Annotated in this window: 114 protein-coding genes and 1 riboswitch (1 of these 115 running past the window's edge); of the genes, 64 read left to right on the forward strand and 50 right to left on the reverse strand. The window is 73.6% G+C overall.

Going from position 1 to position 110,171, the window contains the following annotated elements:
• Positions 1-315: 315 nt before the first annotated feature.
• Positions 316-1,173, forward strand: a complete 858-nt coding sequence (locus tag LG395_RS21650) for a LysR family transcriptional regulator (RefSeq protein WP_225810905.1) — start codon at positions 316-318, stop codon at positions 1,171-1,173.
• Between the two features lie 139 nt (positions 1,174-1,312).
• Positions 1,313-2,116, forward strand: a complete 804-nt coding sequence (locus LG395_RS21655) for an MBL fold metallo-hydrolase (RefSeq protein WP_225810906.1) — start codon at positions 1,313-1,315, stop codon at positions 2,114-2,116.
• A gap of 120 nt (positions 2,117-2,236) precedes the next feature.
• Here the strand turns inward: LG395_RS21655 and LG395_RS21660 are convergent, their stop codons facing one another.
• Together LG395_RS21660 and LG395_RS21665 are read right to left on the reverse strand one after the other, a co-directional pair.
• A complete protein-coding gene (locus tag LG395_RS21660) occupies positions 2,237-3,337 on the reverse strand; it encodes a sensor histidine kinase (protein WP_263982841.1) in 1,101 nt (366 codons plus the stop codon).
• Between the two features lie 10 nt (positions 3,338-3,347).
• Positions 3,348-4,043 carry a response regulator transcription factor gene (locus tag LG395_RS21665; RefSeq protein ID WP_225810908.1) on the reverse strand — a complete coding sequence of 232 codons (696 nt, stop codon included), beginning with the start codon at positions 4,041-4,043 and terminating at the stop codon, positions 3,348-3,350.
• A 185-nt stretch (positions 4,044-4,228) separates the two neighbouring features.
• Between LG395_RS21665 and LG395_RS21670 the strand changes: the two genes are divergently transcribed.
• Positions 4,229-5,305 carry an endonuclease/exonuclease/phosphatase family protein gene (locus tag LG395_RS21670; protein WP_171158655.1) on the forward strand — a complete coding sequence of 359 codons (1,077 nt, stop codon included), beginning with the start codon at positions 4,229-4,231 and terminating at the stop codon, positions 5,303-5,305.
• Between the two features lie 189 nt (positions 5,306-5,494).
• A complete protein-coding gene (locus LG395_RS21675; RefSeq protein ID WP_171158654.1) occupies positions 5,495-6,133 on the forward strand; it encodes a DedA family protein in 639 nt (212 codons plus the stop codon).
• Positions 6,134-6,700: 567 nt separating this feature from the next.
• On the opposite strand, the gene LG395_RS21680 is transcribed toward LG395_RS21675, so the two are convergent.
• Positions 6,701-7,198, reverse strand: a complete 498-nt coding sequence (locus LG395_RS21680) for a hypothetical protein (protein WP_225810909.1) — start codon at positions 7,196-7,198, stop codon at positions 6,701-6,703.
• 127 nt (positions 7,199-7,325) lie between these two features.
• Here LG395_RS21680 and LG395_RS21685 point away from each other — a divergent pair, with 127 nt between their 5' ends.
• Both LG395_RS21685 and LG395_RS21690 read left to right on the forward strand, forming a co-directional pair.
• Positions 7,326-7,685, forward strand: coding sequence for a DUF779 domain-containing protein (locus LG395_RS21685; RefSeq protein WP_171158652.1), 360 nt, complete (start codon positions 7,326-7,328; stop codon positions 7,683-7,685).
• A 141-nt stretch (positions 7,686-7,826) separates the two neighbouring features.
• On the forward strand, positions 7,827-8,996 hold the full coding sequence (locus LG395_RS21690; protein ID WP_225810910.1) for a phosphodiester glycosidase family protein: 1,170 nt from the start codon (positions 7,827-7,829) through the stop codon (positions 8,994-8,996).
• Positions 8,997-9,028: 32 nt separating this feature from the next.
• Here LG395_RS21690 and LG395_RS21695 read toward each other — a convergent pair whose 3' ends face one another.
• The 6 genes from LG395_RS21695 to LG395_RS21720 form a co-directional block, all read right to left on the reverse strand.
• Positions 9,029-9,223: a hypothetical protein gene (locus LG395_RS21695; RefSeq protein ID WP_014671248.1), complete on the reverse strand. Its 195-nt coding sequence runs from the start codon at positions 9,221-9,223 to the stop codon at positions 9,029-9,031.
• 103 nt (positions 9,224-9,326) lie between these two features.
• The gene (locus LG395_RS21700; RefSeq protein WP_225810911.1) at positions 9,327-10,190 is read right to left on the reverse strand and encodes a phosphatidylinositol-specific phospholipase C/glycerophosphodiester phosphodiesterase family protein; all 864 of its coding nucleotides are present in this window, start codon (positions 10,188-10,190) and stop codon (positions 9,327-9,329) included.
• A 154-nt stretch (positions 10,191-10,344) separates the two neighbouring features.
• Positions 10,345-11,442, reverse strand: coding sequence for an acyl-CoA dehydrogenase family protein (locus tag LG395_RS21705; RefSeq protein ID WP_225810912.1), 1,098 nt, complete (start codon positions 11,440-11,442; stop codon positions 10,345-10,347).
• Entirely contained in the window at positions 11,439-12,620 is a 1,182-nt protein-coding gene (locus LG395_RS21710; protein ID WP_171158645.1) for an acyl-CoA dehydrogenase family protein, read from the reverse strand. The genes LG395_RS21705 and LG395_RS21710 overlap by 4 nt, the downstream gene beginning before the upstream one ends.
• Positions 12,617-13,588: an NADPH:quinone oxidoreductase family protein gene (locus tag LG395_RS21715; protein ID WP_225810913.1), complete on the reverse strand. Its 972-nt coding sequence runs from the start codon at positions 13,586-13,588 to the stop codon at positions 12,617-12,619. The genes LG395_RS21710 and LG395_RS21715 overlap by 4 nt, the downstream gene beginning before the upstream one ends.
• Positions 13,589-13,674: 86 nt before the next feature.
• Positions 13,675-14,247, reverse strand: coding sequence for a helix-turn-helix domain-containing protein (locus LG395_RS21720; RefSeq protein ID WP_171158641.1), 573 nt, complete (start codon positions 14,245-14,247; stop codon positions 13,675-13,677).
• A 65-nt stretch (positions 14,248-14,312) separates the two neighbouring features.
• On the opposite strand from LG395_RS21720, the gene LG395_RS21725 reads away from it, so the two are divergent.
• The 8 genes from LG395_RS21725 (at position 14,313) to LG395_RS21760 (ending at position 22,308) form a co-directional block, all read left to right on the forward strand.
• Positions 14,313-15,242 (forward strand): NAD(P)/FAD-dependent oxidoreductase, encoded by a 930-nt coding sequence (locus LG395_RS21725; RefSeq protein WP_225810914.1) that lies wholly within the window; start codon positions 14,313-14,315, stop codon positions 15,240-15,242.
• 118 nt (positions 15,243-15,360) lie between these two features.
• Positions 15,361-16,899 (forward strand): ATP-dependent DNA ligase, encoded by a 1,539-nt coding sequence (locus LG395_RS21730; RefSeq protein ID WP_225810915.1) that lies wholly within the window; start codon positions 15,361-15,363, stop codon positions 16,897-16,899.
• The gene (locus LG395_RS21735; protein WP_171158635.1) at positions 16,896-17,369 is read left to right on the forward strand and encodes an NUDIX hydrolase; all 474 of its coding nucleotides are present in this window, start codon (positions 16,896-16,898) and stop codon (positions 17,367-17,369) included. Before LG395_RS21730 ends, LG395_RS21735 begins: the two co-directional genes overlap by 4 nt.
• A 109-nt stretch (positions 17,370-17,478) precedes the next feature.
• On the forward strand, positions 17,479-18,864 hold the full coding sequence (locus LG395_RS21740) for an NADP-dependent succinic semialdehyde dehydrogenase (RefSeq protein ID WP_171158633.1): 1,386 nt from the start codon (positions 17,479-17,481) through the stop codon (positions 18,862-18,864).
• Between the two features lie 25 nt (positions 18,865-18,889).
• Complete coding sequence (locus LG395_RS21745) at positions 18,890-19,123, forward strand: DUF6213 family protein (RefSeq protein WP_030655224.1); 234 nt, start codon at positions 18,890-18,892, stop codon at positions 19,121-19,123.
• 371 nt (positions 19,124-19,494) lie between these two features.
• Positions 19,495-20,559, forward strand: coding sequence for a type III polyketide synthase (locus LG395_RS21750; protein ID WP_171158631.1), 1,065 nt, complete (start codon positions 19,495-19,497; stop codon positions 20,557-20,559).
• Complete coding sequence (locus LG395_RS21755; protein WP_225810916.1) at positions 20,556-21,779, forward strand: cytochrome P450; 1,224 nt, start codon at positions 20,556-20,558, stop codon at positions 21,777-21,779. Before LG395_RS21750 ends, LG395_RS21755 begins: the two co-directional genes overlap by 4 nt.
• A gap of 7 nt (positions 21,780-21,786) precedes the next feature.
• Entirely contained in the window at positions 21,787-22,308 is a 522-nt protein-coding gene (locus LG395_RS21760; protein ID WP_014671261.1) for a cupin domain-containing protein, read from the forward strand.
• 14 nt (positions 22,309-22,322) lie between these two features.
• Here the strand turns inward: LG395_RS21760 and LG395_RS21765 are convergent, their stop codons facing one another.
• Positions 22,323-23,573, reverse strand: coding sequence for an acyl-CoA dehydrogenase family protein (locus tag LG395_RS21765; RefSeq protein ID WP_171158626.1), 1,251 nt, complete (start codon positions 23,571-23,573; stop codon positions 22,323-22,325).
• A gap of 167 nt (positions 23,574-23,740) precedes the next feature.
• Between LG395_RS21765 and LG395_RS21770 the strand changes: the two genes are divergently transcribed.
• The gene (locus tag LG395_RS21770) at positions 23,741-24,385 is read left to right on the forward strand and encodes a TetR/AcrR family transcriptional regulator (RefSeq protein WP_171158624.1); all 645 of its coding nucleotides are present in this window, start codon (positions 23,741-23,743) and stop codon (positions 24,383-24,385) included.
• Positions 24,386-24,400: 15 nt separating this feature from the next.
• On the opposite strand, the gene def is transcribed toward LG395_RS21770, so the two are convergent.
• Positions 24,401-24,955: a peptide deformylase gene (gene def, locus LG395_RS21775; protein WP_171158622.1), complete on the reverse strand. Its 555-nt coding sequence runs from the start codon at positions 24,953-24,955 to the stop codon at positions 24,401-24,403.
• A 152-nt stretch (positions 24,956-25,107) separates the two neighbouring features.
• Between def and LG395_RS21780 the strand changes: the two genes are divergently transcribed.
• The 8 genes from LG395_RS21780 to rocD all read left to right on the forward strand — a co-directional run bounded on the left by LG395_RS21780 (position 25,108) and on the right by rocD (position 32,361).
• Entirely contained in the window at positions 25,108-26,346 is a 1,239-nt protein-coding gene (locus LG395_RS21780) for a MurT ligase domain-containing protein (protein ID WP_030655212.1), read from the forward strand.
• Between the two features lie 29 nt (positions 26,347-26,375).
• A complete protein-coding gene (locus tag LG395_RS21785) occupies positions 26,376-27,104 on the forward strand; it encodes a type 1 glutamine amidotransferase (protein WP_225810917.1) in 729 nt (242 codons plus the stop codon).
• A 201-nt stretch (positions 27,105-27,305) separates the two neighbouring features.
• Positions 27,306-28,331, forward strand: coding sequence for a 6-phosphofructokinase (locus LG395_RS21790; RefSeq protein ID WP_171158618.1), 1,026 nt, complete (start codon positions 27,306-27,308; stop codon positions 28,329-28,331).
• A gap of 128 nt (positions 28,332-28,459) precedes the next feature.
• Positions 28,460-29,410 (forward strand): cytochrome c oxidase assembly protein, encoded by a 951-nt coding sequence (locus LG395_RS21795; protein ID WP_225810918.1) that lies wholly within the window; start codon positions 28,460-28,462, stop codon positions 29,408-29,410.
• An 81-nt stretch (positions 29,411-29,491) separates the two neighbouring features.
• The gene (locus LG395_RS21800; protein ID WP_171158614.1) at positions 29,492-29,659 is read left to right on the forward strand and encodes a hypothetical protein; all 168 of its coding nucleotides are present in this window, start codon (positions 29,492-29,494) and stop codon (positions 29,657-29,659) included.
• Positions 29,660-29,695: 36 nt separating this feature from the next.
• On the forward strand, positions 29,696-30,181 hold the full coding sequence (locus tag LG395_RS21805) for an Lrp/AsnC family transcriptional regulator (protein WP_171158612.1): 486 nt from the start codon (positions 29,696-29,698) through the stop codon (positions 30,179-30,181).
• A gap of 153 nt (positions 30,182-30,334) precedes the next feature.
• Entirely contained in the window at positions 30,335-31,144 is an 810-nt protein-coding gene (gene ddaH / locus LG395_RS21810; protein ID WP_171158610.1) for a dimethylargininase, read from the forward strand.
• A complete protein-coding gene (gene rocD / locus LG395_RS21815; protein WP_225810919.1) occupies positions 31,144-32,361 on the forward strand; it encodes an ornithine--oxo-acid transaminase in 1,218 nt (405 codons plus the stop codon). The genes ddaH and rocD overlap by 1 nt, the downstream gene beginning before the upstream one ends.
• 48 nt (positions 32,362-32,409) lie before the next feature.
• Here the strand turns inward: rocD and LG395_RS21820 are convergent, their stop codons facing one another.
• From LG395_RS21820 to LG395_RS21830, 3 genes are all read right to left on the reverse strand, one after another.
• On the reverse strand, positions 32,410-33,072 hold the full coding sequence (locus LG395_RS21820) for a DUF305 domain-containing protein (protein WP_225810920.1): 663 nt from the start codon (positions 33,070-33,072) through the stop codon (positions 32,410-32,412).
• Positions 33,073-33,164: 92 nt separating this feature from the next.
• Positions 33,165-33,575 carry a DUF6153 family protein gene (locus tag LG395_RS21825; RefSeq protein WP_225810921.1) on the reverse strand — a complete coding sequence of 137 codons (411 nt, stop codon included), beginning with the start codon at positions 33,573-33,575 and terminating at the stop codon, positions 33,165-33,167.
• Between the two features lie 119 nt (positions 33,576-33,694).
• Entirely contained in the window at positions 33,695-34,093 is a 399-nt protein-coding gene (locus tag LG395_RS21830; protein ID WP_372463458.1) for a cupin domain-containing protein, read from the reverse strand.
• Positions 34,094-34,416: 323 nt separating this feature from the next.
• On the opposite strand from LG395_RS21830, the gene LG395_RS21835 reads away from it, so the two are divergent.
• Positions 34,417-35,139, forward strand: a complete 723-nt coding sequence (locus LG395_RS21835) for a lysophospholipid acyltransferase family protein (RefSeq protein WP_171160189.1) — start codon at positions 34,417-34,419, stop codon at positions 35,137-35,139.
• 58 nt (positions 35,140-35,197) lie between these two features.
• Positions 35,198-36,220 (forward strand): NAD-dependent epimerase/dehydratase family protein, encoded by a 1,023-nt coding sequence (locus LG395_RS21840; RefSeq protein WP_225810923.1) that lies wholly within the window; start codon positions 35,198-35,200, stop codon positions 36,218-36,220.
• 111 nt (positions 36,221-36,331) lie between these two features.
• On the opposite strand, the gene LG395_RS21845 is transcribed toward LG395_RS21840, so the two are convergent.
• The 8 genes from LG395_RS21845 to LG395_RS21880 all read right to left on the reverse strand — a co-directional run bounded on the left by LG395_RS21845 (position 36,332) and on the right by LG395_RS21880 (position 43,104).
• Positions 36,332-37,897, reverse strand: a complete 1,566-nt coding sequence (locus LG395_RS21845) for an alpha/beta hydrolase (RefSeq protein ID WP_225810924.1) — start codon at positions 37,895-37,897, stop codon at positions 36,332-36,334.
• Positions 37,898-38,093: 196 nt separating this feature from the next.
• Positions 38,094-38,861, reverse strand: coding sequence for an urease accessory protein UreD (locus LG395_RS21850; protein WP_372463456.1), 768 nt, complete (start codon positions 38,859-38,861; stop codon positions 38,094-38,096).
• Complete coding sequence (gene ureG, locus LG395_RS21855) at positions 38,849-39,526, reverse strand: urease accessory protein UreG (protein ID WP_171158603.1); 678 nt, start codon at positions 39,524-39,526, stop codon at positions 38,849-38,851. The genes LG395_RS21850 and ureG overlap by 13 nt, the downstream gene beginning before the upstream one ends.
• A gap of 61 nt (positions 39,527-39,587) precedes the next feature.
• Complete coding sequence (locus tag LG395_RS21860; RefSeq protein WP_171158602.1) at positions 39,588-40,262, reverse strand: urease accessory protein UreF; 675 nt, start codon at positions 40,260-40,262, stop codon at positions 39,588-39,590.
• On the reverse strand, positions 40,262-41,983 hold the full coding sequence (locus LG395_RS21865) for an urease subunit alpha (protein ID WP_225810925.1): 1,722 nt from the start codon (positions 41,981-41,983) through the stop codon (positions 40,262-40,264). The genes LG395_RS21860 and LG395_RS21865 overlap by 1 nt, the downstream gene beginning before the upstream one ends.
• Positions 41,976-42,287 carry an urease subunit beta gene (locus LG395_RS21870; RefSeq protein WP_014671283.1) on the reverse strand — a complete coding sequence of 104 codons (312 nt, stop codon included), beginning with the start codon at positions 42,285-42,287 and terminating at the stop codon, positions 41,976-41,978. The genes LG395_RS21865 and LG395_RS21870 overlap by 8 nt, the downstream gene beginning before the upstream one ends.
• A gap of 9 nt (positions 42,288-42,296) precedes the next feature.
• Positions 42,297-42,599 (reverse strand): urease subunit gamma, encoded by a 303-nt coding sequence (locus LG395_RS21875; RefSeq protein WP_030655145.1) that lies wholly within the window; start codon positions 42,597-42,599, stop codon positions 42,297-42,299.
• A gap of 226 nt (positions 42,600-42,825) precedes the next feature.
• Positions 42,826-43,104, reverse strand: a complete 279-nt coding sequence (locus tag LG395_RS21880; RefSeq protein WP_171158598.1) for a type II toxin-antitoxin system Phd/YefM family antitoxin — start codon at positions 43,102-43,104, stop codon at positions 42,826-42,828.
• Positions 43,105-43,190: 86 nt separating this feature from the next.
• Here LG395_RS21880 and LG395_RS21885 point away from each other — a divergent pair, with 86 nt between their 5' ends.
• The 3 genes from LG395_RS21885 to LG395_RS21895 all read left to right on the forward strand — a co-directional run bounded on the left by LG395_RS21885 (position 43,191) and on the right by LG395_RS21895 (position 45,189).
• Entirely contained in the window at positions 43,191-43,826 is a 636-nt protein-coding gene (locus LG395_RS21885) for an ATP-dependent Clp protease proteolytic subunit (RefSeq protein WP_225810926.1), read from the forward strand.
• A 7-nt stretch (positions 43,827-43,833) separates the two neighbouring features.
• Complete coding sequence (locus LG395_RS21890; RefSeq protein ID WP_171158594.1) at positions 43,834-44,139, forward strand: hypothetical protein; 306 nt, start codon at positions 43,834-43,836, stop codon at positions 44,137-44,139.
• Between the two features lie 418 nt (positions 44,140-44,557).
• Positions 44,558-44,712, forward strand: a riboswitch (cyclic di-AMP (ydaO/yuaA leader).
• A 3-nt stretch (positions 44,713-44,715) separates the two neighbouring features.
• Complete coding sequence (locus LG395_RS21895; RefSeq protein ID WP_171158592.1) at positions 44,716-45,189, forward strand: C40 family peptidase; 474 nt, start codon at positions 44,716-44,718, stop codon at positions 45,187-45,189.
• Positions 45,190-45,913: 724 nt separating this feature from the next.
• Here the strand turns inward: LG395_RS21895 and LG395_RS21900 are convergent.
• The gene (locus LG395_RS21900) at positions 45,914-46,369 is read right to left on the reverse strand and encodes an ATP-binding protein (protein WP_171158589.1); all 456 of its coding nucleotides are present in this window, start codon (positions 46,367-46,369) and stop codon (positions 45,914-45,916) included.
• 212 nt (positions 46,370-46,581) lie between these two features.
• Here LG395_RS21900 and LG395_RS21905 point away from each other — a divergent pair, with 212 nt between their 5' ends.
• Entirely contained in the window at positions 46,582-47,442 is an 861-nt protein-coding gene (locus LG395_RS21905) for a helix-turn-helix domain-containing protein (RefSeq protein WP_171158587.1), read from the forward strand.
• A gap of 9 nt (positions 47,443-47,451) precedes the next feature.
• Entirely contained in the window at positions 47,452-47,673 is a 222-nt protein-coding gene (locus LG395_RS21910) for a DUF397 domain-containing protein (protein ID WP_171158586.1), read from the forward strand.
• Between the two features lie 77 nt (positions 47,674-47,750).
• Here LG395_RS21910 and LG395_RS21915 read toward each other — a convergent pair whose 3' ends face one another.
• A complete protein-coding gene (locus LG395_RS21915) occupies positions 47,751-48,878 on the reverse strand; it encodes an 8-amino-7-oxononanoate synthase (protein ID WP_225810927.1) in 1,128 nt (375 codons plus the stop codon).
• 147 nt (positions 48,879-49,025) lie between these two features.
• Between LG395_RS21915 and bioB the strand changes: the two genes are divergently transcribed.
• The 4 genes from bioB (at position 49,026) to LG395_RS21935 (ending at position 53,985) form a co-directional block, all read left to right on the forward strand.
• Positions 49,026-50,177: a biotin synthase BioB gene (gene bioB, locus LG395_RS21920; protein WP_171158584.1), complete on the forward strand. Its 1,152-nt coding sequence runs from the start codon at positions 49,026-49,028 to the stop codon at positions 50,175-50,177.
• On the forward strand, positions 50,170-51,450 hold the full coding sequence (locus LG395_RS21925) for an adenosylmethionine--8-amino-7-oxononanoate transaminase (RefSeq protein ID WP_225810928.1): 1,281 nt from the start codon (positions 50,170-50,172) through the stop codon (positions 51,448-51,450). Before bioB ends, LG395_RS21925 begins: the two co-directional genes overlap by 8 nt.
• Before the next feature lies 1 nt (position 51,451).
• Entirely contained in the window at positions 51,452-52,168 is a 717-nt protein-coding gene (gene bioD / locus LG395_RS21930) for a dethiobiotin synthase (RefSeq protein ID WP_171158582.1), read from the forward strand.
• Positions 52,169-53,292: 1,124 nt separating this feature from the next.
• Positions 53,293-53,985 (forward strand): class I SAM-dependent methyltransferase, encoded by a 693-nt coding sequence (locus tag LG395_RS21935; protein ID WP_225810929.1) that lies wholly within the window; start codon positions 53,293-53,295, stop codon positions 53,983-53,985.
• On the opposite strand, the gene LG395_RS21940 is transcribed toward LG395_RS21935, so the two are convergent.
• A complete protein-coding gene (locus LG395_RS21940; RefSeq protein ID WP_171158580.1) occupies positions 53,986-54,360 on the reverse strand; it encodes a fic family toxin-antitoxin system, toxin component in 375 nt (124 codons plus the stop codon).
• Between the two features lie 5 nt (positions 54,361-54,365).
• A complete protein-coding gene (locus LG395_RS21945) occupies positions 54,366-54,608 on the reverse strand; it encodes a toxin-antitoxin system HicB family antitoxin (protein ID WP_171158579.1) in 243 nt (80 codons plus the stop codon).
• A gap of 248 nt (positions 54,609-54,856) precedes the next feature.
• On the opposite strand from LG395_RS21945, the gene LG395_RS21950 reads away from it, so the two are divergent.
• The 6 genes from LG395_RS21950 (at position 54,857) to mug (ending at position 61,178) form a co-directional block, all read left to right on the forward strand.
• Positions 54,857-55,282, forward strand: coding sequence for a GNAT family N-acetyltransferase (locus tag LG395_RS21950; RefSeq protein WP_225810930.1), 426 nt, complete (start codon positions 54,857-54,859; stop codon positions 55,280-55,282).
• Between the two features lie 152 nt (positions 55,283-55,434).
• Complete coding sequence (locus tag LG395_RS21955; protein ID WP_225810931.1) at positions 55,435-56,940, forward strand: hemolysin family protein; 1,506 nt, start codon at positions 55,435-55,437, stop codon at positions 56,938-56,940.
• A complete protein-coding gene (locus LG395_RS21960; RefSeq protein WP_171158574.1) occupies positions 56,937-57,956 on the forward strand; it encodes a hemolysin family protein in 1,020 nt (339 codons plus the stop codon). The genes LG395_RS21955 and LG395_RS21960 overlap by 4 nt, the downstream gene beginning before the upstream one ends.
• Before the next feature lie 139 nt (positions 57,957-58,095).
• A complete protein-coding gene (locus LG395_RS21965; protein ID WP_171158572.1) occupies positions 58,096-58,884 on the forward strand; it encodes an SGNH/GDSL hydrolase family protein in 789 nt (262 codons plus the stop codon).
• Between the two features lie 240 nt (positions 58,885-59,124).
• Positions 59,125-60,567, forward strand: a complete 1,443-nt coding sequence (gene purB, locus LG395_RS21970; RefSeq protein ID WP_225810932.1) for an adenylosuccinate lyase — start codon at positions 59,125-59,127, stop codon at positions 60,565-60,567.
• An 80-nt stretch (positions 60,568-60,647) separates the two neighbouring features.
• The gene (gene mug / locus LG395_RS21975; protein ID WP_308071282.1) at positions 60,648-61,178 is read left to right on the forward strand and encodes a G/U mismatch-specific DNA glycosylase; all 531 of its coding nucleotides are present in this window, start codon (positions 60,648-60,650) and stop codon (positions 61,176-61,178) included.
• On the opposite strand, the gene LG395_RS21980 is transcribed toward mug, so the two are convergent.
• From LG395_RS21980 to LG395_RS21990, 3 genes are read right to left on the reverse strand one after another with little or no spacing between them, the layout of a single operon-like run.
• Positions 61,139-61,582, reverse strand: a complete 444-nt coding sequence (locus tag LG395_RS21980; RefSeq protein ID WP_171158500.1) for a hypothetical protein — start codon at positions 61,580-61,582, stop codon at positions 61,139-61,141. The genes mug and LG395_RS21980 overlap by 40 nt on opposite strands.
• A 45-nt stretch (positions 61,583-61,627) precedes the next feature.
• The gene (locus LG395_RS21985; RefSeq protein WP_225810933.1) at positions 61,628-62,338 is read right to left on the reverse strand and encodes an ABC transporter permease; all 711 of its coding nucleotides are present in this window, start codon (positions 62,336-62,338) and stop codon (positions 61,628-61,630) included.
• A 2-nt stretch (positions 62,339-62,340) separates the two neighbouring features.
• The gene (locus LG395_RS21990) at positions 62,341-63,261 is read right to left on the reverse strand and encodes an ATP-binding cassette domain-containing protein (RefSeq protein WP_225810934.1); all 921 of its coding nucleotides are present in this window, start codon (positions 63,259-63,261) and stop codon (positions 62,341-62,343) included.
• Between the two features lie 107 nt (positions 63,262-63,368).
• Here LG395_RS21990 and LG395_RS21995 point away from each other — a divergent pair, with 107 nt between their 5' ends.
• From LG395_RS21995 to LG395_RS22005, 3 genes are all read left to right on the forward strand, one after another.
• Positions 63,369-64,523: a sensor histidine kinase gene (locus LG395_RS21995; protein WP_225810935.1), complete on the forward strand. Its 1,155-nt coding sequence runs from the start codon at positions 63,369-63,371 to the stop codon at positions 64,521-64,523.
• Positions 64,524-64,537: 14 nt separating this feature from the next.
• Entirely contained in the window at positions 64,538-65,194 is a 657-nt protein-coding gene (locus LG395_RS22000) for a response regulator transcription factor (RefSeq protein ID WP_171158491.1), read from the forward strand.
• Between the two features lie 120 nt (positions 65,195-65,314).
• Complete coding sequence (locus LG395_RS22005) at positions 65,315-66,469, forward strand: ROK family transcriptional regulator (RefSeq protein WP_171158489.1); 1,155 nt, start codon at positions 65,315-65,317, stop codon at positions 66,467-66,469.
• Positions 66,470-66,855: 386 nt separating this feature from the next.
• On the opposite strand, the gene LG395_RS22010 is transcribed toward LG395_RS22005, so the two are convergent.
• Positions 66,856-67,617: a GntR family transcriptional regulator gene (locus LG395_RS22010; RefSeq protein ID WP_171158487.1), complete on the reverse strand. Its 762-nt coding sequence runs from the start codon at positions 67,615-67,617 to the stop codon at positions 66,856-66,858.
• A gap of 264 nt (positions 67,618-67,881) precedes the next feature.
• Positions 67,882-68,766 (reverse strand): RNA polymerase sigma-70 factor, encoded by an 885-nt coding sequence (locus LG395_RS22015; protein WP_225810936.1) that lies wholly within the window; start codon positions 68,764-68,766, stop codon positions 67,882-67,884.
• Positions 68,767-68,887: 121 nt separating this feature from the next.
• Between LG395_RS22015 and LG395_RS22020 the strand changes: the two genes are divergently transcribed.
• From LG395_RS22020 to LG395_RS22035, 4 genes are all read left to right on the forward strand, one after another.
• Positions 68,888-69,541 (forward strand): NADPH-dependent F420 reductase, encoded by a 654-nt coding sequence (locus tag LG395_RS22020; protein WP_171158483.1) that lies wholly within the window; start codon positions 68,888-68,890, stop codon positions 69,539-69,541.
• 139 nt (positions 69,542-69,680) lie between these two features.
• On the forward strand, positions 69,681-70,511 hold the full coding sequence (locus LG395_RS22025) for an alpha/beta fold hydrolase (RefSeq protein ID WP_225810937.1): 831 nt from the start codon (positions 69,681-69,683) through the stop codon (positions 70,509-70,511).
• A 117-nt stretch (positions 70,512-70,628) separates the two neighbouring features.
• Complete coding sequence (locus LG395_RS22030; RefSeq protein ID WP_171158479.1) at positions 70,629-72,215, forward strand: alkaline phosphatase D family protein; 1,587 nt, start codon at positions 70,629-70,631, stop codon at positions 72,213-72,215.
• 338 nt (positions 72,216-72,553) lie between these two features.
• Positions 72,554-73,966 carry a GNAT family N-acetyltransferase gene (locus LG395_RS22035; RefSeq protein WP_225810938.1) on the forward strand — a complete coding sequence of 471 codons (1,413 nt, stop codon included), beginning with the start codon at positions 72,554-72,556 and terminating at the stop codon, positions 73,964-73,966.
• A 23-nt stretch (positions 73,967-73,989) separates the two neighbouring features.
• Here the strand turns inward: LG395_RS22035 and LG395_RS22040 are convergent, their stop codons facing one another.
• Positions 73,990-75,192: a trans-sulfuration enzyme family protein gene (locus LG395_RS22040; protein WP_225810939.1), complete on the reverse strand. Its 1,203-nt coding sequence runs from the start codon at positions 75,190-75,192 to the stop codon at positions 73,990-73,992.
• A gap of 60 nt (positions 75,193-75,252) precedes the next feature.
• Here LG395_RS22040 and LG395_RS22045 point away from each other — a divergent pair, with 60 nt between their 5' ends.
• Both LG395_RS22045 and LG395_RS22050 read left to right on the forward strand, forming a co-directional pair.
• Positions 75,253-75,738 carry an Lrp/AsnC family transcriptional regulator gene (locus LG395_RS22045; RefSeq protein WP_225810940.1) on the forward strand — a complete coding sequence of 162 codons (486 nt, stop codon included), beginning with the start codon at positions 75,253-75,255 and terminating at the stop codon, positions 75,736-75,738.
• 53 nt (positions 75,739-75,791) lie between these two features.
• Positions 75,792-77,483, forward strand: coding sequence for a DUF885 domain-containing protein (locus LG395_RS22050; protein ID WP_225810941.1), 1,692 nt, complete (start codon positions 75,792-75,794; stop codon positions 77,481-77,483).
• Positions 77,484-77,535: 52 nt separating this feature from the next.
• Here the strand turns inward: LG395_RS22050 and LG395_RS22055 are convergent, their stop codons facing one another.
• A complete protein-coding gene (locus LG395_RS22055) occupies positions 77,536-78,378 on the reverse strand; it encodes an SDR family oxidoreductase (RefSeq protein ID WP_171158470.1) in 843 nt (280 codons plus the stop codon).
• 136 nt (positions 78,379-78,514) lie between these two features.
• On the opposite strand from LG395_RS22055, the gene LG395_RS22060 reads away from it, so the two are divergent.
• The 4 genes from LG395_RS22060 to LG395_RS22075 all read left to right on the forward strand — a co-directional run bounded on the left by LG395_RS22060 (position 78,515) and on the right by LG395_RS22075 (position 82,234).
• Positions 78,515-79,192 (forward strand): hypothetical protein, encoded by a 678-nt coding sequence (locus LG395_RS22060; RefSeq protein ID WP_171158468.1) that lies wholly within the window; start codon positions 78,515-78,517, stop codon positions 79,190-79,192.
• Between the two features lie 158 nt (positions 79,193-79,350).
• Positions 79,351-79,581: a ferredoxin gene (locus LG395_RS22065; protein ID WP_171158467.1), complete on the forward strand. Its 231-nt coding sequence runs from the start codon at positions 79,351-79,353 to the stop codon at positions 79,579-79,581.
• Positions 79,571-80,962 carry an NAD(P)/FAD-dependent oxidoreductase gene (locus LG395_RS22070; protein WP_171158465.1) on the forward strand — a complete coding sequence of 464 codons (1,392 nt, stop codon included), beginning with the start codon at positions 79,571-79,573 and terminating at the stop codon, positions 80,960-80,962. The genes LG395_RS22065 and LG395_RS22070 overlap by 11 nt, the downstream gene beginning before the upstream one ends.
• A gap of 33 nt (positions 80,963-80,995) precedes the next feature.
• Complete coding sequence (locus LG395_RS22075) at positions 80,996-82,234, forward strand: cytochrome P450 (RefSeq protein WP_225810942.1); 1,239 nt, start codon at positions 80,996-80,998, stop codon at positions 82,232-82,234.
• Between the two features lie 346 nt (positions 82,235-82,580).
• Here LG395_RS22075 and LG395_RS22080 read toward each other — a convergent pair whose 3' ends face one another.
• The 5 genes from LG395_RS22080 to LG395_RS22100 all read right to left on the reverse strand — a co-directional run bounded on the left by LG395_RS22080 (position 82,581) and on the right by LG395_RS22100 (position 86,365).
• A complete protein-coding gene (locus LG395_RS22080; protein ID WP_171158459.1) occupies positions 82,581-83,699 on the reverse strand; it encodes a sensor histidine kinase in 1,119 nt (372 codons plus the stop codon).
• Positions 83,696-84,349 (reverse strand): response regulator, encoded by a 654-nt coding sequence (locus LG395_RS22085; protein WP_225810943.1) that lies wholly within the window; start codon positions 84,347-84,349, stop codon positions 83,696-83,698. The genes LG395_RS22080 and LG395_RS22085 overlap by 4 nt, the downstream gene beginning before the upstream one ends.
• 129 nt (positions 84,350-84,478) lie before the next feature.
• Positions 84,479-85,135 carry a histidine phosphatase family protein gene (locus LG395_RS22090; protein ID WP_225810944.1) on the reverse strand — a complete coding sequence of 219 codons (657 nt, stop codon included), beginning with the start codon at positions 85,133-85,135 and terminating at the stop codon, positions 84,479-84,481.
• A 197-nt stretch (positions 85,136-85,332) separates the two neighbouring features.
• On the reverse strand, positions 85,333-85,836 hold the full coding sequence (locus tag LG395_RS22095; RefSeq protein WP_225810945.1) for a GNAT family N-acetyltransferase: 504 nt from the start codon (positions 85,834-85,836) through the stop codon (positions 85,333-85,335).
• 52 nt (positions 85,837-85,888) lie between these two features.
• A complete protein-coding gene (locus LG395_RS22100; protein WP_171158451.1) occupies positions 85,889-86,365 on the reverse strand; it encodes a rhodanese-like domain-containing protein in 477 nt (158 codons plus the stop codon).
• Positions 86,366-86,459: 94 nt separating this feature from the next.
• Between LG395_RS22100 and LG395_RS22105 the strand changes: the two genes are divergently transcribed.
• Positions 86,460-86,918, forward strand: coding sequence for an Lrp/AsnC family transcriptional regulator (locus LG395_RS22105; protein WP_171158449.1), 459 nt, complete (start codon positions 86,460-86,462; stop codon positions 86,916-86,918).
• 173 nt (positions 86,919-87,091) lie between these two features.
• A complete protein-coding gene (locus tag LG395_RS22110; RefSeq protein WP_225810946.1) occupies positions 87,092-88,444 on the forward strand; it encodes an alkaline phosphatase family protein in 1,353 nt (450 codons plus the stop codon).
• Positions 88,445-88,489: 45 nt separating this feature from the next.
• Here the strand turns inward: LG395_RS22110 and LG395_RS22115 are convergent, their stop codons facing one another.
• From LG395_RS22115 to LG395_RS22135, 5 genes are all read right to left on the reverse strand, one after another.
• Positions 88,490-91,483, reverse strand: coding sequence for an AAA family ATPase (locus LG395_RS22115; RefSeq protein ID WP_225810947.1), 2,994 nt, complete (start codon positions 91,481-91,483; stop codon positions 88,490-88,492).
• Positions 91,480-92,643, reverse strand: coding sequence for an exonuclease SbcCD subunit D (locus LG395_RS22120; RefSeq protein ID WP_225810948.1), 1,164 nt, complete (start codon positions 92,641-92,643; stop codon positions 91,480-91,482). The genes LG395_RS22115 and LG395_RS22120 overlap by 4 nt, the downstream gene beginning before the upstream one ends.
• Before the next feature lie 107 nt (positions 92,644-92,750).
• Positions 92,751-93,377, reverse strand: coding sequence for a YigZ family protein (locus LG395_RS22125; protein WP_225810949.1), 627 nt, complete (start codon positions 93,375-93,377; stop codon positions 92,751-92,753).
• A gap of 34 nt (positions 93,378-93,411) precedes the next feature.
• Positions 93,412-93,954: a SixA phosphatase family protein gene (locus tag LG395_RS22130; protein ID WP_225810950.1), complete on the reverse strand. Its 543-nt coding sequence runs from the start codon at positions 93,952-93,954 to the stop codon at positions 93,412-93,414.
• A 412-nt stretch (positions 93,955-94,366) separates the two neighbouring features.
• Positions 94,367-95,290 (reverse strand): hypothetical protein, encoded by a 924-nt coding sequence (locus LG395_RS22135; protein ID WP_225810951.1) that lies wholly within the window; start codon positions 95,288-95,290, stop codon positions 94,367-94,369.
• 142 nt (positions 95,291-95,432) lie between these two features.
• Between LG395_RS22135 and LG395_RS22140 the strand changes: the two genes are divergently transcribed.
• From LG395_RS22140 to LG395_RS22150, 3 genes are all read left to right on the forward strand, one after another.
• Positions 95,433-95,840, forward strand: a complete 408-nt coding sequence (locus LG395_RS22140) for a CoA-binding protein (RefSeq protein WP_171158436.1) — start codon at positions 95,433-95,435, stop codon at positions 95,838-95,840.
• Positions 95,841-96,041: 201 nt separating this feature from the next.
• Entirely contained in the window at positions 96,042-97,682 is a 1,641-nt protein-coding gene (locus tag LG395_RS22145) for an APC family permease (protein WP_171158435.1), read from the forward strand.
• A 103-nt stretch (positions 97,683-97,785) separates the two neighbouring features.
• Complete coding sequence (locus LG395_RS22150; RefSeq protein WP_249399985.1) at positions 97,786-99,006, forward strand: 4-hydroxybenzoate 3-monooxygenase; 1,221 nt, start codon at positions 97,786-97,788, stop codon at positions 99,004-99,006.
• 5 nt (positions 99,007-99,011) lie between these two features.
• Here the strand turns inward: LG395_RS22150 and LG395_RS22155 are convergent, their stop codons facing one another.
• Complete coding sequence (locus LG395_RS22155) at positions 99,012-99,365, reverse strand: ArsR/SmtB family transcription factor (protein WP_171160175.1); 354 nt, start codon at positions 99,363-99,365, stop codon at positions 99,012-99,014.
• A gap of 74 nt (positions 99,366-99,439) precedes the next feature.
• Between LG395_RS22155 and LG395_RS22160 the strand changes: the two genes are divergently transcribed.
• The gene (locus LG395_RS22160; protein WP_225810952.1) at positions 99,440-100,594 is read left to right on the forward strand and encodes a cation diffusion facilitator family transporter; all 1,155 of its coding nucleotides are present in this window, start codon (positions 99,440-99,442) and stop codon (positions 100,592-100,594) included.
• A gap of 40 nt (positions 100,595-100,634) precedes the next feature.
• Here the strand turns inward: LG395_RS22160 and LG395_RS22165 are convergent, their stop codons facing one another.
• Complete coding sequence (locus LG395_RS22165) at positions 100,635-101,192, reverse strand: YbaK/EbsC family protein (protein ID WP_225810953.1); 558 nt, start codon at positions 101,190-101,192, stop codon at positions 100,635-100,637.
• A gap of 43 nt (positions 101,193-101,235) precedes the next feature.
• Positions 101,236-101,808, reverse strand: a complete 573-nt coding sequence (locus tag LG395_RS22170) for a helix-turn-helix domain-containing protein (protein WP_171158429.1) — start codon at positions 101,806-101,808, stop codon at positions 101,236-101,238.
• 109 nt (positions 101,809-101,917) lie between these two features.
• Between LG395_RS22170 and LG395_RS22175 the strand changes: the two genes are divergently transcribed.
• The gene (locus tag LG395_RS22175) at positions 101,918-102,775 is read left to right on the forward strand and encodes an EamA family transporter (protein WP_171158427.1); all 858 of its coding nucleotides are present in this window, start codon (positions 101,918-101,920) and stop codon (positions 102,773-102,775) included.
• An 11-nt stretch (positions 102,776-102,786) separates the two neighbouring features.
• Here the strand turns inward: LG395_RS22175 and LG395_RS22180 are convergent, their stop codons facing one another.
• Positions 102,787-103,551, reverse strand: coding sequence for an acyltransferase (locus tag LG395_RS22180; protein WP_171158425.1), 765 nt, complete (start codon positions 103,549-103,551; stop codon positions 102,787-102,789).
• A 109-nt stretch (positions 103,552-103,660) separates the two neighbouring features.
• Between LG395_RS22180 and LG395_RS22185 the strand changes: the two genes are divergently transcribed.
• Positions 103,661-104,188, forward strand: a complete 528-nt coding sequence (locus tag LG395_RS22185; RefSeq protein WP_225810954.1) for a gamma carbonic anhydrase family protein — start codon at positions 103,661-103,663, stop codon at positions 104,186-104,188.
• A gap of 39 nt (positions 104,189-104,227) precedes the next feature.
• On the opposite strand, the gene LG395_RS22190 is transcribed toward LG395_RS22185, so the two are convergent.
• Positions 104,228-104,872 (reverse strand): DedA family protein, encoded by a 645-nt coding sequence (locus LG395_RS22190; RefSeq protein WP_171158421.1) that lies wholly within the window; start codon positions 104,870-104,872, stop codon positions 104,228-104,230.
• A gap of 250 nt (positions 104,873-105,122) precedes the next feature.
• Between LG395_RS22190 and LG395_RS22195 the strand changes: the two genes are divergently transcribed.
• Complete coding sequence (locus LG395_RS22195; protein WP_225810955.1) at positions 105,123-106,175, forward strand: lysylphosphatidylglycerol synthase transmembrane domain-containing protein; 1,053 nt, start codon at positions 105,123-105,125, stop codon at positions 106,173-106,175.
• Positions 106,176-106,253: 78 nt separating this feature from the next.
• On the opposite strand, the gene LG395_RS22200 is transcribed toward LG395_RS22195, so the two are convergent.
• Positions 106,254-108,197, reverse strand: coding sequence for a ricin-type beta-trefoil lectin domain protein (locus LG395_RS22200; protein ID WP_308071287.1), 1,944 nt, complete (start codon positions 108,195-108,197; stop codon positions 106,254-106,256).
• A gap of 298 nt (positions 108,198-108,495) precedes the next feature.
• Here LG395_RS22200 and LG395_RS22205 point away from each other — a divergent pair, with 298 nt between their 5' ends.
• The gene (locus LG395_RS22205; RefSeq protein WP_225810957.1) at positions 108,496-108,924 is read left to right on the forward strand and encodes a VOC family protein; all 429 of its coding nucleotides are present in this window, start codon (positions 108,496-108,498) and stop codon (positions 108,922-108,924) included.
• A 68-nt stretch (positions 108,925-108,992) separates the two neighbouring features.
• On the opposite strand, the gene LG395_RS22210 is transcribed toward LG395_RS22205, so the two are convergent.
• The gene (locus LG395_RS22210; RefSeq protein WP_171158413.1) at positions 108,993-109,454 is read right to left on the reverse strand and encodes a DUF4442 domain-containing protein; all 462 of its coding nucleotides are present in this window, start codon (positions 109,452-109,454) and stop codon (positions 108,993-108,995) included.
• Between the two features lie 61 nt (positions 109,455-109,515).
• On the opposite strand from LG395_RS22210, the gene LG395_RS22215 reads away from it, so the two are divergent.
• Positions 109,516-110,171, forward strand: the 5' portion of a protein-coding gene (locus tag LG395_RS22215) for a DUF8017 domain-containing protein (protein WP_225810958.1). Its footprint extends 430 nt past the window's final position; 656 of the gene's 1,086 nt are visible here — the first part of the coding sequence; the start codon lies at positions 109,516-109,518; the stop codon falls past the right edge of the window.

Raw genomic sequence — 110,171 nt, forward strand, 5'->3', positions numbered from 1 at the left:
GTCCGGCCGCCCGACCTGATCGCCCCCGTGCACGGGGTGCCGACCGCTCCGTACGCCGGGTGAAGGACACCCACGGGACGGGGGCCGAGACCAACAGGTCGATGTCGTCCCTCCAGTGGTCGTCGTCCTCGGTCGGTTCCCGGGACAGGGCCGGGCCGTAGCGGTCGGCCTCCGCCCGTACGGCGCGGGCGCGGTGCCGGCGCGCCCGGCCGGAGACCGGCGCCGGGCCGGGCGTAGACAGAGCGCGCTCCGCCTGTCAGACGCCCATTACGCTGGCGCTATGCACGGCAGGCATGGGTGCCGGAAAGGGGCGCGATGAGCATGGACGTCGAGTTGCGTCACCTGCGGGCCTTCGCGTCGGTGGCCCGCCACCGCTCCTTCTCCCGGGCCGCCGAGGAACTGCTGATCACCCAGCCGGCGCTCAGCCGTACGATCGCGCAGCTGGAGGGCATCCTGAGCGTCCGCCTGCTCGACCGTTCCTCCCGGCACGTCGAACCGACGGAGACCGGCGCGGAGTTCCTCGTCCACGTCGAGCGGGTCCTCGCCACGCTGGACCAGGCCCTCGCCGTCGCCCGGCACCGCGTCACCCTGCGGCTCGGCTTCAGCTGGCTGCTGCCCGATCCGTGGGCGCAGCGGACCGTGAGCCGGTTCGAGGAGGACACCGGAGCGACGGTCGCCCTGGTCCGGACCGACGATCCCCTCCAGGCGTTGCGCCGGCGCACCGTCGACATCGCGGTGGTCCGCGGCGAGCGGGAGGCGCCGAAGGGGGCGCACACCGTGCACCTGTTCGACGAGCCGCGCGTCGCCGTGTGCTCCGGGCACCACGAGCTGACCCGCCTCGGTCATCTGGACTGGGCGGACGTCCGGTTCTGGCCGCTGGTGGTCAACACGGTCAGCGGTACGACCGGTCCCTGGTCGTGGCCCGCGGACCAGCGCCCGGCCCGGATCATCGAAACGGCGAACTACGACGAGTGGCTGGAGTCGGTGGCGGCCGACCGGGGCATCGGCATCGTCCCGGAGGTCGCGCGGCGCCGTACCCAGCACCCCGCGGTCAGTTTCGTCCCCCTCACGGGGGCACCGCCGAGCCCGGTGCGCCTCGTCTACTTCCCCGACTCGCAGCGGACACTGGTCCGCCGGTTCCTGGACGCCTCCCTCCGGACGGCGGCCGGGTGACGCCAGCCGCGCCCAGGAGACGCGGCGTCCATGCCGGCGACGCATGGACGCGTCTGCCCGGGCATTTCACGGGCCGCCGGGGCGTCGTTAGCGTGGACGCCGTGAAGCGAACCATCCCGAGCACGCTGCGAGGACCACGATGAGCACAGGGCTGCCCCGGCAGGAATGCGCGGTCACCGTGCTGGGCGGCCCGACGGCCGTCATCGACATCGGCGGCCTGCGGATCGTCAGCGATCCGACCTTCGACGACGCGGGCCCCCAGGGGTACCTCACCAAGACCGCCGGGCCCGCCGCCGGCGAGGACGCGGTGGGACCGGCCGACCTCGTCCTGGTCAGCCACGAAGCCCACCCGGACAACCTCGACGGGCGGGGCCGCGCGTTCGCGAAGACCGCCCCGCTGGTGCTCACCGGGCCGCTCGCGGCGCAGCGGCTCGGCTCGCCCGCCGTCGGCCTCTCCCCGTGGACCGGCCACCGACTGCCCCGGCCGGACGGCGGCGGAGATCTGACGGTACTGGCCGTCCCCGCCGTCCACGGTCCCGAGGACGGCGAACGCGACGCGGACGGCAACGTCAACTGCGAGGTCATCGGGTTCGTGCTGTCCGGGCAGGGCCTGCCGACCGTGTACGTCAGCGGCGACAACGCCTCGATCCGCACGGTCGCGGAGATCTCCCGCCGGGTGCCCGGGATCGACGCGGCCGTCCTGCACGCGGGAGCGGCACGCGTGCCGGCGAAGTTCGACGGACGGCCCCTGTCCCTGGACAGCCGCCGGGCCGCCGCCGCTGCCGCCGTCCTGGGCGTGCGGACCGTCGTACCGGCCCACTACGACGGCTGGGCCCACTTCTCCGAAGGGCTTCCCGAGATCGAACTGGCCTTCCACGAGGCCGGCCTCTCCTCCCTGCTGCGGGTCGCACCCCACGGCACGTGGGTGCCGCTGGCCCGCTGAGCCCCTCACTCGATGGCACGGCAGCACCACCGCGGGTCGCGGGCCCGGTACGTCGAGGGCGACCGGCCGTGCCCGGGCGATGGGCCGGACCGTCCCCTGCCTTCAGGTGCCCAGGTGCCTTCAGGTGCCTTCAGGGCCGGTGCGCGGGGCTGCCGCGGGTAGTTCCACGGTGACGCGGAGACCGCCGGCGGCGCGCGGGGTGAGGGTGAGCGTCCCGTCGTGTGCGTGCGTGATGGTCCGGGCGATCGCCAGGCCGAGGCCGACGCCCGCGTGGTCGGTGCGGACGCGTTCGGTGCCCCGCTGGAACGGTTCGGTGAGCGTCGGGACCAGCCGCGGGGCGAGCTTCTCGCCCGTGTTCTCCACGGTGAGCACGACGGTACGGGGGCGGACGCCGGTACTGACCCGGACGGCTCCCCGGTCCGGCAGGTTGTGGACGATCGCGTTGTGGACCAGGTTCACGGTCAGCTGGAGCAGCAGCGCCTGCGACCCGCTCGTGGGGGCGATGTCGCCGCCGGTCTCGATGGTGACGTCGTGCTTCTCGGCGAGGGGGAGCAGTGTCTCGGTCGCTTCTTCCGCCACCAGGGACAGGTCGACGGGTTCCCGGGTGAAGGACCGCTGTTCGGCGCGGCTGAGCAGGAGCAGTGCCTCGGTGAGGTCGATCGCCCGGGTGTTGACGGCGTGGAGGCGGTCGAGGAGTTCGCCGGTGTCGCGGCCCGGATCGGTGCGGGCCACGTCGAGGAGTGCCTTGGAGATGGCCAGCGGGGTGCGCAACTCGTGGGAGGCGTTGGCCACGAACCTCCGCTGTTCGGCGACGTGCGTCTCGATCCGGGCGAGCATCGTGTCGAAGGCGTCGGCGAGTTCGCGGAACTCGTCCTCGCGGCCCGGCAGCCGGATGCGGTGCGAGAGTGAACCGTCCGTGGCCCTGCGTGTCGCGTCGGTGATCCGGCTCAGGGGGGCGAGCATGCGGCCGGCGAGGACCCAGCCTCCCAGCAGACCGAAGACCAGCAGGAAGACCAGTACCGCGGCAGCCGACGGCGCGAAGGCGCGCAGGAGGCCGGACCGGACGGGGAAGACACCGTGGGTGAGGGTGTCGCTGCTGACGAGGAGCGCGCGCTCGGGGACGTAGCGCAACAGGAACAGCCACACGGCGGCGAGCAGCAAGGCGCCCGCGACCATGAGGAATCCGGCGTAGCTGAGGGCGAGTCTGAGGCGGACGCTCATCCCGGGCGCTCTATTCACGGTCCGGCCCTTCGGGTACGGCCTCCGGTGGCGTGTCGATGCGGTAGCCGGCGCCCGGCACGGTGGCGATGACCCATGGTTCGCCGAGACGCTTGCGCAGGGCCGAGACGGTGATGCGCACGGCGTTGGTGAAGGGGTCGGCGTTCTCGTCCCACGCGCGTTCCAGGAGTTCCTCGGCGCTGACGACACCGCCCTCGGCCGCGACGAGGACCTCGAGCACCGCGAACTGCTTCCGGGTCAGCGCGACGTAGCGGCCGTCCCGGTGGACCTCGCGGCGGAACGGGTCCAGCCGCAGCCCCGCGATCTCCCGCACGGGCGGCCTGTTGTGGGCACGTCTGCGGTCGAGGGCCCTGAGCCTCAGCACGAGTTCGCGCAGGTCGAAGGGTTTGGTGAGGTAGTCGTCGGCGCCGAGTCCGAACCCAGAGGCCTTGTCGTCGAGACGGTCGGCGGCGGTGAGCATGAGGATCGGCATGCCGCTGCCGGAGGCGACGATACGTCGGGCGATCTCGTCACCGGAAGGCCCGGGGATGTCGCGGTCGAGTACGGCGATGTCGTAGGTGTGGGTGCCCAGCATGTCCAGCGCGGTGTCGCCGTCACCCGCGAGGTCGGCCGCGATCGCCTCCAGGCGCAGGCCGTCGCGGATGGCCTCCGCCATGTACGGTTCGTCCTCGACGATCAGCACGCGCATGCACGTGATGCTACGAGCCGGTCCCTATCGTCGGCGTATGGAAAAACGCATACGTGCGGGCAACACCGCCTCGCCTTGACTGGTGGCATGCGCCGAACCCCACCCTCAGCAGGAACGACGGAAAACCCGATGTCCTTCGCCGCGCCCGGCCGCCGCCGGGAGCCGGCAGTGAGCGAGGGCGGGCGATGACGCGGGTGGACACGGTGGAGGCCGGGCAGGGCGGCGCCGGTCACCAGGGTCCCGGCGCCGGGGCCTGGCGCGCGCGTCTGCACCGGGCGGTGCGTGCCGCCTCCCGGCCGGGGCCCTGGAAGCGCGGGCCGGTGCTCGCGGTGTCGGCGGTGCTGCTGGGCCTGGGCCTGCTGCTGCACGCGCGGATCACCAACCGTGCGGGCCTCGGCAGCCTGGTGGAGACCTTCCTGCCGTGGTTCGGCCTGCTCGTCCCCGTCTTGCTGACCGGCGCGCTGTGGCGACGCTCCGCCACCGCGGTGGTCGCGCTGCTGCTGCCTGCCGTGGTGTGGCTGAACCTCTTCGGCGGGCTGCTCGGCGACAGGTCCCACCCGGGCGGTGACCTCACCGTCGCCGAGCACAACGTCGGCGACGCCAACCCCGACCCGGCCGGCACCGCCCGCCACCTGGTCGCCTCCGGTGCGGACGTGCTGGCCCTGGTGGAGCTCACCGAGCGGGCCCGCGGCACGTACGAGAGGGAACTGGCGCGGGCGTACCCGTACCACACGGTGCTGGGCACGGTCGGGCTGTGGAGCAAGCTGCCGCTGTCGGACACCCGGCCGGTCGACGTCAAGATGGACTACGGGCCACTGGGGGACACCAAACCGGCCGACGTCAAGATGACCTACAACCGGGCGCTGCGCACCACGGTGGCCACGGGCCGGGGTCCGCTGGCGGTGTACGTGGCCCACCTGGGTTCCGTACGCCTGTTTCCCGCGAGGGGCTTTTGGACGGACAGCCGGGACCGCGGCGCGAAGGCGCTCGCCGAGGCCGTCGCCGCCGAGCGGAACAAGCGGGTGGTGCTGCTCGGCGACCTGAACGGCACCGTGGACGACCGCGCGCTCGCCGGCGTCACCTCGCGGATGCGGTCGGCCCAGGTGGAGGCAGGCAGCGGATTCGGCTTCACCTGGCCGGCGAGGTTCCCCGTGGCGCGGATCGACCAGATCCTGGTCCGCGGCGTGCGGCCGGACAGTTCCCGGGTACTGCCGGCCACCGGCAGTGACCACCTGCCGGTGGCCGCCAGGATCAGCTGGTGAACACGCGGCGGGGCCGGCGGGCCGAGGGGCGGCGCCGCGGCGCCGGTGCTCGGGGTCACCCGGCCGGTGCTCCTCACGCATCGGCGCCGGCGCGTCCGGCCGCTGCACGGGACCGGCGCGCACGGGTGGGCCGGGCACGCCATGCTGGGGAGCGGACAGGGTCCCCGAGGAGGCCGGGAGGCGTGCCCGTTGATCGCCGTCAACCCGATGGACAGCGCCTCGGTGCTGGCCGCCTTCGGCGCGCTGGGTGTCCTGGCCGTGCTCTTCGCCGAGTCGGGTCTGCTGGTCGTCGGCTTCTTCCTGCCCGGGGACACGCTGCTGTTCCCGGCCGGTGTGCTGTGCGCGGGCAGCGCGCAGCAGCCGCCGCGGCTGGCGCTGTGGCAGGTGCTGGCGTGCGCGGCGATCGGAGCTGTGGCGGGCGGCCAGGTGGGGTACCTGATCGGACGGCACGGCGGCCGGGCACTGCTCGCGCGCACGAGCAGCGGGCGGGTGAAGGGCGCGGCGGCGCGGGCGGAACGGCTGCTGGCGCGCTACGGCTACGGCAAGGCGCTGGTGATCGGCCGGTTCGTGCCGCTGCTGCGGACGGTCCTGCACCCGGTGGCCGGGGCCCTGGGCGTGCCGGCGCGGACCTTCACCCTCTGGCAGACGGTGGGCGGGGTGCTGTGGTCGCAGGCGCTGGTGCTCGCCGGGTACACCCTGGGGGCGTCCGTCCCGCACATCGACGACTATCTGCTGCCGCTGGTCGCCGTGGTCGTCGTCCTGTCGCTGCTCCCGCTGCTGCCGGAGGCCCTCCGCGCCCGCCGGGACCGACGCGGCTCCGCGCGCTGAACGAGCCACGGCTCACCCGTCGCAGATCCGCGCCCGCCGGCCGCAGTCCTGCACGGCACGGGCCTGCCCTGCCGGCGGGCCCGCCGGGCGCCGCGGCGAGGTCACTGCGCGCCCGGGAACCTCGGGTCCGCGGAGCCGGGTTGCCGGGCGAAGCCGGCTGACACGCCCACGAACTCGCGGGTCCAGCGTCCGGCCGAGCCATGCCGAGTGGCCCATGCCGAGTGTCCCGCTCCACGGTGTCGGGCGGGAAGCGGGTCATCCGCCCCGGAGCGCCGGTGCGGCCGCTGCCCTACAGGTCGTGCCCGCCCCGGCAGAGGACACCGCCGAGCACGTCAGGCCCGACGACGAGCCCGGCCACCGGATGCCCGTGGGAGTCCGGCGCCTCGGCGAGCCGTTGGCCCGGCCATGTCGGACAGCGCTTCGACCTCTCGCATCCGCAAGGAACCGCAGCGGCTCCCGGCCGCCCCCAGCCGACCCGGTGCGCCGTGCCGCCCCGTCACCCCTACGCCCCAGCCGCCTGCCGCCTGCCGCCTGCCGCCTGCCGCGTGCCGCCTACCGCCTGCCGCTCTAACGCCCCTTGCCGTCCTTGCGACGCTTCCGGTTCGGCCGGTGCGGTCGGTGCACCGTGTCCAGCTCCCCCACCGCTGCGCGCACATGGGCCGGATCGCCCGGCCGGCCGCCGCCCGCGCAGCTCCAGACCGGGCGGCCGGACTGCTTCGCCAGGTGCATGCCGAGGCCGTGGAGCGTGCAGACCGGCCACACCTGCCACAGGCACCCCGTGATCGTGTCCTGGGCGGCGTCGGCGATGCCCCACAGCGCCCAGTCGGCGGAGCCGGCCGGTTGCAGGGCGTTGCCGTGCGCGTTGCCGTCGGCCAGTGCGACGTAGACCCGTTCGTCCTCGTCCTCGTCCGCGTCCGCCGGGTACGCGATGAGGCACAGCGGGTGCTGCCCGGGCAGGGTCGCCGCGAGGTCCCGGTTGACCGTCGCCAGTGCCTCGTCCCACAGCGGGTGTTCACCGGCGGGGACGAAGCGCGGCTCGGGCGGACGCGGGAAGGAAGGGCGCATGCGCCCCATGCTCCCAGTCGACCCCTTGCGCGGACGCGGCGGGGCCACGAGGCGTTCTGGACGGGGTCGTGACCAACCGTGAGACTGGAGCCGACGATCCGACTCCCCCGCTGCCCAGGACGGTGACATGGAAGAGGAGATCCCGCGCGTCGCGCTGACCCCGCAGGCCGCTCAGCTGGTGCGTCGTCTGCGCGCCGAGCACGGTCCGCTGATGTTCCACCAGTCCGGTGGCTGCTGCGACGGCAGCGCCCCGATGTGCTACCCGGACGGTGAGTTCCGTACCGGCGGCTCGGACGTGCTGCTGGCCGAGCTGGCGGTGGACGGCGTGCCGGAGCCCGTCACGTTCTGGATGTCGCGGAGCCAGTACCAGGCGTGGAGCCACACCCGGCTGATCGTGGACGTCGTGCCGGGACGAGGCAGCGGTTTCTCCCTGGAAGCACCCGAGGGGGTACGTTTCCTCACCCGTTCTCGCGTCGTCGACGCCTAGTGGGCCCGCCGGCCCGCCCGAGTCTGGTCCACTGCCCGTACACCGAGGACAGTTGACGAGACATCAGGGGGCACGGTGACGGGACCTCGCAGGCGTTCGGCAGCGGGCAGAGCGGTTCTCACGGTTGTCACGGCGTTCGGGGTGCTCGCCGGCGCGGCCCTGGCGGGGGCGGCACCGGCCGGTGCCGCGCCGGCGGGCAGACGGCTCGCGCCGGGCGTCACCTACCGGCAGTTCGACATCGCCGGGGCGGCGGGGAAGGCCCGCGCGCACCTGCTCACGGTGGACCTGGCCGACCCGCACGTCCACGTCGACCTGCTGTACCCGGGCGCGGTGGCGGCGCGGGCCACCGTGTCCCGGATGGCGGACTCGGCCGGCGCGGTCGCCGGGGTGAACGGCGACTTCTTCGACATCACCGAGACGCAGCACCCGGGCGTGCCGGCGACGGGCGCGGCCGTCGGACCGGCCGTGGCCGGCGGACAGGCGCTCAAGGCGGCGGTGCCCAAGGGGCAGCGGTTCGGACCCGCGATGCCTCCGGGCACGACCACCCGGGACGTGTTCGGCGTGGGCACCGACCGGCGGGCCCGCCTGGACCGCCTCTCCCTCTCCGGTTCGGTCGGCACACCGGACGGGCAGGTGCCGCTGAAGGGCCTCAACCAGTACGCGCTGCCGGTGGATTCGGTCGGCGCCTTCACCGCGCGCTGGGGCAGCGTCTCCCGGCTGCGGGCCGTGTGCGGCACGGACACCCTGCGCGCGGCACCGTGCAGCGACGACACGTACGAGGTGAAGGTGCGCGGGGGCCGGGTGGTCTCCGCCACCGACGGCCCGGGAAGCGGCCCGATCCCGGCGGACACCACGGTGCTGCTGGGGCGCGAGGAGGGCGCGCGGCGTCTGCGCAAGTTGTCGGTCGGTGACCCGGTGGACGTGACGCACGCGTTGGTGGCGTCCTCGTCCGGGGTGCCGTACGCGTTCGCGATCGGCGGCTTCCCGGTCCTGCGCGACGGCAGTCCACTGTCCGGCCTGGACGACAGCACCTCGGCGGTGCGGACGGTCGTCGGGTACAAGGGCGGCGGGCGGCAGATGCTGCTGCTGGCGCTGGACGGCTCGGCGAGCTACCGCAGCGGGCTGACCGTCGCCGAGGAGGCGGAGACCATGCGTGCGCTCGGGGCCACCGCCGCCTTCAACCTCGACGGCGGCGGCTCGACGGAGCTGGTCGCCCGCGACACGGACGCCGCCGCCGTGACGGTGCGCAACCACCCGAGCGGCGGCGCCGAACGCCCGGTGCCCGACGGCATCGGCGTCTTCTCCGACTGAGGCCGGCGCACCACCGGCTCCGGCCGGACGGTTCACGGCCGCAGACTGCCCACCAGCTCGGCGGTCGCGGTGAGCCCGCTCTGAATGGTGGGCGCCATGCTGGTGCAGGCCAGGTAGAAGCCGAGCAGCAGGCAGACCAGGGCGTGGGAGATCTTCAGCGAGCAATTCCGGATGAAGATCACGGCCAGGACAAGAAGCAGCAGCACCACAGAGATGGAAATGACCACCGGGAACCCTCCTCCGCCACGCCCCGTGTGCGGCGTTCGGCCGCAAGTGTGGCGTAGCGGAGGGTTCGTCCGGGCTGCTGACGTGTCCTCCGATCGTGTGGTCTTACGCGGAGGGGCGGGCGTCGAGGAACGCCTCCAGGCCGGCGAGGTCGTCGGTGTTGAGGTAGTCGACCCCGGCCGCGAGCAGTTCCGTCCACAGCGCGTCCCGGGCGGGGCCGGCGGTGTCGGGGGTGGCCCAGAACCGGACCCGCTGCCCGCGCGCGTGGGCGGCGCCGGTGATGCTCCGCAGCCTCCGCCGCTCGGCGTCCGGGAACGTCCCGGCGCCCGTCCAGGTGAAGTTCTGCGTCCAGTTGTCGCTGATCAGTGAGATGAAGGAGGCCGGGGCGGGGCCGCCGAGGTCGGCGAGGCGGCCGTCGTAGAAGGCGCGGCGCTCGGTCTGCGCCTCCATCGGGGCACGGGCCGCCCGGTCGCCGGAGACCACGGCGGTCACCGGGCCGGGGTGGACGCGGCCGTGCGCGTAGCGGGTGAACAGGTGCGGGTAGCGGCGCAGGTGGCGGTCGAGTTCGAGGTACGTGGCGGAGCCCTCGGTCTTGATGTCGACGAGGAGCTGGAGCGGCCGGCGTGCACCTCGGTACACGTGGCCGTGGTGGGCCTCGACCCGGGCGGCGAGCGGTTCCAGGTAGAGGGATTCCAGGGTGCGGGACGGGTCGAGGCCGGATGCCTCGTGGCCGACGAGGAGCTGGTCGCCGACGAGGAAGATGTCGGCTTCGACGCTGCCGAAGCGGTGGTCGAGGGCGTCGGCCAGGGGCCGCGGGTGCTCGTAGTCGTTGTGCGCGTGGGCGTGCCACAGCGGGCGCGGGTGACGCGTCCGTTCACCGGCCAGCGCGTGGCCGGCGGGCAGGGCGAGCGTGCCCGCGAGGGCGGCGCCGAAGGTGGTGAGGGCTCTGCGACGGGTGGTGAGGGCCATGCACTGCCTCCCTGGGGGTGATGGGGACCGGGGAGAGTATGCGTGCGCCCGTCACCGAAGGGGCCCCCTCGCACGGGGAGTTGGCGCTCTGTTCACTTCGTCGGTGCGCGCGGTGAAGCCCGCCCCGGGCGGGGCGGGCTTCACCGCGGGTGTGTCAGGGCGCCTGGAGGGGTGCCCGGACGGGTGCCTGGAGGTCGACCAGTGCGGCCAGCGCCTCGCGGTGGGCCCCCGCCGTGCCGTAGGCGATCGAGTCCGCCTTGGCCCGCTTGAGATACAGGTGGACCGGGTGCTCCCAGGTCATCCCGATGCCGCCGTGGAGCTGCAACGCCTCCTCGGTGACACGGACGGCGGCGGGCGCCGCGTACGCCTGTGCGACGGCGGTCCTGACCTCCATGTCCTCGCCGGTGGCGAGCGCGTCGGCGGCGGCGCGGGCCGCGGCCCGCAGGTGCACGACCTCGAGCCACAGCTGGGCGAGCCGGTGCTTGAGCGCCTGGAACCCGCCGACCGGCCGGTTGAACTGCTTGCGCTCCTTCAGGTACCGGACGGTCTGCGTCAACGCCCACTCGGCGACGCCGAGTTGCTCAGAGGCGAGCAGTCCCGCGGCGGCCCGCAGCGCACGGCGTACGGCGGGCTCGGCGGCGCCGACCCGGCGGCCGGGAGCACCCTCCAGCCGTACGCTCGCGAGGGGGCGGGTCAGGTCCAGGGAGACCTGCGGGGTGATGGTGACGGTGTCGGCGGCGACCGCGTACAGGCCGCCGTCGTCGGCCGGGACGAGCAGGACGTCGGCTACGGCCGCGTCCGCGATGCCCGTCAGCTCGCCGTGCAGGGTGCCGTCCTGCACGCGTACGGCCGTGACCCCGGCGCCCGGGGCCGTGTGCAGGGCGACCGCGAGGGCGCCGATGCTGCGTCCCGAGGCCAGCTGTGCCAGCAGCTCGGCGTCGTCGCAGGCGAGCAGGGCCTCGGTGGCCACGACCGCGCTGGTGAGGTACGGCAGGGGGGCCACCGCCCGCCCCAGTTCCTCCAGCACGACGGCGGCCTCGCGCGCGGAGGCGCCCTGGCCGCCGCGCTCCTCGGGCACCAGGAGCCCGGCCAGGCCCATGCCGTCGGCGAGCAGCTTCCACAGGGCGCGGTCGTGCGGGGCGTCCGACTCGGCGCGGGTGATCACGTCGGCCGGTGCGCAGTGGTCCGTGAGCAGGTCGCGGACGGCGGCCCGCAGCGCCTCCTCCTCCTCGGAGTACAGCAGGTCGGTCATCGGGCGAGGTCCTTCCAGGCGACGTCCTTGTCGGTGCGCGGCTCAGCGGGCAGGCCCAGGACGCGCTCGGCGACGATGTTCAGCAGGACCTCGCTGGTCCCGCCCTCGATGCTGTTGCCCTTGGAGCGCAGGTAGCGGTATCCGGCGTCCCGGCCGGTGAAGTCGACCAGCTCGGGGCGGCGCATGGTCCAGTCGTCGTACAGCAGGCCCTCCTCGCCGCGGAGTTCCACCTCCAGGCCGCTGATCTCCTGGTTGAGTCGGGCGAAGGCGAGCTTCATGCCGGCGCCCTCGGGGCCGGGCTGGCCGGCCACGAGCTGCTGGCGCAGGCGTTCGCCGGTGAACCGTGCGACCTCGGCCTCGACCCACAGCTTCAGCAGGCGCTGGTGCAGGTCGTGGGTGCGCAGTCCGGGGCGTTCCCGCCAGGTCTTCGCGACCGGGCCGATCATGCCGCCCTCGCGGGGCAGGGCCATGCCGCCGATGGCGACGCGTTCGTTGTTCAGCGTGGTCTGGGCGACCCGCCAGCCGTCGCCGGCCTCGCCCAGGCGGCGGTCGTCGGGGATGCGGACGTCGGTGAGGAAGACCTCGTTGAACTCGGCCTCACCGGTGATCTGGCGCAGCGGCCGGACCTCGACGCCCGGATCGGTCATGTCGCAGACGAAGTAGGTGATGCCCTGGTGCTTGGGCACGGCCGGGTCGGTACGGGCGATGAGGATGGCCCAGCGGGCGAGGTGGGCGCTCGACGTCCACACCTTCTGTCCGTTGACCACCCAGCTGTCGCCCGAACGGACCGCCCGGGTGCCGAGCGCGGCCAGGTCGGAGCCGGCGCCGGGCTCGCTGAACAGCTGGCACCAGACCTCCTCGCCGGTCCATAGGGGGCGCAGGTAGCGCCGCTTCTGCTCGTCGGTGCCGTACTTCAGGATCGTCGGCGCGGCCATGCCGAGGCCGATGCCGATGCGCCGGGGGTCGTTGTCGGGGGCGCCGGCCGCCGCCAGTTCGGCGTCCACGACGCCCTGGAGGGCGCGCGGGGCGCCCAGTCCGCCGAGGCCCTCCGGGTAGTGCACCCAGGCGAGGCCGGCGTCGAAGCGGGCCCGGAGGAAGTCCAGGCGGTCGGTGCTCGCGGGCGGGTGCTGCGCGAGCAGCTCCCGGGTACGGCGGCGCAGTTCGTCGGCGTCGGTCATGCGACGGCTCCGTTCTCCAGGACGACGGCGATCCGGCCCGTGGTCACCCCGTCGGCGACCCGCTGCACGGCACCGGCCGCCTCGGCGAGCGGCACCCGCTCGCTGACCAGCGGTTTGATCGCGCCCCGTGCGGCCAGTTCGGTCAGTTCCTCGTGGCAGCGCTGGACCAGCTTCGGGTTCTTGGTGTGGTACAGGCCCCAGTGCAGGCCGACGATCGAGTAGTTCTTCACCAGGGCGTGGTTGAGGGCGGGGCTCGGGATGGTGCCACTGGCGAAGCCGACGACGACGATCCGGCCCTCGAAGGCGACCAGTTTGGCGGACTGGGCGTACGCCTCGCCGCCGACCGGGTCGTAGATCACGTCGGCGCCCCGGCCGCCGGTGGCCTCCTTGACGGCGGCGACGACGTCCTCGGAACGCCGGTCGACCACCACGTCACAGCCGAGCCGCCGGGCGACGGCGGCCTTGTCCGCGCCGCCCACGACACCGATCACCGTGGCGCCGGCCGCCTTGCCGAGCTGGACGGCGGCGCTGCCCACGCCCCCGGCGGCGGCGTGCACCAGCAGGGTCTCCCCGGCTTCCAGGCGGGCGCGGCGGTGCAGGCCGAACCAGCCGGTCTGGTAGCCGATGTGCAGGGCGGCCGCCTCGGCGTCGTCGAGCGACTCGGGCGCGGGGAGCAGGGCGCGGGCATCGGCGAGGGCGTACTCGGCGAAGCCGCCGTGGGGCAGCGCGGGGTTGGCGATCACCCGGCGGCCGTCCTCGGTCTCGCCGCAGATCTCCACGCCGGGCGTGAAGGGCAGCGGGGGACGCACCTGGTACTGGCCGCGGCACAGCAGCGCGTCCGGGAAGTTGACGTTGGCGGCGCGCACCCGCAGCAGCACCTGGCCGTCGCCGGGCGTGGGCCGCTCGATGTGGTGGAGGCGCATCACCTCGCTCGGCTCGCCGTTCTCGTGCACTTGCCATGCCTGCATGCGGGGCCTCCACGGGACTGCTTCGTCTGACCGGGTCCGACGGCATACTAAGCGGTCGCTTGCCGATCAGGGAACAGTCGCGTGGGTCACGTGCGCGCGGGCCGCGCCCGTACGTGCATCCGCTCCCCCTGGGGTCCGAACAGACTCAGGAACTCCACCGGCCCCTCCCCCGTCGACCCGAACCAGTGCGGCACCCGTGTGTCGAACTCGGCCGCCTCGCCCGCGGACAGCACGACGTCGTGCTCGCCGAGGACCAGGCGGAGCCGGCCCGAGAGGACGTAGAGCCACTCGTAGCCCTCGTGGGTCCGCGGGTCGGGCTCCTGTCTGCGCCGGGGTTCGAGCACCTTGAAGGCCTGGAGGCCGCCGGGCTGGCGGGTCAGCGGCCAGTGGGTGCGCCCGCCGCGGACGATCGGCTTGGACCGCACCCGCGGGTCACCCACCGGCGGCGCTCCGACCAGCTCGTCCAGCGGCACCTGGTGGGCCTGGGCGATCGGCAGCAGCAGTTCGAGGCTGGGCTTGCGCAGGCCGGACTCCAGCCGGGACAGGGTGCTCACGGAGATGCCGGTGGCCTCGGACAGCGCGGCCAGCGTCACCTCGCGCTCCTTGCGGATGCGGCGCAGCCTCGGGCCCACGTCCGCCAGTACGTCGTCTGTGCTCATGACACCTATTGCAGAAACGGCAAACCTGTTTGTCAATCCCGCGGCCGTCGGGTGACCGTCGCCTCATGACCGAGAACAACGCGTACGAAGTCGTCGTCGTCGGCGGCGGGGCCGCCGGCCTGTCCGCCGCGCTGGTGCTGGGCCGGTCGCGGCGCCGCACGCTGGTCGTCGACGCGGGCGAGCCGCGCAACGCGCCGTCCGCGCACATGCAGGGGTATCTGTCCCGGGACGGCATGTCACCGGCCGAGTTCCTGGCCGTCGGGCGCGAGGAGGTCGCCCGGTACGGGGTGGAACTGGTCCGGGACCGGGTGGCGGACGTGTCCCGGGAGGGGGACTTCACCGCCGTGCTCGCGAGCGGCCGGACCGTGCGGGCCCGGCACCTGGTGGTCGCGACCGGCCTGACGGACGAGCTGCCGCCGGTCCCGGGGCTCGCCGAGCGGTTCGGCCGGGACGTGGTCCACTGCCCGTACTGCCACGGCTGGGAGGTGCGCGACCTGCCGACCGGCGTCCTCGCCACCTCGCCGCTCGGCGTGCACCAGGCGCTCATGGTCACGCAGTGGTCCAAGGACGTACGGCTCTTCCTGCACGAGGTGGACGAGGCCGGGCTGACGGACCAGGACCGGCGCCGGCTGGCCGCCGCCGGCGTGACGGTCGTCCCCGGCGAGGTGGCCGCACTCGTGACCGCCGACGACCGCCTCACCGGCGTCCGGCTGGCGGACGGCACCGTCCACGACCGCGAGGTCCTGTACGCCGCCCCGTGCGCCGTGCCCCGCAACGACCTGCTGATCAGACTGGGCGCCGAACTGCGCGAGACCCCGTTCGGCAGCTATCCGGTGATCGACGAGCGGGGCCTGACCACCGTGCCCGGGCTGTGGGCGGCGGGCAACGCGAGCGGTTTCGCGGAGCAGGTGATCAACGCGGCGAGCCGGGGTTACCGGGCGGGGGCGGCGATCAACGGGGAACTCCTGATGGCCGACCTGGACGCAGCCGTCTGAAGGTGCGCGGGGCCGTGGCAGGTGGGCGGCCACCGCCGTGCGGGGCCGGTCAGCCCCGCACGCACCCGCGCCGGAACGCGACCGCGCACCCGGCGCAGCGCTGAGGCACCATGGCGGCATGCTGCTGACCCGGTTGGCCCAGGTGTCCCGGGAGGTCGCCGCGACAGCGGCGCGGTCCCGGAAGATCGAGCTGCTCGCGGAGCTGTTCCGGGACGCGGAGGCGGACGACGTGCCGGTCGTCATCCCGTACCTGGCGGGACGCCTGCCGCAGGGGCGCATCGGGGTCGGCTGGAAGGTGCTGGGCCGCCCGGTCCCGCCCGCCGACGAGCCCTCGCTGACCGTCCGGGAGGTCGATGCCCGGCTCACCGGACTGGGCAAGGTGTCCGGGCCCGGCTCCCAGGCCGAGCGGACACGGATCGTCGGGGAACTGATGGGCGCGGCCACCGAGGAGGAGCAGCGCTTCCTGCGCGGCCTGCTCACCGGCGAGGTGCGGCAGGGCGCGCTGGACGCGGTCGCCGTGGAGGGGCTCGCCCGGGCGACCGGCGCGGACCCGGCGGACGTGCGGCGGGCGGTGATGCTGGCGGGGTCGTTGCAGACGGTGGCGCAGGCCCTGCTCGGCGAGGGGCCCGGATCACTCGACCGCTTCCGGCTCACGGTCGGCCGGCCCGTGCTGCCGATGCTGGCGCACAGCGCGTCCTCGGTCGCGGAGGCGGTGGAGAAGCTGGGCGCGTGCGCGGTGGAGGAGAAACTGGACGGCATCCGGGTCCAGGTCCACCGGGACGGCGACACGGTCCGGATCCACACCCGCACCCTGGACGACATCACCGGCCGGCTGCCCGAAGTGACGGCCGCCGCGCTGGGGCTGCCGGGCGAGCGGTTCATCCTGGACGGCGAGGTGATCTCCTTCGACGCGGCGGGGCGGCCCCGGTCCTTCCAGGAGACCGCGGGCCGGGTCGGCTCGCGCACGGACGTGGCGAGGGCGGCCGGACAGACCCCGGTCTCCCCCGTCTTCTTCGACGCCCTCTCGGTCGACGGCCGGGACCTGCTCGACCTGCCCTTCGTCGAGCGGCACGCGGAGCTGGCCCGGCTGGTGCCGGAGCCGATGCGGGTCCGGCGCACGCTGGCCTCGGGCCCCCGGGACATCCCGGAGGCGGAACGGTTCCTCGCCGACACCCTGGCCCGCGGCCACGAGGGCGTGGTGGTCAAGGCGCTCGACGCGCCCTACAGCGCGGGCCGGCGCGGCGCGGCCTGGCTGAAGGTCAAGCCCGTCCACACCCTCGACCTGGTGGTGCTGGCCGCCGAGTGGGGCCACGGCCGGCGCACCGGCAGGCTCTCCAACCTCCACCTCGGCGCCCGCACCCCGGACGGCGGCTTCGCCATGCTCGGCAAGACCTTCAAGGGCATGACCGACGCGATGCTCGCCTGGCAGACCGAGCGGCTGCGGGAACTGGCGGTCGAGGACAACGGCTGGGTGGTCCGGGTCCGCCCCGAACTCGTCGTGGAGATCGCCTACGACGGCCTCCAGCGCTCCACCCGCTACCCGGCCGGCGTCACCCTCCGCTTCGCCCGCGTGGTCCGCTACCGCGAGGACAAGCGCCCCGAGGAGGCCGATACCGTGGAGGCCCTGCTGGCAGCCCACCCGGAGGTCTCGCCGTGACGGTACGGACGACGAAGCGCAGCGCGGGACTGCTGTTGTTCCGGCATACCGACCAGGGGCTGGAGGTACTGCTCGGCCACATGGGCGGACCGCTCTGGGCGAAGAAGGACGCGGGCGCCTGGACCGTGCCCAAGGGCGAGTACGACCCGGCGGAGCCGGCCTGGGAGGCGGCCCGGCGGGAGTTCCGGGAGGAGCTGGGGGTGGCGCCGCCCGACGGGGAGGCCGTTCCGCTGGGCGAGGTGGTGCAGCGCAACGGCAAGATCGTCACGGCGTGGGCGGTGGCGGCGGACCTGGACCCGGAGACGATCACCCCGGGGACCTTCACGATGGAGTGGCCGCCGCGGTCGGGGCGCAGGCAGGAGTTCCCGGAGCTGGACCGGGTGGCGTGGTTCGGTGTGGACCGGGCGCGTGAGGTGATCGTCACGGCACAGGCCGCGTTTCTCGACCGGCTGGCGGAGCACTCGCAGTAGCGGGAACCCCTCGCGGCGACCGGGAAGGAACGCCGGGAGGCCTGTCGCGTTGCGACTTGCGGGGCCGCGCGCGAAGGTCGAGACAAGCCCGCTCCCAGGGAGGTCAGCCATGCCCATCGCGACGGTGAACCCGGCGAACGGCGAGACGCTCAAGACGTACGAGCCCATGGACGAGGACGAGCTGGAGCGCCGGCTCGAACTCGCCGAGGCCACTTTCCGCACGTACCGGACGACCTCCTTCGCCGATCGCGCCCGACTGCTGAACAAGGCCGCCGACCTGCTGGACGAGGACCAGCGGGAGATCGGCCGGATCATGACCACCGAGATGGGCAAGCCGGTCAAGCAGGCCCGCGCGGAGGCCGCGAAATGTGCCAAGGCGATGCGCTGGTACGCGGAGCGCGCCGAGGGGCTGCTGGCGGAGGAGGAACCGGCCGAGTCGGACGTGACGGACTCCGGCGCCTCCCGGGTCCGGGTCCGCTACCGGCCGCTCGGCCCGGTCCTCGCGGTGATGCCCTGGAACTTCCCCCTGTGGCAGGTCGTCCGGTTCGCGGCGCCCGCGCTCATGGCGGGCAACGTGGGCCTGCTCAAGCACGCCTCCAACGTCCCGCAGACGGCGCTGTACCTGGAGGACCTGTTCCACCGGGCGGGCTTCCCCGCGGGCTGCTTCCAGACGCTGCTGATCGGCTCGGCGGCGGTGGACGACATCCTGCGCGACGAGCGCGTGAAGGCGGCGACCCTGACCGGCAGCGAACCCGCCGGCCGGGCGGTCGCCTCCACCGCCGGGGAGATGATCAAGAAGACGGTGCTGGAGCTGGGCGGCAGCGACCCCTTCATCGTGATGCCCTCCGCCGACCTGGACCGCGCGGCCGGGGTCGCGGTGACCGCCCGCGTGCAGAACAACGGGCAGTCCTGCATCGCCGCCAAGCGGTTCATCGTGCACAGCGACGTCTACGACGCGTTCGCCGAGAAGTTCGTCGCGGGCATGCGGGCCCTCACGATCGGCGACCCGCTCGCGGAGGACACCGAGATCGGGCCGCTCGCCAGCGAGCAGGGCAGGAAGGACCTGGAGGAGCTCGTCGACGACGCGAGGCGCAGCGGGGCCGAGGTGCTGTGCGGCGGGCAGCGGCCGGACGGGCCCGGCTGGTACTACCCGCCGACCGTCCTCACCGGCATCACCCGGGAGATGCGCATCCACCGCGAGGAGGCGTTCGGGCCGGTGGCCACGCTGTACCGGGCGGACGACCTGGACGAGGCGGTGCTGATCGCGAACGACTCGCCGTTCGGCCTGAGTTCGAACGTGTGGACGCGGGACGAGAACGAGGTGGAGCGGTTCGCGCGCGACCTGGAGGCCGGCGCCGTGTACGTCAACGGGATGACCGCCTCGCACCCGGCGTTCCCGTTCGGCGGAGTGAAGCGGTCGGGGTACGGGCGTGAGCTGTCCGGGCACGGAATCCGGGAGTTCTGCAACATCACCACGGTTTGGCAGGGTGCGTGAGCGCCGCGCGGCTACCATCCCGTTTGTGAACCGCGAAGTGACCCTGCCTCTGATCGTCGACGACCGCGGGACCTTGCAGGTGGCCGCGGTGGACGTGAGTAAGCTGTTGCGGACCGTGGGCGCGCGGTGGCTGCATCTTGTCGAGGCCGGGGAGCAGGGGCTGGACGAGGACACGGTCGCCGCGCTGACCATCGAACTGGCGAAACTGGCGGACCGTATCGACGTGGCGTGCATCGCCCACAGCAGCGGGGCGCCCTGACGGCCCCGCTCGCGCTCGCACGCCCGTCACAGCCGCAACCGCACCCGTCGCCACAGCCACGCCCCGTCGCCTCAGCGAGCCGGTCGCCACGGCCGCGCCCACCTCTCACGGCCGTGCCCCGGCCGCGGCGGCGCCGGCCGTGCGGGCGGCCGCCCGGCGCCGCCCTCCCGCCGTAACGGCCGTACCCGCGTTTTCCCTCGTCCGGCGGCATGAATCGCCCTGCGCGCCTGACCCCCGGGTCCCCGATTCGGAGTAACCCAGCGCGAGATCGTCGTCCTCCCGGGTGACGGTGGGTGGAGCACCCACAGAGGTGAACCCACCTTCTGGCCGGCGGGCGAAGGCCCCCGGAGAGCGGAAAGCAGGGACGGTTCATGGCGACTTTGTGCAAGCCCTCGGTGTCGGTCCCGGAGCACGTGATCACGATGGAGGAGACGCTCGAGCTGGCGCGTTCGCGCCACGCGGACCACCCCCAACTGCCACTGGCTCTCAGGCTGATCGAGAACACCGGCGTCAAGACACGGCACATCGTGCAGCCCATCGAGGAGACCCTGAAGCACCCGGGCTTCGAGGAGCGCAACAAGCTCTACGAGGCCGAGGCCAAGGCCCGCGTCCCCGCCGTGATCCGGCAGGCGCTGGACGACGCGGAGCTGCTCACCCGCGACATCGACGCGATCATCTACGTCTCGTGCACGGGCTTCATGATGCCCTCGCTCACGGCGTGGCTGATCAACGAGATGGACTTCGACAGCACCACCCGCCAGCTCCCCATCGCCCAGCTGGGCTGCGCGGCCGGCGGAGCGGCCATCAACCGGGCGCACGACTTCTGCTCGGCGTACCCGAACGCCAACGCGCTCATCGTGGCCTGCGAGTTCTGCTCGCTGTGCTACCAGCCCACCGACCTCGGCGTCGGCTCGCTGCTCTCCAACGGGCTGTTCGGCGACGGCATCGCCGCCGCCGTGGTGCGCGGGCAGGGCGGCACGGGCGTCCGTCTGGAGCGCAACGGCTCCTACCTGATCCCGAAGACCGAGGACTGGATCGCCTACGACGTCCGGGCCACCGGTTTCCACTTCCTGCTGGACAAGCGGGTGCCGGCGACCATGGAACCGCTCGCCCCGGCCCTCAAGGACCTGGCCGGCGACCACGGCTGGGACGCGTCCGACCTGGACTTCTACATCATCCACGCGGGCGGTCCCCGAATACTCGACGACCTGAGCAAGTTCCTCGAGGTCGACCCGCACGCCTTCCGGTTCAGCCGGTCCACGCTCACCGAGTACGGCAACATCGCCAGCGCCGTCGTCCTGGACGCGCTGCGCCGGCTCTTCGACGAGGGCGGCGCCCACGACCGGGCACGCGGCCTGCTCGCCGGCTTCGGCCCCGGCATCACCGCCGAGATGTCCGTGGGCCGCTGGGTCACCGGGGACGGCGACGCCCGATGATCGAGGAGGCGACGCGCACCGGCGTCGAGGTCATGCCCCCGATCCGGCACTGGCCGGCGCTCGACCTCACGGGCACGGACTTCGACCCGGTGCTGGCCGAGCTGATGGCGGAGGGTCCCGTCACCCGCGTCCAGCTGCCCAACGGCGAGGGCTGGGCCTGGCTGGTCACCCGGTACGACGACGTACGCATGGTGGCCAACGACCCCCGCTTCAGCCGGGAGGCGGTCGTCGACAAGCCGGTCACCCGGCTCGCCCCGCACTTCATCCCCGACCCGGGCGCGGTCGGCTTCCTCGATCCGCCGGACCACACCCGGCTGCGCCGCTCGGTCGCCACCGCCTTCACGGCCAAGGGCGTGGAGCGGGTCCGCGAGCGGGCGCGCGGCATGCTGGACGAGCTGGTCGACGACCTGCTCGGGGCCGGCCCGCCCGCGGACCTCACGGCGGCGGTCCTCGGCCCCTTCCCGATCGCGGTGATCTGCGAGCTGATGGGCGTGCCGGCCGGCGACCGGCACGACATGCACACCTGGACGCAGCTGATCCTGTCCGCCGCGCACGGCAAGGAGGTCAGCGAGCGGGCCAAGCGGGAGATGAGCGCCTACTTCGCCGACCTGATCGGATTGCGCGAGAACAGCGCGGGCGAGGATGTCACCTCGCTGCTCGGTGCCGCCGTGGGCCGCGGCGAGATCACCCTGGACCAGGCCGTGGGCCTCGCCGTGCTCCTCCAGATCGGCGGCGAGGCGGTCACCGCCAACAGCGGGCAGATGTTCCACCTGCTGCTCACCCGCCCCGGTCTGACGGCGCGACTGCGCGCGGACCCGGCGATCCGCCCCCGGGCGATCGACGAACTCCTGCGCTACATCCCGCACCGCAACGCGGTCGGCCTGTCCCGGATCGCCCTGGAGGACGTGGAGATCGGCGGCGTCCGCATCCGCGCGGGCGATCCGGTGTACGTCTCCTACCTGGCCGCCAACCGGGACCCGGACGTCTTCCCCGCGCCGGACACCGTCGACTTCTCCCGCCGTCCGAACCCGCACCTGGCGTTCGGTTTCGGCCCGCACTACTGCCCGGGCGGGATGCTCGCCCGGCTGGAGGAGGAACTGCTGATGAACGCCCTGCTGGACCGGGTACCGGGCCTCAGGCTGGCCGTGGCCCCGGATCAGGTGCCCTTCAGGAAGGGCGCCCTGATCCGGGGGCCCGAGTGCCTGCCGGTGACCTGGTGAGGTCCCCATGACAGAGACCGAGGGACTGTACGTGCCGCCGGGCCACGGCCGGGTCGTCGAGACACCGGCCCAGCGGGTGACCTTCAAGGTCACCGGCCTGCACTCACGCATGGCCTCCACCTTCGAGGTGGAGGTCCCGCCCGGCTTCGACGTGGGCGCCCATGTGCACACGCGCAGCGAGGAGTTGTTCTACATCCTCGAAGGCGAACTGGACGTGCTCGCCTTCGAGCCGCGCGTGCGCACCCCGGACAACTGGCGGAAGTGGGAGTCGTCCTCGGGCAGCCGGGTGGTCCGGGCGACACCGGGCACGGTCATCGTCGTACCGCCCGGCTGCCCGCACGCGTTCGCGAATCCGACGGAGACGCCGGCCAAGATGTTCTTCCAGGCGGCTCCCCCGCCGGACCACGAGCGCTATTTCGAGGAGCTGCTGGACATCCTCGGCAACGGCGGTCCTCCGGACCAGGAGGCCATCGAGGCGTTGCGGGCCAAGTACGACATCGAGCAGCTCACACCGCTCAGGCACCGGTGAGGCGCCGGTGAACGCTAGCGGATGGGCATCCCCGACAGGGTCCGCGCGATGACCAGCCGCTGGATCTCGCTCGTGCCCTCGAAGATGGTGTAGATGGCCGCGTCCCGGTGCATCCGCTCGACCGGGTACTCGCGGGTGTAGCCGTTGCCGCCGAGGATCTGGATCGCCTGGGCCGTCACCTTCTTGGCGGTCTCGCTGGCGAACAGCTTCGACATGGAGCCCTCGGCGGCGGTGAACGGCTTGCCGTTGATCGCCATCCAGGAGGCGCGCCACACCAGCAGGCGGGCGGCGTCGATCTGGGTGCGCATGTCCGCCAGCTGGAAGGCCACACCCTGGTTGTCGATGATCGGGCGGCCGAACTGCTCGCGGGTCGTGGCGTAGTCGAGGGCGACCTCGTACGCGGCCCGGGCGGTGCCCACCGCCATGGCGCCGACCGCCGGGCGGGACGCCTCGAACGTGGCCATGGCCGCGTTCTTCACCCTCCCCCAGCCTCCGGCCGGGGGAACCCCCACGCCCTTCTTGGCCTTCTCCCGGGCCCGGGCCAGCCGCTCGTCCAGCTTCTCCTTGCCGCCGAGCAGGCAGGATCCGGGCACCCGGACGTCGTCGAGGATGACCTCGGCGGTGTGCGAGGCGCGGATGCCGTGCTTCTTGAACTTCTGCCCCTGGGACAGTCCGGGCGTGCCCGGCGGGACGATGAAGGAGGCGTGGCCCTTGGAGCCCAGCTCCGGGTCGACGACGGCGACGACGACGTGGACGTTGGCGATGCCGCCGTTGGTCGCCCAGGTCTTCGTGCCGTTGATCACCCACTCGTCCTTGGCCTCGTCGTACACGGCACGGGTGCGCATGGAGGCGACGTCGGAGCCGGCGTCGGGCTCGGAGGAGCAGAACGCGGCGACCTTGACGTCGTTCTGGTCGCCGTACATCTGGGGTATCCAGGTGCCGATCTGTTCCTCGGTCCCGTTGGCGAGTACGCCCACGGCGGCCAGGCCGGTGCCCACAATGGACAGGGCGATGCCCGCGTCGCCCCAGAACAGCTCCTCCATGGCCATCGGGATGCCGAGGCCGGTGGAGTCGAAGTACTGCTGCGCGTAGAAGTCGAGGGAGTAGATGCCGACCTTCGCGGCCTCCTGGATGACCGGCCAGGGAGTCTCCTCGCGCTCGTCCCACTCGGCCGCCGCCGGACGGATCACGTCCGCGGCGAAGCCATGGAGCCAGTCGCGTACTTCCTTCTGCTCCTCGTTCAGCTCCATGGTGAACTCGGCCATGTCCCCTCCAGCGGCGGTGCGGTGTTACTTACGGTAACCCGAGTCTGTTACCGATCGGTAGGAAAAGTCAACCGCCGATGACGCCTCGGCTGCCCGTTCGATGCCGGGGACCCGGTCAGTGTTAGTTTGCGCAGGCGTCACCGAATCAGCACGGGTGGGGAGAGCACATGGACACCACGCAGCGGACCGATCAGCAGCGGTCCGCCGACCGCCGACGGCGCGAGCTGCTGGAGGCCGCCGACCGGGTGGTGCTGCGCGACGGCCCGCAGGCGTCGATGAACGCGATCGCGGCGGAAGCGGGTATCACGAAGCCGATCCTTTACCGGCACTTCGGCGACAAGGGCGGTCTTTACGCGGCCTTGGCCAAGCGGCACACCGACGCGTTGCTGGCATCGCTGCGGGCGGCGCTGGACGCGCCGGCCGACCGGCGCGAGCGGGTCGAGTCCACGCTGGACACCTATCTCGCCGCGATCGAGGCGCGGCCCCAGGTGTACCGGTTCCTCATGCACCCGGCGGAGGGGAGCACCGGCGGCGACCAGGGCTTCGACGTCGGCAAGCACTCGGCTCCGCTGCTGCGGCGGATGGGCGAGGAACTGGCCCAGGTCATCGAGGAGCGGGTGGACCTCGGACCGGGAAGCCAGCAGCTGGCGCGGGTGTGGGGGCACGGGATCGTCGGGATGATGCACGCCGCCGGCGACTGGTGGCTGGGCGAACGGCCCTGCTCCCGCGCCGAGTTGGTGCGGTCCCTCGCCGACCTGCTGTGGGGCCGCCTGGCGGCGGCCGGCGACCGGGTGGGGGGGCCGGGGTTCTGAAGGCCCCCGCACCGCTCAGGCCCGTGTGCCCGCCCGGTTCCAGGGGGCTCTGGAGACCTGCCTCACGAGCCTCCGCTTCCGCCACCCCGTGAGGCGGTCCGCGTACACACGGCCCTCCAGGTGGTCGCACTCGTGTTGCAAGCATCTGGCAAAGAAGCCGGTGCCGTGGACGGTGACCGGATCGCCGGTCACCGTGAAGCCCTCGACCACCGCGTGGTCGTAGCGCTCGGTCCCCGCCTCCAGACCCGGCAGGGACAGGCAGCCCTCGGGACCCCGGAGCACCACACCGTCCGCCTCCACCAGCCGGGGGTTCACCACGTGCCCCAGGTGACGCACGTCCTCGTCATCCGGACAGTCGTAGACGAACACCCGCAAGCCGGCCCCGATCTGATTCGCGGCCAGGCCCACTCCCCGCGCCGCGTACATCGTGGCGAACAGGTCCTCCACGAGGGCGGCGAGACCGGGGCCGAAGTCGGTGACGTCCCGGCAGGGCTCGCGCAGTACGGCGTCGCCGAGCAGGGTGAGGGGCCGGACGCGCCCGTGGACGCCCGGAATGGAACCGTGTCGCATGGCGGCAAGGGTACGGTTCGTATCGCTCATGCCCGCCGCTCGAGGTCCGGGCCGGGATTCGGGTGTGGGAATGGATCTCGATAGGCTGAGGTTCACACCACGTTGCCGGATGGCCCCAGGCGCGGCGCGTACGCAAGGAGGATCGAGAACTGATGGCAGGCAACTCGGACCCGCTCACGCCGCGGGCCAAGCTGGCCGTGACCGCGGGCAAGGCGGTAGCTGCGGCGTCACGCGCCGCGGGGCGCGGCAGCGGATCGGTGATCGGCGGCCGGGTAGCACTGAAGCTCGACCCCGACCTGCTCGCCCGGCTCGCCCAGAACCTGGACGTCGTCCTGGTGTCGGCGACCAACGGCAAGACCACGACCACCCGGCTCATCGCCGAGGCGCTGCGCGCCGCGGGCCCGGTCGTCTCGAACGCGCTGGGCGCCAACATGCCGGCCGGCATCACCTCGGCGCTGGCGGGCGGTTCGGACGCCAAGTTCGGTGTCATCGAGGTCGACGAGAAGTACCTGGCCGGTGTGGCCCGGGACACCAGCCCGAAGTGCATCGCCCTGCTCAACCTCTCCCGTGACCAGCTCGACCGCGCCGCCGAGACCCGGATGCTCGCCGAGAACTGGCGGGAGGGCCTGGCCGGCTCCAAGGCCGTCATCGTCGCCAACTGCGACGACCCGCTGGTGGTGTGGGCCGCGTCCTCGTCCCCGAACGTGATCTGGGTCGCGGCCGGGCAGATGTGGAAGGACGACGCCTGGTCCTGCCCGTCGTGCGGTGGCGTGATGCAGCGCCCGGGCGACGACTGGTTCTGCGGGGAGTGCGGGTTCCGGCGGCCGACGCCGACCTGGGCGCTGTCCGGGGACCACGTGCTGGACCCGCACGGGTCCGCCTGGCCGATCCACCTCCAGCTGCCGGGCCGCGCCAACAAGGCGAACGCGGCCTCCTCCGCGGCCGTCGCCGCCGTCTTCGGGGTGCCGCCGCAGGTCGCCCTGGAGCGGATGTACCAGGTGCAGGCGGTGGCCGGCCGGTACGACGTCGTCCAGTTCCAGAACCGCGACCTCAGGCTGCTGCTGGCCAAGAACCCGGCCGGCTGGCTGGAGACGTTCTCCCTGATCGACCCGCCGCCCGCCCCGGTGATCCTGTCCGTGAACGCGCGCGGCGCCGACGGCACCGACACCTCCTGGCTGTGGGACGTCGACTACACCCGGCTGACCGGTCACCCGATCTTCGTGATCGGCGACCGGAAGCTGGACCTCGCCGTCCGCCTGGAGGTCGCCAACCAGCACTTCCAGGTCTGCGACAACCTCGACCAGGCCGTGCAGATGTGCCCGCCGGGCCGGATCGAGGTCATCGCGAACTACACCGCGTTCCAGGACCTGCGCCGCCGCGTCGGCAACTGATCTTCTGATCCTCGAAGGGCGATCACCTCATGAGCGACAACCAACTGCGGCTGGTGTGGATCTACCCGGACCTGCTGAGCACCTACGGCGACCAGGGCAACGCGCTCGTCGTGGAGCGCCGGGCCCGGCAGCGCGGCCTGGACGTGGCCCGCCTCGACGTGCGCAGCGACCAGCCGATCCCGACCTCCGGTGACATCTACCTCATCGGCGGCGGCGAGGACCGTCCGCAGCGGCTCGCGGCCGAGCGGCTGCGCCGGGACGGGCACCTGCACCGGGCGGTGGAGAACGGCGCGATCGTCTTCTCGGTCTGCGCCGGCTACCAGATCCTCGGCCACGAGTTCATCAACGACCTCGGTCAGCGCGAGCCGGGCCTCGGCCTGCTGGACGTGGTGTCCGTGCGCGGCGAGGGCGAGCGGTGCGTCGGTGACGTACTGGCCGACATCGACCCGCAGCTGGGTCTCCCCCCGCTGACCGGTTTCGAGAACCACCAGGGCGTCACCCACCTGGGCGCCACGGCCCGCCCCTTCGCCCGGGTGCAGATCGGCAAGGGCAACGGCACCGGGGACGGCACGGAGGGCGCGTACAACGGGACCGTCTTCGGTACGTACATGCACGGACCGGTACTCGCCCGCAACCCGCAGATCGCCGACCTGCTGCTGAAGCTGGCGCTCGACGTCAACGCGCTGCCGCCGATCGACGACCGCTGGTACGAGGCGCTCCGCAACGAGCGCATCGAGGCGGCGCAGCAACCTGCGTAACCCGTTCTTCAGCCGGATTTCAGTGTGGTCCGGCAGGCTCGTGGCGGGCCCGCCTGACGGTCCGTCCGCTCACATGTGCGGGCGCGTCCAGCAGGCGGACGCCCGCTACGGAGCCACCCCCTCGCGCCGGTAGGGTGACCGGGAATCCGCCGGACAGCGTGGTCCGGTTACCCGGCCCACGTTGAGAAGGTATTTCGGGCTATGCGCATTGGTGTCCTCACGTCCGGCGGCGACTGCCCCGGCCTGAACGCCGTCATCCGGTCCGTCGTGCACCGTGCCGTCGCCGACCACGGCGACGAGGTCATCGGTTTCCGGGACGGCTGGAAGGGCCTCCTGGAGTGCGACTACCTGAAGCTCGACCTGGACGCCGTGGGCGGCATCCTCGCGCGCGGCGGCACCATCCTCGGCTCGTCCCGGGTCCGCCCGGAGCATCTGCGGGACGGTGTGGAGCGCGCCAAGGGCCATGTCGCGGAACTCGGCCTGGACGCGATCATCCCGATCGGCGGCGAGGGCACGCTGAAGGCGGCCCGGCTGCTGTCGGACGCCGGGCTGCCGATCGTGGGCGTGCCCAAGACCATCGACAACGACATCGCGGTCACGGATGTCACCTTCGGTTTCGACACGGCGGTGACCGTGGCGACCGAGGCCCTGGACCGGCTGAAGACCACCGCCGAGTCCCACCAGCGCGTGCTGATCGTGGAGGTCATGGGCCGGCACACCGGCTGGATCGCGCTGCACTCCGGCATGGCCGCCGGCGCCCACGCCGTGGTCGTGCCGGAGCGGCCCTTCGACATCGACGAGTTGACGCGGAAGGTCGGTGAGCGGTTCGAGGCCGGCAAGCGGTTCGCGATAGTGGTCGCCGCGGAGGGGGCCAAGCCGCGCCCCGGTTCCATGGAGTTCGACGAGGGCGGCAAGGACGTCTACGGCCACGAGCGCTTCGCGGGCATCGCGCGGCAGCTGTCGGTCGAGCTGGAGCAGCGGCTCGGCAAGGAGGCCCGTCCGGTGATCCTCGGGCACGTGCAGCGCGGCGGCACTCCGACGCCGTACGACCGGGTGCTGGCGACCCGCTTCGGCTGGCACGCGGTGGAGGCCGTGCACCGGGGTGAGTTCGGCAAGATGACGGCGCTGCGCGGGACCGACATCGCCATGGTGTCGCTGGCGGAGGCGGTTCGGACGCTGAAGACCGTGCCGGCGGAGCGGTACGACGAGGCGGAGTGCGTCCTGTGACCCACTGGTCCGGGTGAGGACAAACCGGCCCCGGTCACAGCGGTGACCGGGGCCGGTTCTACTCTTGGTGCGGACACAGACAGCTGTGGACAGACACCGCACAACCCCCACGAACCAGGAGCCGCCGGATGGATCACAGCGGACACGGCATGACGATGGATCTGCCGCCGTTCACGCTGGGGCGGGGGCTGGAATGGTCGGCGGACCCCTTCTTCCTCATCGCCTGCCTCGCCGGTCTGGCTCTCTACGGCTGGGGTGTCGTGCGGCTGCGGCGGCGCGGGGACGCCTGGCCGGTGAGCCGTACCGTCTCCTACGTCGTAGGCGTGCTCACCATCGCGCTGATGATGTGCACCAGGCTCAACGACTACGGCATGGTCATGTTCAGCGTGCACATGGTGCAGCACATGGTGATCAGCATGCTGTCGCCGATCCTCATCCTGCTCGGCGCCCCGGTCACCCTGGCGCTGCGCGCGCTGCCGACCGCCGGCAGGGGCCGCAAGGGCCCGCGTGAGCTGCTGCTGATGCTGCTGCACAGCCGGTACATGCGGATCGTCACCCACCCGGCGTTCACCATCCCGCTGTTCATCGCGAGCCTGTACGCCCTCTACTTCACCCCGCTGTTCGACTTCCTGATGGGCTCGAAGACCGGGCACGTCGCGATGATGGTGCACTTCCTCGCGGTCGGTGTCGTGTTCTTCTGGCCGATCATCGGTGTCGACCCGGGCCCGCACCGGCCGGGCCACCTGATGCGGATGCTGGAGCTGTTCGCGGGCATGCCGTTCCACGCGTTCTTCGGCATCGCGCTGATGATGGCGTCGACGCCGATGGTCGAGACCTTCGAGCACCCGCCCGCCTCGCTGGGCATCGACGCGCTGTCCGACCAGAGCGCGGCGGGCGGCATCGCCTGGGCGTTCAGCGAGATTCCGTCGGTGCTGGTGCTGATCGCGCTGCTGTTCCAGTGGTACCGCTCCGAGCAGCGGCAGGCCAAGCGCAAGGACCGGGCCGCCGACCGGGACGGCGACAAGGAGCTGGAGGCGTACAACGCCTACCTGGCCTCGCTGAACGCGCGCGAGGGCTAGGGCCGGAACCGGCCGCACCTATCCCTCCCGGCCCGGGCCGGGGCACCATGGTCGTGGACGGACCATGAGGAGGGTGTCGCGATGCCCGGTTCCACGAACGGTTCCACCAGGACGATGGGGGCGCTCACGGTCGGCGGGCTGGTCGTCGTGACCGCCTACACGGTCGCGCTCGGCAGCAACGGCTGGCTGTGGTTCGGATGGGTGGTGCTGGGGCTGCTGACGCTCGCCCTGGTGGTCACCCAGTCGTGAGCCGCGGGGGCGGGCGGGGCTGACTACAGTGCCCGCATGAACAGCAGGACGCCCTCGTTCGACGAGCTGGACCGCCAGATCGTCACCGCGCTCATGACCAACGCGCGGACCAGCTTCGCCGAGATCGGAGCGGCGATCGGGCTGTCCGCCACCGCGGTCAAGCGGCGGGTGGACCGGCTGCGGGAGACCGGGGTGATCACCGGCTTCACGGCGACGGTCAGGCCGTCCGCGCTGGGCTGGCGGACGGAGGCGTACGTCGAGGTGTACTGCGAGGGCGCGGCCCCGCCCCGGCGCCTGGCGGAGGTCGTCCGCAACCATCCGGAGATCGCGGCGGCCATGACGGTGACCGGCGGCGCCGACGCGCTGCTGCACGTGCGCGCCCGGGACGTGGAGCACTTCGAGGAGGTGCTGGAGCGGATCCGCGCCGAGCCGTTCATCCGGAAGACGATCAGCGTGATGGTGCTGTCCCACCTGCTCCCGGAAAGCCCGGAAGCGGGTGCCACCCACGCGGCACCCGAGTGACCGGACCGGCGCGCAGGAGTCGTGCGTGCGCCCCGGCAACAACGCAGCGATCCTGCCTGTCCGCGCAGCTTTTCTCGCTTGTCGCCCGTCTTCCTCTCTTCCTACCGTGGTGTCACCCCTCAGTGACACACAGGAAAGCGGAGGAAACCCTCTGTGACCGCAAGTCGTGTGCCGCGTTCCCGGCGGTTCCTGGTCTGTGAACCCAGACACTTCGCCGTCCAGTACGCGATCAACCCCTGGATGCATCCCGACAAGCCCGTCGACGTCGACCTGGCCCAGGAGCAGTGGCAGCAGCTGATCCGCGCCTACCGCGACCACGGCCACACCGTGGACTCCGTCGAGCCGGTCCCCGGCCTGCCGGACATGGTGTTCGCCGCCAACGCGGCCTTCGTCGTCGGCGGCCGGGTCTTCGGCTCCCTGTTCCACGCCCCGGAGCGCCGCCCCGAGTCGGTGCACTACGACACCTGGTTCAAGGCGGCCGGCTACGACGTCCACCGGCCCGAGTCGGTGACCGAGGGCGAGGGCGACCTGGTGTGGACGGGCCGGTACGTGCTCGCCGGCACCGGGTTCCGCACGACGCGCGAGGCGCACCGGGAGGCGCAGGAGTTCCTCGGGCACCCGGTGATCGGCCTGACCCTGGTCGACCCGTACTTCTACCACCTGGACACGGCGCTGTTCGTCCTCGACGACGACAACATCTGCTACTACCCGGAGGCCTTCTCGCCGGGCAGCCGGGAGGTCCTCAAGCGCCTGTACCCGAACGCGGTCCTCGCCACCCGCGAGGACGCGATGGCCTTCGGCCTGAACTCCGTCTCCGACGGCCGGAACGTCTTCATCGCGCCCCGGGCCGAGGCGCTCGCCGAGCGTCTGGCCGGCCACGGCTATGTCCCCGTCCCCGTCGACCTGTCCGAGTTCCACAAGGCCGGCGGCGGCATCAAGTGCTGCACCCAGGAGATCCGCTGATGACCGCACCCGCGCGCACCCGTACCTCCGACGACCTGATCCGCGCGGAGGAGCCGGTTCTCGCGCACAACTACCACCCGCTGCCCGTGGTGGTGGCCCGTGCCGAGGGCACCTGGGTGGAGGACGTCGAGGGCAACCGCTACCTCGACATGCTGGCCGGCTACTCGGCCCTGAACTTCGGCCACCGCCACCCGGCCCTGATCGAGGAGGCACACCGCCAGCTCGACCGGCTCACCCTCACCTCCCGCGCCTTCCACAACGACCGGCTGGCCTCCTTCGCCGAGCGGCTCGCGGAGCTGACCGGCCTGGACATGGTGCTGCCGATGAACACCGGCGCGGAGGCGGTGGAGAGCGGGATCAAGGTGGCCCGCAAGTGGGCGTACGACGTGAAGGGCGTCCCGGCCGGACAGGCGACGATCGTGGTGGCGGCGGAGAACTTCCACGGCCGTACGACGACCATCGTCAGCTTCTCCACGGACGAGACGGCCCGGTCCGGCTTCGGACCGTTCACGCCCGGTTTCAGGATCGTGCCGTACAACGACCTGGCTGCGCTGGAGGCGGCCGTCGACGACACGACGGCGGCGGTGCTGATCGAGCCGATCCAGGGCGAGGCCGGGGTGATCATCCCGGACGACGGCTACCTCGCCGGGGTGCGGGAGCTGACCCGCCGCGCGGGCTGCCTGTTCATCGCGGACGAGATCCAGTCGGGCCTCGGCCGGACGGGCCGCACCCTCGCCGTCGAGCACGAGGACGTCGTCCCGGACGTGCTGCTGCTCGGCAAGGCGCTCGGCGGCGGCATCGTGCCGGTGTCGGCCGTGGTGGCCCGGCGCGAGGTGCTGGGGGTGCTGCACCCGGGCGAGCACGGGTCGACGTTCGGCGGCAACCCGCTCGCCGCGGCGGTCGGCACGGCCGTGGTGGAACTGCTTCAGACGGGTGAGTTCCAGCGCCGGGCGGCCGAGCTGGGCGTGGTCCTGCGGGACGGGCTGACCGAGCTGACCGGCAAGGGCGTGACCGGTTTCCGCTCGCGCGGGCTGTGGGCCGGCGTGGATGTGGACCCCTCCCTCGGCACCGGGCGGGAGATCAGCGAGCGCCTGATGCGCGAGGGGGTCCTGGTCAAGGACACCCACGGGTCCACGATCCGGCTGGCGCCGCCGCTGACGATCACCGCGGAGGAGCTGCGGTCGGCGCTTGCGGCCCTGGAGAAGGTACTGGCCTGAGGGACGGGCGGGGGCCGGTGCCGGCACCGGTCCCCGCCCGCCGTGCCGTCAGTGCGTGCCGAGGAGCTGCCTCATCTCCTTGATCTCGGCGTTCTGCGCGGTGACGATGGCGTCCGCCATGGTCTTTGCGGGGCCGTACTGGCCCCTCTCCTTCTCGGTGGTGGCCATCTCGACGGCGCCCTCGTGGTGGTCGACCATCATCGACAGGAACCTGGTGTCGAAGTCCTTGCCGGTGGCCTTCTCCAGGTCCGCCATGTCGGCCTCGCTCATCATGCCGGACATGCCGGACATCCCGGAGTGGCCGGAGTGGTCCATACCGGCCATGGGGGCCTGCTCGCCCCAGGACGTCAGCCAGCCGGTCATGGTGCGGATCTCCGGGCCCTGCGCCTTCTCGATGCGCGAGGCGAGGTCCTTCACTTGCGCCGAGGAGGCCCGGCCGTCGGCGAGCCTCGCCATCTCAAGGGCCTGCCGGTGGTGCGGGATCATGCCCTGCGCGAAGGAGACGTCCTGGTCGTTGTGCGCGGCGGCCGACGCGCCGGGAGCGGCCGACGCGCCCGGAGTGGCCGACGCGCTCGCGGCGGCGGAGGGACCGTGGCCGGTGTGGCCGCCGTCCGCGCTGTCGTTGTCGCCGCCGCAGGCGGCCAGGACGAGGGCTCCGGTGACGGCGACCGCGGCCAGGGCGGCACGGCGCGTCAGGGTACGGATGGTCATACGGGGAACTCCTGCTGTTTCGGAGGGATGTCGGGCACGCGTGGACACGACCGCGGCGCCTGCGCCGGGGCAGGCGGGCGGCCGGGGCGGCTCTAGATCCGCAGGAGTTGGAGTTCCGCCAGATCGGGCGGGGCACGGGCATCGTCCGGCGCGGTGGCCGGACCGGGGCGCGGACAGGCGGCCGGTGCGACGACGGCCACCGGGTCGGCGGCCGGCACGGGCAGCCGGGGGCCGCCGTCGAGGGCGCCCGAGACACAGCTGGGGTCGGCGTGGTGCATCCGTTGGCCGCCGCAGTGACCGGCGGCGTCCGGGCAGTCGTCCGGCGCGCTCACGGCGACCGCACCGGAGGCGGCCCGGGCGACCCCGGCGTGTCCGGCGTGACCCATGCCCCCGCCGGGCGCCAGCGCGTGCATCCCGAGCAGACCGGCCAGCAGGGCGAGCACGAGCAGCCCGCGGTGCCGCCGCCGGGGCGGTCGCGGGGCGTGTGCTCGGCTGCCGGTCATCGGGGACATCGTACGAGGGCCGGATGCGTCGGGCGTGCGAGGGCACGCCGGATGGGGTCGGGCCGGGTTCCCGTGGTGCAGGCGGCCGCCCACGACGCAGCGGGCGCCTCGACGCCGGATCAGCCTCCGGAGGGACGCGGGGCACGCAGGTGCGCCCGCTCCCGCAGCTCCTCCTCCTCGACCAGCCTGAGCATCGGCTGACCCGGCGCGCACACCATGGTCACCACGAACGTGGTCGGGGCGTCCGACAGGGCGTTGCCGTCCTGGTAGTGGATCACGTCACCGCCCGGCTCCCAGAACGTCCCGCCTGCCTCGACCACCCGCTCCGGCTCTCCCTCGAGCTCGAACCGGACCGCGCCCTGGATCACGTAGCCGAACGACGGGCCCGAATGGCGGTGCGGAGGCAGTCCGGGGTGACCGGGAGGCCAGTCGACGAGGATGGTCATCGCCGAACCGCCTCCGGGGAAGAAGGGCGGAGTGACCTCCTGGAGCAACTTGACCTCGGGCGGCAGGTCCATGTCCTGGACGGCCCGGTGCTCAGGGTTGTTCTCCGGCATGTGCCGCACCTCCGTGGGCCTGCCCGGGACGGACGTTCCGGCGTCGGCCGCTCGGCCCTCAGGACCACCCTGCCCCCCGTCGACGGCGGCCACCATCCGGGAGCCGCCGGCCGGCGGCTCCCCCGGTTCTGGCGGCCATCGGCCGATTCGGCAAGGGGCCAGCATAAGACCCCGCGAACATGGCTACAGATGACGGCAAGTGCACGTCAGCCATGCCCGCCGACCCCGGGTCGGCCTGGGGAGACGCCGGTTCGAAGGCGAGCCGGCGAAGTGAGGAGCGAGCCGTGTTCTACTACCTGCTCAAGTACGTGGTCCTCGGCCCGCTGCTCAGAGTGGTCTTCCGGCCCCGGATCGAAGGTCTTGAGCACGTGCCCGCGTCGGGGCCGGCGATCATCGCCGGGAACCACCTGTCCTTCTCCGACCACTTCCTGATGCCGGCGATACTCAAACGCCGCATCACCTTCCTCGCCAAGGCGGAGTACTTCACCGGTCCCGGCGTGAAGGGCCGGCTCACCGCGTTCTTCTTCCGCAGCGCCGGGCAGATCCCGGTGGACCGCTCCGGCAAGGAGGCGGGACAGGCCGCGATCCGTGAGGGGCTCGGCGTGCTGCGCAGGGGGGAGCTGCTCGGCATCTACCCGGAGGGCACCCGGTCGCACGACGGCAGGCTCTACAAGGGCAAGGTCGGGGTCGCCGTGATGGCGCTCACGGCAGGCGTCCCGGTGGTGCCGTGCGCGATGATCGGCACGTTCGAGGCACAGCCGCCCGGGAAGGTCGTCCCCAGGATCCACCCGGTGACCATCCGCTTCGGCGAGCCCCTGGACTTCTCGCGCCATGCCGGCATGGAGCACCAGAAGGCCGTGCTGCGGGCCGTCACCGACGAGATCGTCCACGCCATCCTGGAGCTGTCGGGGCAGGAGTACGTCGACGAGTACGCGGCCGTCGTCAAGGAGCGGCACGCGGCGGAGCAGAGCGCGAGGCGCAGGTTCCCGCGGGCGCCGCTCAGTTGACCTCTGCCGTCGGCAGAAGGACGGCTGCGGGCCGGGGACGGATGCCTAGGCTCGGCGTATGAAGACAGCTGTGGTGATCGGGGCGAGCGGGCAGATCGGGCGTCCGGTGGTTCAGGCGCTGGCGCGGGACGGCTGGGCGGTGACGGCCGCCTCGCGCGGCGGCGGCCGGGACGCGGCGTGGGACGAGGGGGTGCGGACGGTACGGCTGGACCGCGCCGACGGCGCGGCCCTTGCCGCGGTGGTGGGCGACGGCTGCGACCTGCTGGTCGACGTGGTCGCCTACGACGCGGGGCACGCACGGCAGGTGACGGGGCTCGCGGGCCGGATCGGCTCGGCGGTGGTGATCTCCAGCGTGTCCGTGTACGAGGACGGCGCGGGACGGGGCTTCGACACGATGGGCGAGCCGGACGGCTTCCCCGGCTACCCGGTGCCGGTTCCCGAGACCCAGCCGACGGTCGCTCCGGGTGAGGCCACCTACAGCACCCGCAAGGCCGCGCTGGAGCGCGAACTCCTCGCTCCCGGCGCCGGGCTGCCGGTCACCGTGCTGCGGGCGGGCGCGGTGCACGGGCCGTACAGCCCGCTCCCGCGCGAGTTGTACTTCGTGCGGCGCAACCTGGACGGGCGGCGCGACCGGGTACTGGCGTACCGGGGCGAGAGCCGGTTCCATCCGGCGAGTGTCCGGAACATCGCCGAACTGGTGCGGCTGGCGGCGGCCCGGCCGGGCTCCCGGGTGCTCAACGCCTGTGACGGCCAGGCTCCCACGGTCGCCGGGATCGGTGCCGCGATCGACGCGGTGATGGGGGTGGAGACCCGGACCGCGTACCTCGACGGGCCGCCGGCGGGCTCGGTGGGCCGGACCCCGTGGTCGGTGCCGGGGCCGGTGGTGTGCGACATGTCCGCAGCCGAGCGGGAGCTGGGCTACCGGCCGGTGGTGTCGTACGCGGAGAGCCTGCCGGAGACGGTGGAGTGGCTGACCGGGGCGCTGCGCGGCCGGGACTGGCGGGAGGCCTTCCCGGTGCTCGCCCAGGCCTACCCGGACCTGTTCGACTACGCGGCGGAGGACGCCTGGCGCGCGGCCTAGCCACCGTACGGGCGGGAGGGCGGCCGGGCGGGAGGGCGGCCGGGCGGGAGGGCCGCATGGACGAGGGGCGGCCGGAAGGTCCGGCCGCCCCTCGTCACCGTGCCGGTGCGGTCACGGCTTGGGCGTGGCGTGCGGCGCGCAGGTCACGTCCTTGCCGTCCAGCGTGCCGTCGAGCAGGTAGGCGTCGACGCGCTGGTTGATGCACGGGTTGACCAGGCTGGTCACGCCGTGGGAGCCCGCGTTCCGCTCGGTGATCAGACGGGAGCCCTTGAACCGCTTGTGCAGTTCGACGGCGCCCGCGTACGGGGTGGCGGCGTCCCGCGTGGACTGCACGATCAGGACCTTCGGCAGTCCGTGGTGCGTCCTGACCTCGACCGGGGTGTGCTGCTTGGCCGGCCATGTGGCGCAGGGCAGGTTCATCCAGGCGTTGGCCCAGGTCAGGAACGGGTAGTCCTTGTTGAGCCGGGTGTTGTCCCGGTTCCACTTCTGCCAGCTGGTGGGCCACTTGGCGTCGGCGCACTCGACGGCGGTGTAGACGGCGTTGCCGTTCTCCGCGCTGATGTTGCCGGCCGTGTCCGACAGGTCGGGGGCGGCGGCGTCGACCAGCGCCTGGGTGTCACCGGCGAAGTACTTGCTGAACACGGTGGCGACCGGCACCCAGGAGGAGTCGTAGTACGGCGCGCCCTGGAAGAAGGAGATCAGCTCGGCCGGGCCGACGACCCCGCCGATCGGGCTCTTCTTGGCGGTGGCGCGCAGCTGGAGCCACTTGTCCTGGACGGCGGCGCGGGTGGTGCCGAGGTGGAAGGCGGCGTCGTTGGCGGCGACCCAGTCCTGCCAGTCCTTCCAGCGGCCCTCGAAGGCGACGTCCTGGTCGAGGTTGGCCTCGTACCAGATCTTCTCGCGGGAGGGGTTGACCACGCTGTCCACGATCATGCGGCGGACGTGGCCCGGGAAGAGCGTGCCGTAGACGGCGCCGAGGTAGGTGCCGTAGGAGACGCCGAGGTAGTTGAGCTTCCTCTCGCCCAGCGCGGCCCGGATGACGTCGAGGTCGCGGGCGGTGTTCGGCGTGGTCATGTGCGGCAGCATCGCGCCGCTGTGTTCGGCGCAGCCCTCCGCGTACTCGCGGGCCAGCTTGCGCTGCGCGGTCTTGTCGGCCTCGCTGTCGGGCACCGGGTCCATCTTGGGTGCCTTGACGAACTCCTGCGGGTCGACGCAGGAGATGGGCGCGGAGTGGCCGACGCCGCGCGGGTCGAACCCGACGAAGTCGTAGGCCTTGGCCACGTTCGCCCACACCGGGGCCTTGGTCGTGACCCGGCGCGGGAAGCGCAGGCCGGAGCCGCCGGGGCCGCCCGGGTTGTAGACCAGCGCGCCCTGGCGCTCCTTCTTGGTGCCGGTGTTGCCGATGCGGTCCACGGCGAGCTTGATCTGCTTGCCGTAGGGATGGGCGTAGTCGAGCGGCACGCTGACCCAGCCGCACCGGATGGGCTTCTCCAGCCCCCAGTCGGCCGGGCAGTCCTGCCAGTCGATGCCCGTCTTCGCGGCCCGGGCTGCGGCGATCTCGGCGCCCTTGGCCTCCCGGTCCTGCGCGGGCCGGCCGGTGGCGCCGGCCGTGGGAGCCGAGACCACGCCGGCGATCAGGGTGGCGGTGACGAGTGCTCCAGCGGAACCGAGTGCCATCAGGCGGCTCTTCGGTCTGTTCTCCCTCAAGTGGGGCCCCTCCCCGTACCTCGCTGCGAGTTGTCAGGCGGGGATCCTCTCGGCTGTGAGTCGGCTGAGAACAGGGGTCGTCACCTATCTTTACCAATCCGATAACCGGACGATCATGTTCGGTTCTTCGGGCGGCCCGGATGTCTCACCGGACGGCCCGGATCTCTCAGCCGAGCCCGGCCAGTGCCTCGTCCAGGAGCCCGCGCAGTCGCAGCGCGTCCGGCGCGACGGCGGTGACGAGGACGGCGGGCCCGGCCAGGGGTACCAGCGAAGCACACTCCCCCAGCATCCGCGCGGCCACCGGGCCATCGGCGAACTCAGGCCGTACGACGACGAGTTGTCCCACCGCACGGCGACCCGACAGCACGGCGGGCCCGTCCCAGCCGCCCGGCGCGCCGGGTCCGCAGGCCAGTTCCTGGTCCAGGACGGTCCGGCCCGCGACCCGCACGGTGAGCCGGCTGGTGAGGCGACCGGGGGTCTCTCCGGCCCGCCCCAGCACCTGCTCCTCACGCAGCACGCACCGGGCGCCGGCGGCGAGGTCGGCCCGGGTGGTGACGCGCAGGTCGCTGCCGCCCGCGGAGATCAACTGCTCCGGCAGCCAGTGCAGTTCGGCACCGTCGGCCACCTCGAGCCGGACGTCGTAACGGGCCTCGCCCTTGGCCTGGCCCGGCAGGGCGAGGGTGGCGGCGGCCGACCCGACGTGCAGCCTGGCGCCCTCCTCCACCCGTGCGTCGAGCGTGAAGCGGTCACCGCCGAGCGGCCCGCTCATGGCGCCGACGACCATGACCCTCGCCTCGGCTCCGGCCGACCGGGTGCGGCGCGGTGCCAGGGGGCCCTCGCCGTCCAGGACGGGCAGGGCCGTCCCGCCGCGGCCGTCGGCACGGGCGACGATACGGGCGCGTCCCCGGACCCCGGTGACGGTCACGCCGTCCACGCGGCGAGCCGCTCACGGACCCAGGCGGCCACGTCGGCGACACCGGACTCCCCGCGCAGCGACTGGAAGACCACGGGGAGTTCGCCCCGCTGCGCCTTGGCGTCGGCGGCCATCCGGGCGAGGTCGGAGCCGACGTGCGGGGCGAGGTCGGTCTTGTTGACGACGAGGAGGTCGGCGGTGGTGACGCCGGGTCCGCCCTTGCGCGGGATGTCGTCGCCGCCGGCCACGTCGATCACGAAGATCTGGGCGTCCACGAGCCCCTTGGAGAAGGTGGCGGTGAGGTTGTCGCCGCCGGACTCGACGAGGATCAGGTCCAGGGGGCCGACCGCGTCCTCCAGGTCCTCCACCGCTTCGAGGTTGGCGGAGATGTCGTCGCGGATCGCGGTGTGCGGGCAGGCGCCCGTCTCGACGGCGGTGATCCGCTCGGGCGGCAGCACGGCCTCCCGGAGCAGGAACTCGGCGTCCTCGCGGGTGTAGATGTCGTTGGTGACGACGGCGAGGGACAACGCGTCGCGCAGCGCCCGGCAGAGGGCGGCGACGGTGGCGGTCTTGCCCGAGCCGACCGGGCCGCCGAGCCCGATCCGCAGGGCGCGGCGGGCTCCGTCGGGGCGGCGCGCGTCCGCGCTGAGGGCGGCGGGGGCGGGGTGGGTGTGTCCGAGGTGCATGTACGGCTCCTGTGATCGGTGGGTGCTCAGCCGAGCGCGTGGCGCGTGCGGGTGGGCGGACTCATGACGCGAACAGCCGCACGGGCCAGCCCGCGTGCCACTCCGCGCCCACCTCCAGCAGGGGTGCGGACGCCGCGGGCAGCGCGTCGGCCCCCTCGTCGGCCGCCCTGCGCGCCGCCTCCACGGCGCAGTCCGCCACGCGGTCCAGTTCGGGGGCCAGCCGGGCGAGAACGCCGGCCGCGTCGAACGGGTCGAGGCTGAGCAGCCGCACCGTGGCCGTCGCCGGCCCGCTCACGCTCTCGTACACCGCGCAGTGGGCCGCGTCCTCGGGAGCGAGACCGGCCGCCCGGGCGGCGAGACCGAGCACGACGGGCTGGTGGGTGCCCTTGGGGAACCGGCGGGCCACGGCGTCCAGTTCGGCGGACGGCCAGGTCGCCCTGGCGGCCCGCAGCAGCTGCCGGCCGAGGCGTCGCCCGGCGGCGCGCAGGGCCGGGGACGGCGTACGCGCGTCGGCCGCCGCGTCCAGCTCGCCCGGGTCGGCGCCGAGGACGGCCGCCGCCGCCAGTGCCGCCGCGACCAGCCCGGCGGTGTGCAGCCGGCCCCGGCAGAACTCCTCCAGGCTCGGCGCGTCGGTGACGCGGCCCGCCCTGACGGCGGCCTCCGCCCCGCCGGAGTGCGCGTGCCCCCCGGCGGGGAAGCGGCCGTCGGCCAGGACGAGCAGTGCTGCCCTGGACATCAGAAGAGGAAGTAGCGCTGGGCCATGGGCAGTTCGGCGGCCGGGGCGGCCTCGACGAGTTCGCCGTCGATGTGCACGGCGAAGCTGTCGGGGTCGATCCTCACGTCCGGCCGGGCGTCGTTCTCGCGCATGTCGGCCTTGGTGACCGCGCGCGTGGACTGGATCGTCGCGAACCGCTTGCCGAGTCCCAGCCGTTCCGGCAGGCCGTCCTCGATCGCGAGGTCCGCCACGAAGTTGACGGAGTTGGCGGCGGGCGCCCGGCCGATGGCGCCGTACATCGGGCGGGGCAGGATCGGCTGCGGGGTGGGGATGGAGGCGTTGGCGTCGCCCATCTGCGCGTACGCGATCTGCCCGCCCTTGATGACGAGGAGCGGCTTGACCCCGAAGAACGCGGGATCCCACAGCACCAGGTCGGCGAGTTTGCCGGTCTCGACGGAGCCGGTCTCGGCGGCGAGGCCCTGGGCGAGCGCGGGGTTGATCGTGTACTTGGCGACATAGCGCCGGACCCGGTGGTTGTCGGCGCGGCCGTCGCCCGGCAGGGCGCCGCGCCGGCGTTTCATGACGTGGGCCGTCTGCCAGGTGCGCAGGATCACCTCGCCCACCCGCCCCATCGCCTGGGAGTCGGAGGAGATGATCGAGATCGCGCCGAGGTCGTGCAGGATGTCCTCCGCGCCGATGGTGGAGGGCCGGATCCGGGACTCGGCGAACGCCAGGTCCTCGGGGACGGCCGGGTTGAGGTGGTGGCACACCATCAGCATGTCCAGGTGTTCCTCGGTCGTGTTGACGGTGAAGGGCCGGGTCGGGTTGGTGGAGCTGGGCAGGACGTTCGGCTGCGAGACGACCGTCATGATGTCCGGGGCGTGGCCGCCGCCGGCGCCCTCGGTGTGGTACGAGTGGATGCCCCGGCCCGCGATGGCCGCGAGGGTGTCGCCGACGAACCCGGCCTCGTTCAGGGTGTCGGTGTGGATGGCGACCTGGATGCCGGTGCGGTCGGCGACCGTGAGCGCCGCGTCGATGACGGCGGGCGTGGAGCCCCAGTCCTCGTGCAGCTTCAGACCGACGGCGCCGCCGCGGATCTGGGAGAGCATCGCGTCGTGGCTGACGGTGTTGCCCTTGCCGAGGAAGCCGACGTTGACGGGGTAGGCCTCCATCGCCTCCAGCATCCGGGCCAGGTGCCAGGGGCCGGGGGTGACCGTGGTGGCCTTGGAGCCCTCGGCGGGTCCGGTGCCGCCACCGACCAGGGTGGTGACACCGGAGGCCAGCGCCTCGTCGGCCACCTGGGGGCAGATGAAGTGGACGTGCGCGTCGATGGCGCCGGCGGTCAGGATGCGCCCGTTGCCGGCGATGATCTCGGTCTCGGGGCCGATGACGAGGTCCGGGTGGACGCCGTCCATGGTGTCCGGGTTGCCGGCCTTGCCGAGGGCGGTGATCCGGCCGTCGCGGATGCCGACGTCGGCCTTGACCACGCCCCAGTGGTCGACGACGACCGCGCCGGTGATCACGGTGTCGGGGGTGCCGTCGGCGCGGGTGGCGCGGGACTGGCCCATGGACTCGCGGATGACCTTGCCGCCGCCGAAGACCGCCTCGTCCCCGGAGCCTCCGGGGCCGCCGCAGCGGTCCTCCTCGATCTCGACGAGCAGGTCGGTGTCGGCGAGCCGGATGCGGTCGCCGGTGGTGGGGCCGAACAGGTCGGCGTAGGCGGCGCGGGAGATCTCAGGCATCGAGGGCGCCTCCGGTCTCCCCGCGCAGTCCCGGCACGATACGGGCGCCGGTCAGGGGGACGAGCTCGACCGCCACGGGGATGCCGGGCTCGAAGCGGACGGCGGTGCCGGCGGCGACGTTGAGCCGCTTTCCGCGGGCGGCGGCGCGGTCGAACTCCAGACCGGGGTTGGCCTCGGCGAAGTGGTAGTGGGAGCCGACCTGGACCGGCCGGTCGGCGGCGTTGAGGACGGTCAGCCGGGTGACCTCGCGGCCCGCGTTGCACACGACGGGGTCGTCAGCGAACAGGATCTCTCCGGGAATCATCGCGGCCCCTCAGACGATCGGCTCGTGGACGGTGACGAGCTTGGTGCCGTCCGGGAAGGTGGCCTCGACCTGGACGTCATGGATCATCTCGGCGACCCCGTCCATCACGTCGTCCCTGGTCAGGATCTTGCGGCCGGAGGACATCAGCTCGGCGACGGTGCGGCCGTCCCGCGCGCCCTCCAGGATGTGCGAGGTGATGAGGGCGACCGCCTCCGGGTGGTTGAGCCTGAGCCCGCGGGCCCTGCGCTTCTCGGCCACGTCGGCCGCCACGTGGATCAGCAGCCTCTCTTGCTCATGCGGGGTCAGTTGCACGTCCCACCTCACAGTCCTTGCTCCGGACCGTGCGGGGTCCGGTCGCCGCGGCCACCACGACGGGGACAGATGTAACACACGGACAAATCCCCGGAGTTTCGTCAATCCGGGCAGAAAAACCCCTGGTGGCATCGATCGGCAGGCTAGAACGCCGGAGTTTCAACGACGTTAACCAGACCTTGGCCGGCCCATGACCGGCCGATGGACTCCCGTGGGGACGCGGGGCTCAGGAGGCGCCCGGCCGGCGGTGCTCCGCCGCGATCCCGAAGCGCCGCTGTTCGCGGGAGGCGGAACCGGTCTCGTGGACCCGGGAGACGGAGCTGATGACCTGCTCCTCGGCCGGCTCGTCCAGGGCGTCCAGCCGTTCCAGGTCGGCGGCCGAGACCAGCGCGACCAGCGGCTTGCCGTGCCGGGTCACGACGACGCGCTCACCGCCGTACACCACGCGGTTGATCAGGTCGGCGAGTTCAGCCCTGGCTTGCGTCACCGGAATCTCGTAGGCCATACCCCCATCATAACGTCACGTACGTCCTGTACATTTTTTACAGAAGCCGAGCCCATCGGGGCCTCGTCATGAGGAGGGGTACGTCCATGTCCCGACCGTCCGCCCGCCATGTCCTGCCCGAGTTCACCGAACGCACCGGGAGCGCCGTGCGCACCCTCGATCCGTACGCGAAGCTCTTCGAGGACCGGATCGTCTTCCTCGGCACGCCGGTCGGCACCGCGGCGGCGAACGACGTGACCGCGCAGCTCATGTACCTGGAGCACGCGGCGCCGGACCGGGACATCACGCTGTACGTCAACTCGCCGGGCGGCTCGTTCGACGCCATGACGGCCATCTACGACGTGATGCGGTACGTCGGCTGCGACGTGGCGACCTACTGCCTGGGCCAGGCCTCCGCCTCGGCCGCGGTGCTGCTCGCGGCCGGCACCCCGGGCAAGAGGTTCGCGCTGCCCGGCGCCCGCATGGTGCTCGAGCAGCCCGCGCTGCCCGAGCCGGTGCGCGGACAGCCCAGCGACCTGCTCATCCAGGCGGAGGAGTTGACCCGGATCCGCGCGACGCTCGTGGAGATGCTGGCGCGGCACACGGGGCGCACGGCCGGGCAGGTCCACGAGGATCTGGAGCGCGACCTGATCCTGGACGCCGCCGGGGCGGTCGCCTACGGTCTGGTGGACGGCATCGTGCCGACCCGCCGGGGCACGCCCGGCGCACCGGACGCGAGGTGAGCCGCCCATGCTGCCGGACCTCCCGCCCCTTCCCGCGCTGACCGGCGCCGAGGGCGAGTTGATCGACCGTTACCTGGAGGCGGTCGACCTGCTGGGCCGCATCAACCCGGCCCGGCCCGGGGACACCTACCGCGGGCTGCGCGCGGCCCAGGCGCTGGTGCGCAAGGCGGCAGAGCTGCGGGACGCGCTCGCGCTGATGCACCAGCGCGGCGAGACGGAGCTGCACGGGGACACGCTGGCACGGGCGTTGCGGGTGCTGGACGGCGAGCGCCGGGCCGCTCGCGTCGCGCTCCCGCCGGACGGCGTCGGCTGAGGCGGACGCCCCGCCGGCCCGGCCGGCCCCGCGCGTCGACACGCGTCCTCCGGACGGGACTTGAAACGGTCCGAACGACGTACCGCCGACCGGTGTACTTCCCGATCGGTTTCCGGGCCTCCCGAGTTGCGCCGAGCGCCCGCGCGTCGGCCGCCGGGAGGCGCTTCGCCCCAGGTCGGGGGCTACGTCCGGGATCTGACGGACGCTCGAACAGAGCAGCGTCCACCCGAACGGGTGAGTGGTGAGTAACGCCACAAATCCCCGATTCCGTTGGGATTTTCCGACGATCGTGAGCCAAGATCCGTGTCTGACGACAAGCCCCCGCCACCGCGGCGGGGCGATCCGGGCGGACGCCGAGTCCTGCCGCCGCCCGGATGACCGGTCGACGGAGTGGATCGGCAGGAGTGGAGGACCCAAGCAAGTCGGGTCGCCGGAACAGACGTTCGTCCGTAGGACACGGACGGGGCGTCGGCTCCGGGCAACCCTTGGGGTGAAGCCGCGGCAACGCGGCCGGGCAACTTCGCCAGCCCGAATCCGACAGGTCATCCTTCACAGGCGGCTGACGAAGGGTTGCGCATGACTGCGCTCAATCGTGTCCCGTCGCTGATGGCCCGGGCCGGCACGGCCTCGGCTCTGACCCTCGCCGCCGTGGGCGGCTCGATCGCGGTGCCCGGCCTCGCCACCGACGCGTCCGCCGCGACCATGGCGACGAAAGCACTCAAGGTCGCGGCCTCCAAGAAGGGCGCCCCCTACGCGTGGGGAGCCACCGGGCCGCGCCGGTTCGACTGCTCGGGGCTGACGCTCTACTCCTACAAGAAGGCCGGCAAGAAGCTGCCGCGCACCGCCGCCCAGCAGTACAACAAGACGCACCACATCTCCTCCAGAAGCCGCAAGGCGGGCGACCTGGTCTTCTTCCACTCGGGTTCGTACGTCTACCACGTCGGCATCTACGCCGGTCACGGCAAGATCTGGCACGCCCCGAAGACCGGGGACGTGGTGAAGCTCGAGAGGATCTGGACGAAGAGCGTCTGGTACGGCCGGGTCAGCTGACCCGCCCTCGCACGAGCAGCGGCGGCGGTGACAGAGCCGCCGGCGGCGCGTGGGCGAGCCGCCGGAGCGAGCCGTGGGTGAGACCCCGGAACCGCGGCTCGGCCCGGCGTCCGGTGGCTGCCAAGGCGTTCCAGCGATGTGACGCCGGACTGGGGCGCGTGGGTTCCGCCTCGCGCCCCGGGGGCTCCGGCTCAGCCCCGCATGGGCAAGGACGGCGCAGACCAGAGATCCGCCCAGGTGCCTCCCGCCGACCGCGTCGGCGCCTGGGCGGGCCGCGGAAGCGTCCCAGGGGTGAGACGCCGAACCGAGGCGCGGGCGCCGCCTCGCGTCCAGGTGTGCTGTCCCGGGACATTGGTGGCATGCGTGCCAGGTGCTTGCAGGCGCACCCCGACGTACGCGTCCCGGTCGTGGACGGCGACCGGCCGGTGAGGGGCCGGTGGAGCTGCCCGGGCAGCCGCTGATCAGCGTGGTGCCGCGTCCTCCGGACCGGCGGGAGGCCGAGGCCCCGGGGCTGGATGGCCTCGTACGGGACATCGGGGCGGCGCTCCCGACCGAGGGTGGGCGGGCGCGTGGTCCCGGTGGCGTGCCAGGTGGAGGAAGGGGCCGCCTGGACGCTGCGGCGGGGAGCACATGCGGCCGGGGAAGAATGGGCGAGCGCGGGCCACGCCTGCCTGCCGCGCCGCCGCCAGGCCGGTCCGGGAACACCCCCGTCCCGCCCTGAGGGTCACGGCTCCTGCCGGCCCGCCGGTACCGGGGTCACCGGGATCGTCCAGGGCAGTTCGATCGAGACCGTCTTGCCGCCCTCGCGCGTGGGGCGGACGCGGAGTCTTCCGCCGCACTCGGCCGTGAGACAGCGGATGATGACCATGCCCCGGCCGTTGTCCTGCTGGACGGCGGCGGGCAGTCTCTTCGGGAAGCGGGGATGGCTGTCCGTGACGCCGATGCGCAGGTGTTCGTCATGGTGCAGCGCGAGGTCGACCGTGAAGGTGGGTGACTGGCCGAAGGTGTGCTGTACGGCGTTCGTGGCGAGTTCGGAGACGATGAGCCGCACGGTGTCGGCGACGTCGGTGTCGGACGGCAGGCCCCACTCCGCCAGGGTGCCCACGACGTAGGAGCGGGCGGCGGAGACCGAGGCCGGATCGCTCGGCAGAGTGACGGATGCTTCCAGGTGGTCTGCCATGGCGACGTCGTCCCTTTCCCACGGGCCCGTGGTCCGACAGGTGGCGGAGGGTTCGAGTACGGTCCCGGACTGGTGCTTGTTCGCCAGCCTGCCACCAACGGGCGGTCACGGGGAGCGATCCACCAAGATATGCATATATCTGTCGCTCGAAGCGGTGAACTCTGCGGCGCGAGGCCGTATGTGGAGGGCCCGGAAGGAGTAAGGAGGAGCCCATGCAGAACGGTCCGGCGGTGCGCCGCCGCAAACTGGGCGCCGAACTGCGCATGCTGCGTACCGGTGCGGGGCTCACGAGCGGTGATGCCGCCCGGCTGGTCGGCTGGCACCAGTCGAAGGTGAGCCGCATCGAGACCGGCGCCAGCGGTGTGAAACCGGCCGATCTGCGGTTACTGCTCGACGCCTATCAGGTGCGGGACGCGCATCTGCGCGAGTTGCTGCTGATGCTGGCCGGGTCGGACGACGCGGGCGGCCGGCACCGCTGGTGGCACGCCTACCGCGGGGTGCTGCCGCCCACCTACCGCGACTTCATCAGCCTGGAGTCGCAGGCGAGCGCGATGCGCACCCTGGAGACGACCGTGGTGCCGGGGCTGCTCCAGACACCGGAGTACGCCCGCGCCGTGACCCGTGCGGCCGTGAAGGACCTGGACGAGGACCGCCTGGACACACTGGTGGAGGTGCGTCTGGCCCGGCAGGACGTGCTGCGTTCCGACCCGCCGCTGGTGCTGAGCGCCGTACTGGACGAGGCGGTGCTGCGCCGCGAGGTCGGTGGTCCCCAGGTGATGGCCCGGCAGCTGGAACGGCTGACGGAGGCGGCCCGGCTGCCCCAGGTACGGCTCCAGGTGCTGCCGTTCGCGGCGGGGGCACATGTCGGACTCACCGGGCCTTTCGTTATCTTCTCATTTCCGAGCACTTCTGATCTGGACGTGGTTGTTCTCGACCAGTTGACGAGTAGCCTCTACCTGGAGCGGAAAGAAGACCTCATGGCCTACTCCGAGGCCTTCAACACCCTTCAGTTCCACGCCCTTTCCCCCGAGGAATCGTTGGACTACATCGCCGGGATAGGTGACGGCGCGTAAGGAGGCACCATGTCAGCTCTGCCTCGGAACGTCCCTGCCAGTACCGACCTGCATGCCGTGAGCTGGCTGCGCAGCAGCTACAGCACGGGCGCGAACAACTGCGTGGAGACGGCCCGGCCGCGCTCCGGCCCCGGGGCCGGACTGCTCGCCGTGCGCGACTCGAAGAACCCCGCCGGACCCGCTCTGCTCTTCTCCGCCGGCAGCTGGTCGGAGTTCGTCCGCACGCTCTGACCGGAGGTCAGCCACTCCGATCGGAACCGATCACCCGTTCGGTCACCCTCGTGCGGCACACGGCCGTGTACGCCGACTCATGGTCGCGTTTCGCCGATGACTCGTACAGCGCGTTCGATCTCCGCCCCGGACAGGTCCGCCCGGGCGGTCAGCCTCAGCCGTGAGACGCCGTCGGGCACGGAGGGAGGACGGAAACAGCCCACGGCCAGGCCTGCCGCACGGCAGTCGGCCGCCCAGCGCACCGCCCGTTCCGGGGACGGAGCCCGCACGGAGACCACCGCGGCGTCCGGACGCACCGCTTCCAGACCCGCGGCGGTCAGCCGCGCGTACAGCTCCGCGGCCACCTCACGGGCCCGCGCCGCCCGTTCGGGCTCACGTTCCAGCAGCCGCAGCGCGGCCAGCGCGGCGCCGGCCGCGGCCGGTGCCAGGCCGGTGTCGAAGATGAACGTCCGGGCCGCGTTGACCAGGTGGTCGATCACCCGGGCCGGGCCGAGCACCACCCCGCCCTGGCTGCCCAGCGACTTGGACAGGGTGGCCGTGACTACCACGTCCTCCGCGCCGGCGAGCCCGGCCGCGTACGGCGCGCCCCGGCCACCGTCGCCCAGCACGCCGAGCCCGTGCGCGTCGTCCACGACCAGCCCCGCGCCGTGCTCCCGGCACGCCTCGGCCAGCGCGGTCAGCGGTGCCCGGTCCCCGTCGACGGAGAACACCGTGTCGGACACGACGATCGCGTCTCCCGCGTGTCCGGCCAGGGCCTTGCGCACGGCCTCCGGATCGGCGTGCCCGACGACCTGCGTCTCGCCCCTGGCCAGCCGGCAGCCGTCGATGAGGGAGGCGTGGTTGCCCGCGTCGGACACGATCAGCGAGCCGTGCGGACCGAGCGCGGTGACCGCGGCCAGGTTGGCGGCGTACCCGGAGGAGAACACCAGGGCCGCCTCGAACCCGCAGAACGCGGCCAGCGCCCGCTCCAGTTCGGTGTGCAGGGCCGTGGTGCCGGTGACCAGCCGGGAGCCGGTGGAGCCGCCGCCCCAGGTCCGGGCGGCCCCGGCCGCTCCCTCGACGACCTCCGGATGGCGGGTCAGGCCCAGGTAGTCGTTGCTCGCCAGGTCCAGCAGCGGTGTGTCGGCGGGGCGCGGACGCAGGGTGCGCACGAGTCCGGCGCGGCGGCGCGCCGCGGCCTGCTCGTCGATCCAGCCGAACGCCATGGGTCCTCCGGTGCTTTTGTAGGTAGCGGACAGACCCTAGCGGTACGACCAGCCGCCCAGGGTGTGGCAATACCCACACGGTGAACCTGCTCCGTTGTGCGAAGTCTCCTTGGCCCGGGGCGGTTCCGTAGGACAGGATCAGGGCTCATGGACCTGCTGAACACGCTGGTGGACAAGGGGCTTCGGCGCGAGCTGCCGACCCGCGAGGAAGCGCTCGCCGTGCTGGCGACCTCCGATGACGACCTGCTCGACGTGGTGGCCGCGGCCGGCAAGGTGCGCCGGCACTGGTTCGGGCGCCGGGTGAAACTCAACTATCTGGTGAACCTCAAGTCGGGTCTGTGCCCGGAGGACTGCTCGTACTGCTCCCAGCGGCTCGGTTCCAAGGCCGACATCCTGAAGTACACCTGGCTCAAGCCGGACGAGGCCTCCCAGGCCGCCGCCGCGGGCCTCGCGGGCGGCGCCAAGCGGGTCTGCCTGGTGGCCAGCGGGCGCGGGCCGACGGACCGGGACGTGGACCGGGTCTCGCAGACCATCAAGGCCATCAAGGAGCAGAACGAGGGCGTCGAGGTGTGCGCCTGCCTCGGCCTGCTCTCCGACGGCCAGGCCGAACGGCTGCGCGAGGCCGGCGCGGACGCGTACAACCACAACCTCAACACCTCGGAGTCCACGTACGGGGACATCACCACCACGCACACGTACGCCGATCGGGTGGACACGGTGCAGAAGGCGCACGCGGCCGGTCTGTCCGCCTGCTCCGGGCTGATCGCGGGCATGGGCGAGAGCGACGAGGACCTGGTCGACGTGGTGTTCTCGCTGCGGGAGCTGGACCCGGACTCCGTCCCGGTGAACTTCCTGATCCCGTTCGAGGGCACCCCGCTGGCCAAGGAGTGGAACCTCACCCCGCAGCGCTGCCTGCGGATCCTCGCGATGGTCCGGTTCGTCTGCCCGGACGTGGAGGTCCGGATCGCGGGCGGCCGTGAGGTCCATCTGCGCACGATGCAGCCGCTGGCACTGCACCTGGCCAACTCCATCTTCCTCGGCGACTACCTGACCAGCGAGGGTCAGGCCGGCAAGGCCGACCTGGAGATGATCGCGGACGCCGGGTTCGAGGTGGAGGGCGCCGACCAGGTGACGCTGCCGGAGCACCGGGCGCAGGCCGCGGCTTGCGGGGACACCGGGGGCTGCCATGAGGGCGGCGGTGTCTGCGGGCCGGCTCCGGCGGTGGCGGCCGAGCCGCGGACCGACCTGGTGGCGGTCCGCCGCCGGGGCGCCGGGACGGACCTCGCGCCCAATGCCTGAGCTCGGCGTGCCGGAGCTGCTGGAACTGGACCGGCGGCACGTGTGGCATCCGTACGGCCCGATGCCCGGCCGCGCGGAACCGCTCGTCGTGGAGGCGGCGAGCGGGGTCCGGCTGCGCCTGGCGGACGGGTCCGGCGAACTGGTCGACGGCATGTCGTCGTGGTGGTCGGCCATCCACGGCTACCGCCACCCGGTCCTCGACGAGGCCGTTCGCGAGCAGCTCGGGCGGATGAGCCACGTCATGTTCGGCGGGCTCACGCACGAGCCCGCCGTCCGGCTCGCGAAGCTCCTTGTCGACATGTCGCCTGACGGTCTGGAGCACGTCTTCCTGGCCGACTCGGGGTCCGTGTCGGTCGAGGTCGCCGTGAAGATGTGCCTCCAGTACTGGCGCTCGCTCGGCCGGCCGGGCAAGCGGCGGCTCCTGACCTGGCGCGGCGGCTACCACGGCGACACCTGGAACCCGATGTCCGTGTGCGATCCCGAGGGCGGGATGCACCAGTTGTGGACCGGTGTGCTGCCCCGCCAGGTGTTCGCGGACGCGCCGCCCGCCGGGTACGAGGAGGCGTACGCGGACCACCTGCGGGAGCTGATCGGGCGGCACGCCGACGAGCTGGCCGCGGTGATCGTGGAGCCGGTGGTGCAGGGCGCGGGCGGGATGCGGTTCCACTCCCCCGCCTACCTGCGGGTGCTGCGCGAGGCGTGCGACGCGCACGACGTGCTGCTGGTGTTCGACGAGATCGCCACCGGCTTCGGCCGCACCGGCGCGCTGTTCGCGGCGGACCACGCGTCCGTCAGCCCCGACGTGATGTGCGTGGGCAAGGCGCTGACCGGTGGTTATCTCACGATGGCGGCAACCTTGTGCACCGCGCGGGTCGCCGACGGCATCTCGCGGGGCGAGGTGCCGGTGCTCGCGCACGGACCGACGTTCATGGGCAATCCGCTGGCCGCGGCCGTGGCCTGCGCCTCCGTCGAGCTGCTGCGCGGCCAGGACTGGCTCGCCGAGGTCAAGCGGATCGAGGCGGCCCTGCGGGAGGGCCTGGCGCCGGCGCTCGACCTGCCCGGGGTGCGGGACGTCCGCGTCCTCGGCGCGATCGGGGTCGTCCAGCTCGACCACGCGGTGGACATGCGGGCCGCGACCGGCGCCGCCGTACGGGAGGGCGTGTGGCTGCGCCCGTTCCGCGACCTGATCTACACGATGCCGCCGTACGTCACCTCGGACGAGGACGTGGCACGGATCGCGCGCGCGGTGTGCGCCGCGGCGCGGGAGGGATGACATGCCGGTACTGGTGATCACGGGGACGGGCACGGAGATCGGCAAGACCGTCACCACCGCCGCCGTCGCCGCCGCCGCGCTCGCGGCCGGGCGCTCGGTGGCCGTGCTGAAGGCCGCCCAGACGGGTGTGGCGCCGGACGAGCGCGGGGACGCCGACGAGGTCGCGCGCCTCGCGGGGCCGGTCACGACCGGTGAACTGGCGCGCTTCCCAGAGCCGTTGGCGCCGGGCACGGCGGCCCGGCGGGCCGGGATGGCGCCGGTGCACCCGCACGAGGTGGCCGAGCGGGCCGCCAAGCTGGCCACCGAGCACGATCTGGTGCTGGTCGAGGGCGCGGGCGGGCTGCTCGTCCGCTTCGACGCGGCCGGCGGCACGCTGGCCGACGCGGCCAAGCTGCTGGGGGCGCCGGTGCTGGTCGTCGCCCAGGCCGGGCTCGGCACCCTCAACGTGACGGAACTGACGGCACGTGAACTACGGCGGCGGGGGCTGGAGCCGGCCGGTGTGGTGATCGGCAGCTGGCCCGCCACGCCCGACCTCGCCACCCGCTGCAACGTGGCCGACCTGCCGGAGGTCGCCGCCGCCCCCCTGCTCGGCGCGCTGCCCGCCGGCGCCGGCGCCCTGCCCCCCGCCGAGTTCCGCACGGCCGCCCCGACCTGGCTGTCCCCCCGCCTGGACGGCACCTGGGACGCGGAGGCGTTCCGGGTACGGCAGACGCCGTAGCCGTACCGGATCCGGACGTCGGCGGGGCACCACGGCGGCACCGGACGGCCGAGGCCGAGGGGCAACGCTGCCGTACCGGACGCGGGTGTCAGCGACGCACCACGGCGGTGCCGGGCGACGGCCGAGACCGGCGGCACAGCGCTGCCGTACCGGGCTCGGCCGTCGGCGGCGCACCACGGCGGTGCCGGCCGACGGTGAGGCCGGCGGGACAGCGCTGCCGTACCGGACGCGGGTGTCAGCGGCGCACCGCAGCGGTGCCTGGCGGCCGAGGCCGAGGGGCAACGCTGCCGTACCGGACGCGGGTGTCAGCGACGCACCACGGCGGTGCCTGGCGGCCGAGGCCGAGGGGCAACGCTGCCGTACCGGACGCGGGTGTCAGCGACGCACCACAGTGGTGCCTGGCGACGGCCGAGACCGGCGGGACAGCGCTGCCGTACCGGACGCGGGTGTCGGCGACGCATCACAGCGGTGCCGGGCGACGGTGAGGCCGGCGGGACAGCGCTGCCGTACCGGACGCGGGTGTCAGCGACGCATCACAGTGGTGCCTGGCGACGGCCGAGACCGGCGGGACAGCGCTGCCGTACCGGACGCGGGTGTCAGCAACGCACCACAGCGGTGCCGGGCGACGGCCGAGACCGGCGCCACAGCGCTGCCGTACCGGGCGCCGGTGTCAGCGACGCACCACAGCGGTGCCTGGCGGCCGAGGCCGAGGGGCAACGCTGCCGTGCCAGGGCCAGGCGTCGGCGGCGCGCCACGGCGGTGTTCGGTGGCCGAGGCCGGTGGGGTACCGGCGCCGTGCCGGGCCCGGACATGCACGGAGCGCCGCGGCCTCACCCCGGCAGCCGAGGCCGGCGGGACACCGGCGTCGAGCCCGGCCCGAGCATCGACGGTGCGCCGCCGCAGTTCCGGCAGTGGCCTGAGTAACGCCCCGAGCCACCCGCCCGGAGCGATGTCTGACGACCCTCCGCCCGGCGGCCGGCACCCGTGCCGGCCGGGCCGCTGCGCGCACGGACCGCGGTGCCCGGTCCCGCGCCCGGCCGGGCACGCCGCGGGTCGATCGGTGGGTGCGTCGGGGCGGGTCTGGGGACACTGTTCCCAGGGGCGTGCTGTCCAGGGAGGTTGCCATGCGGCTGCTGTCCGCCCGTTCCGGCCAGGTGGCGCGGGGTCCCGTCCGCCATCCGTTGTTCGCTCGCTACTACGCCCGGATCAGCGTGGGCGCCGAGTCCCGGCTCGGGATGGCCGGGATGCGGGAGCGGCTCCTCGCCGGGCTGTCCGGGAGGGTGATCGAGATCGGCGCGGGCAACGGGCTGAACTTCCGTCACTACCCCGGCACGGTAGCGGAAGTCGTGGCCATTGAACCGGAGCCGCTGCTCAGGCAGTTGGCCCTCAAGGCGGCGCTGCGCGCCGAGGTGCCGGTCGACGTGGTGCCGGGCGCGGCGGAGGCCCTGCCGGTCAAGAGCGAGGCGTTCGACGCGGCCGTGCTGTCGTTGGTCCTGTGCAGCGTGCGGGATGTCGCGCGGACGCTCGGCGAGGTACGACGGGTGCTCCGGCCCGGCGGCGAGGTGCGGTTCTTCGAGCACGGGCGGGGCGGCGGCCGGATGATGACGGTGACCCAGCGGGCGATGGACCACACCCTGTGGCCGGTGCTGAACGGCGGCTGTCACCTCTCCCGGGAGCCGGTCTCCGCGCTGCGCGCCGCGGGATTCCGCCTCGGCCCGCACCGCCGGGTCCTGCTGCCGGAGAAGGGGCCCACGCTGCCGACCTCCTACTGCGCACTCGGCGTGGCATGGCGGCCGGACGAGCCGGAGACCCGCTGATCACAGACTCCAGCCGCGCAGCTCCCGCGCGATGTCGTCGACGCTCGCGGAGCCCTCCTTGACCAGCCGCGCCAGGTCCCGCACCTGCTCGGGTGTGGGGGCGGCCTTCTCGCCGCTGGCGACCAGATAGGCGTAGGCGACCGCGGAGGCGAACAGCGCGTTGGCGCGTTCCAGCGCCGGGACGTGGATCAGCAGCTGGAGCAGGGAGGCGGCGCGAGCGTGCGGGGTGTCGTACACGGGCACGCCGAATATCTCGGCCCGGTGCCGGGCGACGGCGGCGACCAGGGCGCCCCAGTCGGTGACCTGCGGGTCCCCCGGGGTCTTCTGTTCGGCGAGCATGAGCAGCCAGGCGAGGTCGATGCTGAGATCGTTCAAGGGGATCAGCGGCGGCCTTCACCGGCGTCGGTGCCGCGGGTCTCGGCGAACTCCTCGGCGAACACGGCCTCGTACTGCTTCATGAAGTCGGCGGCGGCCTCGACGAACGTGCGGCCCGCCTCGCCGGTGTCCTGTCTGACCAGCTCCTCGATGTAGCGGTTGACGCTCATGCCGCGGGCCAGGGCGCGTTCGCGGGCGGCACGGGCGGTGCCCTCGTCCACGCGCACGTTCAGCTGGGTCTTCGCCATGCCTCGACGCTAGCGCCGGAACGCTAGCGGCGGCAAGGGCGCACGGGAGCGCGGCGCCGGGCCGGGCCGGACATGACGTGCCGGCCGGTGCGCCGGCGGCGCGGGCCCCGGGGCGGTCCGGGTTCCCGCACCCGACCGTGCCGGAGCCCTTCACGGAGGCGTTCGCGCCGGTGGCGGAACGGCTGCGCGCGGAGTCCGCATGACGGAATCCGGGGCGCGGCGCGGACGCGACCGATCATGATGCGTGCATGACTGATCTGCGTCTGCGTGCCGCCGTGTCCGACGATCTCGACGCCGTCCTCGCGTTCTGGAGGACGGCAGCGGAGGGCACCAGCATCAGCGACGACCGCGCCGGGGTGGAGCGGCTGACCGAGCGCGACCCCGGCGCCCTGATCCTCGCCGAACGGGACGGCGAGCTGGTCGGCACGGTGATCGCCGGCTTCGACGGCTGGCGGTGCCATCTGTACCGGCTGGCGGTGCACCCGGAGCGGCGGCGGCAGGGCATCGCCTCGGCGCTGCTGGGTGCCGCCGAGGAGCGGTTCACACGGCTGGGCGGGCGGCGCGCGGACGCGATGGTGCTGGTGCGCAACGAGACCGCGCACCACGCCTGGGCTGCGGCCGGGTACGGGCCGCAGGAGCAGTGGCGGCGCTGGGTGAAATCGCTCACGGAATGAGACCGGAGGGCTTCTTTGCTCATCCTTTACCCTGGAAGGAGCACTCGGCCCTCTATGAAAGGTTGTGAGCGTCCGCCCATGGGCGAGCCTCCCAGTCCGCGATACCGCGCGTTCTCCCGAACCCTGTCCGATCCTGGGACGGGGGTGAACCGATGACCGAAGTGCTCCTTCTTCTGCTGGCGATCCTGCTGTCGCTGGCCTGTGGCGCCTTCGTGGCGGCGGAGTTCTCGCTGACCACGGTGGAACGCGGCGAGCTGGAGCGGGCGGCCGCGCGTGGCGAACGCGGCGCCGCCGGCGCGCTGAAGGCCGTACGGAACCTGACCTTCCAGCTGTCCGGCGCGCAGCTCGGCATCACCGTCACCAACCTGGTGGTCGGCATGCTCGCCGAGCCGTCGGTCGCCAAGCTGCTCGCCGGGCCGTTCCAGGCGGCGGGCCTGTCCCGGGCCACGGCGAGCTCGGCCGCGCTGGTGCTGGGCACGGCCCTGTCGACGGTGGTCCTGATGGTCGTCGGCGAGCTGGTGCCCAAGAACTGGGCGATCTCCTCGCCACTGACCATGGCCAGGCGGGTCGGCAACGCCCAGCGCCTGTTCAGCGCCGCCTTCCGTCCCTTCATCACCCACCTGAACAACACCGCCAACCGCTTCGTGCGCCGCCTCGGCATCGAGCCCGCCGAGGAACTGGCCTCCGCGCGCGGGCCGCAGGAGCTGGCGGCGCTGGCTCGGCACTCGGCCAAGGAGGGCGCCCTGGAGGCGGACACCGCCGAGCTGTTCGTCCGGACGCTGAACCTGGCCGACCTCACCGCGGAGAACGTGATGACACCGCGTGTCCAGGTCGTCGCCCTGGACACCCAGGCGACCTGCGAGGACGTGGCCAACGCCACCCGGGCGACCGGCCTGAGCAGGTTCCCGGTCTACCGGGGCAGCCTGGACTCGGTCGTCGGCACGGCCCACATCAAGGACGTGCTGGCGGTTCCCGCCGACCAGCGCCGGCACCGCACGGTCGCGCAGGTGATGCGCGAGCCGCTGCTGGTGCCCGAGTCCCTGACCGTCGACCGGCTGCTGGACCGCCTCGGCGGCCGGCGCACCATGGCCGTCGTCATCGACGAGTACGGCGGTACGGCCGGGGTGGCCACCCTGGAGGACATCGTGGAGGAGGTCGTCGGCGAGGTGCGGGACGAGCACGACCCGCACGAGACGCCCGACCTCGCCCCCGCAGGCGCGGACGAACGGGGCCGGGCCCTGTACGCGGCGGACGGCGCCGCCCGCACCGACCAGCTGGCCCGCGTGGGGCTGCGCGTGCCGGAGGGCCCGTACGAGACCCTGGCCGGCCTGGTCGCCACCGAGCTGGGCCGGATACCCGCCGCCGGTGACAGCGTCGAGGTGGCCGGCTGGCTGCTGGACGTCGTCGACGCCTCGGGCCGCAGGGCCGCCCGGGTGCTGATGCACGCGCCGCTGGACGACGAACGGGCCGCCGGACCCGACGGCACCGGTCGCACCCATCGCACCGGCCGGACCGATCGCGCCGAGAGGCCCGAAGAACCCGGCGGGGCCGGGGAGCGCCGTGGGAGCGAGGAACCCGGCGGGGCCGAGGAGCGCCATGGGAGCGAAGGACGCCGTGGGACCGAGGGGCACCGCGGGACGCGGGAGGGGACGCGATGACCGCCGTACAGCTGCTGATCGGTCTGGCGACCCTCGTCGTCAACGCCTTCTTCGTCGGCGCCGAGTTCGCGCTGATCTCCGTGCGCCGCTCGCAGATCGAGCCACTGGCCCAGGAGGGCGACCGGCGCGCGCGGAGCGTGCTGTGGGGCCTGGAGCACGTGTCCGCGCTGCTGGCCGCGGCCCAGCTCGGCATCACGCTGTGCACGCTGGTCCTGGGTGTGGTCGCCGAGCCGGCCATCGCGCATCTGCTGGAGCCGGTGTTCCACGCGGTGGGCGTGCCCACGAGCGCGGGGCACGCCGTGTCCTTCGTGATCGCGCTGAGCCTCGCGACCTATCTGCACATGCTGCTGGGCGAGATGGTGCCCAAGAACATCGCGCTCGCCGAACCGGTGCGCAGCGCGTTGCTGCTCGGCCCGCCGCTGGTCGCGCTGTCCCGTGCGCTGCGTCCGGTCATCTTCGCGGTCAACGCCTTCGCCAACGGGCTGCTGAAACTGCTGCGCGTGGAGGCGAAGGACGAGGTGGCGGCCACCTTCACGGACGCCGAGCTGGCCGAGATCGTCAAGGACGCCAGCGAGGCCGGCCTGATCGACGACCGTGCGCAGGAGCGGCTGCACGACGCGCTGGAGCTGGGCAGCAGGCCGGTGCGGGACGTGGTCGTACCGCTGCAACGCGTCGTCTACGCGCGCGTGGGCGTCACCCCGGAGCAGTTGGAGCGGCTGTCGGCCGAGTCGGGGTTCTCCCGTTTCCCGGTGGTCGACAACAGCCGCCGGATCGTGGGCTACCTGCACGTCAAGGACGCGCTGGACGCCTCACCACGGGACGTGCCGTTCCGCCTCGGCGACATGCGGCCCATCGCCCGCGTCCGCGAGAACACCCCGCTGGACGACGTCCTGACCGCGATGCGCGGCAGCCGCACCCACGTGGCGGCCGTGCTGGGCGACGACGGCCGGCTGGCGGGCCTGGTGACGATGGAGGACGTCCTGCGGGAACTGTTCGGCCAGCCGGTGCAGGGCTGAGGCGGCTGACGCGGGCCGGCGGCGGTGGCCCGGGAGGGCGCTGGTGCCGGCCCGCGGCTGTCCGGCACGTCGGGGCCGATGGAGTGGGACGGGCCGACCGACCGGCAGGTATCGGCCCCGGGATACCATCTCTGTCGCCATGCAGACGAACCCCACACCTCCCCCGTACACCAGTCTCGTCGCGGTCGGCGACTCCTTCACCGAGGGCATGTCGGACCTGCTTCCCGACGGCTCCTACCGTGGCTGGGCCGATCTGCTCGCCGCGCGGATGGCCGCCCGCACGCCCGGGTTCCGGTACGCCAACCTGGCCGTGCGCGGAAAGCTGATCGGGCAGATCGTCGACGAGCAGGTGCCGGTGGCCGCGGCCATGGACGCCGATGTCGTCACCCTGGTCGGCGGCCTGAACGACACCCTGCGCCCCAAGTGCGACATGGGCCGGGTCCGGGGCCTGCTCACCGAGGCCGTGGAACGGCTCGCGCCGTCCTGCAAGCAGCTGGTGCTGATGCGCAGCCCCGGCCGTCAGGGGCCGGTGCTGGAGCGGTTCCGGCCGCGCATGGAGGAGCTGTTCGCCTGCGTGGACGAGCTGGCCGAGAAGCACGGCGCCCTGGTGGTCGACCTGTACGGGGCGCCCGCGCTGGCCGACCCGCGGCTGTGGGACGTGGACCGGCTGCACCTGACCGCGGAGGGACACCGCCGGGTCGCCGAGGCGGTGTGGCAGACGCTCGGCCACGACGCCGAGGACGCCGAGTGGCACGTGCCGATGGCGGCGACCACCCCGCCGGGCTGGGTCACGCGCCGGGTCGCGGACGCCCGGTTCGCCCGGCAGCACCTGCTCCCGTGGATAGGCCGCCGCCTGACCGGCCGGTCCTCGGGCGACGGCCGGCCGCCGAAGCGGCCGGACCTGCTGCCGTACGAGGGCCAGGCGTAGCCCCTCCGGCACGACCGTGCGTGTCACCCCTGCCCGGGGCCTGGTCCACGGGTCCGGCCCGGCTGGACCACGCGCTCCGCGACGCGGTCCGGGCGGGCCGGGGTCCGTCCGGACCCCGCCGTACGCCCCGCGCCCACGGCACGGGGCCGCCGGCACCGACGACGTGACCGGGGTCTCGTAGCTTCCGCCGAACGCACCCATGGCGCTGGCCTGCACGAATCGCCAGTAGACTCTGGACACGTGACTTCTGCGCCCGCCAAGCCCCGCATCCCCAACGTCCTCGCCGGACGCTACGCCTCCGCCGAGCTCGCCACGCTCTGGTCGCCCGAGCAGAAGGTGAAGCTGGAGCGCCGGCTCTGGCTCGCCGTGCTGCGGGCCCAGAAGGACCTCGGCATCGAGGTGCCGGACGAGGCCATCGCCGACTACGAGCGCGTCCTCGACACCGTCGACCTGGCCTCGATCGCCGAGCGCGAGAAGGTCACCCGGCACGACGTGAAGGCCCGGATCGAGGAGTTCAACGACCTCGCCGGGCACGAGCACGTGCACAAGGGCATGACCTCCCGCGACCTCACGGAGAACGTCGAGCAGCTGCAGATCCGGCTCTCGCTGGAGCTGATGCGCGACCGTACGGTGGCCGTGCTGGCGCGTCTCGGCAAGCTCGCGGGCGAGTACGCCGAGCTCGTCATGGCCGGCCGCTCGCACAACGTGGCCGCGCAGGCCACCACCCTCGGCAAGCGGTTCGCTACCGCCGCCGACGAGCTGCTCGTCGCCCACGGCCGGGTGGAGGAGCTGCTGGCCCGCTACCCGCTGCGCGGCATCAAGGGCCCGGTCGGCACCGCGCAGGACATGCTGGACCTGCTGGGCGGGGACGCGGCGAAGCTGGCCGAGCTGGAGAACCGGATCGCGCGGCACCTGGGCTTCTCGCAGGCGTTCACCTCCGTCGGCCAGGTCTACCCGCGCTCGCTGGACTACGAGGTCGTCACCGCGCTGGTGCAGCTGGCGGCGGCGCCCTCCTCGCTGGCCAAGACGATCCGGCTGATGGCCGGGCACGAGCTGGTCACCGAGGGATTCAAGCCGGGTCAGGTCGGCTCCTCGGCGATGCCGCACAAGATGAACACCCGCTCCTGCGAGCGCGTCAACGGCCTCATGGTCGTCCTGCGCGGCTACGCCTCGATGACCGGCGAGCTGGCGGGCGACCAGTGGAACGAGGGCGACGTGTCCTGCTCGGTGGTGCGCCGCGTCGCGCTGCCGGACGCCTTCTTCGCCCTCGACGGCCTGCTGGAGACCTTCCTGACCGTCCTGGACGAGTTCGGTGCCTTCCCGGCCGTCATCGCCCGTGAGCTGGACCGCTACCTGCCGTTCCTGGCCACCACCAAGGTGCTCATGGGGGCCGTGCGGGCAGGGGTCGGCCGCGAGGTCGCCCACGAGGCGATCAAGGAGAACGCCGTGGCCACCGCGCTCGCGATGCGGGAGCAGGGCGCGGAGCGCAACGACCTGCTCGACAAGCTCGCCGCCGACGAGCGGCTGCCGCTCGACCGCGAGCAGCTGGCCGCGCTGATGGCCGACAAGCTCTCCTTCACCGGCGCCGCCGCCGACCAGGTCGGTGTGGTCCTCGGCCGCATCGAGGAGATCGTCAAGCAGCACCCGGAGGCCGCCGGCTACACCCCGGGAGCGATCCTCTGACCGGCGCATCCCGCTCACCGCGCGCGCCGCGCTTCACCAAGGCGGAGCTGGAGGCCGCCCGCGACCGTCTCGTCCCGGACGTGGTCGCGGACGGCCTCCGCGTGCTCTTCTGCGGCATCAACCCCGGGCTGACGACGGCCGCGACCGGCCACCACTTCGCCCGCCCCGGCAACCGGTTCTGGCCGGTGCTGCACCTGTCCGGCTTCACGCCCCGGCTGCTGAAGCCGGCCGAGCAGGGGGAGTTGCTGTCGTACGGGCTGGGCATCACCAACGTGGTGGCGCGGGCGACCGCGCGGGCCGACGAGCTGACCGCAGAGGAGTACGCCGAGGGCGGGCGGCTGCTGACCGAGAAGGTGACTCGGCTGCGCCCGGGGTGGCTGGCCGTGGTCGGCGTGACCGCCTACCGGGCCGCTTTCGGTGACCGCACGGCCCAGGTGGGTCCGCAGGAGCGGACGATCGGGGACACCCGGGTGTGGGTGCTGCCCAACCCCAGCGGCCTGAACGCGCACTGGACGGCGGCCACGATGGCGCAGGAGTTCGCCCGGCTGCGGGAGGCGGCGGGCGCGCCCGGTCACGGCGGGTCGGTCTCCGTCACTATCCCGAGCAGCTGAAACGGCAGTTCCTTGTCCCACTGGGACACACCGAGGGCGATCCAGCGGCCCGTCTCCGGCGCCCGCCACAGGTGGACGTCGGGGACGTGACCGCTGAGCCCGGCCCACGGCTCCGCGACGTCCTCGCCCGCCAGGGTCCGTTCGAGCACGCTGTACAGGCTGAACCGCTGTGGCCGGCCCCAGCGCTCCCCCAGCCGCTCCGCGAGGCCGTCCCGGTCGGCCTCGTACTGCGCTTCCGTCTCCTGCCGTGCGCTGCCGTCGCCCTCCCAGAACTCCTCGCTCGTCCGTAAAGCGGCTATGTGGTAGCCGGGCCCGCTCTCACCGTGCTCCGTCCTGCCGTGCGCCGACGGGAACTCCCGGGCGCACAGCAGGTCGATGAGGGTCAGGCACGTGGCGATGTCCATGGGATCCAGTAAAGCGGGAGGCACTGACAATTGGCGGTGCGTCAGTCAGGCGTCCCTGCGCCGCACGCTCCACCCGCCCGCCGCCAGGGCCGCAGCCGCCCACAGCGCGCTCACCGCGAGCCCGCTCCAGGGGCCGAGGGCGCCGTCCCAGGTGCTGTGCAGGGCGACTTGGCCGGCCCGGTCGGGGAGGAAGTCGGCGGCGGAGCCGGACAGATCGCCGACGACGAAGGAGACGATCAGCAGGAACGGGATCAGCACGGAGAGGGTCGCGACGGCGCTGCGCAGCACGGCCGCGAGTCCGGCGGCGAACAGAGCCATCAGGGTCAGGTGCAGGCCGCAGCCGACGGCGCCGCGCACGCCGTCGCTCCAGCCGGGAGCCGACGCGCCGAGCGCCGCCCGGCCCACCAGGAGCGTGACGAACCCGGTGAGCAGCCCGACGGCCAGTGCCGGCAGCGCGATCGCCGCCGCCTTCGCGGCGAACCAGCGCCCCCGGTCGGGCACCGCCGACAGCGTCAGCCGCAGCGCGCCGCCCCGGAACTCCGACGCGACGGCCGTCGTACCGAAGGCGATGGCGGCGATTTGCCCGAAGTTGATGCCGAAGAACACCGAGAACAGCGGGTCGGTGCCGTCGGTGTCGGCCGTGGCCAGCGCCGAGAACGCGACGGTGGCCACGAGGACGGCGGCGAGGGCGCCCAGCAGCGGGCGCAGGGTACGGATCTTGATCCACTCGGCGTGCAGCGCGGGTACGAAGGACATGGTCAGGTCTCCTGGGGCTGTGCGGTGAACTCGGCCTCGGCCGCCGTCAGATCGAGGTAGGCCTCCTCCAAGGTGGCCTCGCGGGCGGAGAGTTCCAGGACGGGCACGCCCGCCTCGGACATCAGCCGGCCCAGGTCGTCCACGCGCGCGTGCCGTACCGTCCAGGTCCCGTCCTCGTCCCTGGAGGCGTCGAGGCCGTGCCGGGCGAGGAGGGCGCCGAGGGCGGCGGGGTCGGTGGTGCGGACGCGGACGTGGGGCCGTACGCGCGCGTGGATGAACTCCCGCACCGGTGTGTCGGCGAGCAGGCGGCCCCGGCCGAGGATCAGCAGGTGGTCGGCGAAGGCGGCCGTTTCGCCCATGAGATGGCTGGAGACCAGGACCGTACGGCCCTCGGCGGCGAGCCGGCGCAGCAGGGCGCGGATCCAGACGATGCCCTCGGGGTCGAGCCCGTTGGCGGGTTCGTCGAGCAGGACGACCTCGGGGTCGCCGAGCAGGGCGGCGGCGATGCCGAGCCGCTGGCGCATGCCGAGGGAGTACGTACGGACCCTGCGCCGCGCCACGGGGGCCAGGCCGGTCTCCGCCAGGACCGCGTCGACCCGGCGGGCCGGGAGGCGGTTGCTCGCGGCGAGGGCCAGCAGGTGGTCCCGGGCGGTGCGGGAGCCGTGCGCGGCACCCGCGTCGAGCAGGGCGCCCACCCGGCGCAGGGGTTCACGGAGCCGGGGGTAGGGGTGGCCGCCGATCGTGGCGGTGCCGGCGGTGGGCCGTTCGAGACCCAGGACGAGGCGCAGGGTGGTGGACTTGCCCGCGCCGTTGGGGCCGAGGAAGCCGGTGACCCGGCCGGGCCGCACGCGGAAGGTGAGGCGGTCCACCGCCCGCCGGCCGCCGTGCTCCTTCGTGAGGTTCCGTACGTCGATGCTGGTCATGGCAACAGCCTGGCCACAAGGGGCGATCGGCGCCTCCCCCGCCGGTGGAGACCGTCTCCCCCGTGCGGGGGAGGTCCGTTGTCGGTGCCGCCTGCCACGATGAGGCCATGGCCCGCCTCCTGCGCCCGCTGCTGCGCGGCACGACGTACACGCGCCTGCTGCACCTGTCGGTGCCGATGCTGGTGGTCAGCGTCTGGCTCTTCGTCGTCCCGTCGGCCCCCTGGGTGCCCGCGCTGTTCCTCGTCCCGCTCGGCCTGGTGCCGGCGGTGCGCCGGGGCGAGGGTGTGCAGGCGCGGCTGCTGCTCACGCCCGGTGAACCGGAGCCGGGCATCTCCGAGGTGCCGGCGGCGACCTGGCGGGACCGGCTGCGCACGGTGCTCTGGCTGGAGCTGCGGATGCTCCTCGGCGCCGTGACCGTGTTCGCCTCGGTGTGGCTGCCCGTCCTCTGCTTCGAACTGGCGCGGTGTGCCGGGGGCGGGGCGCCGGAGGGGGTTCCGCTGCTGGACCGGCTGCCGGCGCACCGCGCCTGGGCGCTGCTGGCGCCGTTGCCGCTGCTCGCCCTGTACGCGCTGGTGGTCGGTCTCGGGGAGCTGGTCACCGCCGGTGCGCGCCGGCTGCTGGGACCGTCGGCGGCCGAGCGGCTGGCCGCGCTGGAGGAGCGCACCGAGCAGTTGCTGGAACGCGCCCGGATCGCGCGGGAGTTGCACGACTCGATCGGGCACGCCCTGACGGTGGCCGTGGTGCAGGCGGGCGCGGCGCGGGCGGCGGGCGATCCGGGGTTCACCGACCGGGCGCTGGGTGCCATCGAGGAGACCGGCCGGGCGGCGCTGGAGGATCTGGAGCGGGTGCTGGGCGTGCTGCGGGAGGCCGAGCGGCCGGTGAGCGCGCGGCCCACGCTGGCCGACGCGGGCCGGCTGCTGGAGTCGGCGCGGGCCTCGGGGGCGAAGGTCGACGCGGAGGTGACGGGTCCGGTGGAGGCCGTGCCGGGCCCGGTCTCCCGCGAGGGCTACCGCATCCTCCAGGAGGCGCTCACCAACGTGCTGCGGCACGCGGGGGCCGTGCCCGTGCGGGTGCGGGTGACGGTCGGCGAGGGGACGCTCGCCCTGGAGGTCCGCAACCCGCTGCCGGGAGCGGTACCCGGCCCCGGGCGGGGCAGCGGCCTGCGGGGCATACGGGAGCGGGCCGCGCTGCTCGGCGGCACCGCGCGGACCGGTCCGGACGAGGGCGACTGGCAGGTCCGCGCTGAGCTGCCGGCCGGCTGATCTACGCTGGCCGGATGCCGGTCACCGTACTCCTCGTCGACGACGAGCCCCTGGTCCGCGCAGGTCTGCGGGCCGTGCTGGAGGCGCAACCCGACATCGAGGTGGTGGGCGAGGCGGCCGACGGCGCGGCCGTCATCCCGCTCGTGCGGCGACTACGGCCGGACGTGGTCGCCATGGACGTACGGATGCCCCTGATGGACGGCATCGAGGCCACGCGCGCGGTGCTGCGCACGGTGGCGGAGCCACCGAAGATCCTGGTGGTGACCACCTTCGAGGACGACGAGTACGTGTACGAGGCGCTGCGCGCGGGCGCCGACGGGTTCCTGCTGAAGCGGGCCCGCCCGGCCGAGATCGCGCACGCGGTGCGGCTGGTCGCGGAGGGCGAGTCGCTGCTGTTCCCGGCGTCCGTACGGCGCCTCGCCACCCGGTACGGCGACGGCGCCCGGCCGGCGCGGGCCGTGCTGGAGCGTGCCCGGCTCACGGAGCGGGAGGCGGAGGTGCTGCGGCTGATGGCGCGCGGGCTGTCGAACGCGGAGATCGCCGCCCGGCTCGTGGTGGGCGCGGAGACGGTGAAGTCCCATGTGAGCTCCGTGCTGGCCAAGCTGGGCGCGCGCGACCGCACCCAGGCGGTGATCGCGGCCTACGAGTCGGGGTTCGTGGAAGCGGGGTGACCGAGGGCCCGGCCGCGGGCGGGACCGGGCACTCGCCGGGGGCGGGACCAGGCACTCGCCGGGGGCGGACCGGGCCGAGTACGATCCGGCCAACACGGCCGCGAGCTGGGAGGACGGACGGTGGGGCAGCTGACCGGTGGCGATCCCTCGCTGCTGCGAAGGATCAATTCCGCGGTGGTGCTGCACGCGCTGCGTGCCACGGACTGCGCGACGCTCACCGAGATCACCCGCGTCACCGGACTGTCCCGGCCGACCGTGGAGGGCGTCGTGGAGGGCCTCATCGAGGGCGGCCTCGTCGTGGAGGCGGCGGCCGAGGACGGCGCGCGCCGGCAGGGGCGGCCCGCCCGGCGGTTCCGGTTCCGGGCCGAGGCGGGGCACCTGCTGGGCCTGGAGATCGGTCCGCACCGGGTCGCAGCGCTCCTGTCCGATCTGGACGGGCGGGTGCTGGGCGCCCAGGCGAAGGAGGTCGACGAGACGGCCCCGGCGGACGAGCGGCTGGACCGGCTGCGCGGCGCGGTCGCGGAGCTGCTGCGCCGGGCCGGGGTCGCGCGCAGCTCGCTGCGGGCGGTGGGCGTGGGCACGCCGGGCATCGTGGAGGCGGACGGCACGGTCCGGCTGAGCACGGCCCTGCCGCAGTGGACGGGTCTGCGGCTCGGCGAGCGGCTGAGCCGTTCCTTCCGGTGTCCGGTGCTGGTGGAGAACGACGCCAACGCGGCGGCGGTCGCCGAGCACTGGAAGGGCGCGGCGACCGAGACGGACGACGTGGTGTTCGTGCTGGCGGGACTGAGCCCGGGGGCCGGTTCGCTGATCGGCGGACGGCTGCACCGGGGCTACGGCGGGGCGGCCGGGGAGATCGGCGCGCTGCACCTGCTGGGCCGGGAGGCGAAGCCGGAGGCGCTGCTGTCCACCACCGACGAGCCCCTGCACCCGCTGGACGAGCAGGCCGTCGCCGAGGTGTTCGCGCTGGCGCGCGAGGGCGACCAGCGGGCGCGGGCGGCCGTGGAGCGGTTCATCCAGCGGCTGGTGCACGACGTGGCCGCGCTGGTGCTGGCGCTCGATCCGGAGCTGGTCGTGATCGGGGGGTGGGCGGCCGGTCTGGACGGGGTCCTGGAACCGCTGCGGTGCGAGTTGGCCCGCTACTGCCTGCGGCCGCCCCGGGTCGCGCTGTCCGTGCTGGGCGAGGCCGCCGTGGCCACGGGGGCACTGCGCCTGGCTCTGGACCACGTGGAGGAGCAGCTGTTCGCGGTCGACGGCACGGTGACCGCGCGCCGGTGAACGGGGCGTCCGGTGGGGCGCTCTAGTCAGGTGCGGCAGTTGCCGCGGGCGCGGCGGTCGTGCCGGTGCGGCGCTCACTCCGGATGCGGCGCGCCGGCCGGGTAGGGCGCTCCGGCCGGGTACAGCGGCACTGTCGGGTACAGCGGCACTGCCGGGTACAGCGGCCCCGCCGGGTACAGCGGCACTGCCGGGTACGGCGGCACTGCCGCCTGAGGCGGCCCCGCCGGGTGCGGTGATCCCGCCGGTCCAGCGGTGGCGTCAAGTACGGCGGTCCAGCGGTGGCGTCGGATACAGCGGTCCAGCGGCGCCGTCGTCGCCGGCCCCCCCTCGGCGCGGGGCCGCGTTCCGGTGCGGCCCCGCCCCTGGGCCGGTTGCCCACCCCCGCCTCAGGACGCTCGCTTCTCCGGATCGTGGTGTATCTCCACCCCGGCCGACTCGCCGAAGGTCAGCCGGCAGGTGTCGGCGCGGTAGGTCGCGACCGAGAGCGCCGCGGTACGGCCCTGCACGAAGAAGCGCGTGGTGACGACGAGGACGGGTGAGCCGGGGAGCCGGTCGAGTTCCCTGGCGTCCTCCGCGCGCGCGGAGCCGAGCTCGACGGCGCGGTCCTCCCCCTCCAGCGGCAGGTGCTGCAGCTCGCGCAGCACCGCACGCGCGCGTGCCGCGCCGGACGGGGCGTCGATCGCGGTCAGGCCGGGCACGGAGGCCGCCGGGATGTAGAGCAGTTCGGTGGCGACCTGCTGGCCGTGGGACATGCGGGAGCGGCGCACGGTGTGGACGGACTCGTCCGCGCCGGTCTCCAGGGCCGCGGCGACGGCGGCGGGCGGTGGCGCCTGGACGCTGTCGACGGGCTGCCAGGCGTCTCCGGCGGCGCCGGGCCAGGTGTGCTGCTCGGTGCCGACGGCCACGCCCACGCGCGGGGGCGCGACGGTCGTGCCGACCCCGCGGCGGCGCTGGAGCCGGCCCTCCAGCTCCAGCTGTTCGAGTGCCTGGCGGAGCGTGGCGCGGGCCACGCCGAAGCGGGCCGCGAGATCACGCTCGTTGGGCAGGATCTCGCCGACCGAGAACTCGGAGTCCAGTGCCTCGGTGAGCACGGTCTTCAGATGCCAGTACTTCGGTTCCGGTACCGATTCCAGCTGCGTGGTCCCCACCCTGTCCTCCGCAAGAGCCGTGGTCCGGCGGTTTTTAGCGCCCTTGTTTATTAAAGGTTGTTGCACTTCTCTGCGACGATAGGGCGGCGGTCACCCTTGGTCAAGACCAATCCTCGGTCCCCGCGTGAACAGTCGGGCGGCGCGCACGCGCAGCGTTCACGCGGCGTTCGTGTGCGGCGGTGCGTGTGACATCGCGGCAAACCTCCCGTCGCACGACGGAGCCCCCGCCGGAGGACGGGGGCTCGGGGCGCGCGGGGCGGTGGCTCAGTGGCCGGTGAGGTGCCGCAGCTTGTCGGGGTTGCGGACGACGTAGACGGCGGTGACGCGGCCGTCGGCGACGTCCACCTGGAGGAGGCTGTCGGGCTTGTCGCCGGACAGCAGGAGGAGGGCCGGACCGCCGTTGGCCTCCAGGAGGCGGTAGGAGATGTCCGCGGGGGCCGAGCGCGCGGCGCCGACGAGGAAGCGGCCGACCTTGTCGGCGGTGTGCAGGACGCGCACCGGTGCCTTGGCCTTGCCGCCGCTGTCGCCGACCAGCCGGACGTCCGGGGCGAGCAGGGACATCAGCCCCGCCAGGTCGCCCTCGGTGGCGGCGGCGAGGAAACGTTCGGTCAGGTCCCGGCGCCGGACGGGGTCGACCTCGTAGCGGGGGCGCCCTTCCGCCACGTGCCGGCGGGCGCGCCCGGCGAGCTGCCGTACCGCCGGCTCGGCGCGGTCGAGCAGCTCGGCGATCTCGGCGTACGGGTAGCCGAACGCCTCCCGGAGCACGAACACGGCCCGTTCCAGCGGGGACAGCGATTCCAGGACGACCAGCACGGCCAGGGAGACCGTGTCGGCGAGCACCGCGCGGTCCGCGGTGTCCGGTGCCGTGTCGGCGAACTCGGTGAGGTACGGCTCCGGCAGCCACGGCCCGACGTACGCCTCGCCGCGCGAGCGCACCTGGCGCAGCCGGTCGATGGCCAGGCGGGTGGTGACGCGCACCAGGTAGGCGCGCGGTTCGCGGACCGTCGCGCGGTCGGCCCGGTACCAGCGCAGCCAGGCCTCCTGCACCACGTCCTCGGCGTCGGCGACCCGGCCGAGCATGCGGTACGCGACCCCCATGAGCAGGGGACGGTGTTCTTCGAACACATCGGTGGCGGGGTCGGCGGTCACGGGTCCATCCCAGCCGACACGTCGTGCCCTGTCCACCCGGAATGCCCGGCTCCAGGAGCAGTCCGGATCACAATGACCGCGGGCCGCCGGCGGTCGGCGGCCGGTGACCGTGAGGTGGGCGATGCGGTACGCGGTGCTGGGCACGGGCGAGGTGGGCCGCACGCTGGCCGGCCGGCTGCTGGAGCTGGGGCACGAGGTGACCCTCGGGTCCCGCTCCCGGGACAACCCGGTGGCGGCGCAGTGGGCGACGGCCGAGGCCGGCCGGGCGCACGCGGGGACGTTCGCGGACGCGGCCGCGGCGGGCGAGGTGGTCGTCAACGCGGTGGGCGGCCGGGTGGCGCTGGAGGCGCTGCGGGCGGCGGGCGCAGAGCACCTGGACGGCAAGGTGCTGGTGGACGTCTCCAATCCCCTGGCGTTCGAGGACGGCCGGCCACGGCTGGACCCGGTGGAGTCGGACAGCGTGGCCGAGCGGATCCAGCGGGCGTTCCCGCGGGCGCGCGTGGTCAAGACGCTGAACACGGTCAACTGCCAGGTGATGGTGGACCCACGGCGGGTCCCGGGCGACCACCACGTGTTCGTGTGCGGGGCGGACTCCGACGCCAAGCAGCAGGTGACGGCGCTGCTCGGGGAGTTCGGCTGGCCGGCCGGGCGGGTGCTGGACCTGGGCGGCATCCGCTCGGCACGCGCGGTGGAGATGTACCTGCCGCTGTGGCTCGCGCTCTTCGGCCGTTTCGGGAACGCCGACTTCAACGTCGAGGTCCACCGGACGCGTTGAGGACCGTACGACGCAGCCGTACGGCGGGGCCGTGGGGCAGGGCCGTGCGACGGGCGCGAGCCCGGGGGCTACCGGCCGGTAGTAATTGCTGACAAGCTGTCTACGGCGTCCGTCAGCAGCCCAGCCGAGGAGCACCCCCATGTCCGCCACCGTCTCCTTCAAGGTCCCCACCCCGCACGGCCCGCGCGACGTGAGCGTCTCCTACGCGCGCGTGGGCCGCGGCGAACCCCTGGTCCTGCTGCACGGGATCGGCCATCACCGGCAGGCCTGGGACCCGGTCGTGGACATCCTGGCCACCGAGCGGGAGGTGGTCGCCGTCGACCTGCCGGGCTTCGGCGCGTCCCCGGCGCTCCCGGACGGCCTGGCCTACGACCTGCCCACCACCAACTCCGTGCTCGGCGCCCTGTTCGAGGCGCTGGAGCTGGAGCGTCCGCACGTCGCCGGCAACTCGCTGGGCGGCCTGCTCGCCCTGGAACTGGGCCGGGAGAAGCTCGTACGGTCCGTCACCGCCCTCTCCCCCGCCGGGTTCTGGTCGGAGGCGGAGCGGCGGTACGCCTTCACGGTGCTGCTGGCGATGCGCGGCATCGCCCAGCGGCTTCCGCTCCCGCTCGTGGAGCAGCTGTCCCGCACGGCGGCCGGCCGTACCGCGCTGACCAGCACCATCTACGCCCGCCCCGCGCGCCGTTCGCCGGAGGCGGTGGTCGCCGAGACGCTCGCGCTCGTCGGTGCCACCGGCTTCGAGGCGACCCTGCGCGCCGGAGCCACCGTCCGGTTCACCGACGACCTGTCGGGCCTGCCGGTCACCGTGGCCTGGGGCACCCGGGACCGGATCCTCGTGCGCCGCCAGGGGGTCCGCGCCAAGCAGCTCATCCCGCACGCCCGGCTGGTGCGGCTGCCCGGTTGCGGCCACTGCCCGATGAACGACGACCCGGCGCTGGTCGCGCGGGTCATCCTGGACGGCAGCCGCTGAGCACGGCTGACCGCTCTGCGGCCGGCTGGAGTTCACTTCCGGTTCGTGTGCGCGCCGCGGCGCCCCAGTAGGTGTGGCTCTGCACACTGGCCGGATCCCGTCCCTGGAGGCGCAGCCATGTCCCACCGTCCGCTCCCCGGTCGCCGCAGCGTCCTGCGCGGCTCCCTCGCCGCGTCCGCGGCCCTGACCCTGCCCGTGGGCCTCGGCGCGGCCCCGGCGTTCGCCCGTTCCGGACGGCCCTCGGCGGGCTGGGGCGTGCAGACCGGCGACGTGAGCGCCGACTCCGGCCTCGTGTGGGTGCGTTCGGACCGCCCCGCCCGGATGATCGTGGAGACCTCGGCCACCGAGTCGTTCCGCAACCCGCGCCGGTGGCACGGCCCGCTGCTGGGCGCCGGCACGGACTTCACCGGCACCACCCGGCTGCACGGCCTGCCCTCCGGAGAGCAGATCCACTACCGGGTGCTGCTCGCCGACCCGGACGACCCGCGCCGCACCGGCGAGCCCGTGACCGGAACCTTCCGCACAGTCTCCCGGCGCCGCCGCGACGGCGTGCGCTTCCTGTGGTCGGGCGACCTGGCCGGCCAGGGCTGGGGCATCAACCCCGACCTCGGCGGCTACCGCATCTACGACGCGATGGCGAAGCTGGACCCGGACTTCTTCCTGTGCAGCGGCGACAACATCTACGCCGACGGCCCCATCACCGCCACCCAGGCTCTGCCCGACGGCAGCACCTGGCGGAACGTCACCACCGAGGAGAAGTCCAAGGTCGCCGAGACCCTCGCCGAGTACCGGGGCAACTTCCGCTACAACCTGCTCGACGCCAACCTGCGCCGCTTCAACGCCCAGGTGCCCTCGATCATCCAGTGGGACGACCACGAGGTGCGCAACAACTGGTACCCGGGCGAGGTCATCGCCTCCTCGGACACCCGCTACACCGAGAAGAGCATCGACGTCCTCGCCGCGCGGGCCCGGCGGGCGTTCAGCGAGTACTTCCCCCTGTCCACGCTGCGTCCCGGCGCGAAGGAGGGCCGTGTCTACCGCGTGCTGCGCCAGGGCCCGCTGCTGGACGTGTTCGTGCTCGACATGCGGACCTACCGCAACGCCAACTCCCCCGACGACCAGACCGTGGACCCGCAGGGCATCCTCGGCCGGGAGCAGCTGGAGTGGCTCAAGCGGGAGCTGGCCCGCTCGCGCGCGGTGTGGAAGGTGATCGCCGCCGACATGCCGCTCGGCCTCGTCGTCCCCGACCCAGTGGAGAACAAGCCGAACTTCGAGGCGGTGGCCCAGGGCGACCCGGGCGCCCCGCTCGGGCGTGAGCTGCAGATCGCCGAGCTGCTGCGGTTCGTCAAGCACCGGCGGATCACCGGCACGCTGTGGCTGACGGCGGACGTGCACCACACCTCCGCCCAGCACTACCAGCCGTCCCGGGCCGCGTTCACCGACTTCGAGCCGTTCTGGGAGTTCGTCTCGGGACCGCTGAACGCGGGCGCCTTCCCGGCCAGCGCGCTGGACGGCACGTTCGGCCCGGAGCGGGTGTTCGTGAAGGCGCCGACCGCGTCGAACGTCTCGCCCGCCGGCGGCTACCAGTTCTTCGGCGAGGTCGACATCGACGGGGACAGCGGCGAGCTGACGGTACGGCTGCGGGAGCAGGACGGCACCGTGCTGTTCACCCAGACGCTCCAGCCGGGCCGGGTCGGTCAGTAGCCGTCGGCATCGGCGGGCCGCCGCCTGCGAGCCCGGACGCCTCGGACCGCGCGCCGCGTGTCGGTGCCGACCTCCGGTACGCGGTCCGGCACCGCTCCCGGGCGCGCGGCGCGGGTCCGCCCCGCCCGGGCACGTGGTCCGGCTCCGCGCCTGCCGGCGTACGCATCGTCCTGGGGCCGGGGAGATCCCGGAGCTGCGGTCGGACCCCGGGAACGAGGCGATACGTCCGCGCGTCCCCGCGTCCAGTAGAAAATGCAACAAAGAGGACGGAAGCTTGCTTTACCCATCGGTCACAGTCAGTTCGTGATCACGCAACACCGTTCCTTCACAGTGGCTGCATGACTCCGGACATTCCTGATGTGACCCGGGCGAGGCACGGCCGGCCCGTGCACCACTGGCGGCGGGACGTCGTCGAACTCGCCGCGCTGTTCACCGCCGTGGCCGTCGCGGACGCGGTGGCCAACCTGATCGGGCACGGGCCCGACGGCCCGGCCCTGCTGGTGATCTCGGCCATCGTGCTGGCCGCGACGGCGGGCTTCCACGTGTGGTGGTCACGCCGCCACGGACACGCCCCGCCGGTGAGCGATACCGGTGCCCGGACGGCCGCCGCTGCGCGGCCTGCCGGGCCTTCCGGGCAGCCCGCCGCCGACGAGGTCGCCGGCGTACTGTGGCGGATGCGGACGACGGTGAAGGACGAGCCAGGTTCTCTCGCCGCCCTGTGCACGGCGCTCGCCGAACGGCGGGTGGACATCCTCAGCCTGCAGACGCACCCGCTGGCCGACGGCACCGTGGACGAGTTCCTGCTGCGGGCGCCGGGCACGCTCGCGGCGGCCGAGATCACCCGCGCGGTCGCGCTGGCCGGCGGCACGGCCACGTGGATCGAGCGGGCCGACGCCCATGACCTGGTCGACGCGCCCACCCGGGTGCTCGGGCTGGCCGCCCGCACCGCCCTGGACACCGCCGAACTGCCGCTCGCGCTGCGCCAGCTGCTGGGCCGCTGCACGATCCGGACGCTGCCCGGCGCACCGGCCGGCGGCGGCCGGGGCCCCGAGCCGGTGCCGGCCGGAGGGGTCCTGGAGGACACCGTGATGCGGCTGCCGGCGCCCGAGGGCGGGGTGCTCACCGTGGAGCGGCCGCATCTGCCGTTCACCCCCACCGAGTTCGCGCGCGCTCGGGCGCTCGTGGAACTGGACACCCGGCTCGGACCCCGGATCCCGCGCGGACACGATGTGCTGACCCTGCCCGAGGGCGACCACATCACCGTGCGCCGGGTCGACACCGGGGACCTGCCGGCGGCCCGGGCGATGCACGACCGGTGCTCGCCGCACACCCTCGGCCTGCGCTACCACGGCCCCGTCGGCGACGCGGACCGCTATCTGAACCACCTGCTCAGCCCCCGCTTCGGCCGGACGCTGGCCGCGCAGACCGCGTCCGGCCGGATCGTCGGCCTCGGACATCTGCTGTGGGACGGCGACGAGACCGAGGTCGCGCTGCTGGTCGAGGACGCCTGGCAGCAGCGCGGCGTCGGCGGTGAGCTGCTCGGCCGGCTGGTGGCGCTGGCGGCGGAGGCCGGCTGCGAGAGCGTGTACGCCGTGACGAAGGCGTCCAACACCGGCATGGTGGCCGCGATGCGCGGCCTGGGCCTGCCGCTGGACTACCAGGTCGAGGAGGGCACCCTGGTCATCACGGCGCGCCTGGACCCGACTCCGGCCGCCACCGCGCCCGGCCCCCGGCCGCCCCGCCTCGGCTGACGGCGCCCGTCAGCGCGCCCCCCTCAGCGCACCGCCTCCCGCAGGGGCGTCACCCGGCGCGCGCCGGGGGCGCCCAGGGCCTGGTCCAGGTCGGACCACAGGTCGTCGACGTCCTCCAGGCCCACCGACAACCGCAGGAGCCGGTCGCTGACGCCGGCCCCGCGGCGGTCGTCGGCGTCCACGATGCGGTGGCTGATGGAGGCGGGGTGCTGGATGAGCGTGTCGACGCTGCCCAGGCTGACCGCGGGGGTGACGAGCCGGACCCGGGAGATCACCTCGTGCGGGTCGCCGTGCACCTCGAAGGCGATCATCGCGCCGCCGAGCCGTGGATAGCGCACCCGGGCCACGCGCGGGTCGGCGGCGAGCCTGCGGGCCAGTTCGGCGGCGTTCGCGGAGGCGGCCCGCACCCGCACCGGGAGCGTGGACAGCCCCCGCAGCAGCAGGTAGCCGGCGAGCGGATGCAGGACTCCCCCGGTGGCGAACCGTATCCGCCGTAGCCGGCCCGCGAACTCCTCGTCGCAGGCGACCACCCCGGCCAGCACGTCGCCGTGGCCGCCCAGGTACTTGGTGGCGCTGTGCAGCACCAGCCGGGCCCCCTGCTCGGCCGGGCGTTGCAGCACGGGCGTGGCGAAGGTGTTGTCGGCGAGCAGCGGCACCGAACCGCAGGCGTGCGCGACGGCCCGCAGGTCGAGTTCGGCGAGGGTCGGGTTGGCCGGGGACTCGACCATGACCAGACCGGTGTCCGGGCGCAGCGCGTCCTCGATGCCGGCCGGGTCGGTCCAGGTGACCTCCGTGCCGAGCAGCCCGGCGGTGAGCAGGTGGTCGCTGCAGCCGTACAGGGGCCGTACCGCGACGACGTGGCGCAGGCCCATGGCGGACCGGGCGAGCAGGACCGCGCTGAGCGCGGCCATGCCGCTGGCGAAGGCGACGGCGGACCCGGTGCCCTCCAGCCGGGCGAGGGCGGTCTCGAAGCGGGCGACGGTCGGGTTGCCGAGGCGGCCGTAGACGGGCGGTCCGACCGGGTCGGCGCCGTCGGTGGCGAAGGCGTCGATGCGGGCGGCCTCGGCACGGCTGTCGTAGGAGGGGTAGGTGGTGGACAGGTCGATCGGCGGGGCGTGCAGGCCCTGGCGGGCGAGGTCGTCACGGCCGGCGTGCACGGCCTCGGTGGCCAGCGCTCTCGATGCGGTGCGTACGTCGTCGTAGGCACTCGTGCTCGATGTGTCCATGACCGGAAGGGTGAACAGGGAACGGTTCCTGGGAGCCGGACGCCGTGCTACGTTCGGCCGGTGGCCGAATCTGTCGTACTGGATCCGGTCGATCTGCATCTGCTGCGGCTGTTGCAGAACGACGCCCGGACCACCTACCGCGACCTCGCCGCGCAGGTGGGCGTGGCGCCGTCGACCTGTCTGGACCGGGTGACCCGGCTGCGCCGCTCGGGTGTGATCCTCGGGCACCGGCTGCGGCTCGACCCGGGGAAGCTCGGACGCGGTCTCCAGGCACTGCTGTCCGTGCAGGTGCGGCCGCACCGGCGGGAGCTGGTGGGACCGTTCGTGGACCGGATCCGGGCGCTGCCGGAGGCGCGGTCGGTGTTCCATCTGACGGGGCCCGACGACTACCTGGTGCACGTGGCCGTCGCGGACATGGCCGATCTGCAGCGGCTGGTGCTCGACGAGTTCACGGCGCGGCGCGAGGTGGCCCGGGTGGAGACCCGGCTGATCTTCCAGCAGTGGGAGTGCGGGCCGCTGCTGCCGCCCGGGCACGCCCAGAGCTGAATCCCGGCAAACCCGGATGACGCGGCGATCGTCCTCGTACGAGGATGGGCCGCATGTCTGATACCCAGAGCCCGCTGCCCCGTCAGGTCGCCGACGCCTATGTGGACGACCTCGTCTCCCTCGACCCGGTCATCGGTACGTACCTCGGTGTGAAGGAGAGTTCGAGCAGGCTGCCCGACTACTCGCCGGCCGGTCGGGAGGCCCTGGCCGAGCTGGCACGGACCACGCTCGCGAAGCTGGACGAGGCCGAGCGGCGGCCCGGTGCGGACAGCGACGCCGAGCGGCGCTGCGCGCGGCTGCTGCGGGAGCGGCTGACCGCCGAGATCGCCGTGCACGAGGCGGACGAGCACCTGCGGGCGATCGGCAACATGAGCACGCCGGGCCACTCGGTGCGGGACATCTTCACGGTCACCCCGGCGGACACGGAGGAGGACTGGGCGGCGATAGCGCAGCGCCTGCGCGCGGTGCCCGGCGCGGTCGCGGGTTACCGCGCGTCGCTCGAACTGGGTCTGGAGCGCAAGCTGTTCGCCGCTCCCCGGCCGACCGCCACGTACATCGGCCAGCTCACCGAGTGGACGGACACGGACGGCACGGGCCGCGGCTGGTACGAGGACTTCGCCGCAGCGGGTCCGCAGGCGCTGCGCGCGGAGCTGGACGAGGCCGCGCGTGCGGCGACCGGCGCCCTGGTGGAGCTGCGGGACTGGCTGCGGGACGTGTACGCGCCGGCGATCGAGGGCGCCCCGAACGTGGTCGGCCGGGAGCGGTACGCGCGCTGGGCCCGCTACTTCAACGGCACGGACCTGGACCTGGACGAGGCGTACGCGTACGGCTGGGCGGAGTTCCACCGCATCCTCGGCGAGATGAGGACGGAGGCGGGGAAGATCCTGCCCGGCGCGGAGACGCCCTGGGTGGCGCTCGCGCACCTGGACGAGCACGGCCGGCACATCGAGGGCGTGGACGAGGTCCGGGAGTGGCTCCAGGGGCTGATGGACAGGGCGATCGAGGAGCTGGACGGCACGCACTTCGAACTGGCCGAGCGGGTACGGAAGGTCGAGTCCCGCATCGCCCCGCCCGGTGGTGCGGCGGCGCCGTACTACACGGCGCCGTCCGAGGACTTCTCCCGGCCCGGCCGCACCTGGCTGCCCACGATGGGCCAGACCCGCTTCCCGGTCTACGACCTGGTCTCGACCTGGTACCACGAGGGCGTGCCCGGCCACCACCTCCAGCTCGCGCAGTGGGCGCACGTGGCCGAGAACCTCTCCCGCTACCAGGCGACGGTCGGCGGGGTCAGCGCCAACGCGGAGGGCTGGGCGCTGTACGCGGAGCGGCTCATGGACGAGCTCGGCTACCTCACGGACCCGGAGGAGCGGCTCGGCTACCTGGACGCGCAGATGATGCGGGCGGCCCGGGTCATCGTGGACATCGGCATGCACCTGGAGCTCCGGATCCCGGCGGACTCGCCGTTCCACCCCGGGGAGCGGTGGACCCCGGAGCTGGCCGAGGAGTTCTTCGGCGCGCACAGCAGCCGCCCGGCGGACTTCGTGGAGAGCGAGCTGACCCGGTACCTGACGATCCCGGGCCAGGCGATCGGCTACAAGCTCGGGGAGCGGGCGTGGCTGCTGGGCCGGGAGAAGGCGCGCGAGCGGCACGGCGACGCGTTCGACCTGAAGGCGTGGCACATGGCGGCGCTGTCGCAGGGCTCCCTCGGCCTGGACGACCTGGTGGACGAACTGTCCCGGCTGTGACGGCCCGCGACGTCCGGCGGTGACCGCCTCGCTGCCGCGGTGACCGCCCGCGTCAGTGCCGGAAGCCGCCTTCCGAGGTGATGACCTGCCCCGTGATCCAGCCCGCCTCGTCCGTGGCCAGCCAGGCGATGAGGCGGGCCGGGTCGTCGGGTGTGCCCCAGCGCCCGGCGGGGAACCGCGCGGCCACGGCCGCGTGGACCTCGCCGGTGGCGTACCCGGTGTCGACGGGGCCGGGATTCACGGCGTTCACCGTGATGCCCCGCGCCGCGAGCGTCGTGGACAGGGAGCGGGTGACGGAGGCGAGGGCGCCCTTCTGGAGGGCGTAGGCGATCTCGCCCGGCATGCCGCCGCCGAGGTCCTGTCCGGACGTCATCAGCACCACGCGTCCGCCGGGCGTGCCCGGCGGCAGGGCGGCCCGCGAACGGGCGTACGCCTGGACGAGCAGCAGCACGGAGCGGGTGTCCACGGCCCAGTGGGCGTCGAGCATCGCGGCGTCGATGTCGTCCAGGGTGCCGTCGGAGCCGCTGAGGGCGTGGTTGGCGACGAGGATGTCGAGGCGGCCGAACTCCTCGATCACGGTGTCGACCAACCGGGCCGGTTCCGTCCGGTCCGCCAGGTCACCGGGGCCCCGCACGACGCGCGCCCCGGGGTCGCCGAGCGCCTCGCGCACGGAGCCGGCGACGGCGTCGGGGTCGTCGGCGCCCCAGGGCATCGCGGCGTCGTGCGGCACGTGGTGGTGCAGGTACACACTGGCGCCGTGGGCGGCCAGCCGCCGGGCCACCGCGTGCCCGATCCCGGCGCGTCGGCTCGCGCCGGTGACGAGTGCGGTACGGCCGCGCAGGGGCAGGGGGTCACGGCGGAGTCCGGCGGGGGTCGGCCGCGGGGGTGTGGGCACGGACGCTGACCCTAGGCAGGACGGCGCGCAGGCGCGAGTGTTTTTCCGCTCGGCCGGACGGCCGCGTCCGGGGTGGCGCCGGCGGGGCCCGGACGGCTAGCTGGTGCCGGGGGCCGATGCGGAAGGCGGGCCGGGCATGCAGGAGATCGGGCCGGGGCAGCGGGCGCTGCGGACACCGCGCTCCGCGGGGCTCGCCGGGGTCGTCTTCGCGCTGCTCCTGGCGGCGGCGATCGTCCTGGTCAGACTGGGGATCCCGGAAGGGGCCGACGCGGTGACCGCGCACGGCTTCACGGACTCCGCGCAGCGCCGGGCGTTGCGGACGGCCCTCGCGCTGGTGCCGTTCGCCGGCATCTTCTTCCTGTGGTTCATCGGCGTGATCCGCGCGCACGTCGGCGCGGGCGAGGACAAGTTCCTCGCGACGGTCTTCCTGGGCAGCGGGCTGGTCTTCACCGCCACGCTGTTCGGCGCGGCCGCGGCGGCGAGTGCCGTGCTCGTGCTGGCCCACCCGGCCGGCGTGTCACCGCCGCCGGCCACCTGGGACTTCGGCCGCCACCTCGCGTACACGCTGATGACGGAGTACGCGATGCGGATGGCGGCCGTCTTCGTGTCCTCCCTGTCGGTCATCGGCCACCGCCTCGGTGTCCTGCCGCGCCGGCTCACCGTCCTCGGCTTCCTCACCGCCGTGACGCTGCTGTTCGTGTCGTCCAACGTGCCGTGGGCGGAACTCGCCTTCCCGGCCTGGTCGCTGCTGCTCAGCGTGCACATCCTCATGGCCGGCCGCCGTGAGGGTCCGCGGCCCGCCGTCGCCGGATGACGCCGGGACCGCCCGCCGCTCACTCGATCGGCGTGCCCGGCGCGCGGCGGGCCCGCCCGGGCTCGCATGCTGGCGGGCGGGGGACGACCGCCGTCCGCAGCCGCCCGCGCTCGCCGCGCGGCGCGTCCGGACCTGGCCATGGGAAGGGCGGAGCGTCGATGAGGCTCGTCGTCGATCTCAACAAGTGTCAGGGGTACGCGCAGTGCGCGTTCCTCGCGCCCGACGTCTTCGCCATGCACGGCGAGGAGGCGCTGGTCTACGACCCGCACGCGGACGAGGAGCAGCGCGAGCGGGTGGCGCGTGCCGTGGCCGCGTGCCCGGTGCAGGCGATCACGGCGGACGGCCTGACGCGCGCGGCTGAGACGCGGGAGGCGTCCGATGGCCGCTGACTACGTGGAGTGGCTCAGACGTGAGGGCCGGATCGTGATCGTCGGTGCCTCGCTCGCCGGTCTGCGGGCCGCCGAGACGCTGCGCGCGGAGGGTTTCGCCGGTGAGCTGACCCTGATCGGTGACGAGCCCCACGAGCCGTACGACCGGCCGCCGCTGTCGAAGTCCGTGCTGCTGGGCAGGGCGTCCCCGCACCACACCGAGCTGCCGCACCGCCGGGAGATCGACGCCAAGTGGCGCCTCGGCGTGGCGGCGACCGGCCTGGACCTGACGGCCAAGCGGGTCCGGCTCGCCGACGGCGACGAGGTGGAGTACGACCGGCTGCTCATCGCGACCGGCGTCCGCGCCCGGCCGTGGCCGAAGGAGGAGGAGGCCCGGCTCGACGGGGTCTGCCTGCTGCGCACCCGGGAGGACGCGGCGGACCTGTACCGGCGGCTGAAGGCGGGGCCGCGCCGGGTGTTCGTGATCGGCGCCGGGTTCGCCGGTTCGGAGGTCGCCTCGGCGTGCCGGGAGATGGATCTCCAGGTGACCGTGGCGGAGCGCGCGGGCGCGCCGCTGGTGGGCGCGCTCGGCGGGGTCGTCGGCGCGGTCGCGGCGGACCTGCAGAGCGAGAACGGGGTGGACCTGCGCACCCATGTCACGGTGACCGCGCTGGAGGGCGACGGGGTCGGCAGGGTGCGGGCCGTCCATCTGTCCGACGAGAGCGTCGTCGAGGCGGACGTGGTCGTGGTGTCGCTGGGTTCGCTGCGCAATACCGAGTGGCTGACCGGGTCGGGGCTCGGCGCCGGGCCCCGGGGCATCGCCTGTGACGCGGGCTGCCGCGCCTTCGACTTCCGGGGGATCGTCACGGACGACGTCTTCGTGGCCGGCGACGTGGCGCGGTCCCCGCACGCCATCTTCGGCTACCAGTTCCTGTCGCTGGAGCACTGGGGCAATGCCGTCGCCCAGGCGGAGACGGCCGCGCACAACATGATCTGCCACGGTGCCGACCGGCGGCCGCACCTGTGGATGCCCGCCTTCTGGTCGTCGATGTTCGGTGTGAACATCAAGTCGGTCGGGGTGCCGCCCATGGGCGAGGAGCTCATGATCACGCAGGGCTCGCTGGCCGAGCGCCGGTTCGTCGGCGTCTACGGCCACCAGGGCCGGATCGTGGCCGCCGTGACCTTCGACAACACGCGGTGGCTCGAGTTCTACCAGCGGCAGATCGAGCGGGGGGCGCCGTTCCCGGTGGAGTACCCGACGGTGGACCGGCGTCCCGAAGGCCGGCAGCCGGTGCCGGCCGCGTTCCCGGACCCGTCCCTGCCGACGCACGGCCCGATGGTCACCCTCAGCGGCTACTCGCCGGCCGACCAGCAACTGGTCTTCCACCCCGCCCGCCACTGACCCGCCACGGCCCCGACGCCCCGAGGACCCGCCATGCCGCACGCATCGCTCGCCCGCCGGATCACCGACTACGCCAACCGCGCCAACCCGTACCCCCTCTACGAGGAGCTCCGCAGGACGCCGGTGCTCCACGAGGAGGAGGGAGGGCCGTACCTCATCAGTTCGTACTACGACATCAAGGCGCTCCTCCACGATCCCCGGATCAGCTCCGACGCGGCCAACCTGGCCGCCGCCGGGACTGACGAGCTGGACCAGACCGAGGAGACGGGAGGGCTGCCGCCGTCGTTCCTGCGTCTGGACCCGCCCGAGCACGACCGGTTGCGGCGCATCGCGAACAGCGCGTTCGGGCCGCCTCACCGGCCGCGGCGGATCGAGGACATGCGGGGCGGCATGCGGGAGATCGTCACCGGGCTGATCGACGGATTCGGCGACGCGCGCCAGGTGGACCTGGTCGACCGGTTCGCCTACCCGTTCCCCGTCACGGTGATCTGCCGGCTGCTCGGGGTCCCCCGGGAGGACGAGCCGCGATTCCGCACCTGGGTCGACCCGCTGGTCGCGGGCCTCGAACCGGCGGCAGGGCCGGACCGGGACGCCGACGCCCAGAGGACGGCACGGGAAGCCCGGATGCAGCTCGGCATGTACCTGGCCGGACTGGTCGAGGAACGCACCAAGGAGCCGCGGGACGACCTGCTGTCCGACCTGGTCGCCGGCCGGGGCCCGGACGGCTCCCTGTCGATGATGGAGGTGCTCAGCACCGCGGTGCTGCTGCTGATCGCCGGTCACGAGACGACGGTCAACCTGATCACCAACGGCATGCTCACCCTGCTGCGCCACCCGGAGATCCTCCAGCGGCTGCGGGAGGACCCGGGGCTGTCGGTCAACATCGTGGAGGAGCTGCTGCGGTACGAACCACCGGTGCAGCTGGTGCCGCAGCGCACCTGCATCGCCGACATCGAGGTGCGCGGGGTCACGATCCCCAAGGGCTCGCGCATCTGGCTGGTGCTCGCCGCGGGCAACCGGGACCCGGAGCGGTTCGAGGACCCGGAGCGGTTCGACCCGGACCGCGGTGACATCCAGCACCTCGGCTTCGGCAGTGGCATCCACAGCTGTTTCGGCGCCCCGCTGGCGCGGCTGGAGGCCCAGATCGCGCTGTCCGAGCTGGCCCGGCGGCTGGAGGGCCCCCGGCTGGTCGAGGACCCGCCGCCGTACCGGCGCAACGCCGTGCTGCGCGGCCCCCGGCACCTGGGCGTCACCTTCGACGGGCTGCGCTGAGCACGTCGTCCGCTCACCGCGGACTTCCGCCGACAGCACCGGTGAGCGTCACCGGCACCGGGCAGCGGCAGCACCTGTGAGGGTCACCTGCACCGGGCAGCGGCAGCCGCGGCTGGGTCGGCGCGGTGCTGGTGCCCCGGACCGGTCGACCCGCCGGCGCGGAGCAGGGCACAACGCCGGGCCGCGCGGCCCCCGGCACCTGGGCAACGCCCCTGCGCCGACATCACCAACGGTGGCCACCGGCACCGGCCGGCGGCAGCGGCGGTGTTGCCGACCGGACCGATCGACCCGCCGACGCGGCGCAGGGCGCGACGCCGGGCCGCGCGGCCCCCGGCACGTCGTCCGCTCACCCCGTGACCTCCGCCGGCAGCACCACGCAGACCTCGTAACCGCCGTCGCTCGTCGGGCCCGCGGTCATGGTGCCGCCGAGGAGCTCGGCGCGCTGGCGCAGCCCGATCAGGCCGTGGTGGGCACCGGGCAGCGGCAGCGGCGGCTGGGTCGGCGCGGTGTTGGTGACCCGGACCCGGATCGACCCGTCGGCGTGCACCAGGTCTATGCGCGCCTTGGCGCCGGGAGCGTGCTTGCGGGTGTTGGTCAGCGCTTCCTGGACCGTGCGGTAGACCGCGCGCTGGACGGTGGCCGGGAGTCCTTCGGGCAGGTCCGTGCGCAGCTCGGTCTCGATGCCGCTGCTGTCGGCCAGCCGCTGGATGTCGCTGAGCGCCGGCTGCGGGGTCAGCTCCGTGGGGTGGCCGCCGGAGGCACGCAGGACGCCGACCATGTGGCGCAGCTCGTCCAGCGTCTGCACGCTCAGCCGCCGGATCGTCGCAGCGGCCTCCTTGGTGTCCGCGTCCTTCGCGCCGACCTGGAGCGCTCCGGCGCGCACGGCGATCAGGCTGACCTGGTGCGATACGACATCGTGCATCTCCCGCGCCAGCTGGGCGCGCTCCTTGGCCAGGACGGCCTGGGCCGTCAGCAGCTGCTGGTGGTCGCGCGCCTCGGAGATCTCGGTGAGCCTCAGCGACAGGTCGCGCCGGGTCCGCACGAGCTGCCCGAGGAACACGGCGGCGGCCGCGGTGGCGGCGCTGTAGCCGAACGGGATCAGCCTGCTGAGCGCGGTCAGATCGAAGCTCGGTGACGGCAGGGCAGTGGTGTCGCAGAACGCGAAGGCCAGGACGCACAGGAGCAGCAGCGTCCGGGGGCGGCTGAGGGAGGCGAGGGTGTAGAGCGCGGCCAGGCAGGCGACGACCGAGTCGGAGAGCAGGACGGCCGGGAGGGTCAGCAGGAAGGTGAGCAGCGGCTGGCGCCGGCGCAGCAGCAGGACGACGGCGGCGGCCAGGGCGCACGCCATCCGCAACGGCTCGGCGATGTCCCAGTGGGCCCACACGTCGAGGAGCGCCATGGCGATCGCCACGCCGTCCAGCAGCAGCGGGGACGGACGGCGCAGCGGGGACGGGCGGGGGGTCATCCGGTCCCCTCCACGAGGAGTCCGGCCCGCTGGGCGAGGAGGGCGGCCTGGACCCTGCCGCTGACCTCCAGCTTGGTGAGGATGGCGCTGACATGGTCCTTGACGGTGCCGGTGCTCAGGTGCATGCGGGCCGCGATCTCGGCGTTCGACAGGCCCTCGGCGAGGAGGAGCAGCACCTCGCGCTCCCGGCAGGTGAGCCGTTCGACGGCCTTGGGCGGGTGCTCCGGCCCTCCTGCGCTCAGATAGCCGTCCACCACCGTGCGCGTGACCTTGGGTGACAGCACGGTGCCGCCGCGGGCCAGGTTCTGCACGGCCAGCGGCAGCGCCTCGGGGTCGGTGTCCTTGAGGAGGAATCCGGCCGCGCCCGAGCGCAGCGCCGTCTCCACGTACTCGTCCATGTCGAACGTGGTGAGCATGGCCACCACGGGGGGCTCCCGCAGCCGGCGGATCTCACCCAGAACGGTGAGCCCGTCCACGTCGGGCATGCGGATGTCCAGCAGGACCACGTCGGGGCGCTGCTCGCGCACCGCCCGCAGGGCCTGTCCGCCGGACACCGCGCCGACGACCTCGATGCCGTCGGCGGCGGCCAGGATGCGCTGGAAGCCCGTGCGGATCAGGGCTTCGTCGTCGACCACCAGTACCCGGATCACGTGCGCTCCAGCCTGTATGGAACCACTGTCCCATTTCGTACCACGCCCGGGGCGGCTTCGCCGCTGGGCGCGGTACGGACAGGCTCCGACGCTCTGGTGATCGGGTGGTGGCTGGTCCGCCCCGCGGTGTCAGGGCCGGCCGGTGAGGCACATGCGCTGTCGTGTGGTCGGCGTGGTCGGCACCGCCACGGTGGGGACGCCGTCGGCCGACTTGCGGCGATGCGGGACGGTGATCCGGTCGAACCGGGTGCTCCAGTGGCCGTCGCTCAGCGTCAGCGTGACCGCGGAGCCGGGCGGGATCCGCAGGTGCGGGAAGGAGCGGACGGGTACGGACAGGGCGTGGACCAGCGCGGCCCTGATGACGGAGACCTCGGTGATGACGAGGACGCGTCCGGTGCCGGCGGGGAGGGTGTCCAGCCAGGCGGCCGTCCGGCGGCACAGCTCGCGGACGGTCTCACCGCCGTGCGGTGCGGCGTCGGGATCCGTCAGCCAGACGGACAGCCCGTGCGGGTCGACGGCCGCGATGTCCTCGGGGGTACGGCCGTTCCAGCTGCCGTGGTCGAGGTCGCGCAGCTCGGGCTCGGGCACGGCCGCGACGGCGAGGGCCTCGGCGGTCTGCGCGCAGCGGGCGGAGGGCCCGCGCAGGGCCACCGCGTACGGTGGGAGGGTCGCTGTCATGGCTGCCAGCTCACGCCGGCGGCGCTCGCTCACGGCACCGTCCCCGAAGACCTGGCCGAGGCCGTCTTCCGCGGTGGTCGCGCAGAGCATCGTCAGTCGCACCGTCACTGTCCGACCTCCTTCTCCGATCGGGAGGGCCACGCGGCCGGCGGACCAGCCGGGGCAGAGCCGTTTCCCTTGGTCACAACGTTCCAGAAAAGGTGCTGCCTCAACCTCCCGCAGGTGGCCGGACCACCCCCGCCGATCGGGGGGTGCCCCGCCGGTCCGGGGCCTGTCGTCGTCCGGCCTGGTCCGGGACAGCACACCTACGGCCGGAGCGTGACCAGGTCGCACTGGTACGAGGTGCCCGGCTTGCCACCGAGGTCGGCCGGGTCGGCCGGTCCGACCGGGACGAACCCCGCTTTGGCCAGCACCCTGCGGGACGCGACGTTCCGGTGGGAGGTGGCCGCCCGCAGCACCCGCAGTCCGTGCCGGCGGGCCGCCAGGCGGCACAGCTCCCGGACGGTCTCGGTGGCCAGGCCGCGGCCCGCGGCGTGCTCGGCGACCCGGTAGCCGAGTTCCGCGGTGCCGTTCTCGATGCCGACCAGGTTGAACCGGCCGAGGACCGACCCGTCCTCGGCGAGGAGCACGTGGAAGGCACAGGTGCCCGTCTCCTGCTCGGCCAGCAGGGCGTTGTAGCGGTCGGTGAACTGCTCGAAGTAGTCGTCGCCGCGGTCGGAGATCGAGGCGGCGAAGTAGGCGCGGTTCGACAGCTCGAAGTCCAGGACCGCAGGGGCGTGGCCGGCGTGCAGCCGCTTCAGCTCGGGCACTGCCCGACTGTACCCGAACGGGCTGCCGTGGCCGCCCGTTCGGCGGCGCGCCTCAGCAGCCGCACTCGCCCGCCACGGGTGCCGTCAGCGGATCGGCGTCCCGGCGCGCCGGGCCCTGCCAGGTCTCGTAGGGGAGGCCCTCGCGGGCCCAGTACTCGAAGCCGCCGAGCAGCTCCTTGACCCGGTAGCCGAGTTCGGCCAGGGCGAGGGCGGCGCGGGTGGCGCCGTTGCAGCCGGGGCCCCAGCAGTACGTCACCACCGGCACCTCCGGGTCGAGGAGCTGTGCGGCCTGCCGCGGGACGAGGGCGGTGGGCAGGTGGACGGCGCCGGGGATGTGGCCCTGGTCCCAGGACTCGGTGGAGCGCGAGTCCACGACGACGAAGCCGGGGTCGCCGCCGGCCGCCAGCGCGGCGGCGACGTCGGAGACATCGGCGTGGAAGGCGAGGTTCGCCCGGAAGTAGGCGGCGGCGTGTGCGGGGGCGGCCGGGGCGACGCGCAGGACGGGGTTCTCGGAAGCGGTGTCGATCATGTGGGGAAACCTACGGTCCGGCGACCGCCTGTTGAAGGGACGATCCCCGGGCCCGCCCTTGCCCGGCCGGGGATTCCCCTGTTATCCATCCAGGATGACCGCGCATTCCCCCGACGCCACCGACCGGCGCATCCTCGACGTCCTCCAGCGCGACGGACGGGCCAGCTACGCCGAGCTGGCGCGGGCGGTTTCCATGTCGCCGAGCGCCGTCACCGAGCGGGTACGGCGACTGGAGGAGGCCGGCGTGATCCAGGGGTACGCGGCGGTGGTCGCTCCCGAGCGGCTGGGCCTGCCGATCCTCGCGTTCGTACGCCTGCGCTACCCGAACGGCAACTACAAGCCGTTCCACGACCTGGTCGCGGTGACGCCGGAGATCCTGGAGGCACACCACGTCACGGGCGACGACTGCTTCGTCATCAAGGTCGCCGCGCGGTCGATGTCCCATCTGGAGGAGGTCTCGGGACGGATCGGCGCGCTGGGCTCCGTGACCACCAGCGTCGTGTACTCCTCCCCGCTGACCCGGCGTCCGCTGGGGGGTTGGACCGCTCCCTGACGCCCTCGGGTTCCCCGGGCTGGACGCGCGGGCCTGGTCCCCCGGCCGCGTCTTCCGGATGCGCCGCGTCGCCGAGCGAGGTACGGCCCCGCGTCCTACGGTGGAAGTGGGGCCACTGCCGTGGCCGGTGGGGCCTCGCTCCCCCCGTCCTCGCGAACCGCGGGAGATTCCCGATGACTTCGGACACCGCACCGTTGGACAGAGTGGACCATCTCGTGGTCCTCATGCTGGAGAACCGTTCCCTGGACAACATGCTCGGGTTCCTCTACACCGACCAGGGCAACCGCTCGCCCCGCGGCGACGCCTTCGAGGGACTGACCGGCGCGGAGGCCAACCCCGACGGGAACGGCGGCAAGGTCACCGTCTTCCGGATCGACCCGGCCGAGCCCGGGGCGTACTTCATGCCGGGCTCCATCCCCGGGGAGGAGTTCGACCGGGTGAACGTCCAGTTGTTCGGCACGGAGCATCCGCCCACACCCGTCCCCGACGCGACCAACGACGGCTTCGTCATCGACTACGCGCAGGTCTATCCGACGCGGAGCGGTAACTCCCCGGACGTCACCGCGAGCGACATCATGGGCTGCTTCACCCCGGAAGGCGTGCCGGTGCTGTCCGGACTGGCCCGGGGCTACGCGGTGTGCGACCACTGGTACTGCTCGGTGCCCACCCAGACCCTGCCCAACCGGGCCTTCGCCCTTGCCGGGACCAGCCTGGGCTACCTGCTCGACAAGACCAGTCTGCAACTCGCGGAACAGACGCAGCGACCCTTGTTCGACACTCCGAGCATCTTCGGCCGGCTCGGTGACGCGTTCGACTGGATGGTGTACGGGTACAACAAGTGGCCGAAGACCATGGCCGACTTCCCCGACACCCAGCGGGCCGGCATGCGTCACTTCGGCCAGTTCATGGACTTCGCGAAGGCGGCCGCCGGCGGCCGACTGCCCGCCTTCACCTTCCTGGAGCCCTCGTGGGGAACCACGGGGAACAGCCAGCATCCCCACGATGACGTGGCCCTGGGCGAGCGCCTCGTGTACGACACCTATCAGGCCCTGCGCCGCGGACCGGACTGGGCCAGGACCTTGCTGGTCGTCACCTACGACGAGCACGGCGGCTGTTACGACCACGTGCCTCCGCCCGCCGGCGCGACGCCACCCGACGACATCCGGGGAGTGGAGTTCGACTTCGACTTCACCCGGTTCGGGGTACGCGTGCCCGCCGTGCTGGTGTCGCCCCTCATCGAGCCCGGGACCGTCTTCCGCGTCCCCGACGACAGCGCGCCGCTGGACCACACCTCGCTGCTCAAGACGATCGGACAGAGATGGGGCCTGGAGCCGCTGACGGGCCGTGATGCCGCCGCACCCGGCATAGGGGACGTCCTGACCCTGGAGAGACCACGCGATGACGATCCGCTGTCCGATGTCCTCGTCCCCGTCTCCAGGGGCGGCAACCCCGCCCGGACCGAGACCTCACACCTCGACGCCGCCTACCACAGCCTCGTCGCCGCGAACCTCATCCCGCGTATGTGAGTGACGGCCTGAGCCCGGCGTCCGGAGAACCCCGCGCGCGACTCGTCATCCGACGCCCCGCTGCCGCAGTGTCGAGCCCGAGCGGTCCTTGACGACCTCCAGCTGGGCGTGAACGCGGCGGCGCAGGTCGGGGACGTGGCTGACGATGCCGACGCTGCGGTCGCGTTCGCGCAGGGAGTCCAGGACGTCCAGGACCTCGTCCAGGGTCTGGTCGTCCAGGCTGCCGAAGCCCTCGTCGATGAAGAGGGTGTCCAGGCGGACGCCGCCGGCCTCGTCAGTGACGACGTCGGCGAGGCCGAGCGCGAGCGCGAGGGAGGCGAAGAAGGTCTCGCCGCCGGACAGGGTGGCGGTGTCCCGTTCCCGTCCGGTCCAGGCGTCGACCACGTGCAGTCCCAGCCCGGAGCGCCCGCGCCCGGTGCGGTCGTCGGAGTGGACGAGGGTGTAGCGGCCCGACGACATGCGCTGGAGGCGGACGGTCGCGGCGGCGGCGACCTGTTCGAGACGGGCCGCCAGGACGTACGACTCCAGACGCATCCGGCGTTCGTTGTCGGCGGAGGTGCCCGCGGTGAGGGCGGCGAGCCGGGCGACCCGGTCGTACTCCTCGCGCAGCGGGCCGAGCCGGCGTACGGCCTGGCCGGCGCGGGCGGAGAGGCGGTCCAGCTGCGCGCAGCAGCGGGCGGCGGCGTCGCGCGCGGAGGCCGCCTCGCGCAGCCGCCGTTCCGCCGCGGCCGCGGTCCGTTCGGCCGTGGCCGGGTCGGCGGGCGGCTGCTGGGCGGCCGCCGCGGTAGCGGGGTCGGCGAGGACCGCGCGGACGGCGGCCTTCTCCTGCTGCCAGGCGTCCAGGCGGTGCTGGAGGTCACGGTGGGCGGCCGGGTCCAGGAGGGCCGCCGCGGCGGCCTGCGGCGTGTCGAAGCCGGCCCGGTAGGCGGCGTCGGCGAGGCGGGCGTCGGCGTCCTTCAGCCGCTGGGCGGCGTCCTCGGCGGCGCGCACGGCGTCGGCGGCCTCGGTGAGCAGGGCCGCCCGCCGCTCCAGCTGGGCGGCCCGCGCGGCCACGCTGCCGGCGCTGCCCCGGGCCTGCTCCAGCTCGGCCTGGAGCTGGGTCTGTTCCCGTTCCAGGGTGTCGCGGCGGGTGAGCCGGGAGGCGGCCCGTACGGCGGCCTGCTGGCGGTCGGCGAGCCGCTGCTCGCGTTCCCGCTCGGCACGCCGCAGTTCCTCCTGGGCGGGGTGCAGGGCGGAGGCCGCGCGGCGGGCGCGGGCGTACTCCTGCTCCAGCCGGTCCGCCTCGGCGGCGAGTCGGTCGGTGGGCGTGTCCCCGGCCTCGGCGGTGGCGGCGGCCAGGGCCTCGCGGACCTCGCCGAGACGCCGCTCGTCCCCGGTGTGCTGCTCCTCGGCCCGCCGGCATGCGGCGAGGGCCCGGTCCTCGGCCTCGCGGTCGACGTGTCCGGCGACCCTGCGGGCGGGGGCGGGGTGTTCGGTGGCTCCGCAGACCGCGCAGGGCTCGCCGTCGGTGAGATGGGCGGCCAGTTCGGCGGCGATGCCGTTCAGCCGCTGTTCCTTGAGGTCGAGCCAGTGGACGCGGGCGTCGAGGGCGCGCTGCCGCGCGGCGTCCGCGCGCTGCCGGGCCTGTTCGAGGTCGGCGGCGAGCCGGTCGCGGGTGCGGGCCGCGTCGAGCCGGCGCCGCATGGGGTCGCGCTGGACGGCGAGCTGTTCGGCGCGGGTGGCGGCTTCCTGGGCGGAGTCGACGCGGGTCTGGAGGGCCGCGCGGACGCCGTCCCAGTCGGCGAGCCAGGCCTCCGCCTCGCGCAGGACGTCCTCGTCGGCGCGCTCCTGCCGGTCGAGTCCGGCCCGCTCCTCGGCGAGTTCGGCGAGCCTGCGTTCGGCGCGCCGGGCCGCGTCCAGGCCGCCGAGTTCCTCGGCGGCCCGGCGGGCGGCGGCGGCCAGTCCGCTCGCGCCAGCGTCGGCGAAGGAGTCGGGGAGCAGTCCGCGCGCGCGTGCCTCGGCCGCGGTGGTCCGGCGGTGTTCCGCCTCTGCGGCGTCCCGCAGCTCCAGGGCGGGGGCGACCGCCTCCGCCTTGCGGGCCCGCTCCATGCGCTGCTGGTTCTCCCGGTGGGCGCCGGACCGCTCCCGGAGGCGCTCGGCGCGCTGCCGGGCCTCGGCGAACCGGGCCTGCAGTCGGGCGAGTTCGCGTGTCTCGTCCAGGGTGCGGCGGGCGTCGGCGTGGGCGGACTCGGCGGCGGACAGCCGGCAGTGGGCGACGGTGAGGCGTTCCCGGGCGGTGCTGCGCGCCACGGCGGCGGCGCCGAGGACGGCCTCGGCCAGTCCCGGGTCGCCGGGTGCCAGGCCGGGCAGCTCCATGGCGTCGCCGGCCTCCTGCTGCATGCGGTGGGCGTCGGCGAGGAGGGCTGCGTCGCCCTCGCGCACGCGTGCCTCGGTGGCGCGGCGGCGTTCGGCGAGGCGCTTCTCGACGTCGGCGAAGCGCTGCGTGTCGAAGAGGCGGCCGAGGAGTCTGCCGCGGGCCTCGGCGTCGGCGCGCAGGAAGCGGGCGAAGTCGCCCTGGGGCAGCAGGACGACCTGGCAGAACTGCTCTCGGCTCATGCCGAGCAGCTGGGTGATCTCCTCGCCGATCTCCTGGTGGGAGCGGCTGCGGTCCTTCCAGACGCCGGCCGTGCCGTCGTACTCGCGCAGCCAGGTCTGGGCCTTGTCGACGGTCGTGCCCGTGCCCCGCAGCTTGGGGCGCTCCCACGGGGGCTGCCGGGTGATCTCCAGCCGGCGTCCGGCGACGGTGAGTTCGAGACGGACCTCGGTACGGGTGCCGGGCCGGGCGTGGTCGCTGCGCAGGGTCATGCCCTGGCCGTTCTGCCGGGCGCCGGGGACGGAGCCGTAGAGGGCGTAGCAGACGGCGTCCAGGACGGACGTCTTGCCGGCGCCGGTGGGGCCGTGCAGCAGGAACAGCCCGGCGGCGGACAGGGCGTCGAAGTCGACGCTCTGGGCGCTTCCGAAGGGTCCGAAGGCGGTGAGGTCGAGCCGGTGCAGCCTCACCGGGCCACCTCCCGCACGGCGTCGTCGGCGCGCACGGCGTCGAAGGCCTCGCGCAGCACGGCCGCCTCCTGCTCGTCGGGTCCGGTGCCGCGCACGTGGGCGACGAAGTCCTGGGCGATCTGCTGGTCGCTGCGGCCGGCGAGGCGGCGGGCGTACGACACCTGGGGGTCGTCCGGGGTGCGCTCGGGGGCGAAGACCAGGCTGAGGGTGTGCGGGAACCGCTCGGTGAGCCGGGCCATGGGGTCGGCCGGGCGGACGGGGTCGGTGAGGGTGGCCTCGACCCAGGCGTCCTCGTGGCGGGTCAGCGCCGGGTCGGCGAGAAGGTCGTCCAGGGTGCCGCTGAGGCGGGCGAGCGGGCGGGGCACCGGGCAGTCGACGCGTTCGGCCGTGAGGGAGCCGTCCGCGTCCAGGTCGATCAGCCACATGCTCTTGCGGTGGCCGGCCTCGGAGAAGGAGTAGGCGAGCGGCGATCCGGAGTAGCGCACGCGCTCGGTGATGGTCTGGCAGCCGTGCAGGTGCCCGAGCGCCACGTAGTCGACGCCGTCGAAGACGCCGGCCGGTACGGCGGCCACTCCCCCGACGGTGATGTCCCGCTCGCTGTCGCTGGCCTCGCCGCCGGTGACGAAGGCGTGGGCGAGGACGACGGAACGCGTGCCCGGCGCGCGGGTGGCGAGGTCGGCGCGTACGCGGTCCATGGCGGCGCCCAGCACGGTCTCGTGGCCGGCCTTGTCGACGCCGAACTCGTCCTTCACCAGGGCCGGTTCCAGGTACGGCAGGCCGTAGAAGGCGACGTCGCCGTGGGCGTCGGGGAGCACGACGGGGGTGCCGGCGGCGGACGGCTCGGTGCGCAGGTGGATGCCCGCGCGGCCGATGAGTCCGGCGCCGACGCCGAGACGGCGGGCCGAGTCGTGGTTGCCGGAGATCATCACCGTGGGCACGCCGAGGCCGGCCAGGCGGTGCAGGGCGGCGTCGAACAGCTCGATCGCGGCGAGCGGGGGCACCGCGCGGTCGTACACATCGCCCGACACGACCACCGCGTCCACCTCGCGCTCACGCACGGTGGTGACGAGGTGACCGATGAACTCGGCCTGGGCCCCGAGCAGGTTCACCCGGTGGAAGGCCCGGCCGAGGTGCCAGTCGGACGTGTGCAGGATCCTCATGATCCCCGAGCGTAACGGCCGGGTCCGACAGCACGGGCGGTTACTCCGGTACCAGCCCGCCATGACCCGTACACCACAAGACCGTTGCGTCCGATTAGACCCAATTGTCAAGCGTCTCCGTAGGCTTCGCCGCCGAGTTCGAAGCCCGCCGTGCCCGCCGTCACATCGGCGAGCCAGGAGCGGAAGGCGTCCACTTCGGCGTCGGGCAGACCGATCTCGATGGTGACGGCCTCGCCGTAGCGGACGTCCCGCACCTCGCGTCCGGTGGCGCGCAGGTCGTTCTGGACCTTGCCGGCGCGCTGGTGGTCGACGGTGACCGTGGCCAGCCGGAAACGGCGCCGGGTGATCGTGCCGAGCGCGTCCAGGGCCTCGCCGACCGAGCCGCCGTACGCGCGGATGAGTCCGCCGGCGCCGAGCTTCACGCCGCCGTAGTAGCGGGTGACGACGGCCACCACGTACCGCATGTCCCGGCGCAGCAGCATCTGCAGCATGGGCACACCGGCGGTGCCGCCCGGTTCGCCGTCGTCGCTGGCCTTCTGCACGGAGGCGTCGGCGCCGATGACGTAGGCCCAGCAGTTGTGGGTGGCGTCGGCGTGCTCCTTGCGCACGGCGGCGATGAAGTCCTGGGCCTCCTGCTCGGTGGCGGCCGGGGCGAGGGCGCACAGGAAGCGGGAGCGGTTGATCTCGGTCTCGTGCACGCCCGCGCGGGCGACTGTGCGGTACTCGTCCTGCATCCGGCCAGCCTATGCGAGCGCCGGACGCCCCTGTTCAGCTCCTCTTCTTCCCGCGCGGGACCGTGAAGGAGGTGAGCAGGGCCGTGCCCGGGGCCAGGGCCGGCCAGTCGGTGCCGTGCCAGGCGAGCACGGCGATGGCGCCGGTCGGGAACTTCGCCCGCACCCGGTCGAGGGTGTCGTCGAGGCCGTCCGCGGCCAGCGTCAGCACCAGTTCCTCCAGGCCGGGGTTGTGGCCGACCAGCAGCAGCGTCCGGACCTCCGGCGGCGCCTCGCGCACGACCTCCAGCAGCTCGGGTGCGCCGGCCGCGTACAGCCGCCGGTCGTAGCGCACCGGCGGCGGCGTGGCCCACTCGGCGGAGGCCAGCTCCCAGGTGCGGCGGGCGCGTACGGCGGTGGAGCACAGGGCGAGGTCGGGCAGCGTCACGGCGGCGAGGGCCCGTCCGGCGGCCGGCGCGTCACGCAGCCCGCGCGGGGCGAGCGGTCTGCGGTGGTCCTCGACACCCTCGGGCCACGCCGACTTCGCGTGCCGCAACACCACGAGCCGCCGCAGCGGACCGGCACCTGCGGGGGCGCTCACGCGGGGCTCCCCGCCGGGGCGCTCACGCGGGGCTCCCGACAGGACACGGCGCCGGCGACCCGCCGTGGCCCCCGGCACCCCCGCACCATCCGGGCCAGGGCCACCGGAGCACCACCGGCACCCAGGGCCGGTCCACCACCGCGGGGGCGATCACGAAAGGCTCCCGGCGGCCACGCGGCGCCGGCACGTCCCGGCCGCCCCCGGAAGACCCGCACCACCTGTACTCGGCCCGCTGAACTCGCACCACCTGCACTCGGCCCGCCGGAACACCACCGGCCACAGCCCCCCCGGCAGCCGCCGACACGTTCACGCGTACCTCCCGACACCACTCGGCGCCGACAACCCGCCATGGCCCCGGGCACTCCCGGACCCGGCCGGCGGGAGCACCGCCGGCCCGCGGCCGCCGGGGCGATCACGCGGGGCTACCGAGGTCGCGTGCGAGGTCCAGGGCGAGCAGGCGGTCGGCGTAGGCGTACGTCTCGAAGCGGGCTCCGTCGGTGAGGTCCGGGGTGGACGCCACGTCCCGCAGCACGTCCAGTACCCCCGGCAGGTCGAGATCGTCCTCCCAGGCGGCCCGCAACCGTGCGCGCACCGGTTCCGGCACCGGTCGTGAGGGACGCCGCGCCCAGCCGGCCATGGCCCGCCGCCAGTCCGCGAGCTGCCCGGCGGCCCGGTCCAGGGCGCCGCCGTCCAGCCGTGCGGGCTGGTGCCGCGGGACGCGGAGCAGGGCGAGCCGGAGCGCCGCGGGGTCGGCGAGCAGGACCGGGAGCGACGGCTGCGGCCCGGCCCACTCCACCGGGGCGACGGCGACCAGGGGGCCCTCTTCCCGTGCCCCCGGCACCGGGTCCCGCGTCGGGCCTGCGGCCGACCGGGCCACCGGCGCCGTCGCCGAGCCCTCGGCCCGTTCGCCCCGTGCCCCCGCCGCCGTCGGGGCCTCGCCCCGCTCCTCGGGTGCCGGGCCGGGCACCGCTCCCCCAGCCGGCTCCCCCGGCACCGGGTCCCTCCCGGTCCACCGCGCCCGTTCCTCCCGCCGGGCGACGCGGATCACCTGGGCCTCGCCCAAGCCGGACGCGAGGTCGCGGTCGTCCTCGAAGGGGCGGATGGCGAGGCGGGTGGCGGCTGTGCGGAGTTCCGGCTGGTCGCGGGGGGCGGTGAGGATCGTCCAGACCGGGGTGCCGCCCAGTTCCAGCGCCCGTACCAGCAGATCCGCGGTGAGCATCACCCTAAGGGCCGTCGGGTCGAGCCCGGAGGCGTCGGTCGCGATGCGGGTCAGGCCGCGCCGGGCGGGCGCGGCGGGGACGGGCTCACCGGTTCGGGCGTCGAGAATGCGCAGCACGGGGCGAGCGTAGGCGGGTGGGCGGCCGTACGCAGCGGCTTGCGCCGATTCCGGACAGCGTGGCGGGGTGCGGCGGGAATCCACACCCGCCGTGGCGATGTTGCCCGGACGCACAGTTCCCCGCAGCCCGAGGAGGCGGCCGATGTACGGCGACGACGCGACCATCCGCAGGATCCTGACCGAGCTGGGCGACACCTGGGCGGTGGTCGGCCTGTCCTCGAACCAGAACCGGCCCGCCTACGGGGTGGCGCGGGTGCTCCAGCGGTACGGCAAGCGGATCGTGCCGGTGCACCCCAAGGCCGAGACGGTGCACGGGGAGCAGGGCTACGCCTCCCTCGCGGACATCCCCTTCGACGTGGACGTGGTCGACGTCTTCGTCAACAGCGACCTGGCCGGCGCGGTGGCGGACGAGGCCGTGGCGAAGGGCGCGCGGGCGGTGTGGTTCCAGCTCGGGGTCGTCGACGAGGCGGCCTACGAGCGGACGCGGGCGGCGGGCACGGAGATGGTGATGGACCGGTGCCCGGCGATCGAAATTCCGCGCCTGAACTAGCCTGTCTCACTTTCTTCTCACAATTCGGCGCTGAATATTGACATTCCCAGACCGCGCTGACCTGTGCGAAGGCTTCACCAAGACACCGGAGATCCCGGGTCAAAACTTGGTTATCGCTCTTCTGTCGGCGCGGAAAGCGTCCCTAATCTGTGGCCTCCTTGCTCGTCGGTCCCGCGTAAACGATCTGAGAGGCCACGCCACATGCCGAAAGTCGACCAAGCTGTGCCGGTAGCCACGACGGGGTCCGGTGGTCTGCGCCGGGACGTCGGGCTCATCGGTCTGATGTGGGCCTCGGTGGGCTCCATCATCGGATCCGGCTGGCTCTTCGGCGCCGAGAAGGCGGTCGTCGCGGCGGGCCCGGCCGCGATCATCTCGTGGCTGATCGGCACGGTGGCGATCGTGCTGCTCGCGCTGGTGCACGCCGAACTCGGCGGCATGTTCCCGGTGGCGGGCGGCACGGCCCGCTACCCGCACTACGCGTTCGGCGGTCTGGCCGGCATGTCCTTCGGCTGGTTCTCCTGGCTGCAGGCGGCGACGGTGGCCCCGATCGAGGTCGAGGCCATGATCGGCTACGCCAAGCACTGGCAGTGGGCCGACGGCCTGCAGTACCACGACCAGACGCTGTCCCCGAGCGGCTTGGCCGTGGCCGTGGTCCTCATGGCGGTGTTCGTCGGCGTCAACTTCTTCGGCGTCCGCGCCCTCGCGCACACCAACAGCGCCGCCACCTGGTGGAAGATCGCCGTCCCGCTCGCGGCGATCTTCATCATCGCGATCGGCAACTTCCACCCCGGCAACTTCACCTCCGAGGGCTTCGCGCCGTTCGGCGCCAAGGGCGTGCTCAGCGCCATCAGCGACAGCGGCATCATCTTCGCCCTGCTCGGCTTCGAGCAGGCGATCCAGCTGGCCGGCGAGAGCCGCAACCCCCAGCGGGACCTGCCGCGCGCGACCCTCGGCTCGGTCGCGATCGGCGCCGTCATCTACATCCTGCTCCAGATCGTCTTCATCGCCGCGCTGCCGCACACCTCCTTCGCGCACGGCTGGGCCCACCTGGACTTCCCTGGCATCAGCGGCCCCTGGGCCGGTCTGGCCACCCTGGTCGGCCTGGGCTGGCTGAGCGTGGTGCTGTACATCGACGCGGTGATCTCGCCCGGCGGCACGGGCCTGATCTACACGACGGCCACCTCCCGGGTGTCGTACGGCCTCGCGATGAACGGCTACGCGCCGAAGCTGTTCACGAAGACCGACAAGCGCGGCGTGCCGTGGTTCGGCCTGATCGTCTCGTTCGTCACCGGCGTGGTCTGTTTCCTGCCGTTCCCGAGCTGGCAGACGCTGGTCGAGTTCATCACCTCGGCGAGCGTGCTGATGTACGCGGGCGCGCCGCTGGCCTACGGGGTGTTCGCCGACCGGCTGCCGCACCGTGAGCGCCCGTACCGGCTGCCCGGCGGCAAGATCATCTCGCCGCTGTCCTTCGTGGTCGCCGACCTCATCATCTACTGGGCCGGCTGGGGCACCCTGTGGCGCCTGGGCTTCGCGATCCTGCTCGGGTACGTGCTGCTCGGCTCGTACGCCTGGTACGCGATCCGCAAGGGGCTGCCGGACGCGCCGCGCCTGGACTTCAGGGCCGCGCAGTGGCTGCCCGGCTACCTGGTGGGCATGGGCGTGATCTCCTGGCTGGGCGGCTTCGGCGGCGGCCGGGGCACCATCGGCCTGTGGTGGGACCTGCTGATCGTGGCGGCCTTCTCCCTGGTCGTCTACTACTGGGCCAAGGCCACCGCGTCGCGGACCGAGGCGATCGAGCGGAGCATCGACGAGGTCGTGGTGACGGACGCGCCCGCGCACTGACCGCTTCCGTGCGCCGGCCACGTCCGCGCACGGTCCCGCTCCCACCACCCCCACGGTGTCCCGTCGGCCGGCCGGCTGACGGGACACCGTCATAATGCCCCGCGTGACGCCTCCTTCCCCCCATCCCAAGTCCCCTCCCGCCGCGCACCGCCCGGTCGTCGTCATCGGCGCCGGGCCGGCCGGCCTGACGGTCGGCAACATCCTGCGTGCCGCCGGTGTCGACTGCCTGGTCCTGGAGACCGAGAGCAGAGCGTTCATCGAACAGCGGCCGCGCGCCGGCGTGATCGAGGAGCGGGTCGTACGCGGCCTGGAACAGCGCGGCCTGGCCGGCGACCTGCCGAAGCGCGCCGAGCGGCACACCGAGTGCGAGTTCCGCTTCGACGGCCGTGGACACCGCTTCGCCTACACGGAACTGACGGGATACCACCACTGGGTCCACCCGCAGCCGCTGCTGGTGACGGACCTCGTGCGCGAGTACGCCGACGAGCGCGGCGGGGAGATCCGCTTCGGCGTGCGGGACGTACGCCTGCACGACCTGGACTCGGACCGGCCCGCCGTGTCCTACACCGACCCGGACAGCGGTGAACGGCACCTGGTGACCTGTGCCTTCGTGGCCGGCTGCGACGGGGCGCGCGGGCCGAGCCGGGCCGCGCTGCCGTCGTGGGCGCGGATCTCCCGGCACGAATACGGCATCGGCTGGCTGGCGCTGCTGGCCGAGGCGCCGCCGTCCTCGGACCGCGTGCTGTTCGGCATGCACGCCGACGGGTTCGCCGGTCACATGCCGCGCGGCCCCGAGCTGACCCGCTACTACCTCCAGTGCCCGCCCGGCGACGACCCGGACTCCTGGCCGCACGAGCGCGTCTGGGCCGAGCTGCAGCGGCGGCTGCGCGCTGCGGACCGCCCGCCGCTGACGGAGGGGCGGCTGCTGGAGAAGCGTGTGCTGGACATGCACAACTACGTGGTGGAGCCGATGGTGTTCGGCCGGCTGTTCCTGGCCGGAGACGCCGCGCACCTCGTCGCGCCGATCGCCGCGAAGGGCATGAACCTGGCCCTGCACGACGCGTTCCTGCTCGGTGACGGCCTCGTCGCCCAGCTCACCGAGGGCGACGCCACGGGACTGGACGGCTACTCGGACGCGTGCCTGCGACGGGTGTGGGACTACCAGGAGTTCTCGCAGTGGCTGTCCGGGATCTACCACGGCCCCTCCTCCGGCGACCCCTACCGCGCCGGCACCGCGCTGGCCCGGCTGCGCCGGATATTCGCCTCACCGGTCGCGGCGGCGGCCTTCGCCGAGCAGTACCTGGGCACGGCCGGGGCGTTCTGAGCCGGTCAGCGCGCCGGTCCGCCGCCCCGTTCGGCGAGACGGTGGTCGGCCGTCCTGAGGGCCTCCTCCACCAGGCGCCGCACGTGTCCGTGGCGCAGTGAGTAGATCACCCGGCGGCCCTCCTTGCGGGTGTCCACCACGCCGGCCAGCCGGAGCCGGGCCAGGTGCTGGCTGACGGCCGGCCGGGCGGCGCCGCACGCCTCGGTGAGCGTGCCGACGTCGGCCTCGCCGGCCGCCAGGGTGTGCAGCAGGGCGAGCCGGGTCCGGTCGCCGAGCAGGGCGAGGAGTTCGGCGGCGAGCGCGAACTGCTCCTCGCCGGGGGTGCGCTCGTGCGCATGGTGCGCAGATGACAGGTGCATGCGTGCGCTCATACGCACATAATGGCTCCGTGGGCGCCACGGCGTCCACTCCCGCCCACCGGAAGGGGATCGACGTGAGCGACCGGCACCCCCCTGAGCACGGCCCGCACGACCACCGTCCGCACGAGCACGGCCCGCACGACCACGGCGGCCCCCACGACCACGGCCCGCATGAGCACCGTCCGCACGAGCACGCCGGTCCGCATGAGCACGCCCGCGGGCACGGGCACGCGCCCGGCTCCCCCCGCCCGCGCCACCGCCTGGCCCATCTCCTCACCCCGCACTCCCACGAGTCCGCCGGGAAACTGGACGCGGCCCTGGAGTCCTCGGTGCGCGGCACGCGCGCGCTGTGGGTGTCGCTGGCCGTGCTGGGGACGACCGCACTGGCCCAGGCGGTCGTGGTGGCCGTGTCCGGGTCGGTGGCGCTGCTCGGGGACACGGTGCACAACGCTGCCGACGCGCTGACCGCCGTACCCCTCGGCATCGCCTTCGTGCTGGGCCGCCGGGCGGCGAACCGCCGGTTCACCTACGGGTACGGCCGCGCCGAGGATCTCGCGGGGCTGGTGATCGTGCTGACCATCGCCGCGTCGGCGGCGTTCGCCGCGTGGGCGGCCGTCGGCAGGCTGCTGGATCCGCGCCCGGTCGCGCAGGTGCCGGCGGTCGCGCTGGCCGCGCTGCTCGGCTTCGCGGGCAACGAGTGGGTGGCCCGGTACCGGATCCGGGTGGGCCGGGAGATCGGCTCGGCCGCGCTCGTCGCCGACGGGCTGCACGCGCGTACCGACGGGTTCACCTCGCTGGCCGTGCTGCTGGGCGCCGGCGGATCGGCGCTGGGGTGGCAGCCGGCCGACCCGCTCGTGGGGCTGGCGATCACGGCCGCGATCGTGCTGGTGCTGCGGGACGCGGCGCGGGAGGTGTTCCGGCGGGTACTGGACGCCGTCGACCCGGCACTGGTGGACCGGGCCGAACACGCGGCGCGCGCGGTCGTCGGGGTGCGTGAGGTGGGCGAGCTGCGCCTGCGCTGGATCGGGCACCGCCTGCGGGCCGAGCTCACGGTGGTGGTGGACGGCGAGGCGACCCTGCGCGAGGCCCACGCGATCGCCGTCGAGACCGAACACGCCCTGCTCCACGCGGTGCCCCGGCTGACGGCCGCCCTGGTCCACGCCGACCCGGCCCCGGTCCCCGGGGAGGCGGACCCGCACCTGGCACTGGCCCACCACGCGACGACGTGAGCCGCACCGGCGTAGGACCGGGCGTCGGGCCGGCCACGGGTCAGGCGACACCCAGGTCGTCCAGCACCACCGCGCCGGGCAGCTCGGCCAGGGCCTTGCCGGGGATCAGGAGCTTGCCGCGGCGGCGGCCGCTGCCCACCAGGACGTAGGGCAGGTCGACGACGGCCGAGTCCAGCAGGACCGGCCAGCCCGTGGGCAGACCGAGGGGGGTGATGCCGCCGTACTCCATGCCGGTTTCGCCGGTCGCCGTCTCCATCGAGGCGAATGACGCCTTGCGGGCGCCCAGTTGGCGCCGGACGATCCCGTTGACGTCGACCCGCGTGGTGGAGAGGACCACACAGGCGGCGAGCGTCGTCTCGCCGGCCCGCTTGCCCGCGACGACGACGCAGTTCGCCGACCGCTCCAGCAGGTCCCGGCCGTAGTGCTCGACGAACACGGCCGTGTCGGCCCACCGCGGCTCGGTGTCGACGTACAGGATCCGGTCGGCCGGGACCGCGCCCTGCCAGCCGCGTACGGCGTCGGCGACCGGGGCGGTCAGCTCGTCCAGGCAGTCCGGGGCGGGGGTCGCGGTGTCGAAGTCTCCGATGGGTGCGCGCATGGCCGCACGCTAGCAAGGACCGCACGCACGCCGTACCGGCGTCTCAGGGCACGGGCGGCACGGAGACGGCCATCACCATCTCCATCGGCTCCTCACCCTGATTGCCGTACCGGTGCGGGACGTTGGCCTCGAAGGAGACGCTCGCGCCGGCCGGGACGCGGTACTCCTCGCCCTCGACGGTGAGCGTCAGCTCGCCCGCGGTGACGTGGACGAGTTCGATGGTGCCGCCGGGGTGCGGCTCGGAGGGGCTGCTCTCCCCGGGCATCAGCCGCCAGTCCCACATCTCCAGCGGTCCGGGTGCCTCGGTGCCGGCGAGGAGCCGGTTGTAGCTGCCCGCCTCGGTGTGCCACAGCCGTACGGCGCGCTCGGCGGGGACGACGCGGACCCTGGGGCCCTGCTCGTAGTCGAGGAGGGTCGTGATGCTGACGCCGAGGGCGTCGCCGATCTTGACGACCGTGCCGATGCTGGGGTTGGTGCGGGCCTGCTCGATCTGGATGAGCATGCCGCGGCTGACACCCGCCCGGGCGGCGAGCACGTCGAGCGTGAAGCCGCGCACCGAGCGCCAGTGCCTGACGTTGCGCGCCAGGGACTGGGTCAGGAGTTCGAGGTCCGACACGTTGCGTCCAATATCCGGGAAGTGCAGTATTTTAGATGGCCTGGTTCAGTCCGGTGAACTACGGTGAGGTGCACCTGATCGTTCACCGAACTGTACTGCGAGGCCGGTCGTGACAGCATTCTTCGCCCTGACCACCAGCCTGCTGTGGGGGCTGGCCGACTTCGGCGGCGGACTGCTGACCCGGCGTACCCCGGCGCTGACGGTCGTGGTGGTCTCGCAGGCCGTCGCGGCGGCCGTCCTGGGCGCGATCGTGCTCGCCACGGGCGGCTGGGCCGAGGCCGGACCCCGGCTGTGGTTCGCGTTCGCGGCGGGCCTGGTGGGGCCGGTGGCCCTGCTCTCCTTCTACCAGGCCCTCGCGCTCGGCCCCATGGGCGTGGTCTCGCCCCTCGCCACCCTCAGCGTCGCGGTCCCCCTCGGCGTCGGCCTCGCCCTCGGCGAGCGGCCGGGACTGCTCCAGGTCACGGGGATCGCGGTCGCCGTCACCGGAGTCGTCCTCGCCGGCGGCCCGCGACTCGGCGGCGCGGCCGTGCAGCGACGCGCGGTCCTGCTCACACTGGTCGCGGCGCTGGGCTTCGGCACGGTGTTCGCACTGATCACGGAAGCCTCGCGGAACGTCACGGGCCTGTTCCTCGCCCTGTTCGTGCAACGGCTGACGAACGTCGCGGTGGGCGGGGCCGCACTCGCCGTCTCGGTCCGGCGCGGCGGCACCGCCCTCCCGGAGGGCGGCTTCCCCTGGGCCTCGCTGCCCGCGCTGGCCTTCGTCGGACTCGCCGACGTCGCGGCCAACGGCACGTACGCCGTCGCCGCCCGGAGCGGCCCGGTCACCGTCGCGGCCGTGCTCGCCTCGCTCTATCCGGTGGTGACCGCGCTGGCCGCGCGCGGCTTCCTCAGCGAGCGGCTGCGCGCGATCCAGGCGGCGGGCGCGGGCCTGGCCCTGCTGGGCACGCTGCTGCTGGCCACGGGCTGAGCCCGCCCCCGTCAGCCCTCGGGCTCCAGCGCGGCCAGCCGGGCCACCGCGTCCTCGTCCAGATCCGCGAGCGCCCGCAGCTGCCCCGGCGTCATACCGTCCGGGATCGGCACCGGGGCGGGGGTCCGCAGCGGCGGCTGCCAGCCCTCCTCGGGCGTCCAGCGCCGTACGACCCTGGCGGGCGCGCCCGCCACCACCGCGTGGTCGGGCACCGTGCCCCGTACCACCGCACCGGCCGCCACGACCACGTTCCGGCCGATCCGCGCGCCCGGCAGGATCACCGCGCCGGTGCCGATCCAGCAGCCCGGGCCGATCTCGACGGGCTCCATCCGCGGCCACTGCCTGCCGATGGGCTCGTGCGGGTCGTCGTAGGAGTGGTTGGTGGAGGTGACGTAGACGTACGGGCCGAAGTAGCAGTCGCTGCCGATGGTGACGGTGGTGTCCGCGATGACATGGCTGCCGCGGCCGAGGACGACGCCGTCACCGATGCGCAGGATCGGCTCCGGGCCGAGGTCCAGGCCGGGCATCAGGCCGGCGGTGAGGGTGACCTGCTCGGCGATGATGCAGTGGGAGCCGAGCCGGATCCAGGGTTCGCCGAAGACCGTGCCGAGCGGGAAGGCCAGCCGGGTGGCCTCGCCGATGGAGCCGAAGCGGAAGCCCGCGGGCCGCTCGGCCGTGACGGACCCGTTGCGCTGCATCCAGGACCAGGCCGCGTGTGCGGCTCGCTGGGCGAGGCCCCGTCGCCAGGATGAGAACGTGTTCTTGCGCTTCGGCACGGGGTCACGTTACTCACCGGTTGCCCACGGCGGAGAGTACGGGCCGCTGTGATCTTTGCCCCACCGGGTGTCGTACGGTGCCGTGTACCGCTGACACGAGGAGACGGTGATGACGCACAAGGCGCTGATCGTGGGTATCGGGGGCAAGGAGCCACGGGTCGACCCCGAGGCGTTCGTGGCACCCACGGCGTCCGTGATCGGGGACGTCACCCTGCACGCGGGGGCCAGCGTCTGGTACGGGGCCGTGGTGCGCGGTGACGTCGAGAGGATCACCGTGGGGGCGCGGGCCAACGTGCAGGACAACGTCACCCTGCACGCCGATCCCGGGTTCCCCGTCACCGTCGGGGAGCGGGTGTCCATCGGGCACAACGCGGTGGTGCACGGAGCGACCGTCGAGGACGACTGCCTCATCGGGATGGGGGCGACCGTGCTCAACGGGGCGGTGATCGGCGCGGGTTCGCTGGTCGCGGCTCAGGCGCTGGTGCCGCAGGGGATGGTGGTGCCCGCCGGGTCGCTGGTGGCGGGTGTGCCGGCGAAGGTGAAGCGGCCCCTGTCCGAGGAGGAACGGCAAGGGGTCACCCTCAACGGCACCCTGTACGCCGAGCTGGGCAAGGCCCACAAGGACGTGCACCGGTAGCGGCGTTCGCGGCGGCGCGGTCCCTCCTCGCCGGACGCCTCAGTCGCCGGCGCCCACCGGTTCCGCTTCCCGCTGGTCCGGCTGGGCCTTCCTCGCCTTGCGCCTGATGATCAGCATGGAGGCCAGGCCGATCAGCACCGCCACCGCCAGGCCGACGTACGAGAAGCGCTTCAGCCAGTCCTCGGCGACGATGCCCACGTAGTAGATGACGGCCGTCGTACCGCCGGCCCAGCAGATGCCGCCGAGGACGTTGGCGATCAGGAACTTCCAGTACGGCATGTGCAGGACGCCCGCGAGGGGCCCGGCGAAGATGCGCAGCAGGGCGACGAAGCGGCCGAAGAAGACCGCCCACATGCCCCACTTCTCGAAGGAGCGCTCGGCGGTGGCCACATGGCCCGCGCTGAAGTGGCGTGGGAACTTCCGGGCGAGCCAGGCCAGCAGCGGGCGTCCGCCCTTGCGGCCGATGGCGTAGCCGATGGAGTCGCCGACCACCGCGCCCGCGGTCGCGCAGGCGCCGAGCACCACCGGGTTGACGCCCGAGTGCTGGGAGGAGAGCAGCGCCGCGGAGACCAGGATGATCTCCCCCGGCAGCGGGATGCCCAGGCTCTCCAGACCGATCACCAGGGCCACCACGGCATAGACGGCGATCGCCGGCACCGAGTCGAGCCATTCCTGGACGTGCACCGCCGGTCCTCCCCTGTCGCTGTCCTTGCCCGCCGGGGCGCCGCATGTAAAGCGCGTCCCAAGGGAAGGCTACCTGGTCGGCGGTGAACGGCCGCTCGCCCGCGTCCGGCCCGCGGCACCGTCGCGCCCCCGCCCCTTACGTTTCCGGCCATCCCGGTGTCACGCGGGAGGGGAAGGCTCTCCGCGGTTCCGCCCGGCCCGCCTCCCCAGGCCCCCGCCGAGGGGCCCACCGCGGAAGGACGACGTCCCCGTGTCCTCACTGCCGCCCCGCTCGCTGCCCCCGGCCGCGGCTCCCGGCCCCGCCGTGCCGGCCCCGCCGGTCACCGCCATGTCTCCAGGCACCACGGCCACGGCCCGGCCGGCGTCCCGGATGTCCGCCCGGCCGGTACGGCTGGCCCTGTGCCTGGCACCCCTGCTGCTCGCGGCCGGCTGGGCCGTGGCCAACCGGCCCGTGGTGTACGAGGGGGTACGGCGGCTGGTCGCGGCCGATCCGGGATGGCTGCTGGCCGGAGCCGGTCTCACCTGTCTGACCTGGGTGGCCGCCTCCTGCGCCCGGCAGGGCGCCCTGCCCGACCGGTTGCCGCCCGGGCTGCTGCTGGCCTCGCAGTTCGCCGCCGGCGCCGCCAACCACGCACTCCCCGCCGGACTCGGCGCGCACGCGGTCACCCTGCGCTTCCTGCGCGGGCGGGGCGTACCGCTGGAGCGGGCGACGGCGTCGATCGGGTTGTACTCGCTGGCCCGGTCCACGGCGAAGACGCTGGTCCTGCTGGTGTTCCTGGTGGCCTCCCCGGCCTCGCGGCGCCTCGGGGACCTGGTCCCCGACGGCCGGCTCCTGGTACCGCTCGCCGCCGTCGCGGGCGGCGCGGCCGCCGTGGCGGGGGTGCTGCTGACGGTCGTACGGCCGTTACGGCGGCCGGTGACCGGGCTGTTGCGCTCCGCCCTGGCCGACGTGCGCGTGGTGCACTCACGGCCCTGCCGGGTGCTCGCCCTGTGGGGCGGGGCGGTCGCGATGCCGCTGGTGCAGGCGGGCACGCTGGCCTGCGTCGGGGCCTCGCTCGGGCTGGGCCTGCCGTGGGAACAGGTGGTGCTGGCCCACCTGGCGGCGGGCACGGCCGCCGGGGCGGTGCCGGCGCCGGGCGGGCTGGCGGTCGACGCGGCGCTGGTGTGGACGCTGGTCACGTTCGGCGCCGGGCCCGCGGTGGCGACGGCCACGGTGATCGGGTACCGGGTGCTGTCGGACTGGGTGCCGTTGCTGCCGGGGGCGGTGGTGTTGTCGGTGCTGATCCGGGCGAAAGTGCTGTGAGCGGGCTTGCGCGGGCTCGCCCACCCACCCGCTCGACCCGGGCGTCGACGAGGTTCCCTCGAACCCGCCCGGTCCCGTTCAGACGGGGAACACGGGGGACCTGGTGAGGAGAAGGCCGCCCAGCTCGGTCACGACCCCCGCTTCCCCGGCCGGCGGCTCAGGCTCCGGCGCCGCCGCGCGGACCCGCGTGATGCGCGGCTCGTCCCGCTCCCCGACCTGACCGGGACGCACCGGCTTCGCCCGCGGATCGCCGCCGCCCCTCTCGCGCCCGGGGCCCTGCCCGCCACCGCCCTCCGGCGTCTCCGGCCGCCCTGAACCGGTCCCCCCGGACCCGCCGGACCCGCTGTGGTGGCCGGGCACAGCCCGCACACCGGGCAGGTCCGGGCCCGCGGACCGGGCACGGAAGCCCTGCGGGCCGCCACCCGGCCGGTCCGCCCCCGCACCGGAACCCTGCCGCCCGCCGCCCGGCCCGACCGCCCCCGCACCGGAACCCCCCGGTTCCGCACCGGACCGCGCCGCCGTGCCCGTGTCCGCCTCCAGCACCCACCTCTGCTTCGCCGATCCGTCGCGTTCTCCCAGCCGGACTTCCGCGCCGGGACGCCCGGACTCCTGTGTCAGGGCCGACTCGTGGTGTCCGCGCAGCAGGATCTCGCCGCGCACCGTGACGTCGTACGACACCTCGCCGGCGGGCACGACGCAGACGGCCAGGGTGACGCTCTTCGTCCCGGGGTCGGCGGCCAGGCAGAGTGCGGGGTCGGCGGCGCTGTGCAGCAGGCCGTCGTCCCGGTACGACCACTGCTGCGAGGCCGCGGCCGAGCACCGCGCGAGCCGGGCGCCCGCGCCCGCCGCCACCCTGGCGCCGCGCACGTCCAGGCAGAGCCCGGAGCCCAGGCCCCGCAGGGCACCGCGGGCGACCTCGACGGGTGCGCCGGCGGAGGCGGCGGAGGATGAGGTGGCGGGCCGGGCGCCGGCGCCGCCCGGCCGTGCGGTGCCCGCGGCGGGGGCACCCCAGGTGGCGCCGGGGTCCGGGACGCCGCTGTCGCCGGACCGGCCGCGGACCACGAGCACGGCGGCGAGCAGCGCGAGCGAGGTGAGTCCGACGGCGACGGCCTTGCGGTGCCCGGTTCCGGTGCGGTGCCGGCCGCCGGTGGCCGGGGGCGCGGCCGACGGCACCGGCGGGGGCGGCCGTTCCTCGCGGGCGGCGCGGGCGGGGCGCGATGCGAGGTAGCGGCGGGCTCCCCAGCCGAGCACGGTCTCGGCGAGCAGCAGGGGCAGGCCGCCGTCGAAGAGGCCGAGTTGTTCGGCGGCGTACCGGCAGTGGGCGCAGACCGTCAGATGCCGGCGCACGTCGGGCAGCAGGACGCCGCCGCGCCGGATGGGTACGTCGAGGAGCCGGTTGAGGAAGCGGCATTCCCCGGTGGGCGCGAGTTCCCGGTGGGCGCGTACGCAGCCGGCGCGGAATTGCTCGCGCGCCTGCTCCAGGGCGGTGGTCGCGGTGACCGTGTCGATCCCTGACAGACCAGCGGGTATGTTTATGGGTTCGCCTTCGACCTCGGTGTGCCAGAGAAGGCATTGCGAGGCGCCGGGAAGGGCCTGGAATGCACGGGCGGCGAGCTGCCTGTTTTCCGGCGGGCCGGGCTTTGTGGCGTACAGTCCGCGCCCGCCCGTGGTTTTGCGCAATTCCGGCAGGGCGATGCGGGCCGCCTCGTCCGCGGCCCAGGCGCGGACGGTGTCGCGGACGGCGACCAGCAGCCTCGGCCGCAGGGCGCCGCCGGCCACGCCGCCCGCCGCACGGCCGAGCACCCGGTGGAAGGCGGCGGTGGCCACCAGCTGGGCGGCGGGCCCGGCGGCGGCCAGACAGACCACGGCGTAGTCGCGGGTGGCCCGCCAGTGCCGGGCGAGCAGCAGCGCGACGGCGTGGTGACGGCCGTCGTCCGGGCCGCTCAGCCGGGCGACGAGCGCGCGGTCGGACTCCCCGGCCGGGCCGGGGAGGGGCGGGCGTGGGGGGTGGGAGGACTGCACGGAACCATTTCCTTTCCAGCCGCGGGACCGCATGTGGGGGGCGGATCCCGCGGGAAAGCAGTGCCTGATTGGTGCATACCTAAAGGGTCGGCCTTGACGTCGACACCGTCTGCCTTTGCCCTTGCGTGGGGAGGCTCACCTTGGCACAAGCGGCTCACGGGAAACAAGGAGCGAGAATGCTTCCGGCGGAAATCGGTTTTGCCATACCGGGGTTACCGTGGGTATGTCCCAACCGGCACGGCCGAGCGGCGAGTTGATGCCGGGAGACGAGCGGCAGGCCCCCTGCTAAGGTGCGCGGATGTCATCGGCCAAACGCTTCCAAGTCACCTTCGACTGCAGGGAACCGGAGCGCGTCGCTCGTTTCTGGTGCGAGGTGCTGGGATACGTCGTATCGCCGCCGCCGGCGGGATTCGCCACTTGGGACGACTTCGATCGCTCGCGTCCGCCCGAGGACCGGGGTTCGTGGTTCGCGTGCAGTGACCCCACGGAGGTGGGCCCGCGCCTGTTCTTCCAGCGCGTACCCGAAGGCAAGGTCGTCAAGAACCGGGTGCATCTCGACGTGCGGGTCGCCACCGGGCTCGTGGGCGAGGAGCGTCTGGCCGCGCTCGAGGCCGAATGCGCACGGCTGACCGCGCTCGGCGCCGTACGCGAACGCCTCCTGTACGACGGCACCGACGCGTGCATCGGGATGCTGGACATCGAGGGCAACGAGTTCTGCCTCGACTGAGCACGCCCCCTCGGGAGCGTGGCCCCAGCAACGCCCGGAACCGTCCCGGGAGTCGCTGGGGTGCGGGCTCACTTGCGCTGGTCGGCCGGGCGGAGGGTCCACACGACGGTCATCTCGCCGGTCACGGCGCCGTCCGCGCGCCGGATCTCGACGGACACGGGGAACTCGGGGCGCTGTCCGGCGTCCAGTTCGGCGACGACCTCGGCGGCCGGGCGCCCCAGCGTCGCGGTCGCGGTGACGACGCCCATGGCCAGCTTCTTGTAGGCGATCTCGGCCCGCACGGCGAGCGGCACGGCCCGCGTCAACTGGTCCCCGAAGGCGGCCAGCACGATGGCTCCGCTGGCGGACTCCCCGAGGGTGAACATCGCGCCGGCGTGCGGGCCGCCCACGTGGTTGTGGTACGCGCTCTGGTCCGGCAGGCAGACCACGGCCCTGTCGGGCGCGGTCTCGAGGAACTCCAGGTTGAGGGTCCGGGCCATGGGCACGGTGGCGGCGAGCATGTCGCCGATGGACATCTGGTCTGCGCTCATGACCGTCATGTTACTCACGAGTAGCAGAGCCTGACCAGGGATGCCACTAGGGTTACTGGCCATGTGGCCAGATCAGCAGCCGCCAGGGGGCGCGCCCAACCCGCAGCAGAACCAGCAGAACAACCCGTACCAGCAGCCTGGTTACCAGCAGCCGAACCCGTACCAGCAGCCCGGCTACCAGCAGTACCCGCAAGCCGGTGCCCACGGTCAGCAGCCGCAGGCGGGCCCGTACGGACAGCAGCCGCAGGCGGGTCCGTACGGACAGCAGCCGCAGTGGGGGCAGCTGGGGCAGCCCCCCGGCGCGCCCGTCCCCCAGCCGCCGCGGGGCGGTGACGGCCGCACCAAGCTCGTGGCGATCGTGGCGGCCACGGCGGTCGTCGTCACCGCCGCCGTGACCGGCTATCTGGTGCTGGGCGGTTCGAAGGACGACGAGGCGGACGACGGCAAGGGCGGACAGCGCACGAACGCGTCGCCGACGGCCACCGGGCCCGCCTCGCCCACGGCGTCCGCGACCGGCGACCCGCGCGGCAACGAGACCGAGAAGCCGACCGTGGCCGGCTGGAAGGTCGTGGTCAATCCCAAGTACGGCACGGCCTTCGACGTACCCGCCGACTGGGAGGTCGAGCGGCCCGGAGTCTTCTCCTTCTTCGAGGACGAGAAGAAGGGCGACGGCTCCGCGTACATCGGGTTCTCCGGCACCACGTTCCTGAAGCCGGA

Source organism: Streptomyces spinosus, from assembly GCF_020400655.1.
GTDB classification, from domain to species: domain Bacteria; phylum Actinomycetota; class Actinomycetes; order Streptomycetales; family Streptomycetaceae; genus Streptomyces; species Streptomyces argyrophylli.

What these genes read in the sequence shown, in the direction of transcription:
- LG395_RS21650 (WP_225810905.1), top strand. Translation starts at nt 316, where the DNA reads ATGAGCATGGACGTCGAGTTGCGTCACCTGCGGGCCTTCGCGTCGGTG.
- LG395_RS21655 (WP_225810906.1), top strand. Translation starts at nt 1,313, where the DNA reads ATGAGCACAGGGCTGCCCCGGCAGGAATGCGCGGTCACCGTGCTGGGC.
- LG395_RS21660 (WP_263982841.1), bottom strand. Translation starts at nt 3,337, where the DNA reads ATGAGCGTCCGCCTCAGACTCGCCCTCAGCTACGCCGGATTCCTCATG.
- LG395_RS21665 (WP_225810908.1), bottom strand. Translation starts at nt 4,043, where the DNA reads ATGCGCGTGCTGATCGTCGAGGACGAACCGTACATGGCGGAGGCCATC.
- LG395_RS21670 (WP_171158655.1), top strand. Translation starts at nt 4,229, where the DNA reads ATGACGCGGGTGGACACGGTGGAGGCCGGGCAGGGCGGCGCCGGTCAC.
- LG395_RS21680 (WP_225810909.1), bottom strand. Translation starts at nt 7,198, where the DNA reads ATGCGCCCTTCCTTCCCGCGTCCGCCCGAGCCGCGCTTCGTCCCCGCC.
- LG395_RS21685 (WP_171158652.1), top strand. Translation starts at nt 7,326, where the DNA reads ATGGAAGAGGAGATCCCGCGCGTCGCGCTGACCCCGCAGGCCGCTCAG.
- LG395_RS21700 (WP_225810911.1), bottom strand. Translation starts at nt 10,190, where the DNA reads ATGGCCCTCACCACCCGTCGCAGAGCCCTCACCACCTTCGGCGCCGCC.
- LG395_RS21705 (WP_225810912.1), bottom strand. Translation starts at nt 11,442, where the DNA reads ATGACCGACCTGCTGTACTCCGAGGAGGAGGAGGCGCTGCGGGCCGCC.
- LG395_RS21710 (WP_171158645.1), bottom strand. Translation starts at nt 12,620, where the DNA reads ATGACCGACGCCGACGAACTGCGCCGCCGTACCCGGGAGCTGCTCGCG.
- LG395_RS21715 (WP_225810913.1), bottom strand. Translation starts at nt 13,588, where the DNA reads ATGCAGGCATGGCAAGTGCACGAGAACGGCGAGCCGAGCGAGGTGATG.
- LG395_RS21720 (WP_171158641.1), bottom strand. Translation starts at nt 14,247, where the DNA reads ATGAGCACAGACGACGTACTGGCGGACGTGGGCCCGAGGCTGCGCCGC.
- LG395_RS21725 (WP_225810914.1), top strand. Translation starts at nt 14,313, where the DNA reads ATGACCGAGAACAACGCGTACGAAGTCGTCGTCGTCGGCGGCGGGGCC.
- LG395_RS21730 (WP_225810915.1), top strand. Translation starts at nt 15,361, where the DNA reads ATGCTGCTGACCCGGTTGGCCCAGGTGTCCCGGGAGGTCGCCGCGACA.
- LG395_RS21740 (WP_171158633.1), top strand. Translation starts at nt 17,479, where the DNA reads ATGCCCATCGCGACGGTGAACCCGGCGAACGGCGAGACGCTCAAGACG.
- LG395_RS21750 (WP_171158631.1), top strand. Translation starts at nt 19,495, where the DNA reads ATGGCGACTTTGTGCAAGCCCTCGGTGTCGGTCCCGGAGCACGTGATC.
- LG395_RS21755 (WP_225810916.1), top strand. Translation starts at nt 20,556, where the DNA reads ATGATCGAGGAGGCGACGCGCACCGGCGTCGAGGTCATGCCCCCGATC.
- LG395_RS21760 (WP_014671261.1), top strand. Translation starts at nt 21,787, where the DNA reads ATGACAGAGACCGAGGGACTGTACGTGCCGCCGGGCCACGGCCGGGTC.
- LG395_RS21765 (WP_171158626.1), bottom strand. Translation starts at nt 23,573, where the DNA reads ATGGCCGAGTTCACCATGGAGCTGAACGAGGAGCAGAAGGAAGTACGC.
- LG395_RS21770 (WP_171158624.1), top strand. Translation starts at nt 23,741, where the DNA reads ATGGACACCACGCAGCGGACCGATCAGCAGCGGTCCGCCGACCGCCGA.
- def (WP_171158622.1), bottom strand. Translation starts at nt 24,955, where the DNA reads ATGCGACACGGTTCCATTCCGGGCGTCCACGGGCGCGTCCGGCCCCTC.
- LG395_RS21780 (WP_030655212.1), top strand. Translation starts at nt 25,108, where the DNA reads ATGGCAGGCAACTCGGACCCGCTCACGCCGCGGGCCAAGCTGGCCGTG.
- LG395_RS21785 (WP_225810917.1), top strand. Translation starts at nt 26,376, where the DNA reads ATGAGCGACAACCAACTGCGGCTGGTGTGGATCTACCCGGACCTGCTG.
- LG395_RS21790 (WP_171158618.1), top strand. Translation starts at nt 27,306, where the DNA reads ATGCGCATTGGTGTCCTCACGTCCGGCGGCGACTGCCCCGGCCTGAAC.
- LG395_RS21795 (WP_225810918.1), top strand. Translation starts at nt 28,460, where the DNA reads ATGGATCACAGCGGACACGGCATGACGATGGATCTGCCGCCGTTCACG.
- LG395_RS21800 (WP_171158614.1), top strand. Translation starts at nt 29,492, where the DNA reads ATGCCCGGTTCCACGAACGGTTCCACCAGGACGATGGGGGCGCTCACG.
- LG395_RS21805 (WP_171158612.1), top strand. Translation starts at nt 29,696, where the DNA reads ATGAACAGCAGGACGCCCTCGTTCGACGAGCTGGACCGCCAGATCGTC.
- rocD (WP_225810919.1), top strand. Translation starts at nt 31,144, where the DNA reads ATGACCGCACCCGCGCGCACCCGTACCTCCGACGACCTGATCCGCGCG.
- LG395_RS21820 (WP_225810920.1), bottom strand. Translation starts at nt 33,072, where the DNA reads ATGACCATCCGTACCCTGACGCGCCGTGCCGCCCTGGCCGCGGTCGCC.
- LG395_RS21825 (WP_225810921.1), bottom strand. Translation starts at nt 33,575, where the DNA reads ATGACCGGCAGCCGAGCACACGCCCCGCGACCGCCCCGGCGGCGGCAC.
- LG395_RS21830 (WP_372463458.1), bottom strand. Translation starts at nt 34,093, where the DNA reads ATGGACCTGCCGCCCGAGGTCAAGTTGCTCCAGGAGGTCACTCCGCCC.
- LG395_RS21840 (WP_225810923.1), top strand. Translation starts at nt 35,198, where the DNA reads ATGAAGACAGCTGTGGTGATCGGGGCGAGCGGGCAGATCGGGCGTCCG.
- LG395_RS21845 (WP_225810924.1), bottom strand. Translation starts at nt 37,897, where the DNA reads ATGGCACTCGGTTCCGCTGGAGCACTCGTCACCGCCACCCTGATCGCC.
- ureG (WP_171158603.1), bottom strand. Translation starts at nt 39,526, where the DNA reads ATGCACCTCGGACACACCCACCCCGCCCCCGCCGCCCTCAGCGCGGAC.
- LG395_RS21860 (WP_171158602.1), bottom strand. Translation starts at nt 40,262, where the DNA reads ATGTCCAGGGCAGCACTGCTCGTCCTGGCCGACGGCCGCTTCCCCGCC.
- LG395_RS21865 (WP_225810925.1), bottom strand. Translation starts at nt 41,983, where the DNA reads ATGCCTGAGATCTCCCGCGCCGCCTACGCCGACCTGTTCGGCCCCACC.
- LG395_RS21870 (WP_014671283.1), bottom strand. Translation starts at nt 42,287, where the DNA reads ATGATTCCCGGAGAGATCCTGTTCGCTGACGACCCCGTCGTGTGCAAC.
- LG395_RS21880 (WP_171158598.1), bottom strand. Translation starts at nt 43,104, where the DNA reads ATGGCCTACGAGATTCCGGTGACGCAAGCCAGGGCTGAACTCGCCGAC.
- LG395_RS21885 (WP_225810926.1), top strand. Translation starts at nt 43,191, where the DNA reads ATGTCCCGACCGTCCGCCCGCCATGTCCTGCCCGAGTTCACCGAACGC.
- LG395_RS21890 (WP_171158594.1), top strand. Translation starts at nt 43,834, where the DNA reads ATGCTGCCGGACCTCCCGCCCCTTCCCGCGCTGACCGGCGCCGAGGGC.
- LG395_RS21895 (WP_171158592.1), top strand. Translation starts at nt 44,716, where the DNA reads ATGACTGCGCTCAATCGTGTCCCGTCGCTGATGGCCCGGGCCGGCACG.
- LG395_RS21900 (WP_171158589.1), bottom strand. Translation starts at nt 46,369, where the DNA reads ATGGCAGACCACCTGGAAGCATCCGTCACTCTGCCGAGCGATCCGGCC.
- LG395_RS21905 (WP_171158587.1), top strand. Translation starts at nt 46,582, where the DNA reads ATGCAGAACGGTCCGGCGGTGCGCCGCCGCAAACTGGGCGCCGAACTG.
- LG395_RS21910 (WP_171158586.1), top strand. Translation starts at nt 47,452, where the DNA reads ATGTCAGCTCTGCCTCGGAACGTCCCTGCCAGTACCGACCTGCATGCC.
- LG395_RS21915 (WP_225810927.1), bottom strand. Translation starts at nt 48,878, where the DNA reads ATGGCGTTCGGCTGGATCGACGAGCAGGCCGCGGCGCGCCGCCGCGCC.
- bioB (WP_171158584.1), top strand. Translation starts at nt 49,026, where the DNA reads ATGGACCTGCTGAACACGCTGGTGGACAAGGGGCTTCGGCGCGAGCTG.
- LG395_RS21925 (WP_225810928.1), top strand. Translation starts at nt 50,170, where the DNA reads ATGCCTGAGCTCGGCGTGCCGGAGCTGCTGGAACTGGACCGGCGGCAC.
- bioD (WP_171158582.1), top strand. Translation starts at nt 51,452, where the DNA reads ATGCCGGTACTGGTGATCACGGGGACGGGCACGGAGATCGGCAAGACC.
- LG395_RS21935 (WP_225810929.1), top strand. Translation starts at nt 53,293, where the DNA reads ATGCGGCTGCTGTCCGCCCGTTCCGGCCAGGTGGCGCGGGGTCCCGTC.
- LG395_RS21945 (WP_171158579.1), bottom strand. Translation starts at nt 54,608, where the DNA reads ATGGCGAAGACCCAGCTGAACGTGCGCGTGGACGAGGGCACCGCCCGT.
- LG395_RS21950 (WP_225810930.1), top strand. Translation starts at nt 54,857, where the DNA reads ATGACTGATCTGCGTCTGCGTGCCGCCGTGTCCGACGATCTCGACGCC.
- LG395_RS21955 (WP_225810931.1), top strand. Translation starts at nt 55,435, where the DNA reads ATGACCGAAGTGCTCCTTCTTCTGCTGGCGATCCTGCTGTCGCTGGCC.
- LG395_RS21960 (WP_171158574.1), top strand. Translation starts at nt 56,937, where the DNA reads ATGACCGCCGTACAGCTGCTGATCGGTCTGGCGACCCTCGTCGTCAAC.
- LG395_RS21965 (WP_171158572.1), top strand. Translation starts at nt 58,096, where the DNA reads ATGCAGACGAACCCCACACCTCCCCCGTACACCAGTCTCGTCGCGGTC.
- LG395_RS21980 (WP_171158500.1), bottom strand. Translation starts at nt 61,582, where the DNA reads ATGGACATCGCCACGTGCCTGACCCTCATCGACCTGCTGTGCGCCCGG.
- LG395_RS21985 (WP_225810933.1), bottom strand. Translation starts at nt 62,338, where the DNA reads ATGTCCTTCGTACCCGCGCTGCACGCCGAGTGGATCAAGATCCGTACC.
- LG395_RS21990 (WP_225810934.1), bottom strand. Translation starts at nt 63,261, where the DNA reads ATGACCAGCATCGACGTACGGAACCTCACGAAGGAGCACGGCGGCCGG.
- LG395_RS21995 (WP_225810935.1), top strand. Translation starts at nt 63,369, where the DNA reads ATGGCCCGCCTCCTGCGCCCGCTGCTGCGCGGCACGACGTACACGCGC.
- LG395_RS22000 (WP_171158491.1), top strand. Translation starts at nt 64,538, where the DNA reads ATGCCGGTCACCGTACTCCTCGTCGACGACGAGCCCCTGGTCCGCGCA.
- LG395_RS22020 (WP_171158483.1), top strand. Translation starts at nt 68,888, where the DNA reads ATGCGGTACGCGGTGCTGGGCACGGGCGAGGTGGGCCGCACGCTGGCC.
- LG395_RS22025 (WP_225810937.1), top strand. Translation starts at nt 69,681, where the DNA reads ATGTCCGCCACCGTCTCCTTCAAGGTCCCCACCCCGCACGGCCCGCGC.
- LG395_RS22030 (WP_171158479.1), top strand. Translation starts at nt 70,629, where the DNA reads ATGTCCCACCGTCCGCTCCCCGGTCGCCGCAGCGTCCTGCGCGGCTCC.
- LG395_RS22035 (WP_225810938.1), top strand. Translation starts at nt 72,554, where the DNA reads ATGACTCCGGACATTCCTGATGTGACCCGGGCGAGGCACGGCCGGCCC.
- LG395_RS22040 (WP_225810939.1), bottom strand. Translation starts at nt 75,192, where the DNA reads ATGGACACATCGAGCACGAGTGCCTACGACGACGTACGCACCGCATCG.
- LG395_RS22050 (WP_225810941.1), top strand. Translation starts at nt 75,792, where the DNA reads ATGTCTGATACCCAGAGCCCGCTGCCCCGTCAGGTCGCCGACGCCTAT.
- LG395_RS22060 (WP_171158468.1), top strand. Translation starts at nt 78,515, where the DNA reads ATGCAGGAGATCGGGCCGGGGCAGCGGGCGCTGCGGACACCGCGCTCC.
- LG395_RS22065 (WP_171158467.1), top strand. Translation starts at nt 79,351, where the DNA reads ATGAGGCTCGTCGTCGATCTCAACAAGTGTCAGGGGTACGCGCAGTGC.
- LG395_RS22070 (WP_171158465.1), top strand. Translation starts at nt 79,571, where the DNA reads ATGGCCGCTGACTACGTGGAGTGGCTCAGACGTGAGGGCCGGATCGTG.
- LG395_RS22075 (WP_225810942.1), top strand. Translation starts at nt 80,996, where the DNA reads ATGCCGCACGCATCGCTCGCCCGCCGGATCACCGACTACGCCAACCGC.
- LG395_RS22080 (WP_171158459.1), bottom strand. Translation starts at nt 83,699, where the DNA reads ATGACCCCCCGCCCGTCCCCGCTGCGCCGTCCGTCCCCGCTGCTGCTG.
- LG395_RS22100 (WP_171158451.1), bottom strand. Translation starts at nt 86,365, where the DNA reads ATGATCGACACCGCTTCCGAGAACCCCGTCCTGCGCGTCGCCCCGGCC.
- LG395_RS22105 (WP_171158449.1), top strand. Translation starts at nt 86,460, where the DNA reads ATGACCGCGCATTCCCCCGACGCCACCGACCGGCGCATCCTCGACGTC.
- LG395_RS22110 (WP_225810946.1), top strand. Translation starts at nt 87,092, where the DNA reads ATGACTTCGGACACCGCACCGTTGGACAGAGTGGACCATCTCGTGGTC.
- LG395_RS22120 (WP_225810948.1), bottom strand. Translation starts at nt 92,643, where the DNA reads ATGAGGATCCTGCACACGTCCGACTGGCACCTCGGCCGGGCCTTCCAC.
- LG395_RS22125 (WP_225810949.1), bottom strand. Translation starts at nt 93,377, where the DNA reads ATGCAGGACGAGTACCGCACAGTCGCCCGCGCGGGCGTGCACGAGACC.
- LG395_RS22140 (WP_171158436.1), top strand. Translation starts at nt 95,433, where the DNA reads ATGTACGGCGACGACGCGACCATCCGCAGGATCCTGACCGAGCTGGGC.
- LG395_RS22145 (WP_171158435.1), top strand. Translation starts at nt 96,042, where the DNA reads ATGCCGAAAGTCGACCAAGCTGTGCCGGTAGCCACGACGGGGTCCGGT.
- LG395_RS22155 (WP_171160175.1), bottom strand. Translation starts at nt 99,365, where the DNA reads ATGCACCTGTCATCTGCGCACCATGCGCACGAGCGCACCCCCGGCGAG.
- LG395_RS22165 (WP_225810953.1), bottom strand. Translation starts at nt 101,192, where the DNA reads ATGCGCGCACCCATCGGAGACTTCGACACCGCGACCCCCGCCCCGGAC.
- LG395_RS22185 (WP_225810954.1), top strand. Translation starts at nt 103,661, where the DNA reads ATGACGCACAAGGCGCTGATCGTGGGTATCGGGGGCAAGGAGCCACGG.
- LG395_RS22205 (WP_225810957.1), top strand. Translation starts at nt 108,496, where the DNA reads ATGTCATCGGCCAAACGCTTCCAAGTCACCTTCGACTGCAGGGAACCG.
- LG395_RS22210 (WP_171158413.1), bottom strand. Translation starts at nt 109,454, where the DNA reads ATGAGCGCAGACCAGATGTCCATCGGCGACATGCTCGCCGCCACCGTG.